This window comes from Terrabacter koreensis (genome assembly GCF_054783315.1).
The window spans coordinates 564205-675930 of sequence record NZ_BAAGQU010000004.1 but is presented as its reverse complement, the minus strand read 5'-3'; the positions used below and the strand labels follow the sequence as shown (position 1 = coordinate 675930).

The window sequence follows — 111726 nt, the reverse complement described above, 5'->3', positions numbered from 1 at the left end:
CGGTTGGTGACCGCCAGCGTGTGCTTCGTCGACAGCGCCGCCGGAGCGGGCAGGCCGAAGCCCTTGCCGAACCCGGCGTGCTCGATGAGCCACGCCGCGCTCGTCTTGAACCGGCCGTCGGGCTCGGCGAACCGCGGAGGTGTCGGGCCCTCCCAGCCGAGCCGCTCCCCCACCCGCTCGACGAGGTCGTCGAACTGCTGCCGGCTGAGGATCGGGTTGGTGAAGAAGGACCCGCACGACCACGTGTCGGGGTCGGCATCGTCGAGCACCATGCCACGGGAGCGGCGCTGCTCGAGCACCGCCTCGCGGGCGTCCTGGAGCGGCACCCGCGTGCCGAGCGGGACGTCGAGGCCCTTCGCCAGGGCGGCATACGCGACGGGACGGCTGAGGTCGGCCACCTCGAACTGGAAGAGCACGTCGAGCACGACGTAGCGGGCGTTTCCCTTGAAGAGCGAGTGCCGGTAGGTGAAGGCGCAGTCGGCGTTCATGAAGGTGCGCACGGTCTGCTCCCGGCGGTCCCACGTGCGCACCTGGGCGACCGTCTGGGACACGTCCTGGCCGTAGGCACCGACGTTCTGGATCGGCGTGGCGCCCGTGCGGCCCGGGATGCCGCTGAGCGCCTCGACGCCCGCCCAGCCCTCCGCGACCGCTCGCTCGACGACGTCGTCCCAGACCTCGCCCGCCGCGACGCGCACCATGGCTCCACCGCAGGAGTCGGCGGACTCGGGCGTGACGCCGCTCGTGACGATGTGCACGACGGTGCCCTGGAAGCCGTCGTCGGGGACGACGAGGTTCGAGCCCCCCGAGAGGACGAGCAGCGGCTCGTCGGCGTCGTCGACCTCACGAACGGCGTCGACGAGCTCGTCGGTGGTCTCGACCGTGACGAGCCGGGCGGCCGGGCCGCCGACGCGCATCGTCGTCAGGGTCGACAAAGGGACGTCGTGATCCTCGCGCACGCGCTGGCCCCTGTTCAGTCGAGCCGTGCGACGGCCAGGGCTCGGCCCAGGACCTTCTCGCCCGCGGCGGTCGCGGTCAGCTCGACCGTGACCTGCTTCGTCTCGGGGTCGGCCGACTTGACGACGCCTGAGACCTCGATGTCGGCGCCCGTGTCGTAGGGCACCACCACCGGGCGCGTGAACCGCACGCCGTACTCGACGACGCGGCCGGCGTCGCCCACCCAGTCGGTGACCAGGGTGACGGCCGAACCCATCGTGAACATGCCGTGCGCGATGACGTCGGGCAGGCCGACCTTCTTCGCGAAGGGCTCGTCCCAGTGGATGCGGTTGCGGTCGAGGGACGCCCCGGCGTACTGGACGAGGCGGGCGCGGTCGACGTGGACGGTCTGCGGCGGCAGGGCGTCACCGACGGAGACGCTGTCGAACGCCCGCACGGTCGTGTGGTCACGCGGCTGGGTGCTCATCACTCGCCTCCTCGGATGACGATCGTCGACGTGGCCGTGCAGACCGGCTCGCCTGCCTCGGTGGCGAGCTCGGTGCGGGTGGTCACCATGGCGTGCCCGCCCGCCTCGCGCACCGCGTCGACGTGGAGCGTGCCGATGACGGCGTCACCGGCCGTGAGCGGGCGGTGGTGGGTGAAGCGCTGCTCGCCGTGCACCACCCTGGAGAAGTCGATGCCGGCCTCGGGGTCGCGGATCAGCTGTGCGTCGCACTGCTGGGCGATGAGGACGGCGAACGTCGGCGGTGCGATGACGTCGGCGTAGCCGCGGGCCCGGGCGACCTCGGCGTCGACGTGCACGGGGTCGGCCGAGCCGACCGCCTCGGCGAACTCGCGGATCTTGGCGGCACTGACCCGGTAGGTCTCGGTGGGCGGGTAGACCCGGCCCTGGAAGTCTGCGTTCACCGGCATACGGGCACCCTACCGACCGCCGGGGTCAGCGGCTCGGGGCGTCTCGACCCGGCCGTCAGCGGCGCCGGACCGGCCGGGAACGACGACGCTCCCCCGGCCGGTGGCCGAGGGAGCGTTGACGTCGAGCGCTGGGGTCAGCGGGTCTCGCGGTGCTCCGTGTGCTTGCCACACTTCGGGCAGAACTTGTTCATCGCGAGACGGTCGGGGTTGTTCCGACGGTTCTTCTTCGTGATGTAGTTGCGGTCCTTGCAGTCCACGCACGCCATCGTGATCTTGGGACGGACGTCGGTGCTCTTGCTGGCCACGGCAACCTGCTCTTTCGGGAACGTACGGGGTCTTCTGTCGTCTTGCGACGGGTGTCGCGCGGCGCGTCACGCGTTCCGGGCTCCCGGGTGACACGCAGGCGCGACGTCCTAGGTTACGCGACACCCCGGCGATTGGAGAAATCGACGTCGGTGCGCGCGGAAGTGGTAGCGGGAGCGGGGCTCGATCCCGCGACCTCACGATTATGAGTCGTGCGCTCTAACCAGCTGAGCTACCCCGCCATGGGCTGCCGCCCCAGCCTCCTCGCGATGCCGCGAGAAGGCCGGGACCGGCGGACCAGAGCCCCAATAGGGAATCGAACCCTAGACCTTTTCCTTACCATGGAAACGCTCTGCCGACTGAGCTATTGGGGCACGGCCGACGCTGTGGAACCGTCACGAGAACTGGCCCGCTTCGACCTGCTGTGCGACGGCGAGACTACACGGTCGCGGCCACGGATACGAAATCGGGCGGTGCCCGTGCGCGGGACCTGCCCGCCCGACGCCGTCGGGGTGCTCGCGGCGCCGCGCTCGCGGGGTCAGCCCTCGGCGTCGTGGTCGGCGAGCGCCTGCTGCGCCGACTCCTCCTCCTGCTCGCGCCGATCGCGTACGCCGGTCGCCTCGTCGAGCTCGGCGGTGACCTTCTCGAGCCGGCCCCGGGCCGTCGCCAGGCGCCGCTCGAGGTCGGCGATGCCCTCGGTCACCTCCTCGTGGCGGGCCGTCAGCACCGCCACCTGCCGGTCGGCGTTGCGCAGCTCGGACCGGGCCGTCTCGAGCGCTGCCTGCAGCCGGGCCCGCGCCGCAGCTCGCTTGGCCCTGCGCCGCTCCTCGAGGTCGACGGCATCGTCGCCCTCGTCGCCCTCGTCGCCCGCGCCGTCCCCCGCGCCCCCGCGCAGCACCGACAGCGACGGCCGGCGGGTCCCGTCCTCGCCGCCGTCGGTCCCGAGCGCCACGACGTCCTCCACGTCGACGGAGCCGAAGCCCGAGTAGCTGAGGGCGCGCACCAGCGAGCCGGTGAGCACCGAGGCCTCCGCGTCCTCGTCGGCGATGAGGGCGGTCAGGGTGTCGCGCACCTCCTGCGCCACCCCGGCACCGAGCTTCTGGCCGGCCTCGGCCGACGTCTCGGCGATGCGGTCGGCCAGGGCGTCGACGCGCCTCGACCGCTCCCGACCGAGCAGGCGCAGCTGGTCGGCGTCGAGACTGCGCTGGGCCTCGCGGAGCAGCTCGGCGAACTCACGGAAGTCCTCGAGCTCGTCGGCGTGCTCGCGCACGAAGTGGTTGACCGCCCACGCTGCGACCGTCGGCTTGCGCAGGGCCCCGATCGAGGTGGCCAGCTCCTTGTCGCCGGCCTGCTTCGCCTCGGCCACCAGCTCGGACCGCAGCGGCGTGAAGCGGGACGGCAGGGCGGCATACAGCTGCTCGACGGCGGCGCGCAGGTGCAGGATCACGCGTGCATCCTCCCGCAAACCCGCTGGTGCGGCGCGGCGCGGACGGGCACGCTGGTCGCGTGATCTGGATCTGTGCGACCTGCGCCGTGGAGACCGACGACCTGACGCAGCCCCCACCCGAGTGCGAGGTGTGCGAGGACGACCGGCAGTGGGTGCCCGCCACGGGGCAGCGGTGGACGACCCTCGACGAGCTGCGCGAGGCCGGGACCCGCATCACCGTCGACCCCGTCGAGCCCGACCTGTGGGGGCTTCGTGCCGATCCCGAGGTCGGCATCGGCCAGCAGACGATGGTCGTGCGCACCCCCGAGGGCCTCCTGCTCTTCGACTGCGTCGGCTACGTCGACGACGCCGCCGTGGAGCTCGTGCAGTCGCTCGGTCCGACGCTGGCCGTGGCGGCGAGCCACCCCCACATGTACGGCGTGCAGACGGAATGGGCCCGGGCCCTGGGCGGCGTGCCGGTGCTCGTCGCCGACCGCGACGCCGAGTGGGTGCGGCGCAAGGACCGGCTCGTCGAGCTCTACGACGAGTCCCGCGAGGTCGCACCCGGGCTGACCCTCCACCGCGTCGGTGGGCACTTCCGCGGCCAGGCCGTGGTCGAGTGGCAGGCCGGCGCGGAGGGGCGTGGCGTGCTGCTCGCGGGCGACGCCGTCTTCCCCAACCCGGACCGGAGGTCGGTCAGCTTCCTGCGCAGCTATCCCAATCGGATTCCCCTGTCGGGCAACGTGGTCCAGCGTGTCGCAGGTCAGCTCGAGGGGCTGCACTACGACCGGCTCTACAACAACTTCGGGGCCGTGGTGCCGCAGGACGCCAAGGCCGTGGTGCGGTTCTCGGCCGACCGGCACGCCGCGTGGACCCGCGGCGACTTCGACCACCTCACCTGACGTCGCGGGAGGGCCCACGGTCGGGCTACGCGGTCGGGCTACGCGGCCTCCGGTCAGCCGGCCTCGAGCGTCGACTGCTTGTGCGCGGCCCGCGCGCCCGTCTTCTCGGACTCGACGATCCAGTACGGGTCGTCCTCGCTCGCCTTGAACTTCTGCCCGTCGAACGTGAACTCCTTGACGCGCCGCTCGACCGCCGTGCCGGTCGTCCGGCCCTGCGAGGTGTTCCAGTGGACGGTGTCTCCCTTGCTGATCGCCATGGCCCGATCAGAACACGCGCGAGGGCGTCGTGCCAGAGCGAACGGGAGTGGGTAGGTGCTGAGGCGACGGCGTCGTCCGGCGCCGCCTGGAATCAGCTAGAGGAGAAGCGATGAGCGACAACCCGCTGGACCCGGTGAGCGACGACCCGACGACCGAGGGGCCGGCTGACGGCGGAGCCGACACCACCAGCCATGACGGTGGTGCCGACGGCGGAGCCGACACCGCGCTCGGATCAGACACCGAGTCCGACCTCGGTTCCGGCATGGGCTCGGACGCCGGCTCCACGGGCGAGGGCCCGGCGGACGGCGGCGCCGACACCGGCTCTCACGACGGCGGCGCCGACGGCGGGGCCGACACCGAGGGACCCGCTGACGGCGGAGCCGACACGAGCAGCCACGACGGTGGTGCCGACGGCGGGGCCTGATGACTGCTGCCACGACGAGCCGGGTGTCCGCCGCACGGGGCGGGCACTCGGCTCTGCGGCGACTGGTCCCGGTCGACCCCGAGACCTTCGCCCGGGAGCACTGGTCGCGCCGCCCGCTCGTCACGACCTCTGCTGACCTGCCCGGCGGGCTGGCCGACCTCTTCGACGAGGACGCGGTCGACGAGCTCGTGTCCCGCCGCGGCCTGCGCGCGCCCTTCCTCCGGGTCGCCCGCGACGGCCGCACCCTCGGCGACCGCGAGTTCACCCAGGGCGGCGGCGTCGGCGCGACGGTCGCCGACCAGGTCAGTGACGACAAGCTGCTGCGCCTCTTCGGCGACGGGTCGACCATCGTCCTGCAGGGCCTGCACCGCACGTGGGGGCCGCTCATCGACTTCACCCAGCTGCTCGCCGAGGAGCTCGGGCACCCGGTCCAGGCCAACGCGTACGTCACCCCGAGCCAGAGCACCGGCTTCAGCGACCACTACGACGTGCACGACGTCTTCGTGCTGCAGATGGCAGGCGAGAAGCGCTGGCGTCTGCGCGCTCCCGTGCACCCGTCACCGCTGCGCGACGAGCCGTGGACCGACCACCGCGCCGCCGTCGAGGAGGCCGGACGCGCCGAGCCGGAGCTCGAGTTCACCCTGCGTCCGGGCGACGTGCTCTACCTCCCCCGCGGCTGGATCCATTCGGCCACCGCCCTCGGCGGCGTGAGCACCCACCTGACGCTGGGGGTCCACGTGTGGACGCGACGTCACCTCGCCGACGAGCTGGTGCGGCTTGCCCTCGAGTCCGCGAGCCGCGACGAGCGGGTTCGCGCCTCCCTCGGCGTCACCCCGTCGGGCTTCGACCGCGACTCCCTCGGGTCGGACATCGACCTCGTGCGCGAGAGCCTCGTCCGAGAGCTCCAGACGCTCGACGCAGCAGCCGTTATCGACGCGCTCGAGTCACGGGTGCGCGGCGCCCAGCGACCGGCGCCGATCCAGCCCCTCGCGCAGCTGACCGCCGCCGACGCGCTCGAGCCGGGCACGTGCCTGCGGCTGCGCGCCCACGTCGACGCGCGCCTCGTCCCCGACGAGCACGGCTCGGTGACGCTGCGCAGCCGCCTCGGCGCCCGAGCGGTCGAGCCACACGACGTCGGCACGTTCGTGGCGCTCGTGGGCGGCGGCGTGCTCCGGGCCGACATGGTCGGACTCGAGCTGGCCCGCCGGCTCATGCGCGAAGGACTCCTCGTCTCCGCCGACGACACCTGAGCAACCAGGACTGGCCTCTCAGGTGGCGACGGCGGCCGCCAGGACGTCGCGTGCGCCGACGAGTGACGGGCCGTACCACGTGAGCAGCCGGCCGCTGACGAGCGAGGTGCGCGCCGTCGTGAACGCCTCGGGACCGTCGTGCGCCGTGAACACGTAGGGTTCGTCGGGGAGCAGGACGGTGACGCCGTCGCGGTCGAGCTCGGCCAGGTCGACGTGGGGGTAGCGCTCGGGTGAGTCGGCCAGCACGTTGCGCCAGCCCAGCCGGGCCACGACGTCGCCGGTGAAGGTGTCGCGACCGACGGCCATCCACGGGTCGCGCCAGATCGCCACCGCCACGTCGAGGGTCGTCTCGGGCACGGGTCCGTCCCACTCGCGTCGTGCGGCCGACAACCAGCCCGGCGTGCCGACGTCGAGCACGTCCACGAAGAGGCGCTCCAGCGAGTCGAGCGCCGCCGGCACCGTCTCGATGTCGGTCACCCACACGGGTATGCCGTCAGCCCGCATCCTCCGGACGTCGAGCTCGCGGTTCTCCTCCTTGTTGGCGACGACGAGGTCGGGCTCCAGTGCTGCGATCGTCGCCCGGTCGGGGTTCTTGGTGCCCCGGACCCGTTGCACCGCGAGGTCGTGCGGGTGGGTGCACCAGTCGGTCGCCCCGACCAGCCGCTCCGGGCACGTCACCGCCAGAGCCTCCGTGATCGACGGGACCAGCGACACGAGGCGGCGGGGCGGCGTCGCGAACGACACGGCACACGCCAGGTCGTCGAGGAGCTCGCGCACGGTCCCTCAGACGTTGCGGCGGTACTGGCCGCCGACCTCGAAGAAGGCCTCGGTGACCTGCTGGAGCGAGCACACCCGGGCCGCCCGCATGAGCACCTCGAAGACGTTGCCGCCCTCGATGGCGACCGCCTTGAGCGCCTCGAGCGCAGCCTTCGCCTCGACCTCGTGCTCCACGCGGAACGCGCGGACCCGGGAGAGCTGGCTCTGCTTCTCGTCCTCGGTGCCGCGGGCCAGCACGACCTTGCGGGGCTCCTCCCCCTCGTGCGGGTTGCGGAAGGTGTTGACGCCGATGATCGGCAGGCTGCCGTCGTGCTTGCGGTGCTCGTAGAGCATCGACTCGTCCTGGATGCGGCCGCGCTGGTAGCCGGTCTCCATCGCGCCGAGCACGCCGCCGCGCTCGGTGATGCGGTCGAACTCCTTGAGCACCGCCGCTTCGACGAGGTCGGTGAGCTCGTCGATGACGAACGAGCCCTGCAGCGGGTTCTCGTTCATCGCGAGGCCCCACTCGCGGTTGATGATGAGCTGGATCGCGAGCGCCCGACGCACCGACTCCTCGGACGGCGTCGTGACGGCCTCGTCGAAAGCGTTGGTGTGCAAGGAGTTCGCGTTGTCGTAGATCGCGATGAGTGCCTGCAGCGTCGTGCGGATGTCGTTGAAGTCCATCTCCTGCGCGTGCAGGGAGCGGCCCGACGTCTGGACGTGGTACTTGAGCTTCTGGCTGCGGTCGTTCGCGCCGTACTTCTCCTTCATCGCCACGGCCCAGATGCGGCGCGCGACGCGGCCGAGGACGGAGTACTCGGGATCCATGCCGTTGCTGAAGAAGAAGCTGAGGTTGGGCGCGAAGTCGTCGATCTTCATGCCCCGCGCGAGGTAGCTCTCGACGTACGTGAAGCCGTTGGCGAGGGTGAACGCGAGCTGGCTGATGGGGTTCGCCCCGGCCTCGGCGATGTGGTAGCCCGAGATCGACACCGAGTAGAAGTTGCGGACCTTCCGCTCGATGAACCACTCCTGGATGTCGGCCATCATCTTCAGGCTGAACTCGGTGCTGAAGATGCAGGTGTTCTGGCCCTGGTCCTCCTTGAGGATGTCGGCCTGCACCGTGCCGCGCACGTTCGCGAGGGCGTACGCCGTGAGCTCGGCACGCTCGTCGTCGCTCGGCTCGCGCCCCTCCCGCTCCCGGAACGCGTCGACCTGCTGGTCGATCGCGGTGTTGAGGAAGAAGGCGAGGATCGTCGGCGCGGGACCGTTGATGGTCATCGAGACCGACGTCGTGGGCGAGACGAGGTCGAAGCCGTCGTAGAGCGCCTTCATGTCGTCGAGCGTCGCGATCGAGACTCCGGACGTACCGACCTTGCCGTAGACGTCGGGTCGCGGGTCGGGGTCGCGGCCGTAGAGGGTCACCGAGTCGAAGGCCGTCGACAGGCGCGTGGCCGGCTGGCCCTCGGAGAGCAGCTTGAAGCGGCGGTTGGTGCGGAACGGGTCGCCCTCGCCGGCGAACATGCGGGCGGGGTCCTCGCCCTCGCGCTTGAAGGGGAAGACACCGGCGGTGAAGGGGTAGTAGCCGGGCAGGTTCTCGCGCCGCAGGAAGCTGACGAGCTCCCCGTGGTCGCGGTAGCGCGGGAGCGCGACTCGGGGGATCTTGTTGCCCGACAGCGACTCTCGCGTGAGGGCGTTGCGGATCTCCTTGTCGCGGATGGTGACGACCTGCTCGTCGCCCGAGTAGGACTCGACGACCGACGGCCACGCAGCGAGCGCGTCGGACACCTCTGTGGGGACGGCCTTGCGGGCGCCGTCGAGCAGCTCCTCGACGCCGTCGGCGGGCGAGCCCGCGTCGGTGAGCTCGTCGCGCACCGACTCCAGGCGCTGCACGCGACTGGCCACGGCGGCATACGTGCGGGTCTTGTCGTGGTAGCCGCGGACGGTGTCGCTGATCTCGGCGAGGTAGCGCACTCGGGCGGCGGGGACGATGGTCGCGATGCGCGTGGACTGCTTGGTCGTGACGTGGGGCAGCACACCCTCCTCGACCGGCATCCCCTTCTCGGAGAGGAGGGTCCGCAGCTGCTGGTAGAGCGCGGTGACGCCGTCGTCGTTGAAGGTGGCGGCGCTGGTGCCGAAGACGGGCATGTCGGCGGGGCTCTTGCCGAAGGCCTCGCGGTTGCGCACCATCTGGCGGCCGACGTCGCGCAGGGCGTCCTCGGCGCCGCGGCGCTCGAACTTGTTGATGGCGACGACGTCGGCCTGGTCGAGCATGTCGATCTTCTCGAGCTGGCTGCTCGCGCCGAACTCGGGCGTCATCACGTAGAGCGAGATGTCGGAGTAGCGCACGACCGCCGCGTCACCCTGGCCGATGCCGGGCGTCTCGAGGATGACGAGGTCGAAGCCCGCCGCGCGCACGACGTCGAGCACGTCGTCGAGGTGCGCTGGCACCTGGGACTCGCCGCGGGTGGCGAGGCTGCGGAAGAAGACGCGGTCGCCGTCGAGCGAGCTCATGCGGATGCGGTCACCGAGCAGGGCGCCGCCACCGCGGGAGCGGGTGGGGTCGATGGCGAGCACCGCGACGCGCAGCTTGTCCTGCTGGTCGAGGCGCAGGCGGCGCACGATCTCGTCGGTGAGGCTCGACTTGCCGGAGCCGCCCGTGCCGGTGATGCCGAGCACCGGCACGCGTCGGCGGCCGGCTGCATCGCGGATGCCGGTGAGAATGGCCTCGTCGAGCTCACCCTCCTGCGCGCCGGTGATGGCGCGCGCCACGGCCGAGCGGTCGCCGGCGAGGAGCGCCTCGAGGGAGGGCGACCCGATCTCCCACGGGTCGAAGTCGCAGTCGGCGACGACGCGGTTGATCATGCCGGCGAGGCCGAGCCGCTGGCCGTCCTCGGGACTGAAGATCGTGACGCCCGACTCGCGCAGGCGCGCGATCTCGTCGGGCACGATGACGCCGCCACCGCCGCCGACGACGCGGATGTGGTCGGCGCCGTTCTCCTTGAGCAGCTGCACGAGGTACTCGAAGTACTCGACGTGACCGCCCTGGTAGGAGCTGACGGCGACGCCCTGCACGTCCTCCTCGATCGCCGCGTCGACAACCTCCTGGACCGAGCGGTTGTGCCCCAGGTGGATCACCTCGGCGCCCTGCGTCTGCATGATGCGCCGCATGATGTTGATCGACGCGTCGTGCCCGTCGAAGAGGCTGCTCGCCGTGACGAGGCGGACGTGGTGAGACGGGTGGTGGAGATCGCGCTTCGCTGCGTCGGACATGCAAAAATAGTAGGACTTCCTACTAATGGACGTCAACGCGTCTGCGACCTACGATGGCGCCATGACTGCGGACTCGACGAGTGCCGTCCCCGGCCTGGGCTTCGACCCGATCGCGCGCGCCCGCGAGCAGTGGCTCGAGCAGGGCTGGGACGCCGCCGCCGACGGCATGGCCGCGATCACCTCGCTCATGCGCGCGCACCAGATCGTCCTCGCGCGGGTCGAGGCGACCCTCAAGCCGCTCGACGTGACCTTCGCCCGCTACGAGGTGCTCATGCTGCTGTGGTTCAGCAAGCGGGGGTCGCTGCCGATGAAGGTCATCGGCAGCCGCCTGCAGGTGCACCCCACGAGCGTGACGAACGCCGTCGACCGGCTCGAGGATGCCGGCCTGGTGACGCGCTCGACCCACCCCGAGGACCGCCGCGCCATGCTCGTCTCCCTGACGCCGTCGGGCCGCGAGCTCGCCGAGCGCGCGACCAAGGCGCTCAACACCGAGGTGTTCGAGCAGCCCGACCTCGGGGCCCGCGACGTCCACGCCCTCGTCGACGTGCTGACGCGCCTGCGGCGCGGCGCCGGCGACTTCTGACCCCACGTGGCCACCCGTCCCGTCCCGTCCCGACACCACGCCGGACAACACGACGCCACGCGACGGCACGCGACGGCACGCGACGGCACGCGACGGCACGCGACGGCACGCGACGCCACGCCCGGCTCGTTGGCGGGACCTGCAGCGCCCGAGCCCGGTTCTCGGCAGACTGGGTCCATGGCCGATGCCCCTCCCCCGCCCGCCGACCACCTCGACTGGCTCGACGAGCAGCGACGTCGCATGCGCGCCCTCGTGCGGCGCGCCCAGAACCCCGCCGGCGGCTTCGGCTGGCTCACCGACGACGGCGACCTCGACCCCGACAAGGGCGTCGAGCTGTGGATCACGGCACGGATGACGCACGTGGCCGCGCTCGCGGTGCTCGAGGGCGACTCCGGGTCGGCAGAGCTCGTCGACCACGGCGTCGCGACGTTCATGGAGGGCGGACTGCTGCACGACGCCGAGCACGGCGGCTGGTTCGCCTCGGTGCACCGCGACGGCTCACCCGACATCTCCGATAAGCGTGCCTACGAGCACGCGTTCGTCGTGCTCGCCGCGACCAGCGCGTCGGCGGCGCGCCGCCCCGGCGCGGACGACCTGCTCGACACCGCCCTGCAGACGTTCGAGCAGCGCTTCTGGCGCGAGTCCGACGGCCTCGCCGTCGACGTGTGGGACCGCACGTGGACCGAGCTCGAGGACTACCGCGGGGTCAACGCGAACATGCACTCCCTGGAGGCGCTGCTCGCGGCCTGGGACGTGACGCGCGACCCACGGTGGCTCGGCCATGCGCTGCGCATCACCGAGAACGTCGTGCACGGCTTCGCCCGGTCGTGGAACTACCGGCTGCCCGAGCACTTCGACTCGACCTGGAAGCCGCGTCCCGACTACAACCGCGAGCGCGCGACCGACAAGTTCCGTCCCTTCGGCGTCACCCCCGGCCACCTGCTCGAGTGGGCACGGCTGGCGCTGCACCTGCGTCGCGCCCTGGGCGCCGAGGCGCCGCCGTGGCTGCTCGACGACGCCCGCTCGCTCTTCGACGTCGCGGTGCACGAGGGCTGGCACGTCGACGGCAACGAGGGCTTCGTCTACACCACGGACTTCGAGGGCCACCCGGTCGTGCGTGACCGTCTGCACTGGGTCGTCGCCGAGGCCATCGGGGCTGCCCGCACGCTCGACCTCGCCACGGGAGACCCGACGTATGCCGCGTGGTACGACCGCTGGTGGCAGCACGCGCAGCGCTGGTTCGTCGACGGCGAGCAGGGGTCGTGGAGGCACGAGCTGTCACCCGAGCTCGTCCCGTCGAGCGTTGTGTGGCAAGGACGCCCGGACGTCTACCACGCCTACCAGGCCTGCCTCGTCGGCGCGCTCGGCGAGATCACGTCGTTCGCGGGCGCGCTGCGCGAAGGGGTGCTGTCCTGACCGTCAGCCGATGACGCGGTCGAGCCAGGCGTTGCCGAAGACGCGCTCGGGGTCGACCCGGTCGCGCAGGGCGCGGAAGTCGCCCATCCGCGGGTAGAGCGGTGCGATGGCGTCGGACCCCGCGACGAAGCACTTGCCCCAGTGCGGGCGCGCACCCAACGGCAGCAGCGCCTCCTCGATCGCGGGCAGGACGGCATACACCCGCTCCTCGTCGCGCACCCACGTGAAGTGCACCCCGAGCACGTCGTGACCGTAGGAGCTGCTCAGCCAGTGCTCGTCGGCGGCGACGGTGCGCAGCTCGCACACCTGCAGCACCTGCGCCAGGCGCGGGCCCAGCGCACGCAGCCGCTCGACCGCGGCCAGGGCCTCGGCGCGGGGCAGCAGGTACTCGCTCTGCAGCTCCTCGCCGCGGCTCGGCGTGAACTCCATGCGGAAGTGCGGCAGCCGGTGGAGCCACGGGCCGAACACGCCGCCCTGCTCGGTGACGGACTCGGTGGGCGCCCCCTCCAGCATGTGCAGCGTGCGCGCGGCCGGCTGCGCCCCGTGCAGGTCGAGCGGCGCCTCGTCGACCCGGCTCTTGCGCCAGACCTGCTCGATGCCGGCGTCGGTCCACCGCGTGAACAGGCTGACGCTGTAGGCACTTCGGGTGACCTCTTCGATGTTCTCCACGAGGGACTCCCAGCCCAGTCCGGTGTAGACGTCCTGGCGCACGTCGTAGGTGGGCTCGATGTCGAGGGTGAGTGCGGTGACCACCCCGAGGGCGCCAAGCGACACGATGCTGCCCGGGTGGTCGGCGTCGCCGCGGCTGACGGTGCGCACCTCGCCGTCGGGCCCGACGATGTCGATGGACGCGACCGCCGTTGCGAGAGAACCGTTCTCGATGCCGGACCCGTGGGTGCCCGTCGCGACTGCACCGGCCACCGAGATGTGGGGCAGCGATGCGAGGTTGCCGAGCGCCCAGCCCGCCGCATGAAGCTGCGTGGCGACGTCGCCGTATGCCGCCCGCCCGGTCACGCGGGCCGTGCGGGTCGCCGGGTCGACCTCCACCGTGGTCGGCAGGTCGGTCAGCGACACCAGCACCCCGTCGTCGACGTCGGTGATGTCGGTGAGGTCGGTGAACGAGTGGCGCGACCCCAGGGCGCGCACGCGCGGCGCCGCGGCGACGAGCTCCTGGAGGTGCTCGACCGAGCGCACTCGCTCGATGCGCGAACGGTAGGTGTGGTTGCCGGCCCAGTTCTTCTCCGCCGTCACGTCCGTCATGGGCCCAGTCTGGCAAGGGCCCCCACCCGGGCTCGACGAGCAGGCGCCGCGGCCGCGTGGCCGGGCGTTCGCCGCGCGCCGCGGCTAGTGGCGGCGTCGGTGCGAGCGGTCCTGGTGCAGCTCGGGGTGCACGTCCTCGGGCAGCTCCTCGGGCTCGGCCCCCTCGCCGGGTGTCGCCACGCCCCAGCCCTCGGGGCTGATCGTGTCGACGGGCGGGTTGCCGACGAGGTGCGAGCGTTCCGCGCCCTCGGGGTGGTCGCGACGTTCCTGCTCCGTGCGGTCGCGATGCGAGTTCATGGAGTCCATCGAGTCACCCTTGCGACCGGCGCGTCGCGGCTCGACCATGATGAAGCCGATGACGAGGATGACGATGACACCGAACAGGACGAAGATTCCTACGCGATCACCCATGGCACCTCCCGGAAGCGGTCCGATGCTCTCGACGGTACTCCCGTAGGGGGCCGGCGAGGAGCCCATGCGCGGAACCGCTTCCGCGGGTGCATCTCGGCGCTCGGAGGTCGGCGCCGTCGTGAAACGTCGGCGGTCAGCGCTGCTCGCGGGCGGCCTCGGCCGCCGCCACCCGGGCCTCACGCTCACGCGCGAGGCGGGTCTTGGGGTCGTTGCCCTCGCCCAGCTGGGCCGGACCGAAGATCGTCAGGCCGATCATGCGCAGCCGGTAGCCGATGCGGTATCCGACGGACAGTCCCTTGGACTTCGAACGCGCCACGCGCTGCCTCCATAGTTAGTGTGCTAACTGTTAGTGTACAGGCAAACGCGTACCGCTCCGACGACGAGGTGAGATGACCCCGCCCACCGCCACCCGACGCGACGACCTCGCACAGCCGACCGACGGTCCACCCGATGACCTCCTGCGCCTGGACCAGCAGGTGTGCTTCGCCCTCGCCGTCGCCGCCCGGAACGTCATCGGCCTCTACCGCCCGGTGCTCGAACCGCTCGGACTGACCCACCCGCAGTACCTCGTGATGCTCGCGCTCTGGGAGCGGTCGCCACTGACGCTCCGCGAGATCAGCCGCCTGCTCAGCCTCGAGCCCGCCACCTTGTCACCGCTGCTCAAACGGCTCGAGGCCGCCGGGCTCGTCACCCGCGACCGCCACCCGGAGGACGACCGGGCCCTCGCCATCACCCTCACGCAGCGCGGACGCAGGCTGCGCACCAAGGCCCTTCAGGTGCCACCCCAGATCGTCGAGACGCTGGGCATGGACCTCGCCGAGCTGGAGGCGCTGCACGGGGCGCTGACCCGCGTCATCGCCGCCACCACTCCGCCGGGCTGACGACAGCAGGGCCCCGCCGGTTTCGGCGGGGCCCTGCTGCGTCAGAGCGACGCGGAGAGTCGAGGGGTAGCGAGGGCTGGGGCTCAGGCGGCCTTGACCTGGTGGTCGACGAGAGCGCCGAGCGCGGCGCGCAGACGGCCGAAGACCTGCGGGTCGCCGAGCACGTCGGTGTCGATGGTCGACTGCGAGACGACGACCTCGTCGAGCACGACGGCACCCGCGATGCCGGCCGAGCGACGCGCGTCCTCGTGGGCCCACTTGCCGCCGTAGGGCGTCGGCGTCGCGCCGATGACGGCGAAGGGCTTGCCGGCGATGGCGCCCTGGCCGAAGGGACGCGAGAGCCAGTCGATGGCGTTGTTGAGCACGGCCGGCATGGTGCCGTTGTACTCGGGCGTCACCGCGAGCACGCGGTCGGCGCCGGCGACGGTCGCACGCAGCGCGGCCGCCGCGTCCGGGACGTTCTCGCCGTCGACGTCCTCGTTGTAGAACGGCAGCGCGGCGAGACCGTCGACGATCTCGACCTCGACGCCCGCGGGCGCCTGGTCGCGCAGGCTCTCGGCGATGCGGCGGTTCACGGAGTCGGCGCGAAGGCTGCCGACGAGGACGGCGACGCGGGTGGGGGTGCTGGGGCTGGGGGTGGAAGTCATGGAGACCTAAACGGACTGTGGTCCGCTTCTATTCCGAGCCCGTCCTGCAGCCACCCGCCTAGGATCACGTCCGTGTCCACGGAGCCGTCGGTCGAGCGAACCACGTTCGAGCTGCACGCCCATCCGGAGCGTCCCGAGCGACGCGACGCAGCGCGCAACCGCGAGCTGCTCCTCGACGCCGCCCATCGGCTCGTCGACCGCGACGGGGTCGAGGCCGTGACGATGGATGCCGTCGCCGCCGAGGCCGGGGTGGGCAAGGGCACGGTCTTCCGCCGTTTCGGCAGTCGCGCCGGCCTGATGACGGCCCTGCTCGACCACGCCGAGGCACGCTGGCAGGGCCGGGTCATCTCGGGCCCGCCTCCGCTCGGCCCGGGCGCCCCTCCTCTCGAGCGGCTGCTCGCCTTCGGCGCCTCCCGTCTCGACCGCACCATCACGAGCGCCGACCTCATGGTCGCCGCGGCCGGCCGACACGGGCGCTCCGGTCCCGCCGTCGCGTTCTGGACCGTGCACGTGCGTCACCTGCTCACCGAGCTCGGCGTGACCGGCGACCTTCCACTGCTCGCCATGGCCCTGCTCGCCCCGCTCGACGTGACGATCGTGGGCCAGCAGCTCGAGGCCGGCGTCAGCCGCGAGCGCATCCTCGCCGCCTGGACCGACCTCGTGGGGCGCGTCGTCGCGGGCTGCTGACCGACCCCCACCGGACGGTTCGGTCACCCACCCGTCGGACGTTGGGACGCGGCTGCCGCACCGAGGTCCTGCAGGGTCAGCGCGTGCCGCGGCTCGTCGTCGATGACGGGCCGCTCGGTCACGCCGAGGTGCTCGTCCACGCTGAGCAGCACCCCGGGCTCGAGCATGCGCCACCGGTCGTCGTCGTCGAGGCGCTCGCTCGCCACGACGACGGCAGGGGCGTCCGACAGCTCGTGGGACACGACGCGGGTGCCGGCGGCCGACCGGTGGTCGAGCCGACCCCGTGGCTCGTGGCGTTCGAGCACCCACAGCGCGTGCGTGGCCGGGTAGCGCACCGCCCACAGACGGTGCGGCATCGTCAGGACGACGTTGACGGCATACACGGGCAGCTCTGCCGCGACCCATCGCAGCGCCGCGGTCACGCCCGCCGCGACGTCGCCACCGGCAGCCTCGGTCTCGCGCGTGACGAGGGCGAAGAGCCGCTCCGAGTCGGTGTCGCCCAGGACCCGTCGCCGGTCGTCGCCGAGGTGCCGGTCCAACACGTCGAGCCCCTCGACGACGCCGTTGTGCGCGAAGAGCCGGCCGTCCAGCTCGAACGGGTGGGTGTTCTCGGGACGCACCGCGGCACCCGAGGAGTGGCGCACGTGGGCCACGAACGTCGCGCTCGTGCGGGCACGCGCCTCACGGGCGAAGGCGGTGTCGTCCCAGGCCGCGAGCGCCTGCTTCTCGACGACAGCGCGCCCCTGCTCGTCGAAGGTGCCGAGTCCCGTCCCGTCGGGGTTGGCGTGCGACTGCGCGGACAGGCTGTCCGGGGCGTCGAGCAGCCAGAAGGTGGCCCGGACGCGGGTGCGCCCCGCGGTGAGACCGAAGAGACGGCACACGCCCGGCGCCCGGTCAGCGGCTCTCGAGGGCCTCGCGCGACTTCGCGATCGCGAAGCCCCAGCCCTGCGCGAGCGTCGGCTTGGGCGGCACCGCCACCTCGTCGGGGTTGGTCACGACGTCGAGCAGCACCGGGCCGGCGGTCGCCAGCGCCCACCCCACCGCGTCGTCGAGCTCCTCGGCGTCGGTGACCCGTCGAGCGGCGAGACCCATGGCCGTGGCGACGGCGGCGAGGTCGGGGTTGTCGAGCTCGGTGCCGAACTCGGGCAGCCCGCCCTGCTCCTGCTCGAGCTTGACCATGCCGAGGCGGCCGTTGTCGAACACGACGACCTTGACGGGCAGCTCGTGCGTCACCGCCGTGCGCAGGTCGCCGAGCAGCATCATGAGCCCGCCGTCACCCGAGAACGAGACGACGGGCCTGGTGCGGTCCAGGGCCTGCGCGCCGAGCGCCATCGGCAGGGCGTTGGCCATCGAGCCGAGGTTGTAGGAGCCGACGAGCCGCCGGGTGCCCCGCATCGTGACGAAGCGGGAGAGCCACGCGGTCGACATCCCGGTGTCGCTCGTGAAGATCGTCGTGTCCGGCGCCAGTCGGTCGACGGCCGCGGCCAGCGCCTCGGGGCGGATCCGCACGTCGGGGTTGTCGAACACCGCCCTGGCCCGGCCGAGCAGGGAGGAGTCGTGGTCGGGGTCGAGCAGCGCCCGCTGCCGCTCGTGCCAGGAGCGGTACGCCTTCACCGCCGTGTCGAGGTGCGCCCGGTCGTCGCGTCGCGACAGCAACGGGAGCAGCGCCTCGAGCGTCGCCTTCGCGTCTCCGACGAGCGCGTGGCCGACCGGGGTGCGGCGACCGATGTGCTCACCACGCGAGTCGACCTGGACCACGACCTTCCCGGTCGGGTACCAGTCGCGGTAGGGGAAGTCGGTGCCGAGCAGGACGAGCACGTCACAGGAGTCCATCGCCTTGGCGGCGGCCGGGTTGCCGATGAGGCCCGACTGGCCCACCTCGAAGGGGTTGTCGCGCTCCAGCCCCTCCTTCGCCTTGAGGGTGAGCACCATCGGCGCGGCGAGCACGTCGGCCAGCTCGAGCACCTGGGCGCGAGCCTCCCGGGCACCGGACCCGACGAGCAGGGTGACGGCGCCGTCGCCGCCGAGCAGGTCCGCGACACCGCGTACGGCGTCGGCGGGCGCGGCGGCCGCGACGGGCGTGGGCGCGAAGACGGGCGTCGTCGCGTGCTTCGGCACGTCGAGGTCGCCGACGTCCCCCGGCACCGTGAGCACCGCGACCCCGCGCTGCGCGTACGCGGCGTTGACGGCCTGCTCGAGCAGGTGCGGCAGCTGCGCCGGGGCGCTGAGGGTGTGGGCCCACACGCTGACGTCGGCGAAGAGCGTGTCGTTGTCGACCTCCTGGAAGAAGTCGGTGCCGATCTCGGGGCTGGGCACCTGTCCGCAGATCGCCAGCACCGGCGCGTGCGACTTCTTCGCGTCGTAGAGCCCGTTGAGCAGGTGGATCGATCCCGGCCCGACGGTGCCCATGCACACGCCGATGGTGCCCGTGAGCTGGGCCTGGGCGCTGACGGCGAAGGCGGCGACCTCCTCGTGGCGCACCCCGATCCACTCGACCCGGTCGTCCCGGCGAATGGCGTCGGTGAGCGGGTTGAGGGCGTCTCCGACGACGCCCCAGACCTGGCGCACGCCGGCGTCCGCGAGGGCGGTGACGATGTGCTCGGCGACAGTGGTCATGAGGGTCCTTCCTCAGAGGTGGCTCGGTGAGGCGTGCGGTGCGAAGCGGTCGGGCGTGGCGACGCTCCAGTCGGCGACCCAGTCCCGTGGCGGTTCGGCGAGCAGCTGCCCCGGCTCGAGCCACTCGTAGAGCTCGGCGTACGAGAGTGTCGTCGTCGCGCTGACGTTGCGGCGCAGGTGGTGCGGGTTCAGCTGCGACGGGTCGGTGACCCCCAGGGCGGCCATGATCTTCGTGGCCGAGGCGACCGTGGCCTCCTGGTAGCGCTGGACGCGCACGCTCTTGTCGCCGACGTCGAGCGCCCTTGCGCGGCGGGCGTTCTGGGTGGCGACACCACTCGGGCACTTGTCGGTGTGGCAGCGCTGGGCCTGGATGCAGCCGGCCGCCATCATCATCGCGCGGGCGGCGTTCGTGTAGTCCGCGCCCTGGACCAGCCGCTTGACGATGTCGTTGCCCGCAGCGACCTTGCCGCTCGCGCCGATCCGGATGCGGTCGCGCAGTCCGACACCGACGAGCGCGTTGTGCAGCGTCATGAGGCCGTGCGTGAGGGGCATGCCGACGTGGTCCTCGAACTCCAGCGGAGCCGCGCCTGTGCCTCCCTCGGAGCCGTCGACGACGATGAAGTCCGGCGCCGTACCGACCTCGAGCATCGCCTTGCAGATCGAGAGCACGTCGACGCGCGAGCCGACGCACAGCTTGAAGCCGGTGGGCTTGCCGCCCGCGAGCTCACGCATCCGGCCGATGAACTCGACGAGCTCGACGGGTGTGTGGAAGACGCGGTGCGACGACGGGCTGACACACTTCTCCCCCTGCGGCACCTGCCGGATGTCGGCGATCTCCTTCGTCACCTTCGCGGCAGGCAGCACGCCGCCGATGCCGGGCTTCGCGCCCTGGCTCAGCTTGAGCGAGACGCACTTGACGGCGTCGTGGGCAGCCTTCTCGCGGAAGGAGTCCGGGTCGAAGTCGCCGTCCTTCGTGCGAGCCCCGAAGTAGCCGGTGCCGATCTCCCACACGATGTCTCCACCGTTCTCGAGGTGGTAGGGCGAGAGACCGCCCTCGCCGGTGTCGTGCGCGAAACCACCCAGTGCGGCGCCCTTGTTGAGGGCACGGATCGCGTTGGCCGACAGGGCCCCGAAGCTCATCGCCGACACGTTGAGCAACGCCATGGCGTACGGCTTCGAGCAGTCGGGACCGCCCACCACGACACGGGCCGGGTGCTCCGGCGGGTCGGTCGGGGCCACGGAGTGGACGAGGTACTCGTAGCCGACCTCGTCGACGTCGAGCTCGGTGCCGAAGGGCCTCTCCCCGTGGATGCCCTTGGCCCGCTCGTAGATGACCGAGCGCGTGTCACGGTCGAACGGCCTGCCGTCCCAGTCGCGCTCGATGAAGTACTGCTGCAGCTCGGGCCGGATCCCCTCGAGGAGGTAGCGCAGGTGCCCGATGACCGGGTATCGGCGCAGGATCGTGTGCTTCTTCTGCAGGAGGTCCCACGAGCCGAGCGCGACGATGCCGGCTCCCAGACCTCCCGCGACCGCGCCGAGGCCGTTGACGCGCTTGCCACCGGGCATGGGAACTCCTTCACCGTCGCTGCCGAGGCCGTCCCGTGCGAGAACACAGGTCCGCTCCTTGGCGATACCCACCACCGCACCCGAGCAACCTGAGCGTTTGCTGCACGCCGCGCGTCGCACAGGAGACGTCCAGCGACCGTCCAGCGAGCGCGGAGCCGGGCACGGGATCCTCGGCCGCATGGGCACCCGTCAGTCGGGGCCGCCGGCTCCCCACCGTTCCGCACGCCTGCTCACCGCCGTCCACGCGGCAGCCACGCTCGTCGCCCTGGTGCTGACCCTCGTGGCCCGCCGCCGCCCCGGACCGGTGGCCGGCGAGGACCTCTTCGGCCTGTTCAACGTCCCCGTGGCACGCACCTTCGTCTCCGTCGTGGTGCTCGCGCTGGTCACGCGAGCCCTTCTGGGGCGCAAACGAATCGGGCTCTGGCTTGTCGCCCTCTTCCAGGTGCTCGGCCTCTACGTCGGGGTGGTCGCGCTCGTGCCTGCCGCCCGCCTCCCGCTCGTCCGGATGTGGGAGAGCCGCGGCGACCTGGGCAGGGGCCTCGACATCGCCTCGATGGTCGTGGCCGTCGCCGCCCTCTGGTGGCTGCGCCGCATCCGTGAGGCGTTCACCGGCCGGCTGCAGCGTGGGTCGTGGTGGGTGGCCCTGGCGGCGCTGGGGGTGGGCAGCGCCGTCACGGTCGCTCTGGCGTGGGCCCTGCTCGGAGTGGTCGGAGCACCCCGCTCCGAGGTCGATGCCATCGTCGGCACCGTGCTCGCCGCCTTCGGCGGGGTGACGCGCCGCGCCCTCGTCGGCGTGCCCGAATGGGTCGTCGAGGCCGTGGCGGCCTGCGCCGGCCTCACCATCCTCACGACCGTCGCCCTGTTCCTGGCGTCGGCCAGACCAGGCAGCCGGTGGTCGCCCGACCGCGAGATCGCCCTCCGGCGCCTGCTCGCGCGGCACGGCGCCGACGACTCGCTCGGCTACTTCGCCACGCGCCGCGACAAGGCCTCCGTCTTCTCGCCCGACGGCCGCGCGGCGGTGACCTACCGGGTGCTCGCGGGTGTGTCGCTGGCCTCGTCCGACCCCGTCGGCGACCCGGACAGCTGGCGCGCGGCGATCGAGGCCTGGCGCGCCGAGGCGCGCGAGTTCGGCTGGGTCCCGGCGGTGCTGGGCACGAGCGAGCGCGGCGCACGGGCGTATGCCGCATCGGGCGGGATGCGTGTGCTGCGGCTCGGCGACGAGGCGGTGCTCGACCCGGCCCGGTTCGACCTGCGCCGGGCCTCCCTGTCCCCGGTCCGTCACGCCGCGACGCGCGCGGCCCGGGCGGGGGTCACCGTGCAGGTGCGTCGCCAGCGCGACCTGGCGCGGGACGAGCTGGCCCACGTGGTCGCGCGCATCGACGACTGGCGCCACGGTGAGACCGAGCGCGGCTTCTCGATGGCCCTCGGTCGCCGGGGTGACCCGTCCGACGGGGACGTCCTGCTCGTGACGGCCCACCTGGCCGGGCGGGCGGGCCCGGCGCTCGTCGGCGTGCTCGGCCTCGTGCCGTGGGGCCGCCGCGGCGTCTCGCTCGACGTCATGCGCCGGTCACCCGAGGCCCCGAACGGTGTCACCGAGCTCATGGTGAGCGAGCTGCTCGACCGGGCGTCGCAGCTCGGGCTGCGGCGGGTCTCGCTCAACTTCTGCATGTTCCGCGCCGTCTTCGAGGACGCCGAGCGCCTCGGCTCGGGCTCCCTCACCCGGGTCGGCGCCTCGGTGCTGGGACGGCTCGACCGCTTCTGGCAGCTCGAGCGTCTCTACCGATCCAACGAGAAGTTCGAGCCCGCGTGGGAGCCCCGTTTCCTCTGCTACGACGACGCGGTGTCGCTGCCGCAGGTCGCCGTGGCGGCCGCGGCCGTCGAGGGCTTCGTGCCGTGGCCGGGCCCTCGAGGCACCGGCGGCTCACTGGACCCCGAGCACCTGGCGGAGCTGGACGAGGTCGCCGCCGAGACCCTTGCGCCGGACCCCGCCGCGTTGGGCCCCCGACGCACCGACCAGTTCCGGCACCGCGCGGCGACCCTCGACCGGATGCGTGCCGCCGGGCTGGACGCCTACCCGGTCGCGGCGGCCGGCCCCACCACGTCCGTCGGCGCCCTGCCACCCGGCGCCTGGCAGCAGCCGACCCGGCTCTCGGTGGTGGGCCGGGTGCGTGACCTGCGCGACCACGGCGGCGTGGTCTTCCTCCACCTCGTCGAGGGCCGGGACGGGCTCCAGGTCCTGCTCGATGCGGCGGTCATCGGCCGTCGCTGTCTCGACCAGCTCACGGCGGTCGTCGACGTCGGCGACCTCGTGCGCGTCGACGGGGTCACCGGGCGGTCGCGAGCCGGCACCCCCAGCCTGCTCGCCGACGGCTGGCGCATGGAGGCGAAGTCCCTGCACCCCGTGCCGTTCCGCTCGTTCGACGACCCGACCGCCCGCGCGCGCCAGCGGTCGACCGACCTGCTCACGCACCCCGAAGGGCTCGATCTGCTCCGCCAGCGGTCAGCCGTCGTCGGGTCGCTCCGCCGCACGCTCAGCGGCGACGGCTACCTGGAGGTGGAGACGCCGATGCTCCACACGGTGCACGGCGGCGCGACCGCGCGTCCCTTCCGGACGTTCATCAACGCGTACGGCGTCGACCTCTCGCTGCGCATCGCCCCCGAGCTCTACCTCAAGCGGCTGCTCGTCGCGGGGCTCGGGCCCGTCTTCGAGCTGGGCCGCAACTTCCGCAACGAGGGGGCCGACGCGACGCACAACCCCGAGTTCACCTCTCTCGAGGTCTACCGGCCGCACGCCGACTACACCACGATGCGCCGCCTCACGGAACGGCTCGTCAAGGAGGCGGCCCGGACCCTCCACGGCCGTGAGGCCCTGCCCCTTCCGCGAGCCGACGAGCTGCGCACGGGCCCAGGCGCCGCCGAGCTCGTCGACGTGAGCGGACCCTGGCGGGTCGTGCCCGTGCTGACCGCCGTCTCCGAGGCCGTCGGTCGGCCGGTCTCGCTGGAGACCGACATGGACGAGCTGCTCCGGCTCGCCGACGTGCACGGCGTCCGGGTGCGCCCCGACATGGGTGCGGGCGCCGTCCTCGAGGAGCTCTACGCGACGCTCGTCGAGCCCCGCACGGTGCGGCCGACGTTCTACACGGACTTCCCGGTCGAGACCTCACCGCTCGCTCACCCTCACCGCTCCGAGCCGGGACTGGCCGAGCGCTGGGACCTCGTCGTCGCCGGCATGGAGATCGGCACGGCCTACAGCGAGCTCACCGACCCCGTCGACCAGCGAGCCCGGCTGACCGAGCAGTCCCTCAAGGCCGCTGCCGGCGACCCCGAGGCGATGGAGGTCGACGAGGACTTCCTGCTCGCCCTCGAGCTCGGGATGCCACCCAGCGGGGGGCTCGGCATCGGCGTCGACCGGCTCGTCATGCTGCTGACCAACACCCCGATCCGCTCGATCCTCACCTTCCCCTTCATCCGGCCCCTGGCGGACCACCGGAGTCCCTCGTGGAGCTGACCGACACGAGCCTCGTCGTCGTCCTCGCCGTGCTGGCACTGGCACTCTTCGGAGTGGTCGTCGCCGGTGTCCCCCACATCGGGCGTCCGCCGGTCCGGCTGGCAGTGCGCGCCGCCCAGGTGCTGCTGCTCAACGTGCTCGTCGTCGCCCTGTGCGGCGCGGCCCTCAACGACCAGTACTTCTTCTACTCGAGCTGGGGCGACCTCTTCGGGAGCCGGTCGCCGGCCCTGGACGTGCACCACGGCGGCACGCCGCGCGAGGCGGTCGTGGCATCGGTGAAGGGACCGGGTCTGCGCGGGGTGAGGACGCCCGTGACCCTGCCACCGCTGCCCCAGCCCGGTTCCCGGCTGCAGACCTACACCGTCGTCGCCGGGCGCTCCCACGCCGAGGGCCAGGTGTACGTCCACCTCCCCGTCGGCTACGACCCCCGATCGAGTCGCACCTACCCCGTCATCGTCGGCCTGCACGGCTTTCCCAGCGGCCCGAAGAGCTTCCTCCGGCTCGGCTTCCTCTCCGACATCGACACGCTCACCCTCGAGCACCGGATGCCCCCGTCCATCGTCGTCGTGCCCCGCATCGACACCCCCGCCGGGCTCGACACCGAGTGCGTCGACGGCGCGCCGGGCCAGCCGCAGACCGACACGTGGCTCGCCCGCGACATCCCCGCCTGGACGGTCCGCCACTTCCGGGTCGAACGGGCGCGATCCGGTTGGGCGACCATCGGCTACTCCTACGGGGCGTGGTGCGCCGCCTCGGTCTCGATGCGCCATCCCGACGTCTTCGGCGCGGCCATCGTGCTGCTCGGCTACTTCCGGCCCGACTTCTCCCGCGCCTACGACCCCCTGACGAGTCGCACCCAGCGTGCCTACGACCTCGTCGCCATGGCGCGGACCGATCCCCCACCCCTGGCGATGTGGGTGCTCACGTCGCGCGAGGACCAGCTCTCCTACCCGAGCACCTCGAGCTTCCTCAGCGCAGCCCGCGCGCCGCTCGACGTCGCCGGCACCGTGCTCGCCCACGGGGGCCACCGCGACGGCGTGTTCAGCCCCTACATCCCGGCCGCCCTCACGTGGCTGGCCCAGACGCTGCCGGGCTTCCGTGCCTGACAAGCGGCCGCGTATGCCGTCAGGTGCGTCCGCGGAACGGTCGGCTCGGTGGTCGGCGCGGACGGGCAGCCCCCGCCCGCACCACGTCGTCGCAGCCGTCCTCGGGCTCGTCGTCCTCGTCGCGCTGGTCGTCACCGGCGTCGTGCCCGGCACGGGACCCGGGCCCGGCTCGGGCGCCGCCGGCGTGGGCGCGAGGGCGAGCGCGACGGGTGCGTCCGGCGGGGCCGGCGGGACGGCATACGCCAGCTCTCGCCCCTCCCCCACGCCACCGGGACCGCTGACGGTCGTCGGTCTCGGCGACTCCGTGCCGTCCGCCGACACGTGCGGCTGCACCGGCTACGTCGAGCAGGTCGGCACCCAGCTGGAACGCCTCACGCAGCGGCCCTGGGTGGTGCACAACGACGCGACCGGCGGCTGGACGACGACCGACGTCGCCGACGACCTGCTCACCTCCCCGACGCGGGAGCACCTGGCCGGCGCCGACCTCGTCATGGTGCAGGTGGGCGCCAACGACTTCGACCTCGGCGGCGTGGCCGACAAGGCGTGCCTGCCCGCGGCCACCTCCGACTGCTGGTCGGCGACGCTCGCCGGCCTGCGCGACGGGCTGACCCGGATCATCCACGACGTGAGGCTGGTCGACACCCGTCCCGACCTGCGCATCGCGGTGCTCGGCTACTGGAACGTGACGCTCGACGGCGCCGTCGGCCGCGCCCTCGGCTCCGACTTCGTGCTCGGCAGCGACGCGCTCACGCGCCTCGTCAACTCGACCGTCGCGCAGGTGGCGGCGGGCACCGGCGCGGTCTACGTCGACGCCTACACGCCGCTCAAGGGCGAGTCGGGCCAGCGTGACCCGACCGGCGACCTGCTCGGGGACGGCGACCACCCGAACGCCACCGGCCACACGCTGCTGCGGACCGCCGTGATCGACAGCCTGGCCGACGACGGGGCGGTCACGGTCTGGCGTGGCCTGCCGCGGTGAACCTCCGGACATACCCGTTTCGACGAGACCCTAACTCGCACAAGCGCACCCACGGCTCGACCGTTGACGACGGGGCCGAGGTGCGGTTGCGTGGGTAGGCATGACGGTCATCGGATTCCACTGCTCGCACGAGCAGATCGCCCCGGCGCAGCTGCTGCGCGACGTCCAGGCGGCCGAGGCCGCCGGGTTCACGGCCGGCATGTCGTCGGACCACCTCGTGCCCTGGAGCACCCGGCAGGGCGAGTCCGGCTACGCGTGGAGCTGGCTCGGCGCGGCCCTCGCCACCACGACCCTGCCGTTCGGGGTGGTCAACGCACCCGGGCAGCGCTACCACCCCGCCGTCGTGGCGCAGTCGATCGCGACCCTCGGGCAGATGTTCCCCGGCCGATTCTGGGCGGCCCTCGGCTCGGGCGAGGCCGCCAACGAGCGGGTCACCGGAGCCGAGTGGCCCCGCAAGGAGGTCCGCGACGCCCGGCTCGTCGAGTGCGTCGACGTCATCCGGCGGCTGCTGCACGGCGAGGAGGTGAGCCACGACGGGCTGGTGACGGTGAACCGCGGCCGCCTGTGGACCCTGCCCGATCCGGTGCCAGACCTCGTGGGCCCGGCGGTCACGCCCGAGACGGCGGCCCGACACGCTGCCTGGGCCGACGGCCTCATCACCGTCAACCAGCCGAGCGACACCCTGCGACGGGTGCTCGCCGCCTACCGGGACGCCGGTGGCCGGGGCCCAGCGCGCCTCCAGATCCACCTCAGCTGGGCGCCCACGGAGGACGAGGCCCTCGCCACCGCCCACGACCAGTGGCGCAGCAACGTGCTGGGACCACCGGTCGCCTGGGACACCGAGAGCGTCGAGGCGTTCGACCTCATCGGCGAGCTCGTGCCGCCCGAGAAGGTGCGCGAGTCGGTGCTCGTCTCGGCCGACCTCGCCCAGCACGCACAGTGGCTTCACGAGTACGTCGAGATGGGCTGGGACGAGCTCTACCTCCACTTCGTCGGCCAGCACCAGGCGCCGTTCATCGACGCCTTTGCCGAGCACGTGCTGCCGCAGCTGGAGCCGAGCAGGCCTGCGCCGACCGCGGTTCCCAGCCTCGAGGTCAGGCAGGGGGCATCGCGATGAGGGTCAGCGACACCGGCGACCTCTGGTGGAAGAACGCCGTCCTCTACTGCGCCGACGTCGAGACCTTCCACGACTCCGACGGCGACGGCGTGGGCGACCTGCGCGGCATGACCGACCACATCGAGTACCTCGCCGACCTCGGCGTCACCTGCCTCTGGCTCATGCCCTTCTATCCCACCGCCCGCAAGGACGACGGCTACGACATCACCGACTTCTTCGGGGTCGACCCGAGGCTGGGCACCCTGGGCGACTTCGTCGAGCTCGTCCGCACGGCCCGGGCCCACGGCATACGCGTCATCGTCGACTTCGTCATGAACCACACGTCCGACAAGCACCCGTGGTTCAGGTCGGCGCGCCGCAGCCGCGAGGACCCCTACCGCGACTACTACGTCTGGAGCCGCACCAAGCCCAGGTCGAGCAAGAAGGACGTCGTCTTCCCCGACCAGGAGGACAGCATCTGGGAACGCGACGAGAAGACCGGCGACTACTACCTCCACCACTTCTACAAGCACCAGCCCGACCTCAACGTCGCCAATCCGGCTGTGCAGGAAGAGATCTCGCGCACCCTTGGCTTCTGGCTCGAGCTCGGGGTGTCCGGCTTCCGCGTGGACGCGGTGCCCTTCCTCTTCGCGCGCGACGGTGTGCCGGGCGTCGACGACGCCGACCAGGAGGCCTTCAACCCCGACCGCTACCTCGGCGACGTGCGCTCCTTCGTGACCCGACGGGTGGGCGACGCGGTGCTGCTCGGCGAGGTGAACCTGCCCTACCCGGAGCAGCGGCGCTTCTTCGGCGGCGACGACGGCGACGGGCTCAACATGCAGTTCGACTTCATCGGGATGCAGCGGATGTACCTCTCGCTGGCCCGCGGCGAGGCGGCCCCGCTCGCGGACGCGCTGCGCGAGCGACCGGCTCTCGACGTGACGAGCCAGTGGGCCAGCTTCGTGCGCAACCACGACGAGCTCACCCTCGACAAGCTGACCACGTCCGAGCGCCGCGAGGTCTTCGACGCCTTCGGGCCCGACCCCGGCATGCAGCTCTACGACCGCGGGCTGCGACGGCGGCTGCCCCCGATGGTCGGTGGCGACGAGCGGCGCCTGCGCCTCGTCTACTCGCTGATGTTCTCGCTGCCCGGGACCCCCGTGCTCTTCTACGGCGAGGAGATCGGCATGGGCGAGAACCTCGACATCCCCGGCCGTCTCGCGGTGCGCAGTCCGATGCAGTGGAACAGGGGACCGAGCGGCGGGTTCTCCACGGCCCCCGCCCGCCGGCTCACCCGCCCCATGCCCGACGGCCTCTTCGGCCCGGACCACGTCAACGTCGCCGACCAGCGCCGCGACGCCGGGTCGCTGTGGTGGTTCATCCGCGGGCTGGTGCGGCGCTACCGGCAGCTGCCGCAGAGCGGCTGGGCCGCGGTGGAGGTGCTCGAGCACCCCGTGGCCTCGACCCTGGCCCACCTGAGCCGCACGGACGACTGGGCCATGGTCGGTCTCCACAACTTCGGCCCGGACGGCGCCGTGGTCCCCCTGACCCTGCCCGACGTGGCGCCGGGGTCCCGGCTCATCGACGTCCTCGACGAGCGCCGCGAGACCGAGGTCGGGGCGGGCGGAGCCGTCGAGCTCGACATCGAGCCGTACGGGTACCGGTGGCTGCTCGTCGTCGCGGAAGGCCAGGACCCCGGGATCTGAGGGCAGCGCCGTCACGCCGGCGATGGTCGAGCCGCCGCGACGGGTAGGTGCATCGGGTCACCACTTCGAGGAGCCCAGCGTGTCTGCCGTGCCGTCGCCATGTCGATCAACCTGATCTACCTCATCGCCGGCGCGGCGATGTTCCTCGCAGCTGTCCTCCCCACCGTGCTCGACCGCTATGCCGTCTCGGCCGCGATGGTGCTCCTCGTCCTGGGGATGGGCATCGGCCTGCTGCCGCTGCCCGAGGGGATGCGCCTCGACCCCCTCGTCATCAGGGCCCAGGTCGAGCGCATCACGGAGTTCACCATCCTCGTGGCGCTCATGGGCGTCGGTCTCGCGATCGACCGGTCCTTCGAATGGCGCCGTCGGTCGGCATGGGCGTCGTGGTCGTCGACGTGGCGGCTGCTCGCGATCGCGATGCCCCTGACGATCGCGTCGGTTGCCCTGCTCGGCTGGTGGGTCGGCCTCGCGCCCGCCGCAGCCCTGCTGCTCGGTGCCGCGCTGTCGCCCACCGACCCGGTGCTGGCGAGCGACGTCCAGGTCGAGGGCCCTCGAGTCGAGACCGACGAGACGGACGACTCCGACGACGAGGCGCTCGGCGAACCCGTCGACGAGAAGGACGACGTCCGCTTCTCACTCACCTCCGAGGCCGGGCTCAACGACGGCCTGGCGTTCCCGTTCGTCACCGCCGCCGTGCTGCTCGCGTCGGCCGGGAGCGCCGGCTCGTGGGTCGCCGGCTGGTTCGCGTGGGACCTCGTGGGCAAGGTCGTCGTCGGCGTCATCGTGGGTGTCGCAGTCGGCTGGGGCCTTGCCCGCATCGCCTTCCGGTCGCCGCGACGCTCACTCCGTCTCGCCGAGCAGGGTGAGCCCCTGCTCGCGCTCGCCGCCCTCGTCATGACCTACGGCGTGAGCCAGCTCGTCGGCGGCTACGGCTTCGTCTCGGTCTTCGCCTGCGGGCTGACGCTGCGGGCGGCCGAGCGCAACCACCACTACCACCGCTCGATGCACGAGGTGGTGCAGCGCCTCGAGCGGCTGCTCACGCTCATCATCCTGCTCATGCTCGGCATGGCCATGACCAAGGGAGTCCTCGACGAGCTCGACTGGCGAGGCGTGCTCATCGCCCTGTCACTCGTCTTCGTGCTGCGCCCGCTCGCCGGCTGGGTCAGCCTGCGGGTGCGGGCCCGCGGCAGCGACCTCCCCGGCGGCCTCGGCCGGCACGAGGCGCTCGCCACCGCCTTCTTCGGCGTCCGCGGGGTCGGCTCGCTCTACTACCTCGCGTTCGCGGCCGGTGAGCACTCCTTCCCCGAGGAGCGGTGGCTGTGGTCGACGACGGCTTTCACCATCCTCGTCTCGGTCATGGTGCACGGCGTCCTCGCGACGCCCGTCATGCGCTACCTCGACCGGCACCGCGACGCCGTGGCCTCCTGACCGACCGGGACGACAGGACCGGCCCCGGGGAGATCCCCCTCCGCGGGGCCGGTCGTGAACTGACCTCAGGCGACCTACCCTCCCCGGGGTCCTCGCCTGTGGACGGAGGTGGCGCAACGTGACCGTTCCTGTCGGCAGCTCCGGGCACGTGCCTCGACAAAGGCCCAGTGCCACGCGAACCGGCTGATCCCCCGTTCCCCCGAGCGGTCCGCGCCCACGACGGTCCGGCCCGTCCTCGCGGACGGGTTCACGTGCCGTTCCCCACCACTGCCGCCGCACGTGACGGGCCGTGTGCCGTCGATCCCTGCCTGCCAGGTGGTCCCGGCCACGTCGCTCACCTCCTGCTCCATCGTGCGGCGGCCGAGGTGTCCCGAGACAGGTGCTTCCGACCTGTCCGGGTCGGGACCTTCGGCCCGAACCGCTGCGACCTTCGTCCGTGTCGCGGGGCCCTGCTCACGTCGCACCATCGAGGAGGCGTCAGGCCCGGCGCCCCACACCGACCGGGAGAGCCCATGTGCACCGTCCTCATCACGTACTCGACCCCGCCGCCTCCGGCTGCCGGCGGGGTGCCCGAAGACCGGGACCCCCACGACGACACCGACGTCGCCTCCGTGCAGCTCATGATCGCGGGCATCGACGAGGCCGTCGCCGAGACGATCGCGACGGGGCTCGCGCGGGCCGGGCACCAGGTCACCTGCCGGCCGTGCGTCGCGAAGACCACCACCGAGCGGGGCTTCGACCTCGTCGTGGTCGTGGACCACCTGCACGTCACCCACCACAGCTACACGGCGTGGCCGCGCGTCAGCGGCGGCGCGGAGGGGACCCCGCCGTATGCCGCCGGTCAGGCCGGCGCCGCCGCCACCCCGGGCGTACGGGAGCACGAGACCGCTGCCGCCGGCCGTGCCGCCCAGCTGGGACAGGCGACGATCCCCATGACATGGTGCGCGGACTTCCGGGCGGTCGAGGCCTGGGGGCAGAGCATCGCCGACCACCTCGTCCGCTTCCTCGAGCTGCGGGCCGAGCTCGTGCGCCTCCGGGCCGAGCTCGTGCGCTGCAAGGCGCTGCTCAAGGCCGTGACCCCCGAGCCGCGGGCGGCATCCGCCGTCGAGCTCGGCCGCCCGGTCGGCGGGGGCCGACCGCTGCACGCCGGCGAGCGCCGCGCCGCCCAGGCCAGACCCGGAAGGAGCTGAGATGACCATGACCCAGCACCCCGTCACCCAGGGACGAGGCGGGCCGCCGGCCAGGCGGTCCGGCCGACGACCAGCCAGCACCGACCTCAGCCCCGCCGACTGCCAGGCGCTCCTGGAGTCACGCAGCATCGGCCGCATCGGCTGGACGGCCGGGGACGGCCCGCAGATCTTCCCCGTCAGCTACGCCTGCGTCGCCGACCTCATCGTGTTCCGCACGTCGCCCTTCGGCGTCCTGTCGGAGCTGGTGCGTCCCGCCCAGGTCGTCTTCGAGGTCGACGAGCTCGACGAGCGGGCCCAGTCCGGGTGGAGCGTCATCGCGCGCGGGCGCGCCCAGGCCGTGGCGTCCCCCGCGCTGCTCACCCACCTGTGGACCGTCGACGGTGCCGAGCCGTGGGCGGCCGGCACCCGCAACCTCTTCATCGGCATCGAGGTGGAGCGTCTCACCGGGCGCACGTTCGGGGCCCGTCGGCCGCCCTCGGCCGGCCGATGACGCTGCCGGCCGCCGTGCGCGCGGGCGCCAGCAAAGGCCCACGCCCGCGGGAGCTCGGTCCTAGCCTTGGTGCATGAGGCCGGCGCCGGCGAGAACCACCCGCACGAGCGGGTCGTGCTGCCCGTGGCGCCGGTGGACGGCGGCCTCCTGATGGTCGAGACCGTCACGCCCGGGCCGACCGGCCCGCACTCGTCGGAGGACCGCCTCCGCGGCCTGCTCGCCGCCAACCGGTCCGTCGTGTCCGAGCTGGCGCTGCCCGCCGTCCTGCGGCGCATCGTCGAGGCCGCGAGAACGGTCTCCGGCGCGGACTACGCGGCGCTGGGGGTCATCGGCGCCGACGGCCGGCTCGAGCAGTTCGTGCACTCCGGGATGGACCCTTCCACCGTCGAGCAGGTCGGGCACCTACCCACCGGCGTGGGCGTCCTCGGGGCCGTCATCGACGAGGCGGCCCCGATCCGGCTGCACTCGATCTCCGCCGACCCCCGCGCGAGCGGCTTCCCGCCTGGACACCCGCCGATGCGGACGTTCCTCGGGGTGCCGGTGCGCTCACGCGGGCAGGTCTACGGCAACCTCTACCTGGCCGACCGGTTCGACGGTGCGGACTTCAGCTCCGACGACGAGGACCTCGTCGTCGCACTCGCCGCGAGCGCCGGCATCGCCATCGAGAACGCCCGGCTCTACGAGGAGTCGCGGCGCCGGCAGGAGTGGCTGCGCGCCTCGGCGGAGATCAGCCGCGACCTGCTCCGCCCCCGGCTCGGCGAGGCGGTGCTCGTGCGCATCGCCGATGCCGTGCTGCGGCTCGCGGATGCCGACGCGGCCACGATCGACCTGCCCGTCCGACGGCAGCCCGGGGACGGAGCCGGCACGTCGTCGTCGGCTCGTGCACCCTCGCGGCCGCCGTATGCCGCTGAACCCGTCGCCGCGCCCGTGGGCGAGCCCGTCGTCGAGCTCGTCGAGCTCGTCGTCGAGGTCGCGCGGGGAGCCGGCGCCGAGACCCGCGTCGGCACCTCGTACGCCGCCTCGTCGTCGCTCGCCGGAAGGGCCATGCGCGAGCGCCGGGCCGTGGTGACCGCCCCGGCCCCCGGTGAGGCCGAGGCAGGTTCCGGCGTCGACGGCGACCAGGACGGCTCCGAGGGGGCGGCGATGGCGTGCCCGCTCGTCGGCGACGCGGGCGTGCGCGGCGCCGTCGTCGTGACGCGGCGCCCCGGTCGGGCCGCCTTCAGCGCCGCGGACGTCGAGATGGCCGAGCAGCTCGCCACGCACGCAGCCGTGGCCCTGGAGCTCGCCGACCGTCGCGCGGACGAGGAACGGGTCGCCATCCTCGAGGACCGGCACCGGATCGCCCGGGACCTGCACGACCACGTCATCCAGCGGATCTTCGCCATCGGCCTCACCCTCGACTCGGTGGCCGAGCGCAGCGACGGGGCGCACGGCGCCGCCTCCGACGCGCCCGCCGTGCGCGAGATCCTGGGTCGGGCCGTCGAGGACCTCGACGAGACGATCCGGCAGATCCGGGCGTCCATCTTCGAACTCCAGGAACCGACCGGCGTCACCGCCTCGCGGGCGCGCCTGCGCGAGGTCGTCTCCGCAGCGGCCGCACCCCTCGGGTTCGAGCCCTCGCTGCGCCTCGACGGACCCGTGTCGAGCGTGCTCGAAGCCAGCCTGCTGCACGACGTGACGGCGGTGCTGCGCGAGGCCCTGACCAACGTCGTCAAGCACGCCGGAGCACAGGCGGTCGACGTCCGCGTGGCGGTGGCCGACGGGGCTCTCTCCGTCGAGGTCACCGACGACGGGCCGTGCGGTCGGACCGCTGCGAGGGGCGAGCGGCCGATGGGCGAGCGGCCGATGGGCGAGCGGCCGATGGGCAGCGACGTGACTCGGCGGCCCGGGGAGGACCTGACTGCCGTGGGTGAGCCGGCGCCGCCCCGGCATCGCGGACTCGCCAACCTCACGAGCCGGGCGGTGGCCCGCGGCGGCACCTGCTCCCTGCTATCCGACGAGAGGACGACGGTGCTGACATGGACGGCCCGGCTGGACCTGTGACGCGACAGCCCGCGACCGGCGCGACCGGCGCGCCCGGCCACGATCCCGTCACGGTCTTCCTGCTCGACGACCACGAGATCGTGCGCCGCGGGCTCGTCGACCTGCTCGAGTCGCACCACGGCTTCACGGTCGTCGGTGAGGCCGGCACGGCCGCCGAGGCCCTGCGGCGCATCCCGCTCCTCGCTCCCGACGTCGCGCTCCTCGACGCCCGCCTGCCCGACGGCAACGGCATCGACGTCTGTCGCGAGGTCCAGGTCAGCAGCCCTGGCACGCGGTGTCTCATCCTCACCTCGTACGACGACGACGACGCGCTGTTCGCTGCCGTGATGGCGGGCGCGTCCGGCTACCTGCTCAAGCAGATCCGCGGCACGTCGCTGACCGAGGCGGTGGCGCACGTCGCGGCAGGTCACTCGCTCATCGACCCGACACTCGTCGAGCGTCTCCTCGACCGCTTGCGCCGCCCCGAGGCCGAGACCGGTGCGGGAACCGACTCGGGCGCGCAGTCCGGCCCGCCGCACCATGTGGCCCCGCTCACCGACCGCGAGCAGGAGATCCTCACCCTCATCGCAGAGGGACTGACGAACCGCCAGATCGGCGAGCGGCTCTACCTGGCCGAGAAGACCGTGAAGAACTACGTCTCGGGCCTGCTCGCCAAGCTCGGATTCGAACGACGCACCCAGGCAGCGGTGTACGGCGCGCAGCACCGCGACGAGTCTGGTCGCTGACGACGGTTCGGCCCACCCGGCGCAGACGGTCGGGTGACCTCTCGGCCGGGCTCGAGGTCACCGCCGTGTAACGATCCTGCGCGTGCCGCGATGGAACGACTGAGGCGGCACCCGATCCCCCGAGCGGGTGCCGCCTCGCTCTGTGCCCGCAGGCGGGTGCGGAGCCGACTGCCTACCTCGCTGTTTCTCATGTGGCGCCCTCGGTCCCCTAGGCTGGATGCTCACCTGTTGCGGTCTAGCCCTGGCCGGCGACGGGGATCTCGTAGGAAGTCAGCTGATGGAGCCGCACGAGACCGCCGGTGCGTCCCGCGGGTCTGCGATGGGCGAAGGACCCGAGTCCGTCGTTCCCGATCGAGCCGAGGTGACCGCCCACGTCGACGCCGTCTTCGCGACGTCACCGGGCGCGTCACGGCTGACGCCCGTCGAGGCGTACCTCCTCGAGGCCCTGGAGCGGCTCGACACTGCCGAGACGAAGGCCTCCCAGCTCGAGACCGCACTGGGGCACAGCCGCGAGATCGGCGCCGCCATCGGGGTCCTCATGGCGCTGCGCAAGCTGACCCGCGACCAGGCCTTCGACCTGCTGCGCCGGGCGAGCATGGCCCAGAACGTCAAGGTGCACGTGCTCGCCGCCCGCGTCGTCGAGACGGGTTCCACCGACCCCGGCTGACGCACCCGGCAGAGCCCGTCTCAGTGTGCTTCGAGCACGAAGAAGATGAAGCAGATGAAGGCGGACCGGTCGCCGAGGTCCGGCGGCAGCAGCTCACGGGGCGTGTCCGGCGAAAAGGGGGGCTCGCTGATCCGCGCGATGCGGAAGCCCGCCCCGGTGAACGCGTCGGACATGGCGTGCAGGGGCCGGTGCCAGTAGGTCAGCACGGCCTGCTGGTCGCCGAACGTGTACTCCTCGGAGTACTTCGTGACGGCGAAGTAGTCGGCCTCGGGCGCGCTCGACTCGAGAATGCGAGGGTGGTTGACCGACAGGAGGAGCCGCCCGCCCGGCTTGAGGATGCGGCGCAGCTCGGCGAGCGGCTCGGTCCAGTCCTCGAGGTAGTGCAGGACGAGTGAGACGACGACGTCGTCGAACTCACCGTCGGCGTACGGGAGCGGTTCACTGAGATCGGCCACCCGCAGCTCGGCGTCGTCCCCGAGTCGTTCGCGTGCCAGCTCGAGCATGGCGACGCTGGAGTCGAAGCCCGACACGTCGGCACCTCGTGCACGGAGGTCGTCGAAGAGTGGACCGGAACCGCACCCTGCGTCGAGCACCCGGCGACCGCGCACGTCGCCGGCGAGCTGGATCATCGCCGGTCGCGCGTAGTAGTTGTTGAAGAGGCCCGCCTCGTTCGCCGTCGCGTAGCTCCGGGCGAAGCTGTCGTAGTGGTCGGCCCTCATCCAGTCCCCCATTCGTCGTGACTCCGGCGCGCCCCGGCCGGGCGACCCGGGCAAGCCTCGCACGGCCCGAGCGGTCCCGCCTGCCCAAGCCGGCGGGAGGCAGCGGAAGTCGTCGGGCCGGCCCCACCGGGAGCTCGGCGCGTAGTAGCCCGTGACGTGGTAGCCCCACGGGGGGACGAACGGGTGGGGGCCACGCTCCTCACATCTCCTCGTGCGTGTCGGGGTCACCACCGAAGAGCCGACCGTCCTTGCGGCCCAGGGCCGAGATCGCGGCCATCTCGGCGTCGTCGAGCTCGAAGCCGAAGACGTCGAGGTTGGCCCGCTGCCGCTCGGGGTCTGCCGACTTGGGCAGCGGCAACGCACCGAGCTGCACCTGCCACCGCAGGATCGCCTGCGCCGGGGTGACGCCGTGCGCCTCTGCTGCGGCCGCGACGGGGTCGGCGCCGAACGGGGCGTTGCGCTTGCCCAGAGGACTCCAGCTCTCGGTGCGGATCCCGAGGCGGTCGTGCACGGCCCTCAGCTGCTCCTGCGGGAAGAGCGGGTGCAGCTCCACCTGGTTGACGACCGGCACGACACCGGTGGCGTCGATGATCTCGGTGAGGTGCTTCTCGGTGAAGTTGCTGACGCCGACCGACCGCACGAGGCCCCGCTCGCGGCACTCGACGAGGGCGCGGTAGGCGTCGACGTAGAGGCCGACGCTCGGGTTGGGCCAGTGGATGAGGGCGACGTCGAGCTGGTCGATGCCGAGCCGCTCGAGCGTGCCCTCGACCGAGGCGACGGCCTTGTCGAAGGCGTGGTCGCGCCCGGGCACCTTGCTCTGCACGACGAGGTCCTCGCGGGCGATCCCCGAGCGGCGGATCGCCTCGCCGACCTCGGCCTCGTTGCCGTAGTTCACGGCCGTGTCGAGCAGCCGGTACCCGGCCTCGACGGCCGACACCATCGCGCGGATGCCGTCCTCGCCCGTGAGCGGGTAGGTGCCGAAGCCGATCGCCGGGATCGACGTGCCGTCGTTGAGGGTGTGCGTGGGAACCGTCGTCATGTCGCCAACCTACGGTGCTCGCCGCGGCCTTCGCGAGGGTCGTCCCACCCGGACGGGCCCGCTCGGCGCGTCTCACCGAACGGGCCGATTGGGACGATGACGGCTGATTGAATAAGGTAAGGCGAACCTAAGCGAACACGTCGGCCGTCGACGCGACCGACACCCCCGAGACCGGGCGTCCGTGTCGACGCCGCCCCGCGCGCCTCCGGTCTCGGCGACCCGATGGAGGACCCGTGACCACCCGACGCACCGCTCTCGTCGCCGGACTGGGCGCCGCAGCCATGCTCGCCCTGTCCGCCTGCGGCAGCAGCCTCGAGGCGGGCGAGGAGCTCGACCCGGGCAAGCTGACGATCTACAGCGCCCAGCACGAGAACCTCACCGACGCATGGGCCAAGGCGTTCAAGGAGAAGACGGGCGTCGACGTGCAGATCCGCTACGGCGGCGACTCGGCCATGGCGGCCCAGCTCGTGCAGGAGGGCCAGCGCTCCCCCGCCGACGTCTTCCTCACCGAGAACTCCCCGGCCATGACCACCGTGCAGAACGCGAACCTGCTGGCGCCGGTCACGCCTGCGACGCTGGGCCAGGTCGGCAAGGAGTACGCGCCGTCGACCGGCAAGTGGGTCGGCATCGCGGCCCGCTCGACCGTGCTCGTCTACAACCCCAGCAAGATCTCCGAAGCACAGCTGCCCACGTCGATCATGGACCTCCAGAAGCCGGAGTGGTCGGGCCGCTGGGGCGCGGCCGCGGGCGGCGCCGACTTCCAGGCGATCGTCTCGGCCATCGCCGCCCTCGAGGGCAAGGACAAGACGGCGGCCTGGCTCAAGGGACTCAAGGACGGCGCCAAGATCTACAACAACAACATCGCCGTCATGAAGGCCGTCAACGCCGGCGAGGTGCCGGTCGGCATCATGTACCACTACTACTGGTACCGCGACCAGGCGCTCAGCAAGGACGGCAGCGGCAACACGAAGCTGCACTACTTCAAGAACCAGGACCCCGGCGCCTTCGTCAGCCTCTCGGGCGGCGGCGTGCTCGCGTCGAGCAAGCACGCGGCCGACGCCCAGAAGTTCCTCGCCTTCGTCACGGGCAAGGAGGGGCAGGGCATCCTCGCGTCCAGCGACGCCAAGGAGTACGCCGTCGGCACGGGTGTCGAGTCCGACCCGGCCCTGCCCAAGCTCGCCTCGCTCGAGGCCCCGCCCGTCGACCCCTACACGCTCAACGGTCCCGAGGTCATCTCGATGATGACCGAGGCGGGCATCCTCTGACGTGAGTGCCTACGTGCTCGGACGCAGCTCCACCCGCAGGCCCGGTCGCCACTGGCGACCGGGCTCCGTGGCGTCCCGGCTCGTGGCCGGGCTGGTCGCGCTCGTCTGCTGCACGCCGCTCGTCGTCATCGTCACCAAGGCCCTCGCCGTCGGCCCCGAGAAGGCGGCCCAGCTGCTGTGGCGCCCGCGGGTGGGTGAGCTCCTCGGCAACACGCTGTCGCTTGTCGTGCTGACGGTGTCGATCACCGTCGTGCTCGGGGTGGCCGCGGCGTGGCTCGTCGAGCGCACCGACCTGCCGTTGGCGGGTCTGTGGCGGGTCGTGCTCGTGTGCCCGCTGGCGGTCCCGGCCTTCGTCAACGCGTACGCGTGGGTGTCGATTCGACCCGACCTCAACGGCCTGACGGGCGCGGTGCTCGTCACCTCTCTCTCGTACTTCCCTTTCGTCTTCCTCCCCGTCGCTGCGGTCCTGCGCGGGCTCGACCGCAGCCTCGAGGACACGGCCCGCTCTCTCGGCCTCGGCCCGTGGCGGGCGTTCCTGCGCGCGACGCTGCCGCAGCTGCGCCCGGCCCTCATGGGCGGCGCCCTGCTCGTCGCCCTGCACCTGCTCGCCGAGTTCGGGGTGCTCGCGCTCGTGCGCTTCCCGACGTTCACGACGGCGATCCTCGACCAGTACCAGGTGGCCTTCGACGACGCGGCGGGCAGCGTGCTGGCCTCGGCGCTGCTGGCCCTCTGCCTCGCCTTCCTCACCATCGACCTCGTGAGCCGCGGGCGCGCCCGGCACGCGCGACTCGGCCGCGGCACCCCGCAGCGACCCACGCCGGTTCGCCTCGGCCGCCTGACGCCGGTGGCCCTCGGCGGCATCGGGCTGCTGGTGCTGCTCGCCATCGTGGTGCCGGTCGGCAGCATCGGCAGGTGGCTCGTCATGGGCGCCGACTCCCTGTCGGCCGGCGACCTGCTCGGCCCGGTGTGGAGCAGCCTGCGTCTCGCAGCCACCGCCGCGGTGCTGACGACCGTGGCCGCCTTCCCGGTCGCGTGGCTCGTCGTGCGGGCGACCGACCGCTTCGACCGGTGGGTCGCGGTGGCCGTCGAACGCTCCACCTACCTCGCCTCGTCACTGCCCGGTGTCGTCGTCGCGCTCGCCCTCGTCGGGCTGGCCGTGCGCTATCTGCCGTCCGTCTACCAGACGTCGGCGCTGCTCGTCCTGGCGTATGCCGTCCTCTTCGTCCCGCGCGCCATGGTCTCGATCCGCGCGGCCCTCGCCCACCTGCCGCCCGAGCTGGGCGACGCGGCGCGGGCCCTCGGTGACAACCCGGTTCGCGCGTTCCTGCGGGTCCAGCTGCCGCTCGTGCTGCGCGGCACGCTGGCCGGTTTCGCCCTCGTCTTCATCGCGGTCTCCACGGAGCTGACCGCGACGCTGCTGCTCGCCCCCACGGGCACGCGCACCCTGGCCACGGCCTTCTGGGCCGCGAGCGAGTCGCTCGACTACGCTGCCGCTGCTCCGTACGCCGCCGCCCTCGTCATCCTGTCGGCGCCGGTGACCTACCTGCTCATGCGACGAACGGAGGAGGTGACCGCGACGTGAGCGAGGTCCGCATCACCGATGTCACGGCATCCCACAACGGCCAGCCCGTGCTGCGGGGCATCGACCTGCACGTGCCCGAGGCCTCCACGACGGTCATCCTCGGCCCGTCGGGCTGCGGCAAGACGACGCTGCTGCGCGTCATCGCCGGCTTCCAGGCGCCCGACAGCGGTTCGGTCGCCCTCGGCGACGACGTCGTCGTCGGGCCGGGCCTGTGGCGGGCCCCCGAGCGACGCGGCGTGGGCTACGTCGCGCAGGAGGGCAACCTCTTCCCGCACCTCAGCGTCGGGGCCAACGTCGTCTACGGCCTCGACCGTGCGGCCCGTCGCGACACGGCGCGCCTGGGCGAGCTGCTGCGTCTCGTCGGGCTCGACGTGAGCCTCGCCGACCGCCGGCCCGACCAGCTCTCGGGTGGCCAGCAGCAGCGCGTCGCGCTCGCCCGTGCTCTCGCGCGCCGGCCCAAGGTGCTGCTGCTCGACGAGCCCTTCTCGTCGCTCGACGCGGCGCTGCGCACCTCGACGCGCGAGGCCGTCGCCGACGTGCTGCGCCGCCAAGGCGTCACGTCGATCCTCGTCACCCACGACCAGTCCGAGGCGCTGTCGATGGCCGACCAGGTCGCGATCATGCACGACGGGCGCTTCTCGCAGGTGGGCTCGCCGGCCGACGTCTACGACCGTCCCGCCGACACCCGGTCGGCCGGGTTCCTCGGCGACGCGGTGACGCTCGCCGGCCGGGCCGACGCCGGAACCGTGCGCCACGCGCTCGGGGTCGTCTCGGTGGAGCACGTGCCCGACGGACCCGTCGACGTGCTGCTGCGTCCCGAGCAGATCGCGCTCGTGGCCCAGGGCTCCGGCCGTCCCGCCACCGTGCTCTCGTCGACCTACTTCGGGCACGATGCCCTCATCGACCTCGACCTCGGCACCGAAGCGCGCGACGGCGACCCCGCCGGCGCACCCGCAATCGTGCGGGCCCGGGTGCGCGGGCAGGACGTGCCGCCGGCCGGCACCGTCGTCAGCCTCCAGCTGCTCGGCGAGCCGCTCGTCTTCCCGCACCCGACCAGCGCCTGAGAGCGGTCCCGGCCGGCCGTCCGGCCGGGACCAGACCCGACGGCGCGGGCGCCCCCGTCGGGACGGGCGAATGCCGTCCGGCCCGACGGGGCGCGCTCGACCACCTCTTCGGCGACCTACGAGCGGCGCAGCGGCCAGAGGGTGGGCCGCGGGTCGAAGCGCGTGGCGAGGCGCTGCAGGGCGACCGCTGCCAGCAGCAGCCCGAAGTCGCGCAGGGCGACGTCGTAGAAGCCCGGGACGAGCAGCAGGTTGACGATGATGCCGGCGAGCCAGGCCGCGACCACGACAGCACCGAGGCGCGGGTGCAGGAACACGACGATCCCCGCGACGACCTCGATGACGCCGACGGCATACATGGCCTGGTGCGGCGTGACGGGCAGCGGGTCCGACAGCACGGGCGCGAGGTAGCGGTCCCACTGCACCAGCAGGTTGGTGAACTTGTCGAGGCCGAACACGATCGGTGCGACCGTGAAGGCGGCGCGCAGCACGGCGTACGCCTGGTACGTCGCGTCGCTGCGCGCGTGGGATGTCGGGGCCCCTGTGGGGCTGAGGGTCGTGGCCATGCTGACCTCCAGGGTCGGTCTCCAGGTCGTCCTCCCGTGGCGGCAGCCCGTGACGCGGGCAGGCAGCGGTGGGAGGCTTGCACCGTGTTGGCGGCACGGACGGGCACGCGTCTTACCGGCGGGAGCAGACGCTCCGACCGTGGCCACGCCCTGCTGCGCGGGCCGGGTAAGACCGGGACGGCTGCCTGCAGCCAACGAGGCATGACCATCCAGCAGACCAGCCACAGGGCGCCGTGCCTCTCGCCCGGCCCGCCGCTCGACGTCGTCGCGTGGCGCGTGTGCCGGCTGCGCGAGGCCGGCTTCCCGGCCGCTCTCGCGGAGGCGCTGGCGCGCCAGCGGGTCGACCTGCACGCGCTGCTCCAGCTCGTCGACGCCGGCTGCCCGCCCGAGCTCGCCGCCCGCATCCTCGCCCCCGCCGACGACCCCCGGGGGTCCCGGTGACCGCCCTGAGCCGGGACGACCTCCCCCCACCCGGCGGCGGACCGGGCACGACGACCCGCCCGGTCCCCCCGGGCGGGCTCGCCGGGTCGGCACGCACCGAGCCCGTCGACTGGGTCGTGGCGCTCTCGACACCCGGCCCGGAGCAGCAGCACGCACTGCGGCTGCTGCACCAGCTCATGGTGCGGGCGGCCGCCCACCAGGTCTGGCGCCTGCGTCACGCCCTGCCCGACGACTCCCCAGCCGCGGTCGAGGTCGTCGTGCAGCAGGCCGCCGACGAGGCCATGACCGCCCTGCTCGGCAAGCTGCACAGCTTCGAGGGCCGCAGCCGGTTCACCACGTGGGCCTTCAAGTTCGCGATCCTGCAGGCCTCGTCCGACGTGCGACGCCTCCAGTGGCGGCGCCGCGAGGTGGAGCTGCGCGACCTCGACCTCGGCACGATACCCGCCTCCGACCACGACGACGCCGAGCACTCCGCCGAGGCCGCCGACCTCGCGAGCGCGCTCGCCCGCGCGATGAGCACCGCGCTGACGCCCTACCAGCGCCGCATCGCGGTGGCCCTCCTCGTCGACGAGGTGCCCATCGACGTGCTGGCCGAGCGGCTCGGCACCAACCGGGGCGCCCTCTACAAGACCCTGCACGAGGCCCGCCGCCGGCTCCGCGCCGAGCTCACGGAGCGGGGCTACCTCTCCCCCACCGGAGGCGCCCGATGACCACCCCCCGACCCCGTTCGCCGCTGCCACCCCGTGCCGTCGACGCGCTGCTGGTCGACACGACGCCCTGGCTGTCGTGCGACGAGTGCTTCGAGCGCATGGACGTCCACGTCGAGGCGGTCCTCGCCGACCCGCACCACCACGACGCTGCGATGGAGCACCACCTGCTCGGCTGCGCGGCCTGCGCCGACGAGGCGCGCTCCCTGCTCGACCTGCTGCGCTCAGGCACCGCCTGAGACTCGAGCCGTATGCCGCCGCGCGCGCCAGTACGTCCCGGCGGGACGGCATACGGCCGGGGACGCGTGGTCCGGTCGGCCCGCGGTCGGTCGGCGGTCAGCCTGCGGTCAGTCCTCCGTCAGCCCGACGGGCCCCGGACGCCCGTGGACGAGCCACCGCAGCTCGCTGCGGTGCTGCAGCCCGAGCTTGCCCAGTGCCGACGAGATGTGCGTCTTGACCGTGGCGGTGCCGATGTCGAGGGCGCGGGCGATGCCGGCGTTGCCCGGGTCTCCGGTGCGGCTCGTCACGAGGGCGACGACGTCGCGCTCGCGCGGCGAGAGACCCTCGAGCGGGTCGGGGCGCGCCTCACCGGGCCCGTCGACGGAGGCGTGCTGGCCCACCCGCGTGATGATGGCGGCCTGCACCTCGAAGCAGCGCCGGCTCAGCGCTGCGAGCCGCGCGTCGAGCGTGCCGTCCGCAGTCAGTGCGTCGAGCTCGTCGCGCAGCTCGTCGATCTCGGTGGCCATTCCGGTCAGCGCCGACGACGTGCGGTTGACCGCCAGGAGGGCGCCGGCCCGGCCGTCGTCCTCCAGCTCGGGGTAGACGAGGCTGAGGTCGAGGCGGCGTCCGGGATCGGCGGCCTGCACCCGGTCGAGCACGACACCCGCGAGCCACGTCATCGCGGTGACCACCTCGTCGGTGAAGACCGAGGGCGTGTCGCTCAGGGCGCCGATGATGCCGACGAGCCCGTCCTCGCCGATCATCGGGACGATCGCGGCATCCGCCGAGAGCTCGTCGTCGCCGAACCGCACGCCACGGTTGAGCAGCGCCCCGTCGTCGTCGCGGAAGCGGTACGGCTTGTGCGACGCCGCGATCCAGGCGACCACCCCACCCGGGCCGTACGTCAGGCTGCCCGTCTCGAGGTAGTGACCGTTGCTGAACAGGTAGGGGTAGGAGATGCGTCGGTCGCGGTCCTTGACGAGGGCGATGTAGAAGTCGTCCACGGGTGCGATCGCCGACACCGCGGCCCGGCACGCGTCATAGACGCCGAAGACGTCGCCGCGCCCCACCTCGTGCATCTTCTGGTCGGCGTGGCGCAGGGCGCGCACTACGGGGTCGCTGAGCGGCACGGTGCCAAGGCTAGTCCGCCGACGGCCCGATTTCTCCCGATGCCGGGGAGGGCTTCTCCCCCGAAGGGGGATGGCCTCTGTCCGCCGCCGGCTGATCCTCCGCCGCGAGCGGATGGGTGATGCTTGCCCTGCCGGTCGACGGTTCCGTGTGACTCGACGACCGGGCGGGAGTCACGTGGTTGCTCCGGGGGGAGCGACCACGGCGTCCGGCGCAGGGGACCTGGCGCCGCCGGTGACCGATCCGCCCGGCTCGGGCCATTGCGGTCGCCCGGCCCCAGGCGTTCGTGGAGGGGCGCAGGGGGCCGGGCCACAACCGGGTCGCAACCGGGTCACAGCCGGGTCACGCGCCGTCCATCACCCCTGGGGTCACTCGGGCCCCTCACCGGCGGTCAGGTGCTGCGACAGGTACGCCGCCGCGCCCAGGCGGCCGAGTGCGTCGACCTGGGTCTCGAACCAGTCCGCGTGGCGCTCCTCGTCGCGGACCATCTCCTCGAAGACGCTCGCGGTGCCGTGGTCGCCGAGCTCGTGGCACTCCTTGGCCGCGGCGTTGAACTGGGCCACGGCCGCCTTCTCGCTCTCGAGGCCGAGCGCCAGCATCTCCTCCGGCGTCTCGCCGATGTGGATGGCACCCAGCTTCTGCACGTTGGGGTGACCGTCGAACATGAGGATCCGGTTGATGAGGTCGTCGGCATCGCGCATCTCGTCGATCGACAGGTCGTAGAAGACCTTGCCGAGCTTGGGAAAACCCCAGTTGTCGAGCATGCGGGCATGCAGGAAGTACGTGTTCGTGACCGTCAGCTCGAAGGTCAGGGCGTCGTTGAGGAGCTCCGTGACGCGAGGGCTAGCTGGCTGCACCTTCCACCTCCAGGAATGTGTCTCGCTGGGCCTGCTCATGCTGGCAGATGACCCGCCGCACAGAGAAGACGCACGAGCCACAGTCCTGGCCGGCACCGGTGGTCTGGCAGACGTACGAGAGGTTGTGGGCTCCCGCTTCGACGGCACGCACGACGTCGCCGTCGCTCACGGCCGCGCACTGACAGATGATCACGTCGATAAGGTAAGGCTTACCTCAGCGCCTGTCGAGTCCGGCCCAGCGGTCGGACACCTCAGCACTTTTCTTGCAGCCGGCCTCACAGCCACGGGGTCGCCGCCTGGGAGGCGAGGCGGACGGGCGTGTTCGCCGCCCCGAACCCGCGGTAGCCACCGCGACGCTCGAGCAGCTCGACGTAGAAGCGGCCGGCGACGAGCGGGGTGTAGAGGTGGAAGAGCTCGCCCCCCGCGTCGTCGCGGTCATAGAGCACGCCGAGCCGGCGCAGGCGCGAGACGAGCGCCGGGTCGGGGTCGAGCCGTGCGGCGAGGTCGTCGTAGTACGCGTCCGGCACCGGCAGGAGCGGCGTCCCCGCCCCGCGCAGCACCTCGGCGCGGTCGAGCAGGTCGGTGCACGCGTACGCCAGCTGGTTGACCCCCGTCCACGTGGGCACCCCGGGGGCCCGCACCGCGATGTTGAGCACCACCCGCAGCGAGCCCGCCTCGGGCTGGAGGACGCGACTGCGCAGGCGGCCGGCGGGGTCGATGAACTCGCTGACGGGTCCGGGCCTCAGGCCGAGCAGCGTGCGGTGGAAGGAGACCTCGGCGTCGGAACGGTCGGTGTCGATCGCGAAGCCGATGTGGTCGAGCCCTCCCCAGCCGTCGTCGGCGAGCGGGGAGGCTGCGAGCGGCTGGCCGTCGAGGTGCACCTCGACGCCGGCCGGGCTGCGGGTGGCCCGCACCCGCCGAGCGCCCTCCGTGGCCTCGACGACGGGCCAGTGCAGCGCCTGGGCGCGGGCCGGCAGGTCGGACTCGGCGTCACCGCTGACGCCGATCGCCGCGACGTGCGGACGCTGGGCCGCCGCGGAGCGGCGCAGCTCGAGGTCGGAGCGCGCGTCGAGGACGACCACCGCCTCGCCGTTGCGCAGGACGGTGCGGTCCGGCGCGCCGGACGTGTCGGCGCCGCCCTCGTCGGCCGTGAACCCAAGGCTCGTGAAGAAGCCGAGCGTGCGGGAGTCGCCGGGTGCGACCGCCAGCTCCACGACGTCCACGGTGGGCGCGGTCGGTGCCGGCGGCGGGTCGAACAGCTCGACACGCGGTCGCCGCCCGCGGTCCGACGCCTCGGGCGCGTCGACGCCGTCCCACCTGCGACGCAGCTGCTCCTCGAGGTGCAGCAGCGACCGCATCGCGTCGCGCGCCGTGTCGCGGGGGTCGGCCTCGCGCACGATGTCGCTGAAGACCTCGAGCGAGAGCGGGCCGCGGTAGCCGGCCTCGACGCAGGCGCCGACGACCCCCTCGACGTCGAGCACCCCCTGGCCCGGGAAGCAGCGGTGGTGGCGGCTCCACTCGAGGACGTCCATGCTGAGGCCGTGCGCGTCGGCGATCTGGACGAAGGCGATGCGGTCCCCGGCGAGGCCCGCGAGCGCCTCGGGCCCGTCACCGCGCGCGAGCAGGTGGAAGGTGTCGACGGCGACCCCGACGTTGGCGAGGTCGGCCTTCTCGACGATGTGCCGCGCCTGACCGAACCGGTTGACGTGGGTGCCCCAGGCCAGTGCCTCGTAGGCCAGCGTGAAGCCGTGTTCGGCGGCGACGGCACCGACCGCGCCGAGCTGCTCGGCCGTGAGGTCGGGGTCGTCGACGGAGGCCGGGTGCACGGCGGAGCACACGAGGGCACGGGTCGCACCGAGCCTTTCCATCAGCTCGAACTTGGCGCGGGCGAAGCGCAGCCGGTCGGTGAAGACGTCGGGGGTGAGGCCGACGAGGTCACGCAGCGGCTGGAAGAGGTCGATGTCGAGGCCGAGGTCGGCGCACCGTCGGGCGATCGCCTCCGGCCCGAGCGGCGACGACACGACGTCGGCGTCGAAGAGCTCCACCGAGTCGAAGCGCGCCGCGGCGATGGCCTCGAGCTTGACGTCCAGGCTGCCGCTGATCGAGACGGTTGCGATTCCCTTGCGCATCAGTGCTCCTCACACCGCTCGGGTGGCGACGGTGGTCGTCTCGGTCACCGGGTCGACGCCGAGCACCTGCAGCCCGGTGAGCCGGGTGAAGTGCTCGGTCATGCGCTCCACGTTCGCGCGCTCCCCCGTGAAGAGGCCGTATGCCGTCGCGTGCTGGTGGATGGCCATCGCGCCGCCGGTCATCGTGGCGCACCCGATCGCCCGTGCCGCGTGGACGAGCTCGGTCTCGAGCGGGAAGTAGATGATCTCGGCCACCCACTGGCTCGGCCGGAGCAGGGCGGGGTCGAGCGGCATACCCGGTGAGCTCGACATGCCGACCGGCGTGGCCTGGATGAGGCCGCCGACCTGCTCGAGGGCGGAGGCGACGTCGAGGTGCACGCGGGCGCGACCCGGGCCGACGGCGGCCTCGAGCCGGTCGACGACGGCCCGGGCCCGCTCGGGCGACGTGTCGGAGACGAGCAGCTGCCGCACCCCGGCGCGCAGCGCCCCGTAGCCGACGGCGACGCCGGCGCCCCCGGCGCCGAGCAGGAGGGCGTCCTGCCCGGCGGCCTGTGGCAGCGTCGTCGAGAGGGCGGAGGCGAAGCCGACCCAGTCGGTGTTGTGCCCCGTCGTGCGGCCGTCCCGGATGACGACGGTGTTGACGGCGCCGAGGGCGGCGGCCTCGGGAGAGACCTCGTCGACGAGGTCGAGCACGACGTTCTTGAACGGGTGCGTGACGTTGAGCCCGTCGAAGCCGAGGCGCACCGCCCAGCGCAGCACGTCGGCGGCATCGCCCGGGCCGAGACCCAGCTCGGCCGCGTCGACGAGCCGGTAGGTCAGCGCGTGACCCGCGGCCGCCGCCTCCTCCTCCTGGAGCGGCGCGGCGAGGGAGCTGCCGATGTGCTCTCCGAGGAGCCCGATGGCGAAGGACCTCCGGCGCTGCTGTGACGTCATGATCTGCACTCTCTCCCTGGTTGCTCGTGGGGGCTGCTGTCGACCGCTCTAGCGCGTCGCCTCGCGGGTGACGGCGGTGGTGCGCACGGGCGCCGAGGCGCGGACGGTGGCGCGTCCGAGCTCGTTCGTCGGCACCTTGTGGGTGCCCCGCGGGCCGGTGGCGACGGCGACGGCCGAGATGGCGCAGGCGACGACGGCGAAGGCGGCAACCTTGGGCCAGCCGTCGCCGGTGTCGCCGAGGAGCGCTGCGGCGATGGTCGGCGTGAAACCGGCGAGCGCGAAGCCGAACTGGGTGCCGATGGCCATGCCCGACAGTCGGACGCTGGTCGGGAAGTACTCGGCGTACGTCGACGGCCAGACGGCGTTCGTCGCGCTGTAGACGATGCCGGCGAGCAGGACGCCGACGACCGCGGTGAGCGCCTGGTTGCCACTGGCGATGACGGCGACGTAGGCCGCGGAGAGCACTGCGGAGCCCGCCAGGCCGCCGAGGAAGACCGGCTTGCGGCCCACCCGGTCGGAGACGCTGCCCCAGAACGGGATCACGGCGATCGCCACGAGGTTGGAGATGATCGCGACCCACAGCATGAAGGTGGAGCTGAAGCCGACGCCGTAGGCGTCCTTCGTCGCGAAGGCCAGGGCGAAGACGGTGTAGAGCGTGTTCACCATGGCGACGAACGCCGCGAACATCACGCGCAGCACGGCACGCCAGTGGTCGCGCAGCAGGACCGAGAGCGGGGTGCGCGGGGCCGGCCGCGACTCGACCTCCGACTCGAAGGCCGGGGTCTCGTCGAGCGTGCGGCGGATGACGAAGCCGACGACGACCACGACGGCGCTGAGGAAGAACGGGACGCGCCAGCCCCACGACAGCAGCTGGTCCTCGGGGAGGAGAGCCGCGAGCGGGAGGAAGACGGCCGGGGCGAGCACCTGACCACCCTGGGTGCCGCTCAGCGTCCAGCTCGTGAAGAAGCCGCGGCGGTGGTCGGGGGCGTGCTCGAACGACATGGAGTTGGCCCCGGCCTGCTCCCCCGCTGCCGAGAGGCCCTGGAGCAGACGCAGGACGACGAGCAGGACCGGCGCGAGCATGCCGACGCTCTGGTAGGTGGGCAGGCACCCGACGAGGAAGGTCGAGACGCCCATGAGCAGGAGCGTGAAGATGAGCACCTTCTTGCGGCCGAGCTTGTCTCCCACGTGGCCGAGCAGGAACGACCCGACGGGACGCGCGACGTAGCCGACGCCGAAGGTCGCGAGGGAGGCGACGGTCGCCGCTGCCGTGTTGCCCTCGGGGAAGAAGATCTTGGGGAAGATCAGCGAGGCCGCCGTCCCGTAGATGACGAAGTCGTAGTACTCGAGCGCGCTGCCGACCCAGGCGGCGATGGCCGCCTTCTTCGGGGTGCGCGCCGGCTCGTGCGTGGTCGGGGTGGGCTCGGCCACGGACTCGGGGCCTTCGGGGCTGGGGACTGGCGTCATTGTCGATCCTCCTGTGCGGGCCACCTCGTCGCCCTGACGGGCTTGCACGTGGTGCTGACGAGAACGGCGGTGTTCGTCGGTGGGCTGTCTCGACGGTAGAGATGGCTTGCAATGACTGGCAAACGTTTGCCAAAATTTGCCACATGCCGTCCACGAGACGCCCTCACGCCGTGACCATCACCGACGTGGCCCGCGAGGCCGGGGTCGCCGCCTCGACCGTGTCGCGCGCGCTGACGAACCCCGACCGCGTCAACGTCGTGACCCGGGAGCACGTGCAGCAGGTGGCGGCCCGTCTCGGCTACCGCGCGAGCCCGGCCGCTCGCGCCCTGGGCACCGGACGCACGGCCACCCTCGCCCTCGTCCTGCCCGACATCACCAACCCGTACTTCTCCGGGCTCATCCGCGGCGCCGAGCGGCAGGCCGAGGCCACCGGGCACATCCTCGTCATCGGCGACAGCGAGGAGAACGCCCGCGCCGAGGCCCGGATGGTCGAGCGGCTCGCCCCCGGCGTCGACGGCTTCCTCCTCGGCTCGAGCCGGCTCCCCGACGCGAAGGTCCTCCAGTTCGACGCGGCGATGCCCGTCGTCCTCGTCAACCGGCGGGTGCCGGGGGTGACGAGCGTCAGCCCCGACCAGCAGGGCGGAACGCGCCAGATCGTCGAGCACCTCGTGGCCCTCGGTCACCGCCGCGCGATCTTCCTGGCAGGGCCGCCCGAGTCATGGCTGGGACGTCAACGATGGGCCGGAATCTCCTCTGCTGCAAAGAAGCACGGCCTCAAGGTGCGGCGGCTCGGCCCCTATCACCCCTCCGTCGAGGGCGGCCTGCTCGCCGGCGAGGCCGCACTGGCCGACGGCGCCACGGCCGTCATCGCGCACAACGACCTCATGGCCATCGGAGCCCTCAAGCGGATGAAGGCCCGCGGCGTCTCCGTGCCGGGCGACGTCAGCATCGTCGGCTTCGACGACATCTTCGGCGCCGACTTCTGCGACCCCCCGCTCACGACCCTGAGCGACCGCACCGAGCAGGCCGGGCGCTCTGCCGTCGACCTGCTCGTCGCGCTCGTGCGCGAGCAGGCCCGGAAGGAGAACGACGCCCCCGCCGACATCGTCGCGCCGACGCAGCTCGTCGTCCGCGGCTCGACCGGCCCGGCGCCCACCACTCCCCCACCCGCCCCGAACGAAGGACCCGTCAGATGACCTCACACCAGCGCATCGCCGTGCTCAACGGCCCCAACCTCAACCTGCTCGGCGAGCGCCAACCGGAGGTCTACGGCCACGAGACGCTCGACGACGTCCGGGAGAGGTGCCGGCGCGCGGCCGAAGCGGCCGGGTTCGAGCTCGACTTCCGCCAGAGCAACCACGAGGGCGAGCTCGTCGACGCCATCCAGGAGCTGCGTCACTCCACCGCCGGCCTCGTCGTCAACGCCGCGGCCTACACGCACACGTCGGTGGCGATCCGCGACGCCTTGGCCGTGGTGACGGCTCCCGTCATCGAGGTGCACATCAGCAACGTCCACCGGCGCGAGTCGTTCCGCGGGCACTCCTACCTCTCCGACGTCGTCGACGGCGTCATCGTCGGCTGTGGCACGCAGGGCTATGAGCTCGCGATCGCCCGACTCACGCAGCTGGCCGCAGACGCCTGAGCAGCCGGTTCGATGTGTTCGACGGTCACCTGGGGACCGCCGAACACATCGAACGGGGGGCGCGCGTGCGCCCGGTCAGCCGTCGAGGCGCGGGGAACCCCACCGCTGCGGCTCGTCGGCCATCTCGGGGCGGGCGAGGCGCAGGTCGTCGCCGATGGCACCCGCCGTGTCGACGAGCAACCGGGCGAGCTCGTCGTCGGCGAACCGCCCCGACGAGGCGCTGGTCGTCGACACGTTGATGGCGGCGATCGCCTCCCCCCGGGGGTTGAAGACGGGTGCGGCCAGCGAGCGCAGGCCGATCTCGAGCTCCTGGTCGACGACCGCCCAGCCGCGCTCGCGGACGCGTTCCAGCTCGGCACGCAGAGCCACCGGGTCGGACACGGTTCGCGGAGTCAGGGGCTCGAGACGCACCCGACCCAGGTAGGCCTCGAGGGCGTTCGCGGGCGCGAAGGCCAGCATCGCGCGACCCATCGAGGTGGCGTAGGCGGGGAACCGTGTGCCGACGCGGATCTCGACGGCCATGATGCGGCGGGCCTGGACGCGTGCGACGTAGACGATGTCGTCGCCGTCGAAGACGGACGCCGAGGTCGACTCGCCCAGCTGCGCCGTGAGGTTCTTGAGGTGCGGCTCGGCGACGTCGGGCAGCCTGAGCGACGACAGGAAGGCGTGGCCGAGCGACAGGACACGCGGCGTCAGCGAGAACAGCTGACCGTCGCTGCGCACGAAGCCCAGCGACTCGAGCGAGAGCAGGAAGCGCCGCGCGCTGGCCCTGGTCTGCCCGGTGCGGCGGGCGACGTCGCTCAGGGTGAGGTCGCGGTGCTCTGCGTCGAAGGCGCGGATGACGTCGAGCGTCTTGGCGACCGACCGCACCATCTCACCGCCGGCGGCTGACTCGGACATGTGCCTCCTTCCGGCTCGACTGAGCCACAGCGTGATCCACCGGGTCTGTCAGGGGCGCCGCAGCGGCACCGGGACGAGGGCCTCGAGCTCCTCGAAGGTGACCCCGTGGGTCTCCCGCACGACGACCGAGCCGTCGCCACCGCCACCGTGGTCGCCGTCGCGGTCGATGAGGAAGACCGCCACGTCGGTGTAGATGCGGCTCACGCAGCCCACCCCGGTGAGCGGGTAGGTGCACGCCTCGACGAGCTTGCTCTGCCCTTCGCGTGTCTGCAGGGTCATCATCACGAAGGTGTCCTTCGCCCCGATGGCGAGATCCATGGCGCCCCCGACGGCCGGGATCGCGCCGGGCTCGCCCGTGTGCCAGTTGGCGAGGTCACCGCGGGCCGACACCTGGTAGGCGCCGAGGACGCAGATGTCGAGGTGGCCGCCGCGCATCATGGCGAACGAGTCGGCGTGGTGGAAGTACGAGGCACCGGGCAGCTCGGTCACCGGGATCTTGCCGGCGTTGATGAGGTCGGGGTCGACGTCGTCACCGTGCGCCTCGGGCCCCATGCCGAGCATGCCGTTCTCGGTGTGCAGCGTGACGCCGCTGTCGGGGGCGAGGTAGTTGGACACCAGGGTGGGCTGGCCGATGCCGAGGTTGACGAAGGCGCCGTCGGGGATGTCGGCGGCGACGAGGGCGGCCAGCTCGGCCTTGCCCAGCCGGGTCGGGCCCTCGATGAAGGTCGACGGGGTCTGCAGGGAGCTCACTGGTCCTCCTCCGGTCGGGGGGTCGCGGCGGTCGGCACGACGACGACGCGGTCGACGTAGATGCCCGGCGTGACGACCACTTCGGGGTCCATCGCGCCGGTCGGGACCACCTCGTGCACCTGGACGATGGTCGTCGTGGCAGCCGCGGCCATGATCGGCCCGAAGTTGCGGGCGGTCTTGCGGTAGGTGAGGTTGCCGACGCCGTCGGCCCGGTGCGCCTTGACGAGGGCGTAGTCGGCACGGATGGGAAGCTCGAGCACGTAGTGCCGACCGTCGATCTCGCGCACCTCCTTGCCCTCGGCGAGCGGCGTGCCGTAGCCCGTGGGCGTGAAGAAGGCACCGATGCCGGCGCCCGCGGCGCGGATGCGCTCGGCGAGGTTGCCCTGCGGCACGAGCTCGAGCTCGATCTCGCCGGCCCGGTACTTCGCGTCGAACTGGTGGCTGTCGTGCTGCCGCGGGAACGAGCAGATGACCTTGCGCACGCGCCCCGCGCCGATGAGGGCGGCGAGGCCGACGTCGCCGTTGCCGGCGTTGTTGTTGACGACAGTGAGGTCGCGCGTGCCGGTCTCGACGAGGGCCTCGATGAGCTCGACCGGCTGTCCTGCCGGCCCGAAGCCCCCGATGAGCACCGTTGCGCCGTCGGGGATGTCGGCGACCGCGTCGAGCGCGCTCTGGGTGATGGTCACCATGTCAGTTCCCTTGTGTTCGATGGCTCTTGCGTATGCCGTGTGGTCACGACGTGACTCCTGCGCTGACGTTCTCGAGCACGACGGCGAGGCCCTGCCCGACGCCGATGCAGATGCAGGCCACGCCCCAGCGAGCCCCGGTGCGCTGGAGGTCTCGGGCGAGGGTGCCGAGGATGCGTCCGCCCGAGGCACCGAGCGGGTGGCCGATGGCGATGGCGCCACCGTGCCGGTTGACGATCTCGGGATCGATCTGCCACGCGTCGAGGCAGGCGAGCGACTGGGCGGCGAAGGCCTCGTTGAGCTCGACGGCGGAGACGTCGCCCCAGCCGATGCCGGCGCGCGCGAGGGCCGCGTTGGCCGCCTCGACGGGCGCGTAGCCGAAGTACTGCGGTTCGAGGGCGCTCGCGCCGCGCCCGGCGACGCGAGCGAGCGGGTCGAGTCCGATCTCGTCGTGGGCGCCCTCGCTGCCGAGCAGCACGGCCGAGGCGCCGTCGTTGAGCGGCGAGGCGTTGCCGGCGGTGACGGTGCCGCCCTCCTTGCGGAACGACGTGCGCAGCCCGGCGAGGCGCTCCTCCGTCGTGTCGGGCCGGATCGACTCGTCGCGGGCGAGGTCGACGCCCGGGACCGGGACGACGAGGTCGTCGTACCAGCCGTCGGCCCAGGCCTGGTCGGCGAGACGGTGCGACCGGGCGGCGAAGGCATCCTGCCGCTCGCGGGTGACGCCGTACTTCTCCCGGAGCTGCTCGGTCGCCTCACCGAGCGAGACGGTCCAGTCGGCGGGCATGGCAGGGTTCACGAGTCGCCACCCGAGCGTCGTCGAGGCCAGCGCGAGATCGCCTGCGGGATAAGGCTTCTCGGTCTTGGGAAGCACCCAGGGGGCACGGCTCATGGACTCCACGCCTCCGCTGATGACGATCTCGGCGTCGCCCGTCTCGATCGAGCGTGACGCGACCATCGCAGCGTCGAGGCTCGACCCGCACAGGCGGTTGACGGTCGAGCCGGGGATGCTCGTCGGCAGGCCCGCGAGGAGGGTGGCCATGCGCGCCACGTTGCGGTTCTCCTCGCCGGCGCCGTTGGCGTTGCCGAGGACGACCTCGTCGACCTGCTCGCCGAAGCCCCCGTCGGCCAGGCCCGGCGCGCGGCTCACGAGCTGCCTGACGGCGTGGGCTGCGAGGTCGTCGGGTCGGGTGCCGGCGAGCTGACCGCCGAAGCGGCCGAAGGGGGTGCGGACGGCGTCGTAGACGTATGCGGCGGTGGTCATCACCGGTCTCCTGCTCCTGGACCGCCCTCGCGGTCACGGTCGTTGGTGGGGTCCTTCTCGTACTCGGCGAGCGCCTGCCCGGCGACGGCGAACGCGTGGTTGGCCGAGGGGACCCCGAGGTAGATCGCCGCCTGGAGCAGCACCTCCTGGATCTCGTCGACGCTGAGCCCGTTGCGTCGGGCCGCGCGCACGTGCATGGCGAACTCGTCCCAGTGGTCGCGGGCGACCAGGGCGGTCAGGGTGATCGCGCTGCGGGTGCGGCGGTCGAGGCCCGGACGGGTCCAGATCTCACCCCACGCGTAGCGGGTGATGAGGTCCTGGAAGGTCTCGGTGAATGCGGTGGTGCCTGCCTGCGCGCGGTCGACATGCGCGTCGGAGAGCACCTCGCGCCGCACGGCCATGCCCTCGGCGTGCGCCTGGCCCGCCGTGCGCGAGCGGCTGTCGTCACTCATGCGATGCCTCCTGCCCGCAGCGTGTCGAGGAAGTCCGCGATCCGGTGCGCCGTCGCCTTCGGCTGCTCGGCCGGAGGCAGGTGGGCCGCGCCCGCGAGGACGCCCCAGGAGCCGCCGGAGCGGTCGGCCACGAGCTCGGACATCGGCGGCGGGGCGACCTCGTCGAGCTCGCCGGCGAGGGCCAGCACCGGCACGGCGACGCCCTCGAGGTCGTCGCGCACGTCGAAAGCGGCGAGGGCCTCGCAGCACCGCGCGTAGCTGGCGCTGTCGGCGTGTTGGAGCGAGGTGAGCAGGTCGGTGGCGCAGGCAGGCTCGCGCTCGATGAATCCCGGCGCGAACCACCGCTTCGCCGAGCCCTCGACCATGACCGGGGTGCCGGCCCGGCGCACGAGGTCGGCGCGCTCGTGCCAACCGTCGGCCTCACCGATCTTCGCGCCCGAGGCGATGCTCACGACCCCCGCAAAGGCGTCGGCGTGGTCGATCGCGAGGGCGAGGGCGACGGCGCCTCCGAGGGACACGCCGGCATACGCAACGGGTCGCCGGGCCGTGGCGCGGACGTCCTCGGTCGCATCGGCGACGGCGTTGGCGAGGTCCTGCACGCTGAAGGGCTGGTCATGCGCGGGGCTGGCGCCGTGGCCGGGCAGGTCCCAGCCGACGACGGCGAGGTCGTCGGGCAGCTCGGCGACGCAGGCCGCCCAGAGCGGCGCAACGGCGGTGCCGAGCGAGGGCCCGACGACGAGGAGGCCCGCCGGCCGCTCGGGCCGGCGCAGCTGGGTCAGGGCGATCGGGATGGTCGGGATGGTCATGGGGCTCCCCCGTGGTCGGTGCTGAGGGTGGTCGTGCGGTCGTCGCGCAGGTGCCGCGCGACGGCACGGTCGACGAGGTCGCCGGCGGCGCCGACGTAGCGGGCGGGGTCGAGAAGGTCGGCGACGGCGTCGTCGGACAGCACCTGCTCGGGCAGGTAGGCCCGCAGGATCGGCATCAGGTGCTTCGCCCGCGCGCCGCCGACGAGGGCGGGCCGGAGCGCGCTGACGGCGGAGGCACCGCCGGGCAGTCGCGCGACCTCGCGCAGGAGCCTCTCGGCGACAAGGGCCGGGCCGACCGCGTCGGCGTTGCGCCGCATGGCGTCAGCGTCGACCTCGAGGCCGGTGAGCAGCTCTCGGGTCTGGGAGGCCGCGACGACGACGCGGCGGAGCAGGCGCAGCAACGCTCCCCACTCGGCGTGCCAGGCGCCGTCGGGCCGCTCGTCGACCGCGAGGCCGGCCGCGCTGTGGAGCGTCGCCCCGAGGTGGGGTGCCTCGATGGCGACCGACCGCACGAGCACCGAGAGCACGGGGTTTCGCTTCTGCGGCAGCGTGGAGGAGCCGCCGCGCCCGTCGTCGGACGGCTCGTGCACCTCGGCGATCTCGGCGCGCGACAGCGTGACCACGTCGATGGCCACCTTGCCCATGGCATCGGCGGCGCGCACGAGGCAGTCGCCCACCCGGGTCATCGGACCGCGATCGGTGTGCCACGGCCTCCCGGGGTCGGCGAGGCCGAGCTCGTCGGCCAGCAGCCCAGCCGCCTCGGCCGAACGGCCGGGCACGAGAGCCTCGACGGCGGCAAGCGTTCCGGCCGCGCCGCCGCACTGGACCGGCAGCGTGCGCCGGAGACCGGCGAGCTCGTCGGCGACGTCGTCGAGCGCACCGAGCCAGCCGGCGGCCTTGAGCCCGAAGGTGGTCGGCAGGGCAGGCTGTGCGAGCGTGCGCGCGACCTGCACGGTGTCGCGGTGCTCGACCGCGAGGCGCGCCGCGGCGTCGGCGGCGTCTGCCAGGTGCTGGGACAGCTGCTCGGCCGCCCGGGCGACGAGAAGCACGAGTGCGCTGTCGACGACGTCCTGGCTCGTGAGCCCGCGGTGCACCGCGGCTGCGGCGTCGCCCACGCGCTCGCGCAGCGAGGCGAGCATCGGGATGACGGGGTTGCCGCCACCCTCGGCAGCAGTTCCGATGCCCTCGACGTCGTGGCCCGCAGCGTCGCAGGCCTCGGCCACGACCGCCACCACGTCGTCGTCGACGAGGCCGAGGTGTCGCTGGACGCGCACCCACGCCGACTCGACGTCGAGCATCGCCTGGAGCACGGCCCGGTCGTCGGTGAGGCCGGCGGCGCGAGGGGCGCCGGGCTCGAGCAGCCCGCTCACACCTCGTGCCTCGGGTAGCGCAGGAAGACGGTCTCGCGCTCCCCCTGCAGCCGCACGTCGAAGCGCAGCGACCCGTCGCCCTCCCGGACCGCCACGAGGGTGTCGCGGTCGGCCTGGTCGAGCGAGGAGAGGAGGGCGTCCGACTCCAGGGCCGCTGCCGGCTCGGGGAGGTAGACGCGCGTGAAGAGTCGGTTGAGCAGCCCTCGGGCGAACACCGTCATCGCGATGAACGGCGCGGAGCCCGCGGAGGTGGCTCCCGGCTCGACCGTGGTGAACGAGTAGCCGCCGTCGCGCCACGTCTGGGTGCGGCCGAAGCCGGTGAACACGCCGGGGTCGCGGCGCAGCGAGCCCGGCTCGCGCACGACGCGGCCGTCGGCGTCGGGCTGCCAGATCTCGAGGAGCGCGTCGGGCACCGGTGCGCCGTGGCCGTCGGTGACGGTGCCGTGCAGCCGCACCGCCCCCGGCGTGCCTGCGGGAACGAGGTGCTCGCCGTCCGCGAAGGGCAGGGCGTAGTGGTAGAAGGGCCCGACCGTCTGGCCCGGCGTGGGTGCCAGGCCGGCCGCGGCGGCATACCGCGAGTTCGCCGGTGTCTCAGACATGCTCGCCCTCCTCCATGGGGGTCGCGTGGGTGCCGGTCAGGACGATGTCCCAGCGGTAGCCGAGCAGCCACTCGTGCTCCGAAGTGTCGTGGTCGTACGTGGCCACGAGCCGGTCGCGCGCCTGCTGACTGGTGATGGCCTGGTAGATCGGGTCGAGCGCGAAGAGCGGGTCGCCCGGGAAGTACATCTGCGTGACGAGTCGCTGGGTGAACTCGGTGCCGAAGAGCGAGAAGTGCACGTGTGCCGGCCGCCAGGCGTTGCGGTGGTTGCGCCACGGGTAGGGGCCGGGCTTGATCGTGACGAACGAGTAGGAGCCGTCGTCGCCGGTGATGGCACGGCCCACGCCGGTGAAGTTCGGGTCGACCGGCGCGGGATGCTGGTCGCGCTTGTGGATGTAGCGGCCGGCCGCGTTGGCCTGCCACACCTCGACGAGCTGACCGCGGACGGGGCGCCCGTCACCGTCGAGCACCCGGCCCGCGATGCGGATGCGTTCGCCGATCGGCTCGCCCCCGCGCTGGATGGTGAGGTCGGCCTCGAGCGGGTCGACGTCACGATGCCCGAAGACCGGCGCCACGAGCTCGATGCCCTCGGGGTCCGCGTGCCGCGGTTCCTTCGTCGGGTGGCGCAGCTCGGCGCTGCGGTAGGCGGGGAAGTCGAGGCGCGGCTGGACGCGGGCGATCCCCTGCGACTCGTCGTCGGCCTGCGCGGCCGCGATCTCGGCGCTGACCGCCGCCTGGGAGTCGCGGTCGGGCACCGCCTCACCGGCCTCGCGACCCTCGATCACCGTCTCGCTCATGTCGACCTCCTCGTCTGCGTGGAGCCGACCGTAGCAGAGTGTTCGCATTCTGCACAAGTGTTCGCTATGCGAACATCTACGAGCCCACGGAGTCGACGACCTCCGCCATGGCCGCGCGGTGGACGTGCGTGGACGCCGGCAGGCCCGAAGCCAGACCGAGCTGCACTCGGAAGCGGGTCGCCCCGGGAACGGCGAGCCCTACCGTCCAGCAGCCCTCGGCCGCATGGTGCTCCTCGTCGGTGAGCGACAGGGCCTCCGGGTCGACGTCGGAGTAGGCGTGGGCGACGGCCGACGTCGCGGCGCTCAGCGCGTCGGCGCGGTCGGGAGCCGGCGCGTCGGGCGCGAACCGGCCGACCATGCGCGAGAACGCCTCTGCCACGAGGGGGGTCAGGTCGCGTGCGGGTGTGCCGTCGGCCGGCGGACTGCCCACGGCGAGAAGCACCGACAACTGCGCCTGCCCCAGGCCGTCACGGTCGGCCCGGTGCGTACGCGACACCTCGACGATCCAGGGCGGCGCGTCGCTCGCCCCGCCCAGCACCGGCTCCAGGCACTCGAGGTAGGGCACCTCGTCGAAGCGACTGTCCGCCACTGCCTCCGTGGTGGGGAGCAGGTCGAGCAGGTAGACGTCGTGGGGCACGTCGTCGAGCGAACGAGCGCACGCCACCACGATGCGCAACCTGTCGACCCGTCCCTTGCGCAGCGCGGAGATCATGGCCCCACACTTCTCCACTCGCGTCACGGCGGCAACGGCTTGTCGAACCGTGCCGGCGCCAGGTCCCCGCGCTACGGGCCCGTCCCTGCGATCCCGGCGGCGTACCGCCGGTCGAGCTCGCGCGTGATGTGGCGCTCGCGACGCTGCAGCTCGGCCCGCCGGTGCGTCTGACCGGGGATCGGGCGATAGCCGTTCGACGCCGCGTCGCGGTCGACCATGTCCTGCAGCCGGGCCAGCTCCGCGATGAGCTCGCGGACCGTCATCGACTCCAGGGACGGAGCCTCCCGATCGAGTGGGTGCAGCTCGACGGTCATGACCGGACCTCCTCGTCCCTCTGCGACTCCCTTCGCCCTCCCATCATCGGGCCGGCACCACCTGCAGGCAATGCCGGCCGGTTCGAGGTTCGCGAACCGTCACGGGCGCGGGAGCACCGTGAGGACCCGCTCGACGTGGTCGCGGAACTCCTGCATGAAGCCGGACAGGAAGTCGGCCGTCGACTCGTCGGTGACCTCCCCGTCGTCGGTGACCAGACCCGGCCGCAGGGTCACGTACGCCTCGGGGGCGGTCATCTGCCGGGCGTTGCAGAAGCTGAGCACCCCGCGCAGGCTCTGCTGGGCCAGCGCCGTGCCGATCTGGCCGGGAGAGGCGCCGATCACCGCCGCCGGGATGTGGTCGAACGAGTTCTGACCCCAGGGCCGCGAGGCCCAGTCGATCGCGTTCTTGAGCGCGCCGGGGATGGAGCGGTTGTACTCCGGCGTGACGAACAGGACGGCCTGAGAGCGGGCGATGGCCTCCTTGAGCGCCTTCGGCTCCGCCGGGTAGTCCGAGTCGAAGTCGGGGCTGTAGAGCGGCAGGTTGCCGATCGGGATCTCGGTGAAGCTCAGGTCTTTCGGTGCGAGCCGGATGAGCGCCTTGCTCAGGGTCCGGTTGAGCGACGTCGATGACAGGCTGCCGACGAAGTAGCCGACCTCGTACGTGGGCATGCGTCCTCCTGGTGTGCGGTGGGATCGGTGGGGAGCGAGCTGCCTGACCGCGCGGACCTACCACTCCCGAGGCTCCCAGACTCGCGGAGACTTCGACACCCCTCCCTGCCGGACGGCACGGCGCCGCATTGGCTGACATGTCAACCAATCTCTGTCATATTGATTGAAGAATCAACCAACTACTCAGTCTGTGGAGGACACAGTGGCACGCATCAGCATCATCGGAACCGGCAACATGGGGCAGGCCATCGCGGGCGTCTTCGGCAAGGGCGGGCACTCCGTGCAGCTGCTCGGCGAGGCCGACGCCGCCACCGCGGTCAGCGGCGACATCGTCGTGCTCGCGGTCCCCTACGGCGCCGTACCGTCGATCGTCGCCGAGCGTCGCGACAGCCTCGCCGGCAAGGTCGTCGTCGACATCACCAACCCGGTGAACTTCGAGACGTTCGACTCGCTCGTCGTACCGGCCGACGGCTCGGCCGCGGCCGAGATCGCCAAGCAGCTGCCCGAGTCGAAGGTCGTCAAGGCGTTCAACACCACGTTCGCCGGCACCCTGGCCGCCGGCACCGTCGGACCGAACACGACGACGGTGCTCCTCGCCGGTGACGACGCCGACGCGAAGTCCGAGCTCGTCGGCGCCATCGCAGCCGGTGGGCTCAAGGCCGTCGACGCCGGCTCGCTGGCGCGCGCCCGCGAGCTCGAGGCCCTGGGCTTCCTGCAGATCAGCCTCGCCGCTGGCGAGAAGATCTCGTGGACGGGCGGGTTCGGCGTCGTCGCCTGATCCTCATCGTTCGGCTCGACGGCCGGTCACTGGTCCCCACCGGTGGCCGGCCGTCGACGTGCGCGCCGAGGCCCCCTATAGGTCAATCGGACTCTGCTGCAGCGCTTTTCGCCTTCAGCGGCCGTGATCCAGACAACGGACATTACGTCTGCGACCGGCCGTTTCACGACGAAGCCGTGCGGATCGGTCAGGGGCCCGCGGCGCCAGTCTTCCGTCCAAGGAATGCACAAGGTGGTCGGCCGATCTTGTAGAGGCTCGCGAAGGAATGGGCATGCAGCCCTTCCTCGAATGGCTCGCAGGAGGGGATCAAGGTGCGACCAACCCGATCAACAAGCAAGGCCACGACCGCCCGGCGGCGGGGGGTACGGGCGACCATCGGCGCATGCGCCGCAGTGGGACTGGCGTTCACGCCGATCCTCATGTTCGCCGGCCCGGCCTCCGCGGCCGTGCCCACGTTCCCGGACAACATCGCCGTGTTCCCCGACCGGGACTTCGTCTCGATCGAGGGCTACTCGGATCGAGCCGGCCAGACGGCAACCATCACGGTCACGCGTCCCGGAGTCGGCGTGGTCGGCTCCGCGAAGGGAGTCGTGTCCGGGACGGACGTCGCGTTCGAGGTGAACCACCCCGGTGGCGTCTGCTGGGGCAACGGCACCAGCCTCCAGGTCACTCCCGACATCGTCGCGGGCGACAAGGTCTCGGTCACCTTCCCCGACGGTCTGACGGAGGACACCACGACGTCGTCAGCGACCGTCACCCACGACATGGTGCAGAACGGCACCACGATCACCGTGACCGGGACGTTCAACGTCAACCCGAACATCGGGCTGCCGGTCGTGAACCCTGACTTCCTCGAGCAGCGGATCATCCAGCCCGACCTCGTGCCGATCATCGGCAAGCGCGACATCCGCGCTGTGCCCGGGCCGCTCACCCCAGCACCCAGGGGCGGATACAGCTCGAGCCTCACCTTCCCGAACCCGGGCGAGTTCCTGGCGACGTACATCTTCGACTCGCAGGAGGCGGCCGACGTCGCGGCCGCCGCAGACCTGGGCGAGCGCGCCATGAACTGGGAGGTCCAGGACGCGGACGGCAACCGCCAAGGCCTCACCATCGCCGAGTTCGGTGAGGCCGGTGGCCCCGGCATGGGCGGCTGCCCGGCCGGCCCAGCGGACCAGACGGCTCCGGTCGGCACCGCCTCGGTGGTCCAGACCGGAACCTCCGCCCTCGTCAAGTGGACTCCGGTCACGGCCGTCCCGACGGCCGACCCGGTCACCGGATACAGCATCGAGGCGGTCACGGCTCCGGACGCGAACGGCGCGCAGAGCACTGCCGGCGTGCGCGTCGGCGTCAACGCCACGCAGACGACGCTCACCGGTCTCGACACGACGAAGACGTACAGCTTCGAGGTGCGGTCGATGGCCGGCGCGAAGCTCAGCACCCCGTTCAAGATGGGCGCGGTCAGCACCGCCACACCCACGCTGACGCTCGATCCCGCTCCGTCGACCACACCTGGCGGCGTGGTGCAGGCGAACGCGGTGACGGTGGCCAGCGACGGTCAGGTCTTCTTCACCACCGATGGCTCGCCGGTCATCTCTGCAGGCCTTCCGTCTGACACCGCCACGCTGCTGACTGGGACGTCCATCCCGATCACCGCACCGGTGCTCCTGAAGGTGGCTGCCTTCAACTCGGTGGGCAACTCCACCCTCCTCGAGGGCCAGTTCGCGCCGGTCACGGCGACAGTTCCCGACCCACCGACGGGGTTGACTGCCGGTACGACGACACAGAACTCGGTCGCCTTGAAGTGGACTGCCCCGAGCGGCACCGTCACCGGCTATCAGGTGAGCGTCACGAACGTCGCCACGGGGGCGGCACTACCGCAGCCGCCGGTCACGTCGATCGCCTCGCAGACGATCTCGGGGTTGGCACCTGCCACCACCTACCGGTTCGTGGTCAGGGCGCTCAACGCCGGCGTGACAGGCCTGCCGTCAGCACCCGTGGAGAAGACCACCCTGGCACCGGCGGACCGCATCACCATCTCGACGGCGAAGTGGAAGGTCGGCGACTTCAAGGTCGTCGGAACGAGTGACAGGGTCAATGCGGTCATCAAGCTCTACCGGGTGAACCCTGACGGCACGCCAGGCGCGGAGATCATCGGTTCGACGACGACGGCCGTCCTGGCGGTCCCCCCGGGCATCGCCGACTGGACGGTCCGCATGCGGGCCAATGCCCCGACGACCAACCCGGGCAGGATCATCGCAAAGTCCGACCAGGGCGGCCAGACCGCACCCTTCACCGTCTCGAACGGCTGACCGGGTCCCGCCCCAGCGGCACGGACGCCACGAGCCCCCGCCTTCAGCGGGGGCTCGTGGCATGTCCGGATCCGCCCGCTTCGTCCCCTTATGCAGGGCGAGTTCAGCTGCGCTACCACGTGATTCGCGATCTCGTCCGGAAAACGAGTGCCCAAAAACTAGGGGTCACCCTTCGCTCTCAATCTGCTCCCAGCCAACGCGAGCCCGCGCACCATGGCTGCAAGGGGATCAGCAATGGGGGGATCAGAGATGAAGGATGTCGTCGGCGTACCGGTGGTGCGGTTGTGTGGCGGGCTCGTGGTGGGGCACGGGCCGGGAGCGTTGGGCCCGCGGGACCTGGGGGGTGCCAAGGCGCGGCACGTGTTGCTGGCGCTGCTGCTCGAGGGCGGGGACCCGGTCTCGAAGGGTCGGATCATCGAGTACCTGTGGGGGGACACGCCTCCGGCGGGGGCGTTGGGCACGTTGGAGGCGTACGTGAGCCTGCTGCGCAAGCGGCTGGCCGCGGCCCCGGGCGTCGAGAGCGCTGAGGGCGCTGATGGCGCTGGGGGTTCGGGTGTGCGGGTGGCGCCGATCGTGACGGTGCCGGGCGGGTACCGGTGGGACGTCGCGGCGCGGGCGCAGGGGTTGACGGTGGACGTGATCGAGTTCGCGCGGTTGGTGGCGCGGGCGCAGGAGCTGTCGGGGGCGGCGGCGGTGGGGGTGTACGCGCAGGCGTTGGCGTTGGTGGCGCGGCCGTTGCTGCCGGACGAGGCGGACCTGCCGTGGTTGCAGGAGGCGGTGCAGGCGCACGAGGCGCGGGTGCTGCGGGCGTTGGCGGACGGGGCGCGGGCGGCGTTGGAGGCCGGTGACCTGGGGCACGCGCAGGTGTGGGCGCGGGCGGCGATCGGGCGGGACCGGTTGCTGGAGTCGGCGTGGCTGGTGCTGCTGGAGACGTTGGAGCGTCGGGGTGAGCACACGGACGCGGTGCGGGAGTACGAGACGTGTCGCACGGTGTTCGCGGCCGAGCTGGGGTGTGACCCGGGTCCGCGGTTGCGGGCGGTGTTCCGGCGGTTGCTGGCGGCGACCTCGGAGCAGGACGACCGGTTGCGTGACCTCGTCGCCGCGGTGGTGCGCCTGCACCACGTCCTCGACGCGTCGACGTCGGAGCGTCCCGCGGAGTCCACGCGTGACGAGCACCCTTCTGCCGCAGGTGAGCCCGGGGCCCTGCAAGAGGACTGCAGCCGCCTCATGGCCCTGATCCGCGCGGCCGACGCGCGAGCGCGAGCACTGGCCGGCCAGGCTGCGGCCATGGCCGCGACGGCCACCGGCTGACGGCACGGAGCTCTGGAGGGGCCTGCCCGCGGCAGGCCCCTCCAGCATGCGCCGGGCCGAACCCGATGGCGCTCAGGTGGCTGAGCCACGACGATGAGACGTGCACGTCGACATCCGGGTGACCGGCGGGGTAGCCCGAGGAACGATGGAGGACGGCCTCACGGTCTTCCGCGGGATCGCCTATGCGTCTCTGCCCGTGCGCCTCGACGAGCCGGGTCCGGTGGAGCCCTGGCACGGGGTCCGCGAGTGCTTGTCGTTCGGGCCCCCTCCCCCGCAGTCGGCGGCGTTCGGCATGGACGCCGCCGCTGGCGCGCACCGGGGCGTCGGCGAGTGGCTGACCGTCAACGTGTGGTCCGGCGACATCCGCGGCAGAGCACCCGTGATGGTGTGGGTGCAGGGCGGGGCGTACGCGTTCGGCACGTCCGGCCTGCCCGAGTACGACGGCTCGACACTGGCCCGGGCCGGCGTGGTCGTCGTGACCTTCAACTACCGCGTCGGTCTCGAGGGCTTCGGGCACGTGGACGGCAGGCCCGACAACCGTGGCCTGCTCGACCAGGTGGCCGCGCTCCGGTGGGTGCAGGACGACATCGAGCAGTTCGGGGGTGACCCGACTCGCGTGACCGTCTTCGGCCAGTCGGCCGGCGCCGGCTCGGTCGCGGCCCTGCTTGCCATGCCGCGAGCGAAGGGTCTCTTCCACCGGGCGATTGCGCAGAGCGTGCCGGGCACGTTCTTCACCCCGGCCCTCGCGGCCGACGTCACCCGCGCGTGCGCCGCCGAGCTCGGCGTCGACGTGGCCGAGCTCCCCGACATCGACCCGCACCTGCTGCCGCTCGCCGCCGATGCGGTGGCCGACGCCGTGTCTGCCGACGAGGTGGGGTACGCGCAGCGGTGGGGGCCGGCCGCCCACGCTCGCGTCCTCTTCGCCCCTGTCGTCGACGGCGACGTCCTGCCGACGACCCCGTGGGAGGGCCTCAGTGGCGATGTCCCCCTCGTCGTCGGCCACACGCGCGACGAGCAGCGCCTGCTGTCGCTGGTCACCGGTCGTACCGGCACGATCACGCCGCGCGAGGCGGACCGCACGGCGGAGGTCCTCGCCCCCGACGCCGGTCGTTACCGCGCCTCCCTGACCGACCCCGAGCAGCTCGACGAGGTCGTGCGTTCCGACTGGCTCTTCCGTATGCCGTCGCTCCACCTCGCCGAGGCACAGCTGCGCGCGGGAGGCACCGCCTGGCTCTACGAGCTCACCTGGCCGGCCCCCGGGATGGGCGGGAGCCTCGGCGCGTGCCACGGACTCGACGTGCCGCTCGTCTTCGGCAACCTGACGGCCGGCCAGCCGGCGATGCTCATCGGGACCGTGACCGCGGAGGCGGTCGACCTGTCCGCCCAGATGCGCGGGGCGTGGACGCGCTTCGCGCTCCACGGCGACCCGGGCTGGCCGGCATACACCTCCGGGACGACGCACGTCTTCGACGTGGTGCCCGCGGACGTGCCCTACCCCGAGCAGCTGTCGCGAGACGTCTGGCGGCAGCACCCAGGCGTGCTAGACCTGACCCCGTGACCGCCCGGTCGCACGACCCGACAGAGCAGGCGCAGGAAGGCCCCCCGAGATGATCGAGCTCCTCCACCCCGGGCAGCTGGCCCGCGCCCGAGAGACGGGAGCCCTCGTGGGGCACATCCTCCAGTCGGTGCGCGGCCGCGTCGCGGTCGGCACGAACCTGCTCGACATCGACCGGTGGACCAAGGCCATGATCGAGGAGGCGGGGGCCGAGTCCTGCTACGTGGACTACGCGCCGTCGTTCGGACGCGGCCCCTTCGGGCACCACATCTGCACGTCCGTCAACGACGCCGTGCTGCACGGCCTCCCCCACGACTACGCACTCGCCGACGGCGACCTGCTGTCGCTCGACCTCGCCGTCTCGTTGGACGGGGTCGTCGCCGACTCCGCCATCAGCTTCGTCGTCGGTGAGGCCCAGCCGGCCGAGAGCGTGGCGCTCATCGACGCCACCGAGCGCGCCCTCGCCGCCGCCATCGCCGCGGCCGGGCCCGGGACGCGCATCGGCGACCTCTCCCACGCCATCGGCACGGTGCTCGAGGGCGCCGGCTACACCGTCAACACCCAGTTCGGCGGGCACGGTGTCGGCTCGACGATGCACCAGGACCCGCACGTGCCCAACAACGGCCGGCCGGGCCGCGGCTACACCCTGCGCCCCGGCCTCCTGCTCGCGCTCGAGCCCTGGGTGATGGCCGACACGGCAGAGCTCGTCACCGACCCCGACGGGTGGACCCTGCGCAGTGCCACCGGCTGCCGCACCGCCCACAGCGAGCACACCATCGCCATCACCGACGACGGCGCCGAGGTCATGACGACACCACGCTGACCGGACCTGGCGACAAGGGTCGACAGGACGGTTCCCTGCCCGGACGGCATACCAGGTCGGCAGCTGCGCGGCGGTGCCCTCCACTGGGGCCGCTCGTCAGTCCCCGAGTCCGTCGAGCAGACCGTCGGTCAGGGCGGACCTCAGCTCGGACGGGCCGGCATACACATGGACGGCTCCCGCCTCACGCAGCTCGGCCTCCGCGAAGCCACCCGTGAGCAGGCCGATGGCCGGCAGACCACCGTTCACGGCCGCCTCGGCGTCCCACGTCGCGTCACCCACCATGACACCGCGACGGCCACCCCCCTTCTCCAGGGCGACGGCCAGCAGGTCGGCCGCCGGCTTGCTCTCCTCGACGTCGTCGGACGTCGTCCACGCGTCCGCCAGCGACCGCCCACCGACGAGATCGAGAAAGGTCTGCACGTGCTTCGGCTGTCCCGAGCTCGCCAGCACGAGGTGCAGACCCATCTCCTTGACCGACTCGAGCAACGGTCGGCTGCCCGCGAAGGGGCGCACCTCGCCGATCAGCCCGTCGAACTCACGGGTCCAGTCCTCGCGGAGCGCGTCGCCCTCGGACTGCTCGACGTCGTCGCCGGCCACGTGCGCCACGAGCTTGTCGCCGCCCATCCCGATGGCCCGGTGGATGCGCCACAGCTCGACGTCGTGGCCGTGCCGCCGGAACGCCCGCGACCACGCGAGGGCATGGTGGTAGTTGCTGTCGACGAGCGTGCCGTCGACGTCGAGGATGACGGTGTCGATCATGACAGGGACGTACCCGCGCCGGCCGGGTCACCCGCCCGACGAACGCTCCACCGCAGCGAGCTCACGGGGGATCCGCTGGCACAGGTCGCGGGCGAGGAAGCCCGGCATCTCGTCGTCGAGCACCTCGCCGGCACGTCCGTGCGTCCACGTGCCCCAGACCGCCGCCTGCTCGGGCGTGGCGCCCCGCGCCATGAGACCGGCCACGACACCTGCCTTGACGTCGCCCGAGCCTGCGGTGGCGAGACCGGGGGCACCGCCGTCGTGACGCCACGAATCGCCCTGCGGCGTGGCGATGCACGACTCCTCTCCCCCACCGAGCACCACGGAACCGGTCTCTTCGGACAGCCTGCGCACAGCGCCGAGAGGGTCTGCGGCGACCTCCGACTCAGGCATCTGGAGCGTCTCGGCCAGCTCGGTTGCGTTGGGGGTGAGGAGGATCCGTCCCCGGAGGTGGCGCACGCCTTCGAGGTTGCCCGTGAGGTATGCCGTCCCGAGAGCGTCGATGACGACTGCTGCGTCGAGGTGAGGCACCACCCGCTCGAGCAGCATCCGGGCGCACTCGGGGTCGCCCAGCCCGGGCCCGAGCAGGACCACGTCGACCGCCTCGGCGAGCTCGAGGATGCGTTCGGCGCCCGCCGCAGCGAGGTCACCCGACGCGAGGACGGGCAACGCCTCGACGTAGGCCTCGGGAACGAGCACCGACAGGGCCGGAGCCGCGTCCGCGGCCGTCGCGACCTGCACCTTGCCGGCACCGACCCGCAGCGCCGCCTCGGCGGCGAGGACGACGGCGCCGGGTGTCTGGCGGCACCCACCGACGACGAGCACCGTGCCCCGGTCGGACTTGTCGCCGTCGGACGCCGGGAGCGGCCACTCGCGCAGCAGCTCGGCGTCGACGTCGCGCGGGGTGTCAGCAGGCATCGTCGTCACCCCACCTCGGACGCGGCCGTCTCGTGGGTCTCCTCGATCTCGGAGTCCTCGAGGTGCGAGGTGTCGGCGAAGGACACCAGCTCGAGCGGGCCCTCGGCGCCGCGGCGGTAGCGCGTCAGCGAGCAGTTCCCGAGGGGCTCGTCCCGGTCGAGCTCGAGCAGGCGCTGCTCGTCGAGCCCTTCGAGCACGAGCCGGAAGCTCATGATGACGGCCTGGTGCGTGAACACCCAGACCCGGCGACCGGCGTACACGGCGGCGAGGTCGACGAGGACGTGTCGCACCCGCAGGGCGACGTCGGTCCAGCTCTCCCCGCCGGGAGGGCGGTAGTAGAACTTGCCGAGCCGGGCACGCCGCTCCGCCTCATCGGGATAGGACTCGCGGATGCCGGCCCCCGTGAGCCCGTCGAAGACGCCGAGGTCCCGTTCACGCAGTCGTTCGTCGAGCGTGGGCCGCAGGCGGAGTCGCTCGGTGACCACGTGGGCCGTCTGCGCGGCCCGCGCGTACGGCGAGCTCAGCACCACCTCGGGCTGCTCGTCCGCGTCGAGTGCGGCGACGGCCCGGGCCAGGACGCCGGCCTGCTGCCTGCCCTGGTCCGACAGCGGGGTGTCCGGGTCGCGCGTGTCGAGGTCGAGGCGACCGAGGCCTCGACGTCGGGCGTCGGCGTCCGCGAGGTTGCCGACGCTCTCGCCGTGGCGCACGAGGACGAGCTGATCGACGTGGGTGGGGACTGACTCGCGACTCGGTTCGATCGACACTGGGCCTCCTGGTGAGCTGGTCCGTCTCGGGGGAGGTACCCAACCAGTGCGTCGCCGAACAGGCGCGCCGCTAGCAGCAGGCGGAGACGGTCGGGGCGGCCTGCGCCTGCGTCGAGGTGCCGCAGCAGGTGTTCGCCTCGGCCGGCTCGCTGAAGGTCGCACTGTCGGCGAGCACGGTGTAGACCTCCCAGCGCTCACCGTCCGGCGTCCCCTCGACCCAGAACTTGTCCTGCTTGGCGTAGCAGCACGTCGTGCCTCGCTCGTCGAGGGTCGCCAGACCCCGCTGCGCGAGTCGCGTCTGCTCGGCGTCGACCGTGTCGACGTCGCCGACCTCCACGCCGAGGTGGTTGAGGCTGCCTCCCTGCCCCGGCTGCTCGATGAGGACGAGCTTGAGCGGCGGCTGTGCGATGGAGAAGTTGGCATAGCCGGGGCGGACCTTGGCCGGCTGGGCGTCGAAGAGCGTGGAGTAGAAGTCGATCGACGACTGGAGGTCGTCGACGTTGATGGCGAGCTGGATGCGCTTCATGCGGACATCTCCTAGACATTGATGGTTGTCGATGTGACGACAGACCGAGGTTGCACCAAGACATCGACTTCTGTCAATATCGACGCGTGTCGAACTCTTCGATGTTGACCCTCACGCCGGTCGAGGCGGTCGCCTGCTGCTCGCCGCTCAGCCGCGAGCCCCTGGACCAGGAGGCCGCCGAGCGGATCGCGCCGCTGCTCAAGGCGCTCGCCGACCCCGTACGCCTCCGGCTGCTCTCGCTGGTCGCCTCGCACGAGGGTGGCGAGGCCTGCGTGTGCGATCTCAACGACGCGTTCGAGCTGTCGCAGCCGACGATCAGCCACCACCTCAAGGTGCTCCACGAGGCGGGCCTGCTCGACCGGGAGAAGCGGGGGGTCTGGGTCTACTACCGCTCCAACCCGGCCGCGATGTCCTCCTTGGCGACGCTGATCTCCGACACCGCGTCGTGAGGCTGCGCCAGAAGGCGGCGGCCGAGCTGGTCGGCACCGCGTTCCTCGTCGCCACCGTCATCGGCTCGGGCATCGCGGCGAGCCGTCTCTCCCCGGGGAACGTCGGCCTGCAGCTGCTCGAGAACTCGCTCGCGACGGGGGCCGTCCTCGTCGCGCTGATCCTCGCGCTGCACCCGGTGTCGGCCTCGTTCAACCCCGTCGTCACGGTGCTCGAGCGGGCGCTGGGGACCCTCTCCACCCGCACGGCAGTCACCCTCGTCGCCGCCCAGGTGGTCGGCGGGCTCATCGGCGCCGTCGTCGCGAACCTCATGTTCGACCTGCCCGCCGTGGCCGTCTCCCAGCACGTCCGCTCCGGTTCAGGGCTGTGGCTCGGCGAGGTCGTCGCCACCATGGGCCTGGTGCTCGTCGTCTTCGGCACGCTGCGGGGCGCCGACAACAGCCGCGTCGCGTACGCCGTCGCTGCCTACATCACGGCCGCGTACTGGTTCACCAGCTCGACGTCGTTCGCCAACCCGGCCGTCACCCTCGCCCGAACCGTCACCGACACCTTCGCCGGCATCGCGCCGTCGAGCGCTCCCGCCTTCGTGCTCGCCCAGCTGCTCGGTGGGGCGCTCGGACTGGGCGCGGTCGCCCTCCTCCATCCGGTACGCCGCATCTTCCCTCCAGCCCGAAAGGCAGTCCCGTGATCGACGACGTCTCTGACACCCGGCCCACGGTCCTCTTCGTCTGTGTGCACAACGCGGGCCGCTCGCAGATGGCCGCCGGCTACCTCCAGCACCTCGCCGGCGACCGCATCCAGGTGCTGTCCGCAGGTTCCGCGCCTGCCGACCAGGTCAACCCGGTCGCCGTGCAGGCCATGGCCGAGGACGGCGTGGACATCACCGCCGAGGCACCGAAGCTGCTGACCGACGCCGCCGTGCGCGAGGCCGACGTCGTCGTCACGATGGGCTGCGGCGACGCCTGCCCCTTCTACCCCGGGAAGCGGTACGAGGACTGGGTGCTCGACGACCCGGCCGGCCAGGACCTCGAGCACGTGCGTCCCATCCGCGACGAGATCCGCGCCAGGGTGGAGGCGCTCGTTGAGGAGCTGTCCGGCCGCTGAGCCGGTCAGGCGGCTGACGGGCCCAACCCGGCCGCCCGCTACCGGTCGTCCGGTGGCGGCATGAGGAAGGCGCCGGCCACCGGACCGGAGCCGCGGGTCAGCCGACGCTGCTCGTCGGCCGCGAGGTAGGCCCGGACGTTCTCGGCGACCTTCGCGACGGGGCGGGCGGGAAGGTACGCCTGCACCCCTGCGTCGAGGATGCGGCCGACCGGGCCGGTGACGTCGATGCCGAGCTCGGGGTCGTGGATCTCGGTGACGATGACCTGGGCGTCGGGGAACAGGAGGTGGAAGCGCCCCAGCAGCTGCGGACTGACGGGGTGGCTGAGGACGATGTCGGCCGAGTCGGGCGCGTCGGCGAAGTCGACGACGAGGAAGTCCGGGCCCATCGCGTCGCCGAGCCGCTGACGGGCCTCGCGCGAGAGGCGCATCGTCGTCACGACCACCTTCACACCCCCCGGCAGTGGACGGCCGAGCGGCGCGGCAGGGTCGGGCTCGTCGCGCCCACCGGGAGCCGGGTGCACCGTTCCCGTGAGGACGGCGGGCCGGAAGGAGAGGGTGCCCACCGGCATACCGTCTCGGTCGACGGTGACCTCGCCGCCGTCGACGAGAGCCTCGACGAGGTCACGCAGCTCGGGCGGAAGGTGCGCCAGGTCGATGCGGGTCTGCCCTGACACGCGCGGCGGCATCGCGTTCCAATCGGTGGTGGCCTCGGGCCTTCCACCCTGCCACGCGACCGGCCCCGACGCCGCCGCAGCGCGCCGGGCGCGCCGTCTCCCCCTCGACAAAGACGGCGCGCGCCCCTCCATCCGGGCGAACGCCCCTGCTCAGACCGCCGACGGATGCGTCGCGAGCGGTGTCACCTCGATCGTCATGTAGGGGAAGAGCGGCAGCCCCCAGAGGATCTCGTGCAGGCGCTCGTTCGACGCGACGTCGAAGACGCTGATGTTGGAGTACTGCCCGACGACGCGCCAGATGTGGCGCCACTCCCCCGCCCGCTGCAGCTGCTGCGAGTAGGCCTTCTCCCGCGCGACCGTCTCGTCCCGCACCGCGGGGTCGAGGTCGCGCGGGATGTCCACGTCCATGCGGACCGCGAAGAGCATCAGGCGCGCACCGGGTCCAGGACGAAGCCGTAGTCGACCGTCACCGAGCCGTCGTCCTGGGGGCGGGGGTCGAGGACCAGCTCGGGCTTGACCGCCGAGGCGATGTCGTCGTCGTTGTGCTCGTCGCCCGGGAAGTAGAGCTGCGCCGTGAGCAGCTCGTGCCCGGGGGCCGACACCTTGACGTGCAGGTGCGCCGGACGCCAGGCGTGCCAGCCGGCCGCCGCGATGAGCTTGCCGCAGGCACCGTCGGTCGGGATCTGGTAGGGCGCCGGCTGGATGGTGTGGATCTCGAAGGCACCGTCGGCGCCGACCGTGAACGAGCCGCGGAGGTTCCACTCGGGGATGCCGGGGGCGAACTGCGAGTAGAAGCCGTCGTTGTCGGCGTGCCAGAGCTCGATCTTCGCGCCCTCGAGCGGGGTGCCGTCGGTCGAGGTGACCGTCCCGGTCCAGGCGAGAGGCGTACCCGCCTCGCCGTCGCGCGTCGGCACGGAGCCGCGAGCGCCCTGCTCGGGAGAGCCGGGCACGTAGTAGGGGCCCTCGATGGTGCCCTTGCTGCCCTCGCGGTGGTCGGTGGCGACCTCCTCGACGACGTGCTCGACCCAGACGTCGAGGAAGAGCGGCCACTCGCCGTCCTTGCCGACCTGGATGAGCCACGCCTTGAGCGCGTTGTACTCGTCGTAGGTCACCTTCTCGCGGCGGATGGTCTCGTAGACCGCCTCGAGGACCGAGCGGGCCAGCAGGTCGACGCGCTCCGGAGGCGTGTCCTTGACGGCGGCGAAGGCGGACTTGTCGGTGGCGAAGCGCTCCGTGGCCGCGTTGCCGGAGGCCGCGGCGGTCGCGACCTCGCCGTTGAGGTGCAGATCGGTGGTCATGGTGGTTCCTGTTCTCGCTGTTGGGTGGTGCTCTGGACTGGTGGCGGCGACGTCGGTGCGTCGCCCGCGCCGTGACAGTGGAGTCAGGACGCGTCGACGCGATAGCGCCGAAGCTTCTCCTCGTCGACCTCGACGCCGAGGCCGGCGCCGGGTCGCACGACCAGCTCGCCGCCCACGATGCGCAGGGGCTCGGTCAGCAGGTCGTCGCTCATGTCGAGGAAGTTGGACAGCTCGCCCGCGTGCATCGTGGTGCGCCGGTGGGCGGCGCCGAAGGCGACGGCGCAGACCGACCCGAGCTGGCCGTCGATCTGGTTGCCCATGACGACCTCGAGCCCGAGCCCCTCGGCGAGGTGCAGCATCCGCTGCGAGCCGGTGAACCCGGTGCGGGCGGTCTTGATGGACAGGGCGTTCGCCGACCCACCGAGCACCTCGCGCGTCACCTCGGCGGGCGTCGTGGCCGACTCGTCGGCGATGAAGGGCACGTGGAGCTGGCTGACGAGCCAGCGGCGCCCGATGACGTCGTCGGCCGGGTTGAGCTCCTCGGCGAAGGCGAGGTCGAGGTCGGCCATCTGCCGCATGGCCCGCGCCGACTCGGAGGCGGACCAGCCGCGGTTGCCGTCGACGTAGAGCACGACGTCGGGCCCCAGGGCCTCGCGCAGTGCCCGCACGACGTCGACGTCGAGCGACGCCGGCCGGCGTCCGACCTTCACCTTGAAGGTGGTGATGCCGTACTCGTCGCGCATGCGCTGGGCCTCGTCGACCATCGCCGAGGGCTGGTCGAAGCCGAGCATGTGGCTCACGCGCATGCGGTCGGTGTAGGCGCCGAGCAGCTCGGTGACCGGCAGCCCGGTCGTCCTGCCGAAGGCGTCCCACACGGCCATGTCAAGCGCGGCCTTAGCGGTCGGGTTGCCGACGGTGCGGTCGAGGTGGGCCCACATCCGCTCGCGCTCGGTGAGCGACAGGCCGACGACGTGCGGGGCGAAGATCGTCTCGATGACCGCGACGATCCCGCGCTGGGTCTCCCCGTAGGTGAACGGCCGCGGCGGCGCCTCGGCGACACCGACGACACCGTCGTCGGTGCGCACCCGCACGAGGACGTGCTCGGCGTGGTGCACCTCTCCGCTCGCGAACCTCAAGGGCTTGACGTAGGGAATGCGGAACGGGATCGCCTCTACGGCAACGATCTTCACGATGCGTCCTTTGCTGGAAGTGGTTCTGGACGGCGCGACGCCTCGTCGAAGAAGCCGTGGGTGCGCAGCACATCCAGCGCCCTGCCGACGAGCGGCGACTCCTCGCCGGCGAGCCAGGCGAGCGACAGGTCGATGCTCAGCGCGTCGTGCACCTCGCGGAAGACGACCCCGGTCAGCTGCATGCTGCGCACCGACCCGGGCACGAGCGCGACACCGAGACCGGCGGCCACGAGCGCGAGCAGGGCCGCGGTGCCGGGGGCCCGGTGGGCGACGACCGGAGCGAACCCTGCGCGCCGGCAGCTGGCCATCGCCGCCTCGTTGACGGCCGAGCCGGCGTCGGCGTAGAGAACGAACTCGTCGACGGCGACGTCGGCCACCTCGAGCCCCGGCTCGGGCACCAGACGGTGGTCGGCCGGCAGCGCCAGGACCAGCTGCTCCTCGAGGAGGCGACGCGTCTCGATGCCCTGGGCCGCCACGGGCCCGCGCAGCACGCCGAGGTCGAGCCGGCCGTCGAGCAGCCGCTCGACCTGGGCCGGCGTCAGCAGGTCGGCCTGCACGTCGAGCGACACGTCGGGCAGCTCGGCGCGCAGCAGTCTCGAGAGCCCGGCCAGCTGGGTGAAGGCGCTCGTGCCGGTGAACCCGACCCGCAGCAGCCCGCGCCGCCCGTCGGCGATCCCCTGCACCGCGGAGACCGCGGAGTCGAGCTCGTGGAGCACCCGGCGTACCTCCTGGTGGAAGAACTCGCCGGCGGGCGTCAGCCCGACCTGCCGCGTCGTGCGTTCGAGCAGCACGACGCCGAGCTCGGACTCGAGGCGGCGCACGGCCTGCGAGAGCGCAGGCTGGGCGATGTGAAGGCGTTCGGCCGCCTGCCCGAAGTGGCACGTCTGCGCCACGACGTCGAAATAGCGGAGCTGTCGTAGGTCCATGGTTCACCTCCGTCCGGGGTCCCGTTCACGGTAGGGCGGCACCATCCAGTAACACAAAGACCAAATTTCGACCTATTGATAAGCAGCACCTATCAATCATGCCCTCACCCAGCACTAGGCATCTGCCTCGTGCACCTCCTGTCCAGCCGTGGTGGAGTTCCGGGAACCCCGACGCAAAGACGCATGGAGGAGTCATGACCGAGACGCTCGACCGGGTCGGCGCGAAGCTGGCCGACGCCGTGGTGGAGGAGCCGGACACCGGCACCTACCGCGCCAACCGCCGCATCTTCACCGACGAGGAGCTCTTCGAGCTCGAGATGACACACATCTTCGAGGGCAACTGGATCTACCTGGCCCACGAGAGCCAGGTCGCCTCGCCCGGTGACTACTTCACGACGTACATGGGTCGCCAGCCGGTCGTCATCACCCGCGACAAGGACGGGCAGCTGCACTGCCTCGTCAACGCGTGCGCACACCGCGGCGCGATGATCTGCCGCCGCAAGACCGACAACCGCACGACGCTGACCTGCCCCTTCCACGGCTGGACGTTCCGCAACGACGGGACGCTCCTCAAGGTCAAGGACCCCGAGGGCGCCGGCTACCCGGACTCCTTCGGCACCAGCGGGTCCCACGACATGACGAGGGTGGCGCGCTTCGACAGCTACCGCGGCTTCCTCTTCGGCAGCCTCAACCCCGACGTCGTGCCGCTGCGCGAGCACCTCGGCGACACGACCACCGTCATCGACATGCTCGTCGACCAGTCGCCCGAGGGGCTCGAGGTGTTGCGCGGCTCGTCGACCTACACCTACGACGGCAACTGGAAGGTGCAGGCCGAGAACGGCGCCGACGGCTACCACGTCACTGCGACGCACTGGAACTACGCGGCCACGACGTCGCGACGCGACACCGGCGAGTCGAAGAACAGCACCAAGACCCTCGACGCCGGCAGCTGGGGCAAGTCCGGCGGCGGCTACTGGTCCTACCCCAACGGCCACCTGTGCCTCTGGACCTGGGCCGGCAACCCGCAGGACCGCCCGCTCTGGGACCGCCTCGACGAGCTCAAGGAGCGCTTCGGCGACGCCAAGGGCGAGTTCATGGTCAAGGGGTCACGCAACCTCTGCCTCTACCCGAACGTGTACCTGATGGACCAGTTCTCGACGCAGATCCGGCACTTCCGGCCGATCGCGCCCGACCAGACCGAGGTCACCATCTACTGCATCGCCCCCAAGGGTGAGAGCGCCGAGTCGCGGGCGTGGCGCATCCGCCAGTACGAGGACTTCTTCAACGCCTCGGGCATGGCGACCCCCGACGACCTCGAGGAGTTCCGCTCCTGCCAGCTGACGTTCCGTGCCACCGCCGCGCCGTGGAACGACATGAGCCGCGGCGCCGAGCACTGGCTCGACGGCCCCGACGAGGTGGCCCTCTCGCTCGGGATGACCGGTGTCGTCTCGGCCGGCGTCAAGAACGAGGACGAGGGCCTCTACCCCGTCCAGCACACGTACTGGCGCGACACGATGCGCGCCGCGATGGCCAAGGAGCAGCAGCAGGCCGAGCGGGACGCGACCGTCGCGGCGGGAGGGGCCTGTTCATGACCGTCACCCAGCAGCCCGCGACGCACCCAGGCGAGAAGCTCGTCACGCAGAACCTCATCGAGCAGTTCCTCTACCGAGAGGCACGCCACCTCGACGACCGCGAGTTCGAGAAGTGGCTCGACTGCTACGCCGACGACTGCGTCTACTGGATGCCCGCCTGGACCGACGACGACGACCTCGTCGAAGACCCCCAGCGCGACATCTCGCTCATCTACTACGCCAACAAGGGCGGCCTCGAGGACCGGGTCTTCCGCATCCGCACCGAGCGCAGCTCGGCGACCTCGCTGCCCGAGCCGCGCACGAGCCACAACATCAGCAACGTCGAGGTCATCGAGCGACGGGGCGACCTCGTCGACGTGCGCTTCAACTGGCACACGATGTACTTCCGCTACAAGACGGTCGACCCGTACTACGGGACGTCGTTCTACACGATCGACTTCTCGGGCGACTCGCCGCTCATCCGGCGCAAGACCGTGGTGCTGAAGAACGACTACATCCACCACGTGGTCGACATCTACCACTTCTGAGCGGGGAGCCATGACTGTCAACGACATCGACGTCGCGACGCACCAGGTGGCCCTGTCCTTCGAGGACGGCGTGACGCGGTTCGTCACGTGCCGCGAGGACCAGACCGTCGCCGACGCGTCCTACCGCCAGCGCATCAACATCCCGCTCGACTGCCGCGACGGGGCGTGCGGCACCTGCAAGGCCTTCTGCGAGTCGGGTCGCTACGACGGCGGCGCCTACATCGACGACGCCCTGAGCCCCGACGAGGCCGACCGGGGCTTCGTCCTGCCGTGCAGCATGAAGCCGCGCTCGGACCTGGTCCTGCAGGTCGCCAGCACCTCCGAGGTGGCCAAGACCAGGGCGACCACGTATGCCGGGACGCTCGTCGGCCTCGAACGGCTCTCGCGCACGACGGTCGAGATCTCCGTCGACGTGCCGAACCGGGGCGAGCTCGCCTTCCTGCCGGGGCAGTACGTCAACATCGCCGTGCCCGGCGCCGACGTCAGCCGGTCGTACTCGTTCAGCAACGCGCCGCACGAGGAGCGCCTCACCTTCCTCGTGAAGCTGACGCCGGGGGGCGCCATGTCGACCTACCTCGAGGAACGCGCCGCCGTCGGTGACGCCGTCAGCCTCACCGGACCGCACGGCTCGTTCTTCCTGCGCGAGACCGACCGGCCCGTGCTGCTGCTGGCCGGCGGAACGGGGCTGGCACCGGTGCTGTCGATGCTGCGCACCCTGAGCGCCGCCGAGAGCGAGCGCCACGTCCACCTCGTCTACGGCGTCAGCACCGACGAGGACCTCGTGGCCCTCGACCAGGTCGAGCGTGCCGCGGAAGGGCTGCCCAACCTGACGTGGGACCACTGTGTCTCCGACCCCGACAGCACCGCTGCGAACAAGGGGTACGTCACGAGCCTCATCGGCCCGGAGCACCTGCACGACGGGGACGTCGCCGTCTACCTCTGCGGCCCGCCGCCCATGGTCGAGGCGGTCCGCACCCACCTGTCGGGCGGTGGCATCGAGCCGACGGGCTTCTACTACGAGAAGTTCGCTCTCGCGGCCCCGTCGGCCCCGTCGGCCCCGCCGGCCCCGCCGACCCCGCCGATCCCGCCGGCCCCGTCGGAGCAGGACCAGCCTGTGGCACCCGAGCCGCAACGCGATCCGGAGGAGCTGCTGCCCGCGCCGGACGCCCGGGGCATCGCCGGGCAGACCGTCCTGCCGGAGGCGGCGACCGCCGCGTGGGCAGGCCCACGTCCGACGACCGACGACGGCGAGTCGGTGCGGCGCATCGTCAAGCAGGTCGTCTTCGCGGCGATGGCCCAACCGGCAGACTCGACGACACCGGACGACCGCGTCGCCGCACCGCGGGGCGCGCAGCCGACGGTGGTCGCCCAGAGCGCCGACGACGGCTACCAGATCGGCGAGGAGCACCCCGACGTGCAGTCCTCGGACGCCGTCTTCGAGGCGCGCCAGGCCCTCGAGCTGGGTGCGCTGGAGCTGACCATCGGCCGGCTCAGCTCGCAGCAGCTGGCCGGCTACCGGCTGCTGGCCGAGTCCACCCTGCCCTACGTGCAGGGCGACCGCTTCCTCGACGCCCACGCGTACACCGAGGCCAACGCCGCCTTCCACGACTACCTCTTCGCGCAGACGCGCAACGCCCATCTGCTCCAGGCCTACCAGGCGCTGGGCGTCAAGGGCCGGATGGAGGAGGCGCTGCGCACGGCGACCTGGTGCCACCCGCGCTGCGCCACCGACCACGTCGAGATCGTCGAGGCCTTCGAGGCCCGCGACCGTGACCGTGCACGCGGGCTGATCGCCGACCACGCCGAGCGCTCCAAGCTGACGATGCGACGGGCCATGGCCGGCACCGCCCGCGCCACGCGGCCGGCCCACATCTCGCCCGGCCGATTCGACGGCACGGTGGTCGTCGTCACGGGCGCCGCACAGGGCATCGGCGCGCAGGTCGCCCGTCGCATCGGCGCGGAGGGTGGAAGGCTCGTCCTCGCCGACCGTTCCGAGCTGGTGGCCGATGTCGCCGACGAGCTGCGGGCCGAGGGGCACGAGGCCGTGGCCGTCACGTGCGACCTCGAGACGTGGGACGGCGCCGACGAGGTGGTGCGCCGCACGGTCGAGCGTTTCGGCCGCGTCGACGTGCTGGTCAACAACGTCGGCGGCGCGATCAACTTCAAGCCGTTCACCGAGTTCACCGAGGCCGAGATCCGTGCCGAGCTCGACCGGTCCCTCGTGACGACGCTCTTCGCGTCGCGCGCGGTGCTGCCGTGGATGGTGGCGGCCCGGCACGGCGTCATCGTCAACGTGTCGTCAGCGGCGACCCGCGGGATCCACCGCATCCCGTACTCCGCAGCCAAGGGCGCGGTGAACGCGCTGACGGCGTCGCTCGCGATGGAGTACGCCGAGCACGGCATCAGGGTGGTCGGGACCGCCCCCGGCGGCACCCAGGCCCCGCCGCGCCGCATCTCGCGGGGCACTCCCCCGGCGGCCAACGCCCAGGAGCAGGCGTGGTTCGACGCGCACATCGAGCAGACGCTCGGCTCGTCGCTCCTGCGGCGCTACGGCACGCTGGACGAGCAGGCCGCCGCCATCACGTTCCTCGCGTCCGACGAGGCGTCCTACATCACCGGGACGGTGCTCCCCGTCGCGGGCGGCGACCCGGGCTGACCCGGGCTGACCCGGTGCCACGCCCCGTTCGCCGTCCTGCCGGACTGCCGAGAGCGGCGAACGGGGCCTACCGTGGCCGTGTGACGCCCGCCCAGGTCCTGCCGACACGCCGGCGCGAGCTCGACGCCCTCGTCGATGTTCTCGGCGGCGGAGCACGGCCCCAGGCATCCGCTCTCGTGGTCGTCACCGCTCCGGCCGGGGGCGGGCTCACGACGTTCCTCCGCGCCTTCGCAGACCGGTGCGGGGGCGACCACGCCATCGTCACCACCAGGCTGGACCTGCTCCTCGGACTCCCCTGGGAGAGAGATGAACCCGGAGCGTCCATCAGCAGGCTCCAGGCCGGCCGACACCGTCTCGCTGATGGCGAGTCCCCGCTGTCCACGGCGGAGCACCTGCTCGCCGACGTCCCGGTCGGTAGCACCGGCTGGGACCAGGTCATCGTGCTCGAGGACGCGCACCACGCCGACACGCACTCCGTCGAGGCGCTGGTGAGCCTCACCCGTCGTCCGTCCGCTGCACGGCTGCTCGTCGTGCTCGGCTGGCGCGCAGAGCACCCGGCGACCCCCGCCCCGGGGAGCGAGACGGCATACGCAGTCGGTGAAGGGCTGCTGCACGACATCGTCCTCGCCGCTGCTGACCACGTGGTCCGGCTCGCACCCCTGGCCTTCGATGACATCCCACCCCTCGCCGAACGGCGCGGGCTCAGTCTGCCTGCGCTGCAAGTGGATCGACTGCTCCGCCACTGCGGTGGCCGGGTGCGCAACGTCGTCGAGACACTCGACCTCGTCGCACCCGCGGACTGGGAGGCGCTGCAGCTCGTCCTCCCCGCACCACCCACGGCAGCGCGCGCGATCCGTACGGCCCTGGCCTCGACGAGTGCCGAGGCACAGCGACTGGTGCGGGCGGTGGCGGTGCTCGAGCTCGGTGACCGACAGGCTCACGGGGTGGAGGTCAGCCAGGCGGCGCGGGTCTGCGGCGTCGACGCCGCGACCCTCGCCGTTCGCGAGGGTGTGCGTGCCGGCCTGCTCCGTCAGCTCGACGAGCTGGGCTGCTGGGTGCGACTGGCCGACCCGATCGCCCGGCGAGCGGTCCTCGACGCCGTGGAGCCGGCCGAGCGGGCAACGCTCCACCTGCGGGCCGCGGTGGTCGTCCACGAACCTGGAGTTGCCTTGCGGCACAGGTGGTTCGCCGACCCACAGCCCGACGACGAGCTCGCATCGCAGCTTCAGGCCGAGGCCGAGCGCAAGGGTGGTGACGGCGCCTGGGCAGCCGCGGCGGACCTGATGCTCGTCGCCTCGCGCGCGAGCGCCGACCGCGACCTCTCGGGAACCCGGCTCGTCGCAGCCGTGGACGCCCTCGTCGGCGCGGGCGACGTGCCTCGCGCCACGCGCTTCCTCGCCGAGGTCGAGACGCTGCGTGAGACGCCGCAGCGCAACGCGGCCCTCGGCTACCTGGCGGTCTTGCGCGGGCGCCCGGCCGAGGCCGAGCACAAGCTCCGTCGCGCCTGGGACCTCGTCAACGCCCGTCGTGACCCTGCGACGGCGGCGGTGGTCGCGCAACGCCACGTCCTGCACTCCCTGGCCCGCTGTCGCGCCCTCGACGTCGTGGAGTGGGCCGACCGCGCCGTCGCTGCGGCTCCCGACTCACCGCCCGCGCGCGAGGCTGCAGCGATCCGTGGCCTCGGCGTGGCCGCCGGCGGAGACCCCGCAGCGGCCCTCGCGGAGTACGAGCGCCTCCTCGCCCGCCTGCCCGAGGGGCTCGTCGCGCAACGTGTCGTCATGGCGTCCGGCTGGCTCCACCTCGCGGCGGATGACCCGGACACCGCCGTCGAGGAGCTCGAGAGCGCGGCGGGCGACCACGGGGGCGGGTCGCTGCGCATCTCGCTGTGGGCCCGGGCGTGGCTGGCCCGGGCGCAGTTCGTCACCGGCGACTGGGACGCCGCCCTCGCCACCGCCTCGGCAGGCGTCGACCTGGCCCTCAGGTCAGGCACCCAGCTGCTCGTGCCCCTCCTCGCGTGGACCCGCACACAGGTGCACGCCCTCCGAGGCGACTGGGCTGGCGCCGAACGCAGCGCGCACGACGGCGAGGCGGGCGCCCGCGGCTACGAGGTGATGCGGGTGCCGTCGGCCCTGGGCCGCGCGGCGCTCAGTGAGGCCCGTGCCGACTACTCCGGGGTGGTGCGGGCGCTGACCCCCCTCACCGAGCCGTGGGCTCGGGGCTGGGTCGAGGCACCGGGCTTCTGGCCATGGGCCGACGTGCACGCCAACGCACTCGTGCTCGTGGGGCGCGCCGACGATGCCGACGCCTTCCTGCGCGCGCACGAGGAGCGAGCAGCGGCGGCGGACCACGCGTCGGCCACGGCGAGGCTGGCCTACGCGCGCGGACGGTGGCACGGCACCCGCGGCGACCTCGAGGCCGCACGCCGGTGCTTCGAGCACGCGCTGTCGCTGCTGGCGCCCCTGCCCCTCGCGTACGACCGCGCCCGCGTGCACTTCGCCTACGGCCAGACGCTGCGACGGGCCGGGCGCCGCGCCGAGGCCGACGCCGTCCTTGCGACGGCACGCGAGGCGTACCTCGCCCTCGGGGCCACGACGTACGTCGCGCGCTGCGACCGCGAGCTGGCTGCCGGCGGCGTCCACGTCGTCCGGCAACCCCGGGAGCACCACGAGCTGACGACCCAGGAGGAGGTCGTCGCCTCGCTCGTCGCCGGCGGGCGCACGAACAAGGAGGTGGCCGCCGAGCTGTTCCTCTCTGCCAAGACGGTGCAGTACCACCTCACGCGCATCTACGCGAAGCTCGGCGTGCGGTCGCGCTCGGAGCTCGCCGCCCTGCGCTCGCAGCGCGCGGCTCCCTAGTGGTTTCCGCTGGGTGGAAGCCGCTCCTTGCGGCGCCCCGTCGGTCGCGGTGCAATGACCACGTGCTGCCCAAGCTGGAGCCCCACGCCAACCACTACGGAGGCGACGTCAGCCGACACCTTCCCCGTGCCGCCGACGTCCCCGGGCTCTCCGACCCCGATCCCCACCACGCCGAGATCTGGGCGCGTGCCGCCCGCCATCTCGCCGTGCGCGACAACGACGTCCACACGCTCTACGCGTACGGACTCGCCCGGGCCCTGCTCGCGTGCCTTCCCGACGGCGACCCCGAGGTCGTACTGCCCGCGATCCTGCTCCACGACACCGGCTGGTCGCAGGTGCCCGAGGCAGACGTCCTCGCCGCCATCGCCCCCGGCGCCGGCGACCGCGAGACGGTGCTGCGCCACGAGAAGGAGGGCGCCCGCATCGCGTCGTCGGTCCTGGCCGAGGTGGGCCACGACCCTGACCGCACGGCCCGGGTGGTCCAGATCGTCGACGGCCACGACAGCCGCCGCGAGGCGCTGTCACTCGACGACGCCATCGTCAAGGACGCCGACAAGCTCTGGCGGCTGACCCCGCACGGCGTCGACACCGTGATGGACTGGTTCGGGCTGACCCGCGACGAGGCCCACCGGCTCATCGGCAGCCGCGTTCACGACCAGCTGTGCACCGACGCCGCGCGCACCATGGCGCGAGCGCTGGCGGCCGTCGCCCGCGTCGACACCCTCCCCCAGCGGGTCGCCCTCGGATGACCCCGGGCGAGCAGGATGCACCTGGCGGCCGCACGGTCACGAGCAAGGCGCTGGCCCTGCTGGCCGCGTTCGAGACCTCGCCCGGCCCGCTGTCGCTGACCCAGCTCGCGGAGCGCGCCGACCTCCCGCTTCCGACGGCCCACCGCCTCGTGGCCGAGCTCGCGGGCTGGGGTGCGCTCGAGCGCGACGAGCAGGGCAGGTATGCCGTCGGGCTGCGCCTCTGGGAGATCGCCCAGAACGCCCAGCGTGAGCTGCGGGACGCGGCCCGGCCGTACCTGCAGGACCTGTTCTCACTGACGCAGGAGACCGCCCACCTCGCGGTGCGCGAGGGGCACGAGGCGCTCTACATCGACCGCATCTACAGCTCGAAGCGGGTGCCCCGGGCGTCCCGGGTCGGGGGTCGCCTGCCCTTGCACGCCACCGCGGTGGGCAAGGTCCTCCTCGCCTTCGAGGAGCCCTGGGTCCGGGACGCCTACGTCGCCCGGGACCTCGAGGCACCCACCCGGCAGACGCACGTCAACCCGACCCGCCTGCTGAGCGAGCTGGACGGCATACGCGAGCAGGGGTACGCCACGACCCACGAGGAGGTGCGCCCGGGTTCCTGCTCGATCGCCGTCCCCGTCGACGGCGGCGACGGGCGGGTGCGCGCCTCGATCGGGCTGGTCATGCTGTCCACCCAGTCCGACCGGATGGTGCGCTACCTGCCCACCCTCCGGGGAGTCGCGGCGCGTATCGCGCCGGCGGTCTCACGCTGGCGAGCACTCTGAAGTCACTTCCACCCAGTGGAAGTCGGCCGTTGTCCGACCGTGCGGTCAGGGCCACGATGAGGACATGTCGAAGACGACGGAAGCCCCCACGGCGCAGTCCGGCTGCCCGGTCCACCACGGCTACGAGCCCTTCAAGCTCGACGACCCGTTCCCCGCCTACGCGGAGCTCCGCCGCGAGGAGCCGGTGATGTTCGACGAGCGGATCGGCTACTGGGTGGTGACCCGCTACGACGACGTCAAGGCCGTCTTCGACGACTGGGAGACCTTCAGCAGCGAGAACGCCCAGGCGCCCGTCCGCGAGCGCGGCCCGGAGGCGAAGCGGATCATGCAGGAGGGCGGCTTCACGGCGTACTCCGGCCTCTCGGCCCGCGTGCCCCCGGAGCACACGCGGATCCGCAAGGTCGTCGCCAAGGCCTTCACGCCCCGGCGCTACAAGGCGCTCGAGCCGACCATCCGGGCCAACGTCGCCGCCCAGGTCGAGGCCTTCCTGGCACGCCCGGAGCGCCGGGCCGACCTCGTCCGCGACCTGGCCTACACGGTGCCCACGGTCACGATCCTCACCCTCATCGGTGCCGACGTCTCCCAGGTCGACACGTACAAGCGGTGGTCCGACTCCCGAGCCGCCATGACGTGGGGTGACCTGTCCGACGACGAGCAGGTGCCGCACGCCCACAACCTCGTCGAGTACTGGCAGGAGTGCCTGCGTCTCGTCTCCGAGGCCCACGAGAGCGACCCCGACAGCCTCGTCGGCGACCTCGTGCGTGCCCAACGCGAGGGCGACCCGATCAGCGACCACGAGATCGCCTCGATCTGCTACAGCCTGCTCTTCGCCGGCCACGAGACCACGACGACGCTCATCGCCAACACGCTGCGCGTCCTGCTCGCCCACCCCGACCAGTGGCAGCAGGTCGTCGCCGAGCCGAGCCGGATCCCTGCGGCGGTGGACGAGGTGCTGCGCTACAGCCCGTCGATCGTCGCGTGGCGTCGGCGTGCCACCCGCGATGCCACCATCGGCGGCGTCGACATCCCCGAAGGGGCCGACGTGCTGCTCGTCATGGGCTCGGCCAACCGCGACGAGTCGCGGTTCGACGACGCCGAGTCCTTCGACATCACCCGCCCGAACGCCCGCGAGCACCTCGCCTTCGGGTTCGGCATCCACTACTGCCTGGGCAACATGCTCGCCAAGCTCCAGGCCAAGATCGCCGTCGAGGAGGTGGCCCGTCTCGCGCCGGGCCTGCGACCGGTGCAGGACGAGCCGGTGCACTTCGGCGAGAACCTGTCGTTCCGCGTCCCCCTCGCCGTCCCCGTCTCCTGGGAGGCCTGACATGACCACCACGCCCGACGCGTACGTCCAGTTCTTCGACGGCGGCCTCGAGCCGCAGCACGAGCTGCTCGGCGGCAAGTGCGCCTCGCTCGTGACGATGACGGCCGCCGGCATGCCGGTGCCGCCGGGCTTCGCCGTCACGACTCTGGCCTACGACCGGTTCGTCGACGCCGCCGGCATCGCCACCGAGATCGCGCACAAGCTCGCCGCCCTCTCGCCCGACGACATCTCGGCCGTCGACTCGGTGTCGGCGTCGATCCGCGACGCGATCTGCTCGCGGCCCGTACCTCCCGAGGTGAACTCGCAGGTCGTCGAGGCCTACGAGCGCCTCCAGTCGCGGTTCGACTCCGAGGTGCCCGTCGCAGTCCGCTCGTCGGCGACCGCCGAGGACCTCCCCGGCGCCAGCTTCGCCGGGCAGCAGGACACCTACCTGTGGCTCAGCGGGATCGACACCGTGCTGGCACACATCCGCGCCTGCTGGGCCTCGCTCTACACGAGCCGGGCCATCCTCTACCGGCTCAAGAACGACATCCCCGACGAGGGACTGTCGATGGCGGTCGCCGTGCAGAAGATGGTGAACTCCGCCGTCTCGGGAGTCGCGATGACGATGAACCCGACCAACGGCGACCGGTCCAAGGTGACCATCGACTCGTCCTACGGCGTCGGCGAGATGGTCGTGTCGGGCCAGGTGACCCCGGACAACATCGTCGTCGACAAGGTCGTGCTGTCCCTCGTCAGCCAGACCGTCGGCGACAAGCACGCCGAGCTCGTGCCCGACTTCGCGCTGGGTCGCCTGGTCGAGCGTGACGTGGACGACGAGCGGCGGGGCCGCCTGAGCCTCTCCCCCGAGCAGGTGACGGCCGTCGCCACCCTGGCCAAGGCCGCCGAGAAGCACTACGGCTGCCCCCAGGACGTCGAGTGGGCCCTCGACCGGGACCTGCCGGAGGGCTCCAACCTCCTTCTCCTGCAAGCCCGCCCGGAGACGGTTCACTCAGCACCCGCGGCCCCGGCCGCGACGCCGGCGACCCCCGCGGCCGCCGCTTCCACCGCGGCGCCGGCGTTCAGCCTCTCCGGTCTCACGTCTCGGCTCACCGGCCAGTCCGGCCGGTCCGGCCAGTCGGCCCACTGACCGCCCTTCCGGCCAGGCGCGCCCTGCGCCGACCGGTCCCTGCGTTTCCCTTCTCGCGACAAGGAAGTCCCGACATGACCGCCGACCTCACCGCAGCACCAGTGCCCGCGCCCACCCTGAAGTCCTTCCCGAAGCCCTCCGAGCTGCCGGTGCCCCCGGGCGCGGAGGGGTGGGAGGACCTCTACCCGTACTTCCTGTCGTTCCGGAACCTCAGCGGTGCCGAGGACGAGAAGTTCTGGTTCTGCGACAGCCAGCACTGGCCGACGGTGTTCAAGCCGTTCGAGACGATCGGCGGCGAGTTCGCCGTCAAGTGCCTGGGGCAGTACAACACCCGGCACCTGCTCATCCCGCCGGCCAACGGCATCGAGTTCAAGATCCATCTCGGCTACCTCTACATGAGCCCGGTGCCCGTGCCCGAGGCGGAGGTCGCTGCCCGGGTGCCCGAGTTCGAGCGACGCGCCGGCCACTACTTCCAGAACTGGGACAGCATGCTCGACGGCTGGCACACGAAGGTGCGCGCCACCATCGCCGAGATGGAGACCCTGTCGTTCGAGGCGCTGCCCGACGCCGTCCCCTTCGACGACATCGTCGGCGGCGTGGCCAAGGACGGGTCGGAGAAGCTCATGGAGAGCTACGACCGCCTCATCCAGCTCTGCTACCAGAACTGGCAGTACCACTTCGAGTTCCTCAACCTCGGCTACCTCGCCTACCTCGACTTCTTCGGCTTCTGCAAGCAGCTCTTCCCCGGCATCCCCGACCAGTCCATCGCGAAGATGGTCCAGGGCGTCGACATGGAGCTCTTCCGCCCCGACGACGAGCTCAAGAAGCTCGCGCTGCTCGCCGTCGAGAAGGGCCTGCAGGCGGCGTTCGCCGACACCGACGACGTCCAGGGCACGCTCGACCGGATCGCGGCCCTCGACGGTGGCGCGGAGTGGCTCGCCGCTTGGACCGAGGCCCAGGACCCCTGGTTCAACTTCACCGTCGGCAACGGCTTCTACGGCCACGACAAGTACTGGATCGAGCACCTCGAGATCCCCCTCGGATACGTCAAGGACTACATCCGTCGGGTCGACGAGGGGCACCAGATCCTGCGCCCCGTCGAGGAGCTCGTCGCCGAGCGCGACCGCGTGGTGAGCGAGTACCGCGACCTCGTGCCGGCCGAGCTGGTCGCCGACTTCGACGCCAAGGTGGGCCTGGCGGCGACCGCCTACCCCTACGTCGAGAACCACAACTTCTACATCGAGCACTGGACGATGGGCGTCTTCTGGCGCAAGGTCCGTCAGCTCGGCCGCGTCTTCGCCGACGCCGGCTTCTGGGCCGACCAGAGCGACCTGCTCTACCTGACCCGCGGCGAGGTGCGCGACGCGATCTTCGACCTCGTGACGGGCTGGGCCGTCGGCGCCGAGCCGACGGGACCGCACTACTGGCCCAAGGAGATCGAGCGCCGTCGCGGCATCATCGACGCCCTGTCGAGCCAGCGCCCGCAGCCGGCCCTCAACACGCCGCCCGCCGAGATCACCGAGCCGTTCACGATGATGCTCTACGGCATCACGACCGAGCAGGTGCAGCAGTGGCTCGGTGACGACGACGCCGCCGAGTCGGGGACGATCACGGGCATGGCCGCCTCCCCCGGCGTCGCCGAGGGCCTGGCCCGCGTCGTCACGCACGCAGACCAGCTCGGCGAGGTGCAGGAGGGCGAGATCCTCGTCGCCACCATCACCGCGCCCTCGTGGGGACCGATCTTCGGCAAGATCAAGGCGACCGTCACCGACATCGGCGGAATGATGAGCCACGCCGCGATCGTCTGCCGCGAGTACGCCCTTCCCGCCGTCACCGGCACCGGCAACGGGTCCACGACGATCCGCACGGGCCAGCGCATCCGGGTCGACGGCAACACCGGCCGCGTCGAGCTGCTCGAGGACTGAGCGCTCGTGGCCGACTCCACCTCCACCGCGTCCGCCCGCACCGTGCTCGTCACGGGCGCGGCCGGCGGGCTCGGGCGCAGCTTCGCCCTCGGGTTCGCCGAGCGCGGCTACCGCGTCGCCGTCGCCGACATCAACGCCGACGGCGTGGCCGAGACCGCACGCCTCGTCGAGGACGCGGGCGGCAAGGCCTGGCACGGGACCGTCGACGTGACGTCGACGGCCTCGACCGAGGCCCTCGCCCGCGAGGTCGCCGGCTTCGGAGACGGGCGCATCGACGTCGTCGTCAACAACGCCGCCGTCTACGCGACCCTCAACCGCTCGCCGCTCGAGGACATCGACCCCGCCGAGTGGGACAGCGTCATGGCGGTCAACCTCAAGGGCCCCTGGCTCGTCGTGCGGGCCTGCAGCCCGTACCTCCCCGAGGGGGCCAGCGTCGTCAACCTCGCGTCGGCGACGGTCTACAGCGGGTCGGAGCAGTGGCTGCACTACGTCGCCTCGAAGGGCGGCGTCATCGCGATGACCCGGGTCATGGCCAAGGAGCTCGGCCGTCGCGGCATCACCGTCAACGCGATCGCCCCCGGATTCACCCTCACCGAGGCGAGCCTCGGCCTCATGGAGAACGCCGAGCAGTACGGCGTCGACCGGGGCGCGCTGCGCCGCTCCAGCCAGCCGGAGGACATCGTCGGTGCAGCGCTCTTCCTCGCCGGCTCCGACAGCGCGTACATCAGCGGCCAGACGCTCGTCGTCGACGGCGGCCGCCAGTTCATCTGAACGAGCAACCCGAGCTCACCACCAGACCTCAGGAGCAAGACATGGCACAGATCACCTACACCGACACCACCGGCGACGCACGCACCGTCACGGCGACGGTGGGCGACTCCGTCATGGAGACCGCGGTGCGCAACGGCGTGCCCGGCATCGTGGCCGAGTGTGGCGGATCCCTGTCCTGCGCGACCTGCCACGTCTTCGTCGACGACGCCGACTTCGCCGGCCTCCCCCCGATGGAGGACATGGAGGACGAGATGCTCTACGGCGCCGCCGTGGACCGCGGCCCGACCTCCCGGCTGTCGTGCCAGATCAAGGTCGTCGAGGAGATGGACCTGCACGTGACGACGCCCGAGACGCAGGTCTGACGTGTCCGGCCTGCTCATCATCGGCTCGTCCCAGGCGGGGGTGCAGCTCGCGGTGTCGCTGCGTGCGCTGGGCCACGAAGGTCCGATCACCTTGCTGGGCGAGGAGAACCACCGGCCCTACCAGCGGCCGGCCCTCTCCAAGGAGTTCCTCCAGGACGTCATCACCAAGGAGTCGCTGATCTTCCGCACCCAGGAGTACTGGGACGAGCACCGCATCCGCGTCGTCAAGAACGAGCGGGTGGTACGCATCGACAAGCACGCGGACGGGTCCGGGGTCGCGCACGCCATCTCGGGAGCGCAGTTCCCCTTCGACCGGCTCGCGCTCACCGTCGGCGCCCGCGCCCGGCGCCTCCCGCTGCCCGGGGCGGACCTCCCCGGCGTGCTCTACCTCCGCAACGCCGACGACGCGCTCGAGCTCAAGGCCCGCGTCCCGGCCGTCCAGGACGTCGTGGTCATCGGAGGTGGCTTCATCGGCATCGAGGCAGCCGCCAGTCTGCGCAAGCTCGGCAAGACGGTGACCCTCGTCGAGGCCGGACCCCGCCTCGTCGGCCGCGCGGTCGGCGACGAGACGGCCGAGTTCCTCCGCGCCCACCACGCGGCCGCCGGCATCGAGGTGCTCCTCGGCGCCGAGGTGGGGCGCATCATCCCCCGGGCCGAGCGGGGCGACCGTGTCGGTGGGGTCGAGGTCGACGGCCGCACCATCCCCGCCGACCTCGTGCTGGTCGGCGTCGGGGTCGTGCCCAACACCGAGCTCGCCGAGAGCATCGGCCTGGCCTGCGACAACGGCATCGTCGTCGACCGGTATGCCGTCGCCTCCGACGGCGTGACCCTGGCCGTCGGTGACGTGGCCAACCAGCCCAACCCGGTCCCGGGTGCGCCCGACGGCGACCGGGTGCGCTTCGAGAGCGTCAACAACGCCGTGGAACAGGCGAAGGTCGCCGCGTACTCCATCACGGGCCGCCAGGAGGAGTACGCCGGCATTCCGTGGTTCTGGTCCAACCAGGGCGACCTCAAGCTGCAGATCGCCGGGCTCAGCTCGGGGCACGACCGCACCGTCGTGCGCCGTGACGACGCCCGAGGCCGGTTCTCGGTCCTCTACTACCGCTGCGGTCGCATCATCGCGGCCGACTGCGTCAACAACCCCCTGGACTTCATGGCGGTGAAATCCGCTCTCGCACAAGGCGCGTCGATCCCACCCGATGAGGCCGCCGACCCCGCCACCCCGCTCAAGTCGATCACGAGGAACGACCCGCGATGACTCATCCCCTGCCCCCGACCCCCGTGGCCGCCACCGGACCGGTGGACACCACCCCCATCACACTGACGCCCGCCGACGGGGTCGACCTCGACCCGGTGTGGAAGAGCGTCGTCCCCGAGACCCGGACCCGGGGCAACGACATCCACCTGCCGATCTCCCTCGCGTACGCCGAGCGCCTCTGCCGCGCCTACCCGCAGGCGGACTCGCGCCTCGTGCGCGTTGCGATCCTGCTCCACGACACCGGCTGGGGGCGCGTCGACGAGACCCGCATCATCTCGGAGGGCTTCGGCGGTGACTGGCGCAAGGCCGCCATCCGCTTCGAGCACGAGAAGCAGGGCTGCGTCATCGCTCGCGAGGTGCTGCCCCCGCTCGGCTACGACGAGCAGTTCGTCGACGACGTCTGCGCCATCATCGACGGGCACGACACCCGGCACGAGGCGTACAGCCTGGAGGACGCGATGATGCGCGACGCCGACCGGCTGTGGCGCTTCGACCCCGCGGGCATCGCGTTGGCATCCGGGTGGTTCGGCATGGACCCGGCGACCTACACCGACCGGCTCCGCGCCGAGATCATCCCCGAGCTGCTCACCGAGGCCGGCATCGCCATGGCGACGGCAGCCCTCGACCGCGCGACGGCTCTGCTCAAGACGGACGTGCTGCGATGATCCTCGACCGTGCGGACCTCGACCTGCCGTGGACGCACGTCGACGACCACTACGTCGACGGGAAGTGGGCCCCGTCGACGGGCGACGCCCGCACCCAGGTCGTCGACCCGGCCACCGAGGAGGTCTGGGGCTCCGTCCCGGACGCCACGCCCGACGACGTCGAGTCCGCCATGGCGGCGGCCGACCGCGCGTTCCGCACCGGCCCGTGGCCGCGGCTGACCGCGGGCGAACGGGCGGCCTACCTGAGGGGTGTCGCCGACGAGATCGAGAAGCGCGCGGAGCAGCTCGCGCTCACCATCTCGCGCGAGAACGGCACTCCCCTGTCCGAGAGCCGCGGTGCCGCGAGCAATGCAGCCGGCATCTTCCGGTGGTTCGCCGGCGTCGCCGACCACCTCGACGCCGACGACGTGCGCCCGTTCCCGGCGCTGGCGGGCTCCGAGTCCGTCGTACGCCGCGACCCCGTCGGCGTGTGCGTGCTCATCGCCCCGTGGAACTTCCCGATCAACCTCGTGGCCATCAAGCTGGCGCCCGCACTCCTCGCCGGGTGCACCGTCGTCGTCAAGCCGGCCTCGCCCACTCCTCTCTCGATCCGCTTCGTCGTCGAGGCGGTCGAGGCGGCGGGCGTGCCGGCCGGCGTCGTCAACCTCCTCACCGGGTCGGGGGCGGTCGGTGACGCTCTCGTGCGCCATCCGCTCACCGCCAAGGTCGCCTTCACCGGCTCGACGCCGGTCGGGCGCAGGATCGCAGCAGCCTGCGGCGAGCTGCTGCGCCCGGTCACCCTCGAGCTGGGTGGCAAGTCGTCGGCGGTTGTGCTGCCCGACGCCGACCTCGAGGCCATGGCGGCGGTCCTCGTCCGCTCGTGCATGCGCAACACCGGGCAGACGTGCTACATCAGCACCCGCATCCTCGCGCCGGCCGAGCGCTACGACGAGGTCGTCGACATGGTGACCCGCACCATCGGCGACGGCCGCCAGGGTGACCCACTCGACGACGAGACGGTGTTCGGACCGGTCGCCACCAGGGCGCAGTACGACAGCGTGCTGGACCACCTCGAGTCGGCCCGCCGGGAGGGAGCCCGCGCGACGACAGGTGGACGGGCCCGCAGCGGCCAGGGCTACTTCGTCGAGCCGACGGTGCTCGCCGACGTCACCCCCGACATGCGGGTCGCGCGCGAGGAGATCTTCGGCCCGGTCATCACGGTGCTGCGCTACGAGACGGTCGACGAGGCCGTCGCCCTGGCCAACGACACCGGCTTCGGGCTCGGCGGCCTCGTCTTCTCCAGCGACCCGCAGGCCGCCCAGGAGGTGGCGGAGCGGATGGACACGGGCTCGGTCGGCATCAACTTCTTCGCCTCGAACCACAGCGCGCCGTTCGGCGGCCGCCACGACTCGGGCCTCGGCGTCGAGTACGGCCTCGAGGGTCTCGCCGCCTACGTCACCTACAAGTCGATCCACCGCCGCACGCCGACACGGGAGTCCAGATGAGCACGCCGACGACGAGCAGGACCACGGTCGGCATCGTGGGGGCCGGGCCGGCCGGCCTGATGCTCTCGCACCTGCTGCACCGCGCCGGCATCGACTCGATCGCCGTCGACAACCGCAGCCGCACCGAGATCGAGCAGACGGTGCGCGCCGGCATCCTCGAGGCCGACAGCGTGCGCCTGCTCGTCGACACCGGCGTGTCCGACCGCGTGCTGCGTGAAGGCCACGCCCACGACGGGATCGAGCTGCGCTTCGGGGGCGTCGGCCACCGGATCGACTTCAAGGGACTCGTGGGCGAGTCGGCGTGGCTCTACCCGCAGACCGACGTCTTCATCGACCTGGCGGCCTCACGCGAGCGAGACGGTGCCGACGTGCGGTTCGCCGTCACCGACACCCGAGTCGAGGACGTCCTCGGCGACCGGCCACGGATCCGCTTCACCGACTCCTCCGGCGCGTCGCAGGTGATCGAGTGCGACTACCTCGTCGGCGCCGACGGGTCGCGCAGCATGTGCCGCCACGAGATCCCGGAGGCGCAGCGCCGGCAGTTCTCGCGCGAGTACCCCTTCGCCTGGTTCGGCATCCTCTGCGAGGCGCCGCACAGCGCTCCCGAGCTCGTCTACGCCCACTCCGACCGCGGCTTCGCCCTCATCAGCCAGCGCTCCGAGACGCTCCAGCGGATGTACTTCCAGTGCGACCCCGACGAGGACGTCGACGCCTGGAGCGACGACCGCATCTGGGAGGAGCTGCAGTCCCGCGTGAGCGGGCCCGACGGTTTCACCCTCAAGGAGGGGCCGATCACCGATCGATCCGTGCTGCGCTTCCGCAGCTTCGTCTGCGAGCCGATGCGCCACGGCAACATGCTGCTGGCGGGCGATGCGGCCCACACGGTGCCGCCCACGGGCGCCAAGGGGCTCAACCTCGCCCTCGCCGACGTCAAGGTGCTGGCCGAGGTGCTCGAGCAGGCGGTGCGCACCGGCGACAAGGACGTGCTCGACAGCTACAGCCCGCGGGCCCAGTCGCGGGTGTGGAAGGCCCAGCACTTCTCCTACTGGATGACGAGCATGCTGCACTCGGTCCCGGGCGCCACCGACTTCGACCGTCGCCGCCAGCTGGGCGAGCTGGCGATGGTGACCGGCTCGGAGGCCGGTTCCCGGTTCCTGGCCGAGGCCTACACGGGCTGGCCGGAGCGCGCGTCGGGTCGCGGCTGAGCGGTCAGGTGCGCTCGACCCCGCGCAGCAGCAGGGTGACCACCCCGTCGGCCCAGCCGCCCCGGGCCCGACCGTGCTGGAGCAGCTCGCCGAGGTAGGCGCCGAAGGCGAGCCCCGCCAAGGCATCGGCGTCGACGTCGGGTCGCACCTGCCCGTGCCGGATGTCGGAGTCGATCTCTTGCTGCAGCTGCGCCAGCCGCGCGCCGAGCATCCTGCGCAGAGCTGACGCGAAGGCAGGGTCGCCGACCCGTCACACCGGAGGACCGGCGGCTGAGCACCCCTCGCGCGGGACGGCGGGGCCGTCGGGGACGGGTGCGGGGACACCGCCCCCGACGGCTGACCGGGACGGCCCAGGGGAAGCCGTGGACCGGTCGGCACGAGCGGCATGTCAGGGGAAACATGATCACTCGAGGCGCGGGAAGAGGTCGCCAGCCCCCAGCGTACAGATACCCCATGAGGTATGTGCATAGAAAGGTTAATACCCCTTCGGGTATGTTCGTCAAATCGGGCTACGATCTCGTCCGTCTCCCTCTCGCCGATCCCCACCCAGGAGCCTTTCGTGGTCACTCTCAACAGCGAAGACATGACGCCCGTCCTCAACCGGCTCCGTCGGGCCCAGGGGCAGATCGGCGGCGTCATCCGCCTCATCGAGGAGGGTCGTGACTGCCGCGACGTCGTGACCCAGCTCGCGGCGGTCAACCGCGCCCTCGACCGCGCCGGGTTCGCCATCGTCTCCTCAGGACTGCGCGAGTGCCTGGCCTCGCCCGAGGGCCTCACCTCCGAGGACCAGGCCACGATGGAGAAGCTCTTCCTCACGCTCGCCTGACGGTCCGGGGCACCGCTCGTCGTACTCTCCCCGGAGACGTGTCGATTCCGGGCACGGTCGTTCGTGTAGCAGGTGTCGACGCGGTCCGGAGTCACCCGGGCCGCCACTGAGCGAAGGAGCAGACGCATGGCCGAGTACCTCCTGTACTTCAACCAGCAGTGGGTGGGCGACCACCCGGAGGAGTGGTTCCGAGGACGCGGGCCGCTGGCCATGGGCGTGGTCAACGACATGAAGGCCGCAGGCGTGTACGTCTTCGCCGGTGGCCTCGAGGAGGAGGACGGCCCCGTCTACCACGCCGACCCCAACACCGACAGCGGCACGGCGATGGTCACCGACGGCCCCTACGTCGAGACCAAGGAGTGGCTCGGCGGCTTCGCGATCGTGGACGTGCCCGACGACGCGACCGCCACGATGTGGGGCGCCAGGATCGCCGAGGCGTGCGGCTGGCCCCACGAGGTCCGCCGCTTCAAGCCCCAGCCGCCGACAGGTTGAGCCGTTCGAGGTGAAAGCGCGTCGCATCTGACGCGCTTTCACCTCGAACCCGGCGGGTGGCTCCGGGCGCGCGGCTACGGCACGCCGGCGACGGCATACAGCTTCCAGCTGCCGGGGACGCCCTTGAGCCGATGGCTCCCCCGGTCGCTGAAGGTGATGCCCGAGCCCACGACGAGGTCGGTCACCGTGCCCGACGCGAGGATCTCGCTCGGGCCGGCGAGGGCCATGACCCGGGCGGCGAGGTGCACGGCGATGCCGCCGATGTCGTCGCCGACGCGCTCGATCTCGCCCGTGTGGGCGCCCTGGCGCACCTCGAGCCCGATGAGGTGCATCGAGTCACGGATGCGTGCGGCACAGAGCAGCGCCCGCGCCGGACCGTCGAACGTCGCGAGGAAGCCGTCGCCCGTCGTCGCGACCTCGCGCCCCCGGAAGGCCGCGAGGTTGCGACGCACGATCTCGTCGTGGGCCGCCCGGAGCCCGAGCCAGCGGTCGTCGCCGAGCCGCGCCGCGAGGTCGGTCGAGCCGACGACGTCGGTGAAGAGCACGGTGGCGAGCTCGCGCTGCGTGGGGATCTCGGGCGACGTGCTCGGCGCCGCGCTGAGGAACTGCGCGACCTCCCGCAGGACGTCGTCGTTCTGCGGGGTGTAGAAGGGGTAGCAGTCGGCGCCGGGCAGCTCGTGCAGCGTCGCGGCCGGCAGGTGCTCGGCGAGGTAGCGCCCGAAGTCCGGCCGGTAGTGCACGTTGTCAGTGCGCTGCAGCACGAGCGTTGGGACCGAGATGGCAGCGAGGACGGCGCGCACGTCGAGCTTCGTCACCCACTCGTACATCGTCGAGGCGGCGCCCGGAGGCATCGCCAGCCGCTGGTAACGCAGGAACCACTCCTGCCAGCGCGGGTCGTGGGCGATGGTCGGCGCGGTGACCTCGAGCATGCGGGCGTCCTGCCCCCACCACGTCGAGTAGCGCTCGAGCAGGATCGCGTGGGCGCTCTCCGGCATACCGATCGGGTAGTCGGGCGCGCGCAGCCAGCGGGCGTAGGAGTTGACGAGCACGAGCTGGCGCACCCGCGCGGGATAGGTCGCTGCGAGCAGCATCGCCATCGGACCGCCCTCCGTGTCACCGATGACGACGGCCTGCTTCGAGCCGACGGCGTCGAGCACGAGCCGTGCGTCGTCCATCCACTGCTCGAGGGTCGGCAGCGAGCGCAGCGAGACGGGGTCGGAGACGCCGGTGCCGCGCTTGTCGAAGCAGATGACGCGGCCCAGGCGGCCGAGCCGGCTGAAGTAGTGGGCCAGGGAGGGCTCGTCCCACATCGCGTCGAGGTTGGTGCTCCAGTTCGTGACGAAGAGCAGGTCCCGAGGCCCCTCCCCGAACACCTGGTACGCGACGTAGCCGTCGACCGACTCGACGTATGTCGTCTGCGGGCGCATCCCTCCCCCTGCGTCGTGGTCCACGCCCAGTCTGCACCTTCGGGCAACGCCGGGTGGGTGTCATCGCGCGCCTCGCGACGCCGTCGACGTGCCACCCTTGCAGCCATGACCGACGCCACCGCGCCCGACGTCGCCGTCCACCAGGGCGTCGCGACCCGTGTGCTCATCGGACCGGGGGCGCTAAGGCACGTCCCGTCCGAGGTCGGACGCATCGGCGCGCAGCGCGTGCTGCTCGTGACGACGCCGTCGGCGGCCGCTGCAGGTGACGCGCTCGCCGCCGCGCTGGGCGGGCGGCTCGCGGCACGGTTCGACGGCCCGAGGGTCCACACGCCGGTGGACGTGACCGAGCGCGCCCTCGCGATCGTCACCGACCACCGAGCCGATGCCGTCGTCGCGGTGGGCGGAGGTTCCGCGGTCGGGCTCGGCAAGGCGCTCAGCGCGCGCACCGGCATACCCCAGGTGGCCGTGCCGACGACGTATGCCGGGTCGGAGGTCACGCCCGTCCTCGGCGAGACCCGGGGCGGGGTGAAGACCACCCGCCGCGACCCCGCGCTCGCCCCGGGGACCGTCGTCTACGACCCGGAGCTGACCCTGTCGATGCCGCGCGGGCTCACCCTGACGAGCGCCCTGAACGCGCTGGCGCACGCCGTCGAGGCGCTCTGGGCCCCCGACCGCACACCGGTGAGCGATGCCCTCGCCACGGAGGCCGCCCATGAGATCGTCGCGGCGCTGCCCGACGTGCTCGCCGACCTCGGTGACGTGCGCGCACGGTCCAGGGTCCAGGCCGGTGCCTGGCTCGCCGGGACCTGCCTCGCGCAGACGCGAATGGGCCTGCACCACCAGCTCGCCCATGCTCTCGGCGGCACCTTCGAACTGCCACACGCGGAGCTGCACGCGATGCTGCTGCCGCACGTCATGGACTTCGACCTGCCGGCTGCCCCCGATGCCGCCCGTCGCCTCGAGCGCGCCCTCGGCACCGACCCCGTACGCGTGGTGCGCGGACTCGCCGACGCCCACGAGGGTGCACGCCGACTTCGCGAGCTCGGGGTCCCTCGGGCGGCACTGGCGGGCGTGGCCGAGCGCGTGGTCGCAGCGCCCTACCCCAACCCCCGACCGCTCGACGTCACGTCGGTGACCGAGCTGCTCGAACGCGCCTGGTGACCCGGGCCACCTCGGTTTTACGCTGGAAGGCGCAACCCGTCTCTGAGGAGCTTCGGCGGTCGCAGGAGGAGTGGTCATGAAGCGGAATGCGGTCGAGCTGCGTGACGTCGGCCTACTGGCCCTTCGGCTCGGCTTCGGCGCAGTGATGATGGCGCACGGCGCCCAGAAGCAGTTCGGCGCCTTCGGCGGGCACGGGATCGAGGGGACGGGCGCGTTCTTCGACAAGGTCGGTTTCAGACCCGGCCGGCTCAATGCTCGGATCGCGGCCGCCTCGGAGCTCGGTGGGGGCGCCCTGCTGGCCGTCGGCCTCGCCACCCCTGCGGCCGGGGCAGCCGCAGCCGGAACGATGCTGGTCGCGGGGTCGATCAGCCGCGAGCACGGCTTCTTCGCGCAGGAGGGCGGCATCGAGTACCAACTGGTCCTGGCCCTCGTGGGGGGCGCGTTGGCCCTGACGGGGTCGGGTCGTCTGTCGCTCGACCACAGCACTCGGCACGTCGTCGACAAGCCGTGGATGAGGGTCTTCGCCGCAACGTCGGTCGTCCCGGCTGCCGTCTTCGTGGTGTCCCGTCGTGAGAGGGCTTTGGCGGCGACTGCTGAGGATGACGACGCGCAGGCGAGCGACCCGCCGGGGTCCGCGTCGCAGGCGTAGGCGCTCGGTTCACGTCTACCGGCGGCGCGCCGGACCGGCACCTCGACGTGACCGCTCTCAGCCCTTCTCCGCGCCCGGCTTTGGGGCCTTCCCTCAGCGGTCGGTCATCCGACTACTACTCGCTCTGCAGTGCCGTGAGCGGATGCATCGCGTGAGCCCGGCGCTGCCGTTTCCCGGTGAGCCCACCTCAGGCAGCGGCCGAGGACCTCGGGTCGGGTCGGGTGGCCATCGGGACGACCGTGGCCCGACCCCGGCGCAGGAGGCCGTCGGGAAGCGACAGGCGGAAGACCTTCTTCCACGCGGACGCCACCTGACGCGGGAGCGAGCCCGTCGTGTAGGTCAGGCCGTACCTCCGGAAGAGCTCCTGCACCTGCGGGGCGATCTCCTGGTAGCGGTTGCTCGGCAGGTCGGGGAAGAGGTGGTGCTCGATCTGGAAGCTGAGGTTGCCGGTCATGAAGTGCATGGCCTTGCTGCCGCTGATGTTGGCCGAGCCGAGCATCTGGCGCAGGTACCACTCGCCGCGGGTCTCCCCCACGATCGAGCGTCGCTCGAAGGTCTCGACGCCCTCGGGGAAGTGGCCGCACATGATGACCGAGTGGGTCCAGAGGTTGCGGATGAGGTTGGCCGTGGCGTTGGCCGTCAGCGTGCTGAGGAACGACGGGCCGGACAGGAGCGGGTGGATGACGTAGTCCTTCGTCATCTGGTTGCGGATCTTCTTCAGCGTCACCTTGGCGCGCGCCCGGAAGTCGGGGTCCTGGCGTCGCTCCTTGGTGGCGAGGTTCTTGCCGAGCTCGAGGTCGTAAGCCGCGATGCCGTACTCGAAGAAACAGGCGTTCACGAAGTTCCACAGCGGCTGCGCGGCGTAGAGCGGCACCCAGCGCTGGTCCTCGTCGACGCGCATGATGCCGTAGCCGAGGTCGTTGTCCTTGCCGATGACGTTCGTGTACGTGTGGTGCAGCTCGTTGTGCGAGTGCTTCCACTGCTCCGAGGGGCTGGCGTTGTCCCACTCCCACGTCGTCGAGTGGATCTTCGGGTCGCGCATCCAGTCCCACTGGCCGTGCATGACGTTGTGCCCGATCTCCATGTTCTCGATGATCTTGGCGACGGCGAGGCCGGCGGTGCCGACGAGCCAGGCCGGCGGGAACATCGACACGAGAAGGACTGCGCGAGAGCCGAGCTCGAGCTTGCGCTGGGTGGCGATGACCTTGCGGATGTAGGCCGCGTCATCGGCGCCGCGGGTGTCGATGACGGACTGACGGATGGCGTCGAGCTCGACGCCGATCTGCTCGATGTCCGCGGCGCTGAGGTGCCCGATGGGGTTGTGGGCCTTCTTCTGCAGGACGGTCATGGTGACTCCTCTTGGGGTCTGGTCTCAGTGGTCAGTGGTCGATGACGCAGGCGCCGGCGGCTGCGGAGATGCACGTCTGGATGGGCACGCCCTGGCCCTCGGTCTCGCCCGGCGTCGCCGTCGTGACCTCGCCGGTGCGCAGGTCGCGCACGGCGCCCTCGCGCAGCGGCAGCACGCAGCCGAAGCAGATGCCCATGCGGCACCCGGACGGCATGAGCACGCCGGCGGCCTCGGCAGCGTCGAGGATGGGTGTCGCGCCGTCGGCGTCGACCGTCGTGCCGGAGCCGGTGAAGTCGACGGTGCCGCCCTCGCCGACGACGAGCGTCGTCGCCCGGAACTGCTCGGTGAGCAGGCCCAGCCCGCGCTGGTCGTGGTGTCGCTGGAGGGCGTCGAGGAGCCCGCCGGGGCCGCAGGCGAGGGTCGTCCGCTCGTGCAGGTCGGGCACGAGGGTGTCGAGGTCGTTGACGTCGAGCACGCCGTGCTCGTCGTCGTAGCGGGCGACGAGGCGGATCAGGCCTGCCTCGTCGAGGGCCCGGAGGTTGTCGATGAAGATCGAGTGCGGCTCGCTCGGCGCCACGTGCACGACGACGATGTCGTATGCCGCCGCGCGGGGCAGGCGTACGACGCCCCCATCGGCGACGGGGAAGAGGTTGCGCAGCATGCCGATGACCGGCGTGACGCCTGAGCCGGCCGTGACGAAGAGGAACTTGCCCCCATCGGTGGGCAGCACGAACTCGCCCTGCGCCTGCTCGAGGTGCACGAGCGTGCCCGGTCGGGACTCGCGCACGAGGTGGTTGCTGACCAGGCCGTCGGGCACGGCCTTGACGGTGATGGAGATGTTGCCGTCGGCGCGCGGGCCGTGGGTGAGGGAGTAGGCCCGCCACTGGCGTACGCCGTCGACGTCGACGCCGACGCGTACGTACTGCCCCGGCACGTGGCCGGCCCAGTCGGCGCCCGGGCGGATGACGACGGTGGCCGCGTCGACGGTCTCGGGGCTGACCTCGACGATGCGGCCGCGCAGGTCGGCACCGGGGCGCAGCGGGTCGAAGAGGTCGAGGTAGTCGGCCGGAAGGAGGGGCGACGTCGCGCGCTCGGCCAGGGCGACGATCCGTCGGCGCAGCGACGGTCGGGCGGCTCGGGTCGAGGGTGCTAGCAGGCTCATGTCTCCAGCATGACTGGCAGGCAAGGGTAAGATCCTGACCGCAGGGCGTGAAGAATGTGGGAACTCTTGTTCGGAGGGAATAGTTGATGGCGTCAGAGCCTGCCCGGGCGACCGCTCGAGGCGCAGCAGACCTCCAGCTCGACCACGCCGTGCTCCGCCAGCTGCGTGAGCGCCTCCCCGCCATCGCTGCGACCACGGTCGCGGCGGTGGTCGACGAGGTCCCCGACTACCGCGGGGCGCTCGGCGGGGTGGCGGGCGACACCATCGAGCGCGCCGTGCAGATGGCCATCGCCGGCTTCCTCAAGCTCGCGGGCGGGGGCCGGGACGTCGACGCGAGCACGCCGCTGGGCCCCACCCGCGAGGGCGCGTACGCCCTGGGGCGCGGCGAGGCGCGGGGTGGACGGTCGATGGACAGCCTGCTCGCGGCATACCGAGTCGGGGCGCGGGTGGCGTGGCGCGAGCTGGCTGCCGCCGCGGCCGACGCGGGGCTCACGGCAGCGACGATGGCGAAGTTCGCCGAGCTGCTCTTCGCCTACATCGACGAGCTGTCGGCTGCCAGCGTCGCCGGGCACACCGACGAGCTGACGACCAGTGGCCGGGTGCGAGAACGCTACCGCGAGCGGCTCGGTCAGCAGCTGCTCGCCCGTGCCGGTGCCGACGTTCTCGCCGCGGCCGCTGCCCGCGCCGAGTGGACCCCGCCGGCGTCCCTGACCGCGGTGCTGCTGCCGGCAGCCGAGGCCCGCCGCGCCGTCGCCTCCCTCCACGCGGACACCCTCCAGGTCGGCGAGGACCTGCAGGGCATCGAGGACGCCGACCCCGACCACCCGCTCACCCTGCTGCTCGTCCCCGACGCGGACGGCACGGGGCGTCGGTACCTGCTGCGGCAGCTGCGGGGGCGCCACGCCGTCGTCGGGCCACCGCGCCCCTGGGCGGAGGCGCGGTCCTCCTACGACCGCGCCCTGCGCACGGCGGCGCTGGCGCGGCCGTCGCGCACCGGCGCTGCGGTGGACAGCGAGCGGCACCTGGCCGACCTCGTGCTGACAGCCGACACCGAGGCGCTGGCCGACCTGCGCGACCACGCCCTGGCCCCACTCGCCGATCTGTCGCCCAGCACGCGGGAGCGGCTCGCCGAGACCTTGCTGTCGTGGCTGCTGCACCAGGGCCGCCGCGAGGAGGTGGCCGCCGCCCTGCACGTGCACCCGCAGACCGTGCGCTACCGGATGGGGCAGCTCCGCGAGCTCTACGGCGACCGTCTGGCCGACCCAGCTGTGGTGCGTGAGCTCGTGGTCGCTCTCTCCCCGACCCGGTGACCCGCCCTGCTCGGCCGCGCGACCGACATCCGGTCAGCGCACGATGACGCCATCGATCGGCCCGGACCACCTGCGGGTCGTCGGGTTGGTCCGCGTCAGAGCAGCACGACGGTCCGGTTGCCGTGCAGGATGACCCGCCCCTCGCAGTGCCACTTCACGGCGTTCGACAGGGCCCGGCACTCGGTGTCCCGTCCCGCGGCCACGAGGTCCTCGGGTCCGAACGAGTGGTCGACCTCGCGCACCTGCTGGGAGATGATCGGGCCCTCGTCGAGCTCGCTGCTGACGTAGTGCGCCGTCGCGCCGACCGTCTTGACGCCGCGCTCCCACGCCTGGTGGTACGGCTTGGCCCCCTTGAAGCTCGGCAGGAACGAGTGGTGGATGTTGATGGCCCTCCCGGTGAGCTGCTCGGTGAGGTCGTCGCTGAGGATCTGCATGTAGCGCGCGAGCACGACGAGCTCGATCTCGAAGCGGTCGACGAGGTCGAGCAGCCTCGCCTCCGCCGCCGGCTTGGTCGCGGCAGTGACCGGCACGTGGAAGAACGGGATGCCGTGCCACTCGACGAGCGCTCGGTGGTCGGGGTGGTTGGACACGACGGCAGCGATCTCCATCGGCAGCTCCCCGACGCGGGAGCGGAAGAGCAGGTCGTTGAGGCAGTGCGCGAACTTCGACACCATGACGAGGACCCGCCGCTTCGCCGAGGCCTCACGCAGCTCGAAGCGCATGCCGTGCCGCTGCGCCACGGCGGCGAAGGCCTCGCGCAGGGCGTCGACGCCCGGGTCGGACTGGTCGCCGGCGATCGCGAAGTGCACGCGGAGGAAGAAGTGCCCGCCGCGTACGTCGTCGAACTGCTTGAGCTCGTGGATGTCACCGTGCTGGTCCATGAGGAAGCCGGACACGGCATGGACGAGGCCGGCGGCCTCGGGGCAGTCGAGCGTGAGGACGTAGCCCACCTGCTGGGTGACGGCACTCGTGACGGTGCTCATGCGAGACTCCTCTCGTGGACGGGCCTGACGGCCCGCGTGTCAGCACTCGATGACGTTGACGGCGAGGCCACCTCGCGACGTCTCCTTGTACTTGATCTTCATGTCGGCGCCGGTCTCGCGCATCGTTTTGACGGCTTGGTCGAGGGTCACCTTGTGCTCCCCGTCGCCCTGCATCGCGAGCCGCGCCGCGTTGACGGCCTTGACCGAGGCGATGGCGTTGCGCTCGATGCAGGGGATCTGCACGAGGCCGCCGACCGGGTCGCACGTCAGTCCGAGGTTGTGCTCGATCCCGATCTCGGCCGCGTTCTCGACCTGTTCCGGTGTGCCGCCGAGCACGGCGCACAGGCCCGCTGCCGCCATCGAGCAGGCCGATCCCACCTCGCCCTGGCACCCGACCTCGGCGCCCGAGATCGAGGCGCCCAGCTTCACGATGATGCCGACAGCCGCTGCGGTGAGGAGGAACTCGACGATCCCGTCGTCGTCGGCACCGTCGACGAAGCGGGCGTAGAAGTGCAGGACGGCGGGGATGACGCCGGCGGCCCCGTTCGTCGGGGCGGTGACGACGCGACCGCCGGAGGCGTTCTCCTCGTTGACGGCCAGTGCGTAGAGGTTGACCCACTCCATGGCCCACAGCGGGTCGGGCATCGCCCCGCCCGTCGCAGCTCGCACGTCCGCCTCGTGGCGTCGGAGGCGGTCGCGCAGCTCCGGCGCCCGGCGACGCACGCGCAGGCCGCCGGGCAGCGTGCGCTCCTCGCGGGCGCAGCCGCTCTCGACGCACTCCTGCATGACGCCCCAGAGGTGCAGCAGCCGCTCGCGCACCTCGTGCTCGGGACGCCAGGCACGCTCGTTGGCCATCATCACGCCGGCGATCGACATCCCGGTGTCGCGACAGCGCTGGAGCAGCTCGGCACCGGTGCTGAACGGGTGCGGCACCGGGGTGGTGTCGGTGACGACCCGGTCCGCACCGATCGCCTCGTCGTCGACGACGAAGCCGCCACCGACCGAGTAGTAGGTGCGAGCACGGAGGGAGCGCCCTGCCTCGTCGAAGGCCTCGAAGGTCATCCCGTTGGGGTGTCCCGGCAGCGCGCGCCGACGGTGCAGCACGAGGTCCTCGTCGGGGTCGAAGTCGACCCGGTGGGTGCCGTCGAGTGCGAGCTTGCGGTCGGCTCGGACGGCCTCGACCCGCACCACCGCGTGCGACGTGTCGACGGTCTCGGGGTCCTCACCCTCGAGCCCCAGCAGGACGGCGCGGTCGGAGCCGTGCCCGTGGCCGGTCGCGCCCAGCGACCCGTAGAGCTGCACCTGCACCCGCGCCGTCCGGTCGAGCAGGGCCGAGTCGGCCAGCCCGGCGGCGAACCGCCGGGCTGCCCGCATGGGACCCACCGTGTGCGACGACGACGGCCCGATCCCCACCGAGAACAGGTCGAGGGCGCTGAGCGACATCAGCGGTACTCCCGCATCCCGTCGAGCAGCCAGCGCACCACGTGCGTCGCGAAGGAGGCGCGCGGCATGACCCGCCACGTGTCCTCGCCCGTGCGCCACAGGATGACTCCGGTGGAGCCGAGCAGGGTCGCGACGGCCGCCCCGACCGGGAACACGCGGGGGTGCAGGTCGAGCTCACAGCTCTTCTCGAGCACGGACCGTGCCCGTGACCCGGACAGCTCGAGCGTCGTGCGGTTGGCCGACACGTCGACCGCCTGCCCGCGCTCGGAGCCCAGGGCCTCGGCCAGCCCGCCGGCATACGCCTCCGGGGAGACGCCGCTCTCGGCCTCGTCCGGGCCGACGGCCAGGAACTCGTCGGGCGAGAGCCAGAGCACGGCGAGGCCGTTTCCGTCTCCGGCACCCGCGACCTCGCCGACGTGTGTCGGCAGGTGCAGGCCGAGCGTCTCGGTGAGGGAGCCGTCACGACCCGGCGTCGCGCGGATCGCGACCTGGGTCAGGAACGGGACCTCGCGGAGTCGCGCCGCCGCACCGGACCCGCGCCGCATCTCCTCATCGAGTCCCTGAGCGGGGCTGCGTCGCAGCGCGAGCACCCGGGCCCGGTCGACCGGCGGCACGTGCGCCGCGACCTCGACCGTGGTGTCCTCCGGTGCCGTCATCGTCATCGTCTGCTCAGCCATCTCGCCTGGCCCCTTCCTTGTCGTAGAGCACCGCGTCGGCCACCTCGACCTCGGCGAAGCGTCCTTCGAAGGACGCGATGAGCGTCTGGCCGATCCGGTCCCTGCCGGCCTTGACGAGCCCGAGGCCGAAGGATCGGCCGAGCGCCTGGGAGTGGTAGCTCGACGTGACGTGACCGAGCATCGGGATCGGGCGCGAGGGCAGGCCCTCACCCGTGTAGTCGCCCAGCGCGCCGGGCTCGACGAGCTGCGCGCCCTCCGGCAGGCGCAGGCTCCGGTCGAGGGGCAGCACGCTGACGAGCTGCTTGCGGTCCGCGGCGCGGTGGGATGACCTCGAGTAGGAACGGTTGCCGACGAAGTCCTTCGTCGTGGAGACGATCCAGCTCATCCCGAGGTCCTGCGGGGTCACGGTGCCGTCGGTGTCCTGACCGACGATCGGGTACGCCTTCTCGGCCCGCAGCACGTGCATCGTCTCGGTGCCGTAGGGCGTGATGTCGAAGTCCGCACCGGCCTCGGCGACGTCCTCCCACACCTGCAGGCCGTACCAGGTCGGCACGTTGATCTCGAAGGCGAGCTCACCCGAGAAGGTGATGCGGCAGATACGTGCCGGGATGCCCGAGGCGAGCACCGTCTCGCGGAACTCCATGAACCCGAAGCCTTCTCGCGTCACGTCGAGGTCGGGCGCCATGCGCGCGATGACCTCGCGCGACCGGGGGCCGACGACGGCGATCGTCGACCACTGCTCGGTCACCGACGTGCACACGACGTCGAGGTCGGGCCACTCGGTCTGCGACCACTCCTCGAGCCACTCGAGCACGCGGGCGGCTCCGCCGGTCGTCGTCGTCGCGAAGTAGCGGTCCTCCGCCAGGCGCAGCACGACGCCGTCGTCGAACACCATGCCGTCGGGCTTGCACATGACGCCGTAGCGAGCCTTGCCGACGGCGAGCTTCTTGAACGCGTTGGTGTAGAGACGGTTGAGGAACTCCCCTGCGTCGGCGCCGCGGATCTCGATCTTTCCGAGAGTGGTCGCGTCCATGAAGGCGACGCCCTCGCGGGCTGCGCGGCACTCGCGGGCCACGGCGGCGTCGATGTCCTCGCCCGGGCGGGGGTAGTACCACGGCCGCTTCCACTGGCCGACGTCCTCGAAGAGCGCGCCGTGCGCCTCGTGCCACGGGTGGATCGACGTCGTGCGTGCGGCGTCGAAGAGGTCGCCACGAGAGCGACCGGCCAGCGCTGCGAAGGCGACCGGGGTGAACGGGGCCCGGAAGGTCGTGTTGCCGATCGCGCCGGGCGTGGGCCGTGCCGCGCCCGCGGCGGGACCACTTGCGGTCTCGTCCTGGCCGGGCTGGCCGGGCGGGATGGCACGCGTGTCGTCACCCGACAGCACCCGCGTCAGCAGGCCGATCGTGTTGACCGCCCCGATCCGGCCCTGGTCGACGCCGGTGCTGATCGACGTGTAGCGCTTGACGTGCTCGACCGAGCGCATGCCGGCGCCGGTGGCGCGCAGCACGTCGGCGGCCGTGTTGTCGCGCTGCAGGTCGACGAAGTGCGTGGCATAGCCGCCCTCGCGCCCCTCGACGACCCACAGCTGACGGGTCCGCCCGGCGCGGGCGACCCGCTCCTCTGCGACGGCGTCGGCCCCGATCGCGGTGCTGCGCGATGCGGCCGAGAACCCTGCGGCTGAGGCGGCGGCCACTCCTGCGGCATCACCCTCGGCCCGGCAGCCGTCGGTCCAGTACGTGCCGCGAACAGCACCGGCCAGGTGCTGGTTGCGCACGGCCGCGGTGGGCACGAAGCCGGCGAGGTCGTCGTCCCAGTGCAGCGCGCCCTGGCGCTGGCTGTGGAGGCTGACGTTGGGCGTCCAGCCGCCGGAGACCGCGACGAGGTCGCAGACGACCCGCTCGGCGTCGCTGACGAGAGCGCCCTCGGCGTCGATGCGAGCGACCCAGGCGCCCTCGACCGACGCGTCCCCGTCGATGCCGACGACGGCGCATCCGGTTCGCACCCTGAGGCCGGCGGCCTGCGCGGCCGACGCGACGACCGGGCTCGCGCCCTCGTCACGTGCGTCGAGGACCTGCACGGATGCACCCGCCTCGAGCAGCGCGTGCGCGGCGGCGTAGCCGGAGTCGTTCGTCGTCACGACGACCGCCTCGCGGCCGGGCAGCGCGGCATACCGACGCACGTAGGTGGTGACGGACGACGCGAGCATCACACCGGGAACGTCATTGTCGGCGAAGACGATCGGCCGCTCGAAGGCTCCGGTGGCCAGGACGACCTGGGCGGCCGTCACGTGCCAGATGCGCTGCCTCGGTATGCCGTCGCGCGCGGTCCCGTCGAGGTGCTCGGCGCGCTTCTCGACGGCGATGAGGTGGTTGTTGTCGTAGCTTCCGAAGGCGGTCGTGCGGATGAGGACGCGCACCTCCGGTGCGGCCTCCAGCTCGGCGCGGACCTGCTCGACCCACTGCGCAGCGGGCACGCCCTCGACGACCTCGGCGGGCGAGGCGAGGAGGCTGCCACCGAGGCGGAAGTCCTGCTCGAGGAGCACGACGCGCGCGCCGGTCGCTGCGGCAGCCCGCGCGGCGGCGAGGCCCGCGGGGCCGGCACCGACCACCGCGACGTCGGCGTGGACGTGCATCTTGTCGTACTCGGCAGGGTCGGGCTTCTGGTCGAGCACGCCGATGCCGTCGAGCAGGCGCACGTCCAGGCCGGGCACGAGCTCGAGGGTGGTGGCCGGGAGCATCGACTCGTCGTGGTCGCCGTGGACGAGCACGAACGCGTTCGGCTCCTCGACGCCCGCGGAGAGGATGCCGCGCGGGCGGCCGCGGTAGATGGAGTCGCCCACCCGCAGCCGGCCGTTCGCGACGAGGGCAGAGGCGACGGTGTCACCTGCGAAGCCCGTCAGGGTGGCGCCGTCGACGACGAGCTCGACGGGCGTGGAACGGTCGATGGCCCCACCGGCGTCGATGCGCCGGGTCTGGTCGGCTGCCATGTCAGGCTCCCTTCTGGGTCTCGGAGCGGGTCTCGCCGGTGCGGTAGACCGCCGAGATCTCGTAGGTGCGGGTGTCGCGGACCGCGTTGAACCACTTGCGGCAGCCGGCGGAGTGGACCCACCGCTCGGCGTAGTCGCCCTTGGGGTTGTCGCGGTAGAAGAGGTACTGCGCCCACTCCTCGTCGGTGAGGGCGTGCGGGTCCTCGGGGTAGGCGACGTGCGCCTGCCCGCCGTAGCCGTACTCGGTCTCGGGGCGGGGCCCGCAGTTCGGGCAGTCGATGATGAGCATCGGGGTCTCCTTGCGTGACGGTCAGTGGGCGACGGCTGCGGCGCCGTGCTCGTCGATGAGGGCGCCGCTGACGAAGCGGTCGAGGCCGAAGCCCCGGTTGAGCTCGTGCGGCTCGTCGGTGGCGATGGTGTGCGCGTAGGCGAAGCCGGCTCCGGGCACGGCCTTGAACCCGCCGGTGCCCCAACCACAGTTGACGTACATGCCGTCGACGGGCGACCTGCCCATCACGGGCGAGGCATCCATCGTCACGTCGACGATGCCGCCCCAGGTGCGCAGCAGGTGGGCGCGCGAGAAGGCGGGGAAGAGCTCGACGGCCGCCGACATCTGGTGCTCGATGACGTGGAACGAGCCGCGCTGGCCGTAGCCGTTGTAGGAGTCGATGCCGGCCCCCATGACGAGCTCGCCCTTGTGCGCCTGCGACACGTAGACGTGCACGTGGTTCGACATGACGACGGTGGGGTGGATGATCTCGTGCAGCTCGGAGACGAGGGCCTGCAGGGGGTGCGACTGGATCGGCACGCGGAAGCCGGCGAGCTCGGAGAGCACCGAGGTGTGCCCGGCCGCGCACAGCGCGACCTTGCCCGCGTTGATGCGGCCCCGGCTGGTCTCCACGCCGGTGACCCGCCCGCCGTCGATGACGAAGCCCGTCACCTCGCAGTTCTGGATGATGTCGACGCCGAGCTCGCTCGCGCGACGGGCGTAGCCCCAGGCGACCCAGTCGTGCTTGGCGATGCCGGCGCGCGGCTGGTACGTGCCGCCCATGACGGGATAGCGGATGTCGTCGCCGATGTTGATGATCGGGCACAGCTCCTTGACCTGCTGGGGGTCGACCCACTCGGCATCGACGCCGTTGAGGCGGTTCGCCTCGACGCGGCGCACCGAGTCGCGCACGTCCTGCAGCGTGTGGGCGAGGTTGAGCACGCCGCGCTGCGAGAAGAAGACGTCGTAGCCGAGCTCCTCCTCGAGGTTCTCCCACAGCTTGAGCGAGTGCTCGTAGATCGCGGCCGACTCGTCCCACAGGTAGTTCGACCGGATGATCGTCGTGTTGCGGGCCATGTTGCCGCCGGCGATCCAGCCGCGCTCGAGCACGGCGACGTTGGTGATGCCGTGCTTGCTCGCGAGGTAGTACGCGGTCGCGAGGCCATGGCCGCCGGCGCCGACGATGACGACGTCGTAGCTGCGCTTCGGCTCGGGGTTGGCCCAGAGGAAGTCCGGGTGCTCGGGGAGCTCACGCTGGTTCATGGTCACTGCACCTTCTCGAGGGTCGGGTAGAGGGGGAACCGGGCCGCGAGGGCGTCGACCCGCTGTCGCAGCGCGGAGAGCGTCGCCTCGGAGCCGTCGCCGGCGAGCGCCGTGGCGATGACGTCGGCGACCTCGGTGAAGGCGGCCTCGTCGAAGCCGCGGGTGGCGAGCGCCGGCGTACCGATGCGCAGGCCCGACGACACCATCGGCGGGCGCGGGTCGAACGGCACGGCGTTGCGGTTGACGGTGATGCCGACGGAGTGGAGGAGGTCCTCCCCCTGCCGGCCGTCGAGCTGCGAGTGGCGCAGGTCGACCAGGACGAGGTGCACGTCGGTGCCACCCGAGACGACCCCGATTCCCGCGTCGGTGACGTCGGGCCGGGTGAGGCGCTCGGCGAGGATCGACGCGCCGGCGAGCGTGCGCCGCTGGCGGTCGCGGAACTCGTCCCCCGCGGCGACCTTGAAGGCGACGGCCTTCCCGGCGATGACGTGCTCGAGCGGGCCGCCCTGCTGGCCGGGGAAGACGGCGGAGTTGATCTTCTTGGCGATGT

Annotated in this window: 109 protein-coding genes, 2 tRNA genes and 1 pseudogene (2 of these 112 cut by a window edge); 54 read left to right on the top strand and 58 right to left on the bottom strand. The window is 72.1% G+C overall.

What is annotated here, in order from left to right; genetic code table 11:
* The 7 genes from ACYVNR_RS05885 to ACYVNR_RS05855 all read right to left on the bottom strand — a co-directional run.
* Positions 1–956: the 5' portion of a UDP-N-acetylmuramate dehydrogenase gene (locus tag ACYVNR_RS05885; RefSeq protein ID WP_461047222.1), read on the bottom strand. The gene continues 118 nt to the left of window position 1, outside the view; only the first 956 of its 1074 coding nucleotides appear in the window; it begins with the start codon at positions 954–956; its stop codon lies beyond the left edge, outside the window.
* A 14-nt stretch (positions 957–970) separates the two neighbouring features.
* Positions 971–1420 (bottom strand): MaoC/PaaZ C-terminal domain-containing protein, encoded by a 450-nt coding sequence (locus ACYVNR_RS05880; protein ID WP_458798586.1) that lies wholly within the window; start codon positions 1418–1420, stop codon positions 971–973.
* Positions 1420–1866, bottom strand: a complete 447-nt coding sequence (locus ACYVNR_RS05875) for an FAS1-like dehydratase domain-containing protein (protein WP_045191943.1) — start codon at positions 1864–1866, stop codon at positions 1420–1422. Before ACYVNR_RS05875 ends, ACYVNR_RS05880 begins: the two co-directional genes overlap by 1 nt.
* 134 nt (positions 1867–2000) lie before the next feature.
* On the bottom strand, positions 2001–2171 hold the full coding sequence (gene rpmG / locus ACYVNR_RS05870; RefSeq protein ID WP_034801502.1) for a 50S ribosomal protein L33: 171 nt from the start codon (positions 2169–2171) through the stop codon (positions 2001–2003).
* A 163-nt stretch (positions 2172–2334) separates the two neighbouring features.
* Positions 2335–2411, bottom strand: a tRNA-Met gene (locus ACYVNR_RS05865).
* A gap of 59 nt (positions 2412–2470) precedes the next feature.
* A tRNA-Thr gene (locus tag ACYVNR_RS05860) sits at positions 2471–2543 on the bottom strand.
* 164 nt (positions 2544–2707) lie between these two features.
* The gene (locus tag ACYVNR_RS05855; protein ID WP_461047219.1) at positions 2708–3616 is read right to left on the bottom strand and encodes a hypothetical protein; all 909 of its coding nucleotides are present in this window, start codon (positions 3614–3616) and stop codon (positions 2708–2710) included.
* A gap of 59 nt (positions 3617–3675) precedes the next feature.
* Between ACYVNR_RS05855 and ACYVNR_RS05850 the strand changes: the two genes are divergently transcribed.
* Complete coding sequence (locus tag ACYVNR_RS05850; RefSeq protein WP_045192045.1) at positions 3676–4497, top strand: MBL fold metallo-hydrolase; 822 nt, start codon at positions 3676–3678, stop codon at positions 4495–4497.
* 53 nt (positions 4498–4550) lie between these two features.
* On the opposite strand, the gene ACYVNR_RS05845 is transcribed toward ACYVNR_RS05850, so the two are convergent.
* Entirely contained in the window at positions 4551–4754 is a 204-nt protein-coding gene (locus tag ACYVNR_RS05845) for a hypervirulence associated TUDOR domain-containing protein (RefSeq protein ID WP_458798589.1), read from the bottom strand.
* Between the two features lie 110 nt (positions 4755–4864).
* Here ACYVNR_RS05845 and ACYVNR_RS05840 point away from each other — a divergent pair, with 110 nt between their 5' ends.
* Together ACYVNR_RS05840 and ACYVNR_RS05835 are read left to right on the top strand one after the other, a co-directional pair.
* Complete coding sequence (locus tag ACYVNR_RS05840; protein WP_045191946.1) at positions 4865–5179, top strand: hypothetical protein; 315 nt, start codon at positions 4865–4867, stop codon at positions 5177–5179.
* A complete protein-coding gene (locus ACYVNR_RS05835; protein ID WP_461047216.1) occupies positions 5179–6429 on the top strand; it encodes a cupin domain-containing protein in 1251 nt (416 codons plus the stop codon). Before ACYVNR_RS05840 ends, ACYVNR_RS05835 begins: the two co-directional genes overlap by 1 nt.
* 18 nt (positions 6430–6447) lie before the next feature.
* Here the strand turns inward: ACYVNR_RS05835 and ACYVNR_RS05830 are convergent, their stop codons facing one another.
* Both ACYVNR_RS05830 and icmF read right to left on the bottom strand, forming a co-directional pair.
* The gene (locus ACYVNR_RS05830) at positions 6448–7206 is read right to left on the bottom strand and encodes a helical backbone metal receptor (RefSeq protein WP_461047215.1); all 759 of its coding nucleotides are present in this window, start codon (positions 7204–7206) and stop codon (positions 6448–6450) included.
* A gap of 6 nt (positions 7207–7212) precedes the next feature.
* The gene (gene icmF / locus ACYVNR_RS05825) at positions 7213–10455 is read right to left on the bottom strand and encodes a fused isobutyryl-CoA mutase/GTPase IcmF (RefSeq protein WP_461047213.1); all 3243 of its coding nucleotides are present in this window, start codon (positions 10453–10455) and stop codon (positions 7213–7215) included.
* A gap of 61 nt (positions 10456–10516) precedes the next feature.
* Here icmF and ACYVNR_RS05820 point away from each other — a divergent pair, with 61 nt between their 5' ends.
* A complete protein-coding gene (locus ACYVNR_RS05820) occupies positions 10517–11038 on the top strand; it encodes a MarR family winged helix-turn-helix transcriptional regulator (RefSeq protein ID WP_461047211.1) in 522 nt (173 codons plus the stop codon).
* Between the two features lie 177 nt (positions 11039–11215).
* Entirely contained in the window at positions 11216–12454 is a 1239-nt protein-coding gene (locus ACYVNR_RS05815; RefSeq protein WP_461047208.1) for an AGE family epimerase/isomerase, read from the top strand.
* 3 nt (positions 12455–12457) lie between these two features.
* Here the strand turns inward: ACYVNR_RS05815 and ACYVNR_RS05810 are convergent, their stop codons facing one another.
* From ACYVNR_RS05810 to ACYVNR_RS05800, 3 genes are all read right to left on the bottom strand, one after another.
* Complete coding sequence (locus ACYVNR_RS05810; protein ID WP_045191951.1) at positions 12458–13714, bottom strand: D-arabinono-1,4-lactone oxidase; 1257 nt, start codon at positions 13712–13714, stop codon at positions 12458–12460.
* 84 nt (positions 13715–13798) lie between these two features.
* The gene (locus ACYVNR_RS05805; protein WP_045191952.1) at positions 13799–14125 is read right to left on the bottom strand and encodes a hypothetical protein; all 327 of its coding nucleotides are present in this window, start codon (positions 14123–14125) and stop codon (positions 13799–13801) included.
* 133 nt (positions 14126–14258) lie between these two features.
* Complete coding sequence (locus ACYVNR_RS05800; protein ID WP_045191953.1) at positions 14259–14441, bottom strand: hypothetical protein; 183 nt, start codon at positions 14439–14441, stop codon at positions 14259–14261.
* A 73-nt stretch (positions 14442–14514) separates the two neighbouring features.
* On the opposite strand from ACYVNR_RS05800, the gene ACYVNR_RS05795 reads away from it, so the two are divergent.
* Complete coding sequence (locus tag ACYVNR_RS05795) at positions 14515–15006, top strand: MarR family winged helix-turn-helix transcriptional regulator (protein ID WP_045191954.1); 492 nt, start codon at positions 14515–14517, stop codon at positions 15004–15006.
* An 83-nt stretch (positions 15007–15089) separates the two neighbouring features.
* Here the strand turns inward: ACYVNR_RS05795 and ACYVNR_RS05790 are convergent, their stop codons facing one another.
* Positions 15090–15653: an NADPH-dependent FMN reductase gene (locus tag ACYVNR_RS05790; protein WP_461047205.1), complete on the bottom strand. Its 564-nt coding sequence runs from the start codon at positions 15651–15653 to the stop codon at positions 15090–15092.
* A gap of 72 nt (positions 15654–15725) precedes the next feature.
* Between ACYVNR_RS05790 and ACYVNR_RS05785 the strand changes: the two genes are divergently transcribed.
* The gene (locus tag ACYVNR_RS05785) at positions 15726–16340 is read left to right on the top strand and encodes a TetR/AcrR family transcriptional regulator (RefSeq protein WP_461047203.1); all 615 of its coding nucleotides are present in this window, start codon (positions 15726–15728) and stop codon (positions 16338–16340) included.
* Positions 16341–16363: 23 nt separating this feature from the next.
* Here the strand turns inward: ACYVNR_RS05785 and ACYVNR_RS05780 are convergent, their stop codons facing one another.
* Genes ACYVNR_RS05780 through ACYVNR_RS05770 form a run of 3 tightly spaced genes read right to left on the bottom strand, consistent with a single transcriptional unit; the run spans position 16364 to position 20522 of the window.
* The gene (locus ACYVNR_RS05780; RefSeq protein WP_045191956.1) at positions 16364–17221 is read right to left on the bottom strand and encodes a class II glutamine amidotransferase; all 858 of its coding nucleotides are present in this window, start codon (positions 17219–17221) and stop codon (positions 16364–16366) included.
* Positions 17222–17234: 13 nt separating this feature from the next.
* The gene (locus tag ACYVNR_RS05775) at positions 17235–18956 is read right to left on the bottom strand and encodes a thiamine pyrophosphate-dependent enzyme (protein ID WP_461047201.1); all 1722 of its coding nucleotides are present in this window, start codon (positions 18954–18956) and stop codon (positions 17235–17237) included.
* Positions 18957–18968: 12 nt separating this feature from the next.
* A complete protein-coding gene (locus ACYVNR_RS05770; protein WP_461047199.1) occupies positions 18969–20522 on the bottom strand; it encodes an FMN-binding glutamate synthase family protein in 1554 nt (517 codons plus the stop codon).
* Between the two features lie 178 nt (positions 20523–20700).
* Between ACYVNR_RS05770 and lysX the strand changes: the two genes are divergently transcribed.
* The 11 genes from lysX to ACYVNR_RS05715 all read left to right on the top strand — a co-directional run bounded on the left by lysX (position 20701) and on the right by ACYVNR_RS05715 (position 35460).
* Positions 20701–24030: a bifunctional lysylphosphatidylglycerol synthetase/lysine--tRNA ligase LysX gene (gene lysX / locus ACYVNR_RS05765; RefSeq protein ID WP_461047197.1), complete on the top strand. Its 3330-nt coding sequence runs from the start codon at positions 20701–20703 to the stop codon at positions 24028–24030.
* The gene (locus tag ACYVNR_RS05760; RefSeq protein ID WP_461047195.1) at positions 24021–25136 is read left to right on the top strand and encodes an alpha/beta hydrolase; all 1116 of its coding nucleotides are present in this window, start codon (positions 24021–24023) and stop codon (positions 25134–25136) included. The genes lysX and ACYVNR_RS05760 overlap by 10 nt, the downstream gene beginning before the upstream one ends.
* Positions 25129–26115, top strand: a complete 987-nt coding sequence (locus ACYVNR_RS05755) for an SGNH/GDSL hydrolase family protein (protein WP_461047193.1) — start codon at positions 25129–25131, stop codon at positions 26113–26115. Before ACYVNR_RS05760 ends, ACYVNR_RS05755 begins: the two co-directional genes overlap by 8 nt.
* A gap of 100 nt (positions 26116–26215) precedes the next feature.
* Positions 26216–27232 (top strand): TIGR03885 family FMN-dependent LLM class oxidoreductase, encoded by a 1017-nt coding sequence (locus ACYVNR_RS05750; RefSeq protein ID WP_461047192.1) that lies wholly within the window; start codon positions 26216–26218, stop codon positions 27230–27232.
* Positions 27229–28917, top strand: coding sequence for an alpha-amylase family protein (locus ACYVNR_RS05745; RefSeq protein ID WP_045191961.1), 1689 nt, complete (start codon positions 27229–27231; stop codon positions 28915–28917). Before ACYVNR_RS05750 ends, ACYVNR_RS05745 begins: the two co-directional genes overlap by 4 nt.
* Before the next feature lie 99 nt (positions 28918–29016).
* Positions 29017–30345, top strand: coding sequence for a cation:proton antiporter domain-containing protein (locus tag ACYVNR_RS05740; protein ID WP_458798602.1), 1329 nt, complete (start codon positions 29017–29019; stop codon positions 30343–30345).
* A 512-nt stretch (positions 30346–30857) separates the two neighbouring features.
* Positions 30858–31535: a hypothetical protein gene (locus ACYVNR_RS05735; protein WP_461047189.1), complete on the top strand. Its 678-nt coding sequence runs from the start codon at positions 30858–30860 to the stop codon at positions 31533–31535.
* Position 31536: 1 nt separating this feature from the next.
* On the top strand, positions 31537–32025 hold the full coding sequence (locus ACYVNR_RS05730) for a pyridoxamine 5'-phosphate oxidase family protein (RefSeq protein WP_052677394.1): 489 nt from the start codon (positions 31537–31539) through the stop codon (positions 32023–32025).
* 69 nt (positions 32026–32094) lie between these two features.
* Entirely contained in the window at positions 32095–34068 is a 1974-nt protein-coding gene (locus ACYVNR_RS05725) for a sensor histidine kinase (RefSeq protein ID WP_461048283.1), read from the top strand.
* Complete coding sequence (locus ACYVNR_RS05720) at positions 34044–34793, top strand: response regulator (protein ID WP_461047186.1); 750 nt, start codon at positions 34044–34046, stop codon at positions 34791–34793. Before ACYVNR_RS05725 ends, ACYVNR_RS05720 begins: the two co-directional genes overlap by 25 nt.
* Before the next feature lie 277 nt (positions 34794–35070).
* Positions 35071–35460 (top strand): ANTAR domain-containing protein, encoded by a 390-nt coding sequence (locus ACYVNR_RS05715; RefSeq protein ID WP_458798606.1) that lies wholly within the window; start codon positions 35071–35073, stop codon positions 35458–35460.
* A gap of 20 nt (positions 35461–35480) precedes the next feature.
* Here ACYVNR_RS05715 and ACYVNR_RS05710 read toward each other — a convergent pair whose 3' ends face one another.
* Positions 35481–36179 carry a class I SAM-dependent methyltransferase gene (locus ACYVNR_RS05710; RefSeq protein WP_461047184.1) on the bottom strand — a complete coding sequence of 233 codons (699 nt, stop codon included), beginning with the start codon at positions 36177–36179 and terminating at the stop codon, positions 35481–35483.
* Between the two features lie 199 nt (positions 36180–36378).
* The gene (locus ACYVNR_RS05705) at positions 36379–37218 is read right to left on the bottom strand and encodes an aldo/keto reductase (protein ID WP_461047182.1); all 840 of its coding nucleotides are present in this window, start codon (positions 37216–37218) and stop codon (positions 36379–36381) included.
* Positions 37219–37451: 233 nt separating this feature from the next.
* On the opposite strand from ACYVNR_RS05705, the gene ACYVNR_RS05700 reads away from it, so the two are divergent.
* Genes ACYVNR_RS05700 through ACYVNR_RS05690 form a run of 3 tightly spaced genes read left to right on the top strand, consistent with a single transcriptional unit; the run spans position 37452 to position 41129 of the window.
* Positions 37452–38483 carry an iron ABC transporter substrate-binding protein gene (locus ACYVNR_RS05700; protein WP_458798608.1) on the top strand — a complete coding sequence of 344 codons (1032 nt, stop codon included), beginning with the start codon at positions 37452–37454 and terminating at the stop codon, positions 38481–38483.
* 1 nt (position 38484) lies between these two features.
* The gene (locus tag ACYVNR_RS05695; protein ID WP_461047179.1) at positions 38485–40065 is read left to right on the top strand and encodes an ABC transporter permease; all 1581 of its coding nucleotides are present in this window, start codon (positions 38485–38487) and stop codon (positions 40063–40065) included.
* Positions 40062–41129, top strand: coding sequence for an ABC transporter ATP-binding protein (locus ACYVNR_RS05690; protein ID WP_461047178.1), 1068 nt, complete (start codon positions 40062–40064; stop codon positions 41127–41129). The genes ACYVNR_RS05695 and ACYVNR_RS05690 overlap by 4 nt, the downstream gene beginning before the upstream one ends.
* A gap of 116 nt (positions 41130–41245) precedes the next feature.
* Here the strand turns inward: ACYVNR_RS05690 and ACYVNR_RS05685 are convergent, their stop codons facing one another.
* Positions 41246–41692 carry a hypothetical protein gene (locus tag ACYVNR_RS05685; protein WP_045191970.1) on the bottom strand — a complete coding sequence of 149 codons (447 nt, stop codon included), beginning with the start codon at positions 41690–41692 and terminating at the stop codon, positions 41246–41248.
* Positions 41693–41893: 201 nt separating this feature from the next.
* Here ACYVNR_RS05685 and ACYVNR_RS05680 point away from each other — a divergent pair, with 201 nt between their 5' ends.
* Genes ACYVNR_RS05680 through ACYVNR_RS05670 form a run of 3 tightly spaced genes read left to right on the top strand, consistent with a single transcriptional unit; the run spans position 41894 to position 43079 of the window.
* The gene (locus ACYVNR_RS05680; RefSeq protein ID WP_045191972.1) at positions 41894–42133 is read left to right on the top strand and encodes a hypothetical protein; all 240 of its coding nucleotides are present in this window, start codon (positions 41894–41896) and stop codon (positions 42131–42133) included.
* Entirely contained in the window at positions 42130–42843 is a 714-nt protein-coding gene (locus ACYVNR_RS05675; protein WP_458798611.1) for an RNA polymerase sigma factor, read from the top strand. Before ACYVNR_RS05680 ends, ACYVNR_RS05675 begins: the two co-directional genes overlap by 4 nt.
* Positions 42840–43079, top strand: coding sequence for a hypothetical protein (locus ACYVNR_RS05670; protein ID WP_045191973.1), 240 nt, complete (start codon positions 42840–42842; stop codon positions 43077–43079). The genes ACYVNR_RS05675 and ACYVNR_RS05670 overlap by 4 nt, the downstream gene beginning before the upstream one ends.
* A gap of 108 nt (positions 43080–43187) precedes the next feature.
* Here the strand turns inward: ACYVNR_RS05670 and ACYVNR_RS05665 are convergent, their stop codons facing one another.
* From ACYVNR_RS05665 to ACYVNR_RS05640, 6 genes are all read right to left on the bottom strand, one after another.
* Positions 43188–44189 carry a helix-turn-helix transcriptional regulator gene (locus ACYVNR_RS05665; protein WP_461047175.1) on the bottom strand — a complete coding sequence of 334 codons (1002 nt, stop codon included), beginning with the start codon at positions 44187–44189 and terminating at the stop codon, positions 43188–43190.
* Between the two features lie 366 nt (positions 44190–44555).
* On the bottom strand, positions 44556–45044 hold the full coding sequence (gene bfr, locus ACYVNR_RS05660; RefSeq protein WP_045191974.1) for a bacterioferritin: 489 nt from the start codon (positions 45042–45044) through the stop codon (positions 44556–44558).
* Entirely contained in the window at positions 45031–45237 is a 207-nt protein-coding gene (locus ACYVNR_RS05655; RefSeq protein ID WP_045191975.1) for a (2Fe-2S)-binding protein, read from the bottom strand. The genes bfr and ACYVNR_RS05655 overlap by 14 nt, the downstream gene beginning before the upstream one ends.
* Before the next feature lie 82 nt (positions 45238–45319).
* Positions 45320–47173: a TIM barrel protein gene (locus ACYVNR_RS05650; protein WP_461047172.1), complete on the bottom strand. Its 1854-nt coding sequence runs from the start codon at positions 47171–47173 to the stop codon at positions 45320–45322.
* 9 nt (positions 47174–47182) lie between these two features.
* Positions 47183–48106: a shikimate dehydrogenase gene (locus tag ACYVNR_RS05645; RefSeq protein WP_461047170.1), complete on the bottom strand. Its 924-nt coding sequence runs from the start codon at positions 48104–48106 to the stop codon at positions 47183–47185.
* A 48-nt stretch (positions 48107–48154) separates the two neighbouring features.
* Positions 48155–49573, bottom strand: coding sequence for an MFS transporter (locus ACYVNR_RS05640; RefSeq protein WP_082081020.1), 1419 nt, complete (start codon positions 49571–49573; stop codon positions 48155–48157).
* Between the two features lie 170 nt (positions 49574–49743).
* On the opposite strand from ACYVNR_RS05640, the gene ACYVNR_RS05635 reads away from it, so the two are divergent.
* Both ACYVNR_RS05635 and aroQ read left to right on the top strand, forming a co-directional pair.
* Complete coding sequence (locus ACYVNR_RS05635; protein ID WP_461047168.1) at positions 49744–50769, top strand: LacI family DNA-binding transcriptional regulator; 1026 nt, start codon at positions 49744–49746, stop codon at positions 50767–50769.
* Positions 50766–51215, top strand: a complete 450-nt coding sequence (aroQ, locus tag ACYVNR_RS05630; RefSeq protein ID WP_045191979.1) for a type II 3-dehydroquinate dehydratase — start codon at positions 50766–50768, stop codon at positions 51213–51215. The genes ACYVNR_RS05635 and aroQ overlap by 4 nt, the downstream gene beginning before the upstream one ends.
* 75 nt (positions 51216–51290) lie before the next feature.
* Here the strand turns inward: aroQ and ACYVNR_RS05625 are convergent, their stop codons facing one another.
* The 12 genes from ACYVNR_RS05625 to ACYVNR_RS05570 form a co-directional block, all read right to left on the bottom strand.
* Complete coding sequence (locus tag ACYVNR_RS05625) at positions 51291–52115, bottom strand: IclR family transcriptional regulator domain-containing protein (RefSeq protein WP_461047165.1); 825 nt, start codon at positions 52113–52115, stop codon at positions 51291–51293.
* 48 nt (positions 52116–52163) lie between these two features.
* The gene (locus ACYVNR_RS05620; RefSeq protein ID WP_461047163.1) at positions 52164–52865 is read right to left on the bottom strand and encodes a 3-oxoacid CoA-transferase subunit B; all 702 of its coding nucleotides are present in this window, start codon (positions 52863–52865) and stop codon (positions 52164–52166) included.
* Positions 52862–53554, bottom strand: a complete 693-nt coding sequence (locus tag ACYVNR_RS05615) for a 3-oxoacid CoA-transferase subunit A (protein WP_045191981.1) — start codon at positions 53552–53554, stop codon at positions 52862–52864. The genes ACYVNR_RS05620 and ACYVNR_RS05615 overlap by 4 nt, the downstream gene beginning before the upstream one ends.
* Positions 53555–53597: 43 nt before the next feature.
* Entirely contained in the window at positions 53598–54812 is a 1215-nt protein-coding gene (locus ACYVNR_RS05610) for a thiolase family protein (protein ID WP_461047160.1), read from the bottom strand.
* Entirely contained in the window at positions 54812–55264 is a 453-nt protein-coding gene (pcaC, locus tag ACYVNR_RS05605; RefSeq protein ID WP_461047158.1) for a 4-carboxymuconolactone decarboxylase, read from the bottom strand. Before pcaC ends, ACYVNR_RS05610 begins: the two co-directional genes overlap by 1 nt.
* Positions 55261–56070 (bottom strand): alpha/beta fold hydrolase, encoded by an 810-nt coding sequence (locus tag ACYVNR_RS05600; RefSeq protein ID WP_461047156.1) that lies wholly within the window; start codon positions 56068–56070, stop codon positions 55261–55263. Before ACYVNR_RS05600 ends, pcaC begins: the two co-directional genes overlap by 4 nt.
* Positions 56067–57440 carry a lyase family protein gene (locus ACYVNR_RS05595; RefSeq protein ID WP_461047154.1) on the bottom strand — a complete coding sequence of 458 codons (1374 nt, stop codon included), beginning with the start codon at positions 57438–57440 and terminating at the stop codon, positions 56067–56069. Before ACYVNR_RS05595 ends, ACYVNR_RS05600 begins: the two co-directional genes overlap by 4 nt.
* Positions 57437–58039, bottom strand: a complete 603-nt coding sequence (gene pcaG / locus ACYVNR_RS05590) for a protocatechuate 3,4-dioxygenase subunit alpha (RefSeq protein WP_461047153.1) — start codon at positions 58037–58039, stop codon at positions 57437–57439. Before pcaG ends, ACYVNR_RS05595 begins: the two co-directional genes overlap by 4 nt.
* A complete protein-coding gene (pcaH, locus tag ACYVNR_RS05585; protein ID WP_461047151.1) occupies positions 58032–58835 on the bottom strand; it encodes a protocatechuate 3,4-dioxygenase subunit beta in 804 nt (267 codons plus the stop codon). The genes pcaG and pcaH overlap by 8 nt, the downstream gene beginning before the upstream one ends.
* Positions 58836–58911: 76 nt before the next feature.
* Positions 58912–59547, bottom strand: a complete 636-nt coding sequence (locus tag ACYVNR_RS05580; RefSeq protein ID WP_461047149.1) for a hypothetical protein — start codon at positions 59545–59547, stop codon at positions 58912–58914.
* Between the two features lie 71 nt (positions 59548–59618).
* Complete coding sequence (locus tag ACYVNR_RS05575; RefSeq protein WP_461047147.1) at positions 59619–59861, bottom strand: hypothetical protein; 243 nt, start codon at positions 59859–59861, stop codon at positions 59619–59621.
* A gap of 99 nt (positions 59862–59960) precedes the next feature.
* Positions 59961–60530, bottom strand: coding sequence for an NADPH-dependent FMN reductase (locus ACYVNR_RS05570; protein ID WP_458798627.1), 570 nt, complete (start codon positions 60528–60530; stop codon positions 59961–59963).
* 202 nt (positions 60531–60732) lie between these two features.
* Between ACYVNR_RS05570 and ACYVNR_RS05565 the strand changes: the two genes are divergently transcribed.
* From ACYVNR_RS05565 to map, 5 genes are all read left to right on the top strand, one after another.
* Positions 60733–61308, top strand: a complete 576-nt coding sequence (locus ACYVNR_RS05565; RefSeq protein ID WP_461047144.1) for an NADPH-dependent F420 reductase — start codon at positions 60733–60735, stop codon at positions 61306–61308.
* A 392-nt stretch (positions 61309–61700) separates the two neighbouring features.
* On the top strand, positions 61701–63617 hold the full coding sequence (locus ACYVNR_RS05560; protein ID WP_461047143.1) for a fibronectin type III domain-containing protein: 1917 nt from the start codon (positions 61701–61703) through the stop codon (positions 63615–63617).
* Positions 63618–63977: 360 nt separating this feature from the next.
* Positions 63978–64928: an AfsR/SARP family transcriptional regulator gene (locus tag ACYVNR_RS05555; protein ID WP_461047141.1), complete on the top strand. Its 951-nt coding sequence runs from the start codon at positions 63978–63980 to the stop codon at positions 64926–64928.
* A gap of 100 nt (positions 64929–65028) precedes the next feature.
* A complete protein-coding gene (locus tag ACYVNR_RS05550; RefSeq protein ID WP_461047139.1) occupies positions 65029–66486 on the top strand; it encodes a carboxylesterase/lipase family protein in 1458 nt (485 codons plus the stop codon).
* Between the two features lie 49 nt (positions 66487–66535).
* On the top strand, positions 66536–67306 hold the full coding sequence (map, locus tag ACYVNR_RS05545) for a type I methionyl aminopeptidase (RefSeq protein ID WP_461047137.1): 771 nt from the start codon (positions 66536–66538) through the stop codon (positions 67304–67306).
* A 96-nt stretch (positions 67307–67402) separates the two neighbouring features.
* On the opposite strand, the gene ACYVNR_RS05540 is transcribed toward map, so the two are convergent.
* From ACYVNR_RS05540 to ACYVNR_RS05525, 4 genes are all read right to left on the bottom strand, one after another.
* On the bottom strand, positions 67403–68065 hold the full coding sequence (locus tag ACYVNR_RS05540) for an HAD family hydrolase (protein ID WP_461047135.1): 663 nt from the start codon (positions 68063–68065) through the stop codon (positions 67403–67405).
* 27 nt (positions 68066–68092) lie between these two features.
* Positions 68093–68983 (bottom strand): NAD(P)H-hydrate dehydratase, encoded by an 891-nt coding sequence (locus ACYVNR_RS05535; protein ID WP_461047133.1) that lies wholly within the window; start codon positions 68981–68983, stop codon positions 68093–68095.
* 5 nt (positions 68984–68988) lie between these two features.
* Positions 68989–69747 (bottom strand): histidine phosphatase family protein, encoded by a 759-nt coding sequence (locus tag ACYVNR_RS05530; protein ID WP_461047131.1) that lies wholly within the window; start codon positions 69745–69747, stop codon positions 68989–68991.
* Positions 69748–69817: 70 nt separating this feature from the next.
* A complete protein-coding gene (locus ACYVNR_RS05525; protein ID WP_045191455.1) occupies positions 69818–70273 on the bottom strand; it encodes an ArsI/CadI family heavy metal resistance metalloenzyme in 456 nt (151 codons plus the stop codon).
* A gap of 101 nt (positions 70274–70374) precedes the next feature.
* On the opposite strand from ACYVNR_RS05525, the gene ACYVNR_RS05520 reads away from it, so the two are divergent.
* From ACYVNR_RS05520 to ACYVNR_RS05510, 3 genes are read left to right on the top strand one after another with little or no spacing between them, the layout of a single operon-like run.
* Positions 70375–70722 carry an ArsR/SmtB family transcription factor gene (locus ACYVNR_RS05520; RefSeq protein WP_045191454.1) on the top strand — a complete coding sequence of 116 codons (348 nt, stop codon included), beginning with the start codon at positions 70375–70377 and terminating at the stop codon, positions 70720–70722.
* Positions 70719–71408 carry an aquaporin gene (locus ACYVNR_RS05515; protein WP_045191453.1) on the top strand — a complete coding sequence of 230 codons (690 nt, stop codon included), beginning with the start codon at positions 70719–70721 and terminating at the stop codon, positions 71406–71408. Before ACYVNR_RS05520 ends, ACYVNR_RS05515 begins: the two co-directional genes overlap by 4 nt.
* Entirely contained in the window at positions 71405–71824 is a 420-nt protein-coding gene (locus tag ACYVNR_RS05510; protein WP_458798638.1) for an arsenate reductase ArsC, read from the top strand. Before ACYVNR_RS05515 ends, ACYVNR_RS05510 begins: the two co-directional genes overlap by 4 nt.
* Positions 71825–71862: 38 nt before the next feature.
* Here the strand turns inward: ACYVNR_RS05510 and ACYVNR_RS05505 are convergent, their stop codons facing one another.
* From ACYVNR_RS05505 to ACYVNR_RS05485, 5 genes are all read right to left on the bottom strand, one after another.
* Complete coding sequence (locus tag ACYVNR_RS05505; RefSeq protein ID WP_458798639.1) at positions 71863–72498, bottom strand: hypothetical protein; 636 nt, start codon at positions 72496–72498, stop codon at positions 71863–71865.
* Between the two features lie 150 nt (positions 72499–72648).
* The gene (gene catC / locus ACYVNR_RS05500; protein ID WP_045191451.1) at positions 72649–72924 is read right to left on the bottom strand and encodes a muconolactone Delta-isomerase; all 276 of its coding nucleotides are present in this window, start codon (positions 72922–72924) and stop codon (positions 72649–72651) included.
* Positions 72924–73796, bottom strand: a complete 873-nt coding sequence (gene catA, locus ACYVNR_RS05495) for a catechol 1,2-dioxygenase (RefSeq protein ID WP_045191450.1) — start codon at positions 73794–73796, stop codon at positions 72924–72926. Before catA ends, catC begins: the two co-directional genes overlap by 1 nt.
* 83 nt (positions 73797–73879) lie before the next feature.
* Positions 73880–74986, bottom strand: coding sequence for a mandelate racemase/muconate lactonizing enzyme family protein (locus tag ACYVNR_RS05490; protein ID WP_461047127.1), 1107 nt, complete (start codon positions 74984–74986; stop codon positions 73880–73882).
* Positions 74983–75912, bottom strand: a complete 930-nt coding sequence (locus ACYVNR_RS05485; RefSeq protein WP_461047125.1) for a LysR family transcriptional regulator — start codon at positions 75910–75912, stop codon at positions 74983–74985. The genes ACYVNR_RS05490 and ACYVNR_RS05485 overlap by 4 nt, the downstream gene beginning before the upstream one ends.
* 194 nt (positions 75913–76106) lie before the next feature.
* Between ACYVNR_RS05485 and benA the strand changes: the two genes are divergently transcribed.
* The 15 genes from benA to ACYVNR_RS05410 all read left to right on the top strand — a co-directional run bounded on the left by benA (position 76107) and on the right by ACYVNR_RS05410 (position 95181).
* Positions 76107–77504 (top strand): benzoate 1,2-dioxygenase large subunit, encoded by a 1398-nt coding sequence (gene benA / locus ACYVNR_RS05480; protein WP_461047123.1) that lies wholly within the window; start codon positions 76107–76109, stop codon positions 77502–77504.
* The gene (benB, locus tag ACYVNR_RS05475) at positions 77501–78031 is read left to right on the top strand and encodes a benzoate 1,2-dioxygenase small subunit (RefSeq protein ID WP_045191445.1); all 531 of its coding nucleotides are present in this window, start codon (positions 77501–77503) and stop codon (positions 78029–78031) included. Before benA ends, benB begins: the two co-directional genes overlap by 4 nt.
* Positions 78032–78041: 10 nt before the next feature.
* Positions 78042–80687, top strand: coding sequence for a benzoate 1,2-dioxygenase electron transfer component BenC (gene benC, locus ACYVNR_RS05470; protein WP_461047121.1), 2646 nt, complete (start codon positions 78042–78044; stop codon positions 80685–80687).
* Positions 80688–80767: 80 nt separating this feature from the next.
* Positions 80768–83542: a LuxR C-terminal-related transcriptional regulator gene (locus ACYVNR_RS05465; RefSeq protein ID WP_461047119.1), complete on the top strand. Its 2775-nt coding sequence runs from the start codon at positions 80768–80770 to the stop codon at positions 83540–83542.
* 62 nt (positions 83543–83604) lie between these two features.
* Positions 83605–84291: an HD domain-containing protein gene (locus tag ACYVNR_RS05460; protein WP_082080958.1), complete on the top strand. Its 687-nt coding sequence runs from the start codon at positions 83605–83607 to the stop codon at positions 84289–84291.
* Positions 84288–85058 (top strand): IclR family transcriptional regulator, encoded by a 771-nt coding sequence (locus ACYVNR_RS05455; protein ID WP_458798647.1) that lies wholly within the window; start codon positions 84288–84290, stop codon positions 85056–85058. The genes ACYVNR_RS05460 and ACYVNR_RS05455 overlap by 4 nt, the downstream gene beginning before the upstream one ends.
* A gap of 64 nt (positions 85059–85122) precedes the next feature.
* Complete coding sequence (locus ACYVNR_RS05450; RefSeq protein WP_458798648.1) at positions 85123–86382, top strand: cytochrome P450; 1260 nt, start codon at positions 85123–85125, stop codon at positions 86380–86382.
* A 1-nt stretch (position 86383) separates the two neighbouring features.
* Positions 86384–87511: a PEP/pyruvate-binding domain-containing protein gene (locus ACYVNR_RS05445; RefSeq protein WP_461047116.1), complete on the top strand. Its 1128-nt coding sequence runs from the start codon at positions 86384–86386 to the stop codon at positions 87509–87511.
* Positions 87512–87585: 74 nt separating this feature from the next.
* Complete coding sequence (locus tag ACYVNR_RS05440; RefSeq protein ID WP_461047114.1) at positions 87586–89436, top strand: PEP-utilizing enzyme; 1851 nt, start codon at positions 87586–87588, stop codon at positions 89434–89436.
* A gap of 6 nt (positions 89437–89442) precedes the next feature.
* Positions 89443–90207, top strand: a complete 765-nt coding sequence (locus ACYVNR_RS05435) for an SDR family NAD(P)-dependent oxidoreductase (RefSeq protein ID WP_461047112.1) — start codon at positions 89443–89445, stop codon at positions 90205–90207.
* Between the two features lie 41 nt (positions 90208–90248).
* A complete protein-coding gene (locus ACYVNR_RS05430) occupies positions 90249–90569 on the top strand; it encodes a 2Fe-2S iron-sulfur cluster-binding protein (protein WP_045191435.1) in 321 nt (106 codons plus the stop codon).
* A 1-nt stretch (position 90570) separates the two neighbouring features.
* Positions 90571–91827 carry an NAD(P)/FAD-dependent oxidoreductase gene (locus ACYVNR_RS05425; protein ID WP_045191434.1) on the top strand — a complete coding sequence of 419 codons (1257 nt, stop codon included), beginning with the start codon at positions 90571–90573 and terminating at the stop codon, positions 91825–91827.
* Positions 91824–92492: an HD domain-containing protein gene (locus tag ACYVNR_RS05420; protein WP_045191433.1), complete on the top strand. Its 669-nt coding sequence runs from the start codon at positions 91824–91826 to the stop codon at positions 92490–92492. Before ACYVNR_RS05425 ends, ACYVNR_RS05420 begins: the two co-directional genes overlap by 4 nt.
* On the top strand, positions 92489–93976 hold the full coding sequence (locus tag ACYVNR_RS05415; RefSeq protein WP_461047109.1) for an aldehyde dehydrogenase family protein: 1488 nt from the start codon (positions 92489–92491) through the stop codon (positions 93974–93976). The genes ACYVNR_RS05420 and ACYVNR_RS05415 overlap by 4 nt, the downstream gene beginning before the upstream one ends.
* Positions 93973–95181, top strand: a complete 1209-nt coding sequence (locus ACYVNR_RS05410; protein WP_461047107.1) for a 4-hydroxybenzoate 3-monooxygenase — start codon at positions 93973–93975, stop codon at positions 95179–95181. Before ACYVNR_RS05415 ends, ACYVNR_RS05410 begins: the two co-directional genes overlap by 4 nt.
* A 4-nt stretch (positions 95182–95185) precedes the next feature.
* On the opposite strand, the pseudogene ACYVNR_RS05405 reads toward ACYVNR_RS05410, so the two are convergent.
* Positions 95186–95413 (bottom strand): annotated as a pseudogene (locus tag ACYVNR_RS05405) (hypothetical protein); the annotation flags it as partial.
* A gap of 351 nt (positions 95414–95764) precedes the next feature.
* Between ACYVNR_RS05405 and ACYVNR_RS05400 the strand changes: the two are divergent.
* The gene (locus ACYVNR_RS05400) at positions 95765–96007 is read left to right on the top strand and encodes a metal-sensitive transcriptional regulator (protein WP_082080965.1); all 243 of its coding nucleotides are present in this window, start codon (positions 95765–95767) and stop codon (positions 96005–96007) included.
* 126 nt (positions 96008–96133) lie between these two features.
* Positions 96134–96499 (top strand): YciI family protein, encoded by a 366-nt coding sequence (locus ACYVNR_RS05395; protein WP_461047105.1) that lies wholly within the window; start codon positions 96134–96136, stop codon positions 96497–96499.
* A gap of 74 nt (positions 96500–96573) precedes the next feature.
* Here ACYVNR_RS05395 and ACYVNR_RS05390 read toward each other — a convergent pair whose 3' ends face one another.
* Complete coding sequence (locus tag ACYVNR_RS05390; protein WP_461047103.1) at positions 96574–97950, bottom strand: adenylate/guanylate cyclase domain-containing protein; 1377 nt, start codon at positions 97948–97950, stop codon at positions 96574–96576.
* 81 nt (positions 97951–98031) lie between these two features.
* On the opposite strand from ACYVNR_RS05390, the gene ACYVNR_RS05385 reads away from it, so the two are divergent.
* Together ACYVNR_RS05385 and ACYVNR_RS05380 are read left to right on the top strand one after the other, a co-directional pair.
* Positions 98032–99087, top strand: coding sequence for a maleylacetate reductase (locus ACYVNR_RS05385; RefSeq protein ID WP_461047101.1), 1056 nt, complete (start codon positions 98032–98034; stop codon positions 99085–99087).
* 76 nt (positions 99088–99163) lie between these two features.
* Entirely contained in the window at positions 99164–99736 is a 573-nt protein-coding gene (locus ACYVNR_RS05380) for a DoxX family protein (RefSeq protein WP_461047099.1), read from the top strand.
* Positions 99737–99923: 187 nt separating this feature from the next.
* On the opposite strand, the gene ACYVNR_RS05375 is transcribed toward ACYVNR_RS05380, so the two are convergent.
* Together ACYVNR_RS05375 and ACYVNR_RS05370 are read right to left on the bottom strand one after the other, a co-directional pair.
* Positions 99924–101084, bottom strand: a complete 1161-nt coding sequence (locus ACYVNR_RS05375; protein ID WP_461047097.1) for a fatty acid desaturase family protein — start codon at positions 101082–101084, stop codon at positions 99924–99926.
* A 31-nt stretch (positions 101085–101115) separates the two neighbouring features.
* Complete coding sequence (locus ACYVNR_RS05370; protein WP_461047095.1) at positions 101116–102246, bottom strand: flavin reductase family protein; 1131 nt, start codon at positions 102244–102246, stop codon at positions 101116–101118.
* An 86-nt stretch (positions 102247–102332) separates the two neighbouring features.
* On the opposite strand from ACYVNR_RS05370, the gene ACYVNR_RS05365 reads away from it, so the two are divergent.
* Positions 102333–103556 carry a PucR family transcriptional regulator gene (locus ACYVNR_RS05365; protein WP_461047093.1) on the top strand — a complete coding sequence of 408 codons (1224 nt, stop codon included), beginning with the start codon at positions 102333–102335 and terminating at the stop codon, positions 103554–103556.
* Between the two features lie 95 nt (positions 103557–103651).
* On the opposite strand, the gene purU is transcribed toward ACYVNR_RS05365, so the two are convergent.
* The 7 genes in view from purU to glyA are tightly spaced (at most 39 nt apart) and all read right to left on the bottom strand, a layout consistent with a single transcriptional unit that may run on beyond the window.
* A complete protein-coding gene (gene purU / locus ACYVNR_RS05360) occupies positions 103652–104539 on the bottom strand; it encodes a formyltetrahydrofolate deformylase (RefSeq protein WP_461047091.1) in 888 nt (295 codons plus the stop codon).
* Positions 104540–104578: 39 nt separating this feature from the next.
* Positions 104579–105982 (bottom strand): L-serine ammonia-lyase, encoded by a 1404-nt coding sequence (locus ACYVNR_RS05355; protein WP_461047089.1) that lies wholly within the window; start codon positions 105980–105982, stop codon positions 104579–104581.
* A complete protein-coding gene (locus ACYVNR_RS05350; protein ID WP_461047087.1) occupies positions 105982–106659 on the bottom strand; it encodes a sarcosine oxidase subunit gamma in 678 nt (225 codons plus the stop codon). Before ACYVNR_RS05350 ends, ACYVNR_RS05355 begins: the two co-directional genes overlap by 1 nt.
* Positions 106652–109645 carry an FAD-dependent oxidoreductase gene (locus tag ACYVNR_RS05345; protein ID WP_461047083.1) on the bottom strand — a complete coding sequence of 998 codons (2994 nt, stop codon included), beginning with the start codon at positions 109643–109645 and terminating at the stop codon, positions 106652–106654. The genes ACYVNR_RS05350 and ACYVNR_RS05345 overlap by 8 nt, the downstream gene beginning before the upstream one ends.
* 1 nt (position 109646) lies before the next feature.
* The gene (locus ACYVNR_RS05340; RefSeq protein ID WP_045191418.1) at positions 109647–109934 is read right to left on the bottom strand and encodes a sarcosine oxidase subunit delta; all 288 of its coding nucleotides are present in this window, start codon (positions 109932–109934) and stop codon (positions 109647–109649) included.
* A 21-nt stretch (positions 109935–109955) separates the two neighbouring features.
* Positions 109956–111176: a sarcosine oxidase subunit beta family protein gene (locus ACYVNR_RS05335; protein WP_458798668.1), complete on the bottom strand. Its 1221-nt coding sequence runs from the start codon at positions 111174–111176 to the stop codon at positions 109956–109958.
* A 2-nt stretch (positions 111177–111178) separates the two neighbouring features.
* Positions 111179–111726, bottom strand: partial view of a serine hydroxymethyltransferase gene (glyA, locus tag ACYVNR_RS05330; RefSeq protein WP_045191416.1) — the final stretch only. The gene runs 769 nt beyond the window's last position; only the last 548 of its 1317 coding nucleotides appear in the window; its start codon lies beyond the right edge, outside the window; it ends in the stop codon at positions 111179–111181.

Excerpts from the sequence above, each read along its gene's own strand:
- ACYVNR_RS05680 (WP_045191972.1), top strand. The coding sequence starts at position 41,894 with ATGACCATCCAGCAGACCAGCCACAGGGCGCCGTGCCTCTCGCCCGGC.
- ACYVNR_RS05640 (WP_082081020.1), bottom strand. The coding sequence starts at position 49,573 with ATGACGCCAGTCCCCAGCCCCGAAGGCCCCGAGTCCGTGGCCGAGCCC.
- ACYVNR_RS05615 (WP_045191981.1), bottom strand. The coding sequence starts at position 53,554 with ATGGTGACCATCACCCAGAGCGCGCTCGACGCGGTCGCCGACATCCCC.
- ACYVNR_RS05715 (WP_458798606.1), top strand. The coding sequence starts at position 35,071 with ATGGAGCCGCACGAGACCGCCGGTGCGTCCCGCGGGTCTGCGATGGGC.
- ACYVNR_RS05740 (WP_458798602.1), top strand. The coding sequence starts at position 29,017 with ATGTCGATCAACCTGATCTACCTCATCGCCGGCGCGGCGATGTTCCTC.
- ACYVNR_RS05645 (WP_461047170.1), bottom strand. The coding sequence starts at position 48,106 with ATGACGTCACAGCAGCGCCGGAGGTCCTTCGCCATCGGGCTCCTCGGA.
- ACYVNR_RS05600 (WP_461047156.1), bottom strand. The coding sequence starts at position 56,070 with ATGACCATCCCGACCATCCCGATCGCCCTGACCCAGCTGCGCCGGCCC.
- ACYVNR_RS05535 (WP_461047133.1), bottom strand. The coding sequence starts at position 68,983 with ATGCCTGCTGACACCCCGCGCGACGTCGACGCCGAGCTGCTGCGCGAG.
- benC (WP_461047121.1), top strand. The coding sequence starts at position 78,042 with ATGACTGTCAACGACATCGACGTCGCGACGCACCAGGTGGCCCTGTCC.
- ACYVNR_RS05340 (WP_045191418.1), bottom strand. The coding sequence starts at position 109,934 with ATGCTCATCATCGACTGCCCGAACTGCGGGCCCCGCCCCGAGACCGAG.
- ACYVNR_RS05610 (WP_461047160.1), bottom strand. The coding sequence starts at position 54,812 with ATGACCACCGCCGCATACGTCTACGACGCCGTCCGCACCCCCTTCGGC.
- lysX (WP_461047197.1), top strand. The coding sequence starts at position 20,701 with ATGGGCACCCGTCAGTCGGGGCCGCCGGCTCCCCACCGTTCCGCACGC.
- ACYVNR_RS05810 (WP_045191951.1), bottom strand. The coding sequence starts at position 13,714 with ATGACGGACGTGACGGCGGAGAAGAACTGGGCCGGCAACCACACCTAC.
- map (WP_461047137.1), top strand. The coding sequence starts at position 66,536 with ATGATCGAGCTCCTCCACCCCGGGCAGCTGGCCCGCGCCCGAGAGACG.
- ACYVNR_RS05575 (WP_461047147.1), bottom strand. The coding sequence starts at position 59,861 with ATGACCGTCGAGCTGCACCCACTCGATCGGGAGGCTCCGTCCCTGGAG.
- ACYVNR_RS05540 (WP_461047135.1), bottom strand. The coding sequence starts at position 68,065 with ATGATCGACACCGTCATCCTCGACGTCGACGGCACGCTCGTCGACAGC.
- ACYVNR_RS05375 (WP_461047097.1), bottom strand. The coding sequence starts at position 101,084 with ATGACCGTCCTGCAGAAGAAGGCCCACAACCCCATCGGGCACCTCAGC.
- ACYVNR_RS05820 (WP_461047211.1), top strand. The coding sequence starts at position 10,517 with ATGACTGCGGACTCGACGAGTGCCGTCCCCGGCCTGGGCTTCGACCCG.
- ACYVNR_RS05815 (WP_461047208.1), top strand. The coding sequence starts at position 11,216 with ATGGCCGATGCCCCTCCCCCGCCCGCCGACCACCTCGACTGGCTCGAC.
- ACYVNR_RS05410 (WP_461047107.1), top strand. The coding sequence starts at position 93,973 with ATGAGCACGCCGACGACGAGCAGGACCACGGTCGGCATCGTGGGGGCC.
- ACYVNR_RS05380 (WP_461047099.1), top strand. The coding sequence starts at position 99,164 with ATGAAGCGGAATGCGGTCGAGCTGCGTGACGTCGGCCTACTGGCCCTT.
- ACYVNR_RS05720 (WP_461047186.1), top strand. The coding sequence starts at position 34,044 with ATGGACGGCCCGGCTGGACCTGTGACGCGACAGCCCGCGACCGGCGCG.
- ACYVNR_RS05710 (WP_461047184.1), bottom strand. The coding sequence starts at position 36,179 with ATGAGGGCCGACCACTACGACAGCTTCGCCCGGAGCTACGCGACGGCG.
- icmF (WP_461047213.1), bottom strand. The coding sequence starts at position 10,455 with ATGTCCGACGCAGCGAAGCGCGATCTCCACCACCCGTCTCACCACGTC.
- ACYVNR_RS05370 (WP_461047095.1), bottom strand. The coding sequence starts at position 102,246 with ATGAGCCTGCTAGCACCCTCGACCCGAGCCGCCCGACCGTCGCTGCGC.
- ACYVNR_RS05790 (WP_461047205.1), bottom strand. The coding sequence starts at position 15,653 with ATGACTTCCACCCCCAGCCCCAGCACCCCCACCCGCGTCGCCGTCCTC.
- ACYVNR_RS05685 (WP_045191970.1), bottom strand. The coding sequence starts at position 41,692 with ATGGCCACGACCCTCAGCCCCACAGGGGCCCCGACATCCCACGCGCGC.
- catC (WP_045191451.1), bottom strand. The coding sequence starts at position 72,924 with ATGCTCTTCGCGGTCCGCATGGACGTGGACATCCCGCGCGACCTCGAC.
- ACYVNR_RS05705 (WP_461047182.1), bottom strand. The coding sequence starts at position 37,218 with ATGACGACGGTTCCCACGCACACCCTCAACGACGGCACGTCGATCCCG.
- ACYVNR_RS05485 (WP_461047125.1), bottom strand. The coding sequence starts at position 75,912 with ATGGACCTACGACAGCTCCGCTATTTCGACGTCGTGGCGCAGACGTGC.
- benB (WP_045191445.1), top strand. The coding sequence starts at position 77,501 with ATGACCGTCACCCAGCAGCCCGCGACGCACCCAGGCGAGAAGCTCGTC.
- ACYVNR_RS05415 (WP_461047109.1), top strand. The coding sequence starts at position 92,489 with ATGATCCTCGACCGTGCGGACCTCGACCTGCCGTGGACGCACGTCGAC.
- ACYVNR_RS05840 (WP_045191946.1), top strand. The coding sequence starts at position 4,865 with ATGAGCGACAACCCGCTGGACCCGGTGAGCGACGACCCGACGACCGAG.
- pcaG (WP_461047153.1), bottom strand. The coding sequence starts at position 58,039 with ATGTCTGAGACACCGGCGAACTCGCGGTATGCCGCCGCGGCCGGCCTG.
- ACYVNR_RS05775 (WP_461047201.1), bottom strand. The coding sequence starts at position 18,956 with ATGACCACTGTCGCCGAGCACATCGTCACCGCCCTCGCGGACGCCGGC.
- ACYVNR_RS05805 (WP_045191952.1), bottom strand. The coding sequence starts at position 14,125 with ATGGGTGATCGCGTAGGAATCTTCGTCCTGTTCGGTGTCATCGTCATC.
- ACYVNR_RS05570 (WP_458798627.1), bottom strand. The coding sequence starts at position 60,530 with ATGCCCACGTACGAGGTCGGCTACTTCGTCGGCAGCCTGTCATCGACG.
- ACYVNR_RS05385 (WP_461047101.1), top strand. The coding sequence starts at position 98,032 with ATGACCGACGCCACCGCGCCCGACGTCGCCGTCCACCAGGGCGTCGCG.
- catA (WP_045191450.1), bottom strand. The coding sequence starts at position 73,796 with ATGACCACCGATCTGCACCTCAACGGCGAGGTCGCGACCGCCGCGGCC.
- ACYVNR_RS05845 (WP_458798589.1), bottom strand. The coding sequence starts at position 4,754 with ATGGCGATCAGCAAGGGAGACACCGTCCACTGGAACACCTCGCAGGGC.
- ACYVNR_RS05395 (WP_461047105.1), top strand. The coding sequence starts at position 96,134 with ATGGCCGAGTACCTCCTGTACTTCAACCAGCAGTGGGTGGGCGACCAC.
- ACYVNR_RS05365 (WP_461047093.1), top strand. The coding sequence starts at position 102,333 with ATGGCGTCAGAGCCTGCCCGGGCGACCGCTCGAGGCGCAGCAGACCTC.
- ACYVNR_RS05670 (WP_045191973.1), top strand. The coding sequence starts at position 42,840 with ATGACCACCCCCCGACCCCGTTCGCCGCTGCCACCCCGTGCCGTCGAC.
- benA (WP_461047123.1), top strand. The coding sequence starts at position 76,107 with ATGACCGAGACGCTCGACCGGGTCGGCGCGAAGCTGGCCGACGCCGTG.
- ACYVNR_RS05350 (WP_461047087.1), bottom strand. The coding sequence starts at position 106,659 with ATGGCTGAGCAGACGATGACGATGACGGCACCGGAGGACACCACGGTC.
- ACYVNR_RS05875 (WP_045191943.1), bottom strand. The coding sequence starts at position 1,866 with ATGCCGGTGAACGCAGACTTCCAGGGCCGGGTCTACCCGCCCACCGAG.
- ACYVNR_RS05335 (WP_458798668.1), bottom strand. The coding sequence starts at position 111,176 with ATGAACCAGCGTGAGCTCCCCGAGCACCCGGACTTCCTCTGGGCCAAC.
- ACYVNR_RS05355 (WP_461047089.1), bottom strand. The coding sequence starts at position 105,982 with ATGTCGCTCAGCGCCCTCGACCTGTTCTCGGTGGGGATCGGGCCGTCG.
- ACYVNR_RS05650 (WP_461047172.1), bottom strand. The coding sequence starts at position 47,173 with ATGCGCAAGGGAATCGCAACCGTCTCGATCAGCGGCAGCCTGGACGTC.
- ACYVNR_RS05450 (WP_458798648.1), top strand. The coding sequence starts at position 85,123 with ATGTCGAAGACGACGGAAGCCCCCACGGCGCAGTCCGGCTGCCCGGTC.
- ACYVNR_RS05745 (WP_045191961.1), top strand. The coding sequence starts at position 27,229 with ATGAGGGTCAGCGACACCGGCGACCTCTGGTGGAAGAACGCCGTCCTC.
- ACYVNR_RS05795 (WP_045191954.1), top strand. The coding sequence starts at position 14,515 with ATGACCCCGCCCACCGCCACCCGACGCGACGACCTCGCACAGCCGACC.
- ACYVNR_RS05520 (WP_045191454.1), top strand. The coding sequence starts at position 70,375 with ATGTTGACCCTCACGCCGGTCGAGGCGGTCGCCTGCTGCTCGCCGCTC.
- ACYVNR_RS05525 (WP_045191455.1), bottom strand. The coding sequence starts at position 70,273 with ATGAAGCGCATCCAGCTCGCCATCAACGTCGACGACCTCCAGTCGTCG.
- ACYVNR_RS05400 (WP_082080965.1), top strand. The coding sequence starts at position 95,765 with ATGACGCCCGTCCTCAACCGGCTCCGTCGGGCCCAGGGGCAGATCGGC.
- pcaC (WP_461047158.1), bottom strand. The coding sequence starts at position 55,264 with ATGAGTGACGACAGCCGCTCGCGCACGGCGGGCCAGGCGCACGCCGAG.
- ACYVNR_RS05835 (WP_461047216.1), top strand. The coding sequence starts at position 5,179 with ATGACTGCTGCCACGACGAGCCGGGTGTCCGCCGCACGGGGCGGGCAC.
- ACYVNR_RS05430 (WP_045191435.1), top strand. The coding sequence starts at position 90,249 with ATGGCACAGATCACCTACACCGACACCACCGGCGACGCACGCACCGTC.
- purU (WP_461047091.1), bottom strand. The coding sequence starts at position 104,539 with ATGAGCACCGTCACGAGTGCCGTCACCCAGCAGGTGGGCTACGTCCTC.
- ACYVNR_RS05735 (WP_461047189.1), top strand. The coding sequence starts at position 30,858 with ATGTGCACCGTCCTCATCACGTACTCGACCCCGCCGCCTCCGGCTGCC.
- ACYVNR_RS05445 (WP_461047116.1), top strand. The coding sequence starts at position 86,384 with ATGACCACCACGCCCGACGCGTACGTCCAGTTCTTCGACGGCGGCCTC.
- ACYVNR_RS05345 (WP_461047083.1), bottom strand. The coding sequence starts at position 109,645 with ATGGCAGCCGACCAGACCCGGCGCATCGACGCCGGTGGGGCCATCGAC.
- ACYVNR_RS05440 (WP_461047114.1), top strand. The coding sequence starts at position 87,586 with ATGACCGCCGACCTCACCGCAGCACCAGTGCCCGCGCCCACCCTGAAG.
- ACYVNR_RS05455 (WP_458798647.1), top strand. The coding sequence starts at position 84,288 with ATGACCCCGGGCGAGCAGGATGCACCTGGCGGCCGCACGGTCACGAGC.
- ACYVNR_RS05625 (WP_461047165.1), bottom strand. The coding sequence starts at position 52,115 with ATGTCCGAGTCAGCCGCCGGCGGTGAGATGGTGCGGTCGGTCGCCAAG.
- pcaH (WP_461047151.1), bottom strand. The coding sequence starts at position 58,835 with ATGAGCGAGACGGTGATCGAGGGTCGCGAGGCCGGTGAGGCGGTGCCC.
- aroQ (WP_045191979.1), top strand. The coding sequence starts at position 50,766 with ATGACCTCACACCAGCGCATCGCCGTGCTCAACGGCCCCAACCTCAAC.
- ACYVNR_RS05420 (WP_045191433.1), top strand. The coding sequence starts at position 91,824 with ATGACTCATCCCCTGCCCCCGACCCCCGTGGCCGCCACCGGACCGGTG.
- ACYVNR_RS05580 (WP_461047149.1), bottom strand. The coding sequence starts at position 59,547 with ATGATCTCCGCGCTGCGCAAGGGACGGGTCGACAGGTTGCGCATCGTG.
- ACYVNR_RS05730 (WP_052677394.1), top strand. The coding sequence starts at position 31,537 with ATGACCATGACCCAGCACCCCGTCACCCAGGGACGAGGCGGGCCGCCG.
- ACYVNR_RS05770 (WP_461047199.1), bottom strand. The coding sequence starts at position 20,522 with ATGCCCGGTGGCAAGCGCGTCAACGGCCTCGGCGCGGTCGCGGGAGGT.
- ACYVNR_RS05750 (WP_461047192.1), top strand. The coding sequence starts at position 26,216 with ATGACGGTCATCGGATTCCACTGCTCGCACGAGCAGATCGCCCCGGCG.
- ACYVNR_RS05880 (WP_458798586.1), bottom strand. The coding sequence starts at position 1,420 with ATGAGCACCCAGCCGCGTGACCACACGACCGTGCGGGCGTTCGACAGC.